This window comes from Nocardia arseniciresistens, assembly GCF_046764875.1.
In the GTDB taxonomy this organism is placed as follows: Bacteria; Actinomycetota; Actinomycetes; order Mycobacteriales; family Mycobacteriaceae; genus Nocardia; species Nocardia arseniciresistens.
Map to the genome: position 1 here is coordinate 172,224 of NZ_JBKORD010000011.1, position 114,508 is coordinate 286,731.

At 66.0% G+C, this 114,508-nt stretch carries 104 protein-coding genes and 1 pseudogene (2 of these 105 only partly in view); 47 read left to right on the forward strand and 58 right to left on the reverse strand.

What is annotated here, in order from left to right:
• The 3 genes from gmk to ACLMAJ_RS21470 form a co-directional block, all read right to left on the reverse strand.
• Positions 1–201, reverse strand: the 5' portion of a protein-coding gene (gene gmk / locus ACLMAJ_RS21460; RefSeq protein ID WP_412015563.1) for a guanylate kinase. The gene continues 384 nt to the left of window position 1, outside the view; only the first 201 of its 585 coding nucleotides appear in the window; the start codon lies at positions 199–201; its stop codon lies off the left edge, out of view.
• Positions 202–209: 8 nt separating this feature from the next.
• Entirely contained in the window at positions 210–527 is a 318-nt protein-coding gene (gene mihF / locus ACLMAJ_RS21465; protein ID WP_412015564.1) for an integration host factor, actinobacterial type, read from the reverse strand.
• A 442-nt stretch (positions 528–969) separates the two neighbouring features.
• Positions 970–1,164, reverse strand: a complete 195-nt coding sequence (locus ACLMAJ_RS21470; RefSeq protein ID WP_412015565.1) for a hypothetical protein — start codon at positions 1,162–1,164, stop codon at positions 970–972.
• 271 nt (positions 1,165–1,435) lie between these two features.
• On the opposite strand from ACLMAJ_RS21470, the gene ACLMAJ_RS21475 reads away from it, so the two are divergent.
• A complete protein-coding gene (locus ACLMAJ_RS21475) occupies positions 1,436–1,690 on the forward strand; it encodes a serine hydrolase (protein WP_412015688.1) in 255 nt (84 codons plus the stop codon).
• Here the strand turns inward: ACLMAJ_RS21475 and pyrF are convergent.
• From pyrF to pyrR, 7 genes are read right to left on the reverse strand one after another with little or no spacing between them, the layout of a single operon-like run.
• Entirely contained in the window at positions 1,679–2,503 is an 825-nt protein-coding gene (pyrF, locus tag ACLMAJ_RS21480) for an orotidine-5'-phosphate decarboxylase (protein WP_412015566.1), read from the reverse strand. The two genes, ACLMAJ_RS21475 and pyrF, sit on opposite strands and share 12 nt — an antisense overlap.
• Before the next feature lie 31 nt (positions 2,504–2,534).
• Positions 2,535–5,888, reverse strand: coding sequence for a carbamoyl-phosphate synthase large subunit (gene carB / locus ACLMAJ_RS21485; protein ID WP_412015567.1), 3,354 nt, complete (start codon positions 5,886–5,888; stop codon positions 2,535–2,537).
• Entirely contained in the window at positions 5,888–7,030 is a 1,143-nt protein-coding gene (gene carA / locus ACLMAJ_RS21490) for a glutamine-hydrolyzing carbamoyl-phosphate synthase small subunit (protein WP_412015689.1), read from the reverse strand. Before carA ends, carB begins: the two co-directional genes overlap by 1 nt.
• Before the next feature lie 23 nt (positions 7,031–7,053).
• The gene (locus ACLMAJ_RS21495) at positions 7,054–7,560 is read right to left on the reverse strand and encodes a PH-like domain-containing protein (protein WP_412015568.1); all 507 of its coding nucleotides are present in this window, start codon (positions 7,558–7,560) and stop codon (positions 7,054–7,056) included.
• A gap of 33 nt (positions 7,561–7,593) precedes the next feature.
• Entirely contained in the window at positions 7,594–8,904 is a 1,311-nt protein-coding gene (locus ACLMAJ_RS21500; protein ID WP_412015569.1) for a dihydroorotase, read from the reverse strand.
• Positions 8,901–9,860 carry an aspartate carbamoyltransferase catalytic subunit gene (locus tag ACLMAJ_RS21505; protein WP_412015570.1) on the reverse strand — a complete coding sequence of 320 codons (960 nt, stop codon included), beginning with the start codon at positions 9,858–9,860 and terminating at the stop codon, positions 8,901–8,903. The genes ACLMAJ_RS21500 and ACLMAJ_RS21505 overlap by 4 nt, the downstream gene beginning before the upstream one ends.
• The gene (pyrR, locus tag ACLMAJ_RS21510) at positions 9,857–10,495 is read right to left on the reverse strand and encodes a bifunctional pyr operon transcriptional regulator/uracil phosphoribosyltransferase PyrR (protein ID WP_412015571.1); all 639 of its coding nucleotides are present in this window, start codon (positions 10,493–10,495) and stop codon (positions 9,857–9,859) included. The genes ACLMAJ_RS21505 and pyrR overlap by 4 nt, the downstream gene beginning before the upstream one ends.
• Before the next feature lie 220 nt (positions 10,496–10,715).
• Between pyrR and ACLMAJ_RS21515 the strand changes: the two genes are divergently transcribed.
• Positions 10,716–11,342 carry an alpha-ketoglutarate-dependent dioxygenase AlkB gene (locus tag ACLMAJ_RS21515; protein ID WP_412015572.1) on the forward strand — a complete coding sequence of 209 codons (627 nt, stop codon included), beginning with the start codon at positions 10,716–10,718 and terminating at the stop codon, positions 11,340–11,342.
• A gap of 39 nt (positions 11,343–11,381) precedes the next feature.
• On the opposite strand, the gene ACLMAJ_RS21520 is transcribed toward ACLMAJ_RS21515, so the two are convergent.
• A complete protein-coding gene (locus ACLMAJ_RS21520; protein WP_412015573.1) occupies positions 11,382–12,221 on the reverse strand; it encodes a hypothetical protein in 840 nt (279 codons plus the stop codon).
• A gap of 155 nt (positions 12,222–12,376) precedes the next feature.
• Between ACLMAJ_RS21520 and ACLMAJ_RS21525 the strand changes: the two genes are divergently transcribed.
• Complete coding sequence (locus ACLMAJ_RS21525) at positions 12,377–13,090, forward strand: HD domain-containing protein (RefSeq protein ID WP_412015574.1); 714 nt, start codon at positions 12,377–12,379, stop codon at positions 13,088–13,090.
• Between the two features lie 12 nt (positions 13,091–13,102).
• On the opposite strand, the gene ACLMAJ_RS21530 is transcribed toward ACLMAJ_RS21525, so the two are convergent.
• Complete coding sequence (locus ACLMAJ_RS21530) at positions 13,103–13,678, reverse strand: TetR/AcrR family transcriptional regulator (RefSeq protein ID WP_412015575.1); 576 nt, start codon at positions 13,676–13,678, stop codon at positions 13,103–13,105.
• A gap of 82 nt (positions 13,679–13,760) precedes the next feature.
• Here ACLMAJ_RS21530 and ACLMAJ_RS21535 point away from each other — a divergent pair, with 82 nt between their 5' ends.
• Complete coding sequence (locus ACLMAJ_RS21535; protein ID WP_412015576.1) at positions 13,761–14,744, forward strand: quinone oxidoreductase family protein; 984 nt, start codon at positions 13,761–13,763, stop codon at positions 14,742–14,744.
• A gap of 66 nt (positions 14,745–14,810) precedes the next feature.
• Positions 14,811–15,968 (forward strand): serpin family protein, encoded by a 1,158-nt coding sequence (locus tag ACLMAJ_RS21540; protein ID WP_412015577.1) that lies wholly within the window; start codon positions 14,811–14,813, stop codon positions 15,966–15,968.
• 58 nt (positions 15,969–16,026) lie between these two features.
• Here the strand turns inward: ACLMAJ_RS21540 and ACLMAJ_RS21545 are convergent, their stop codons facing one another.
• Both ACLMAJ_RS21545 and ACLMAJ_RS21550 read right to left on the reverse strand, forming a co-directional pair.
• Entirely contained in the window at positions 16,027–16,542 is a 516-nt protein-coding gene (locus ACLMAJ_RS21545; protein WP_412015578.1) for a DMT family transporter, read from the reverse strand.
• On the reverse strand, positions 16,539–17,063 hold the full coding sequence (locus ACLMAJ_RS21550; protein WP_412015579.1) for a DMT family transporter: 525 nt from the start codon (positions 17,061–17,063) through the stop codon (positions 16,539–16,541). Before ACLMAJ_RS21550 ends, ACLMAJ_RS21545 begins: the two co-directional genes overlap by 4 nt.
• A gap of 310 nt (positions 17,064–17,373) precedes the next feature.
• Between ACLMAJ_RS21550 and ACLMAJ_RS21555 the strand changes: the two genes are divergently transcribed.
• A complete protein-coding gene (locus ACLMAJ_RS21555; protein ID WP_412015690.1) occupies positions 17,374–18,630 on the forward strand; it encodes an ArsB/NhaD family transporter in 1,257 nt (418 codons plus the stop codon).
• A 251-nt stretch (positions 18,631–18,881) separates the two neighbouring features.
• Here ACLMAJ_RS21555 and ACLMAJ_RS21560 read toward each other — a convergent pair whose 3' ends face one another.
• Genes ACLMAJ_RS21560 through ACLMAJ_RS21575 form a run of 4 tightly spaced genes read right to left on the reverse strand, consistent with a single transcriptional unit; the run spans position 18,882 to position 21,426 of the window.
• Entirely contained in the window at positions 18,882–19,148 is a 267-nt protein-coding gene (locus ACLMAJ_RS21560; protein ID WP_412015580.1) for a YciI family protein, read from the reverse strand.
• A gap of 1 nt (position 19,149) precedes the next feature.
• A complete protein-coding gene (gene nusB / locus ACLMAJ_RS21565) occupies positions 19,150–19,647 on the reverse strand; it encodes a transcription antitermination factor NusB (protein ID WP_412015581.1) in 498 nt (165 codons plus the stop codon).
• A 37-nt stretch (positions 19,648–19,684) separates the two neighbouring features.
• Entirely contained in the window at positions 19,685–20,248 is a 564-nt protein-coding gene (efp, locus tag ACLMAJ_RS21570) for an elongation factor P (RefSeq protein WP_412015582.1), read from the reverse strand.
• A gap of 50 nt (positions 20,249–20,298) precedes the next feature.
• Positions 20,299–21,426: a M24 family metallopeptidase gene (locus ACLMAJ_RS21575; protein ID WP_412015583.1), complete on the reverse strand. Its 1,128-nt coding sequence runs from the start codon at positions 21,424–21,426 to the stop codon at positions 20,299–20,301.
• Positions 21,427–21,718: 292 nt separating this feature from the next.
• Here ACLMAJ_RS21575 and ACLMAJ_RS21580 point away from each other — a divergent pair, with 292 nt between their 5' ends.
• The 4 genes and pseudogenes from ACLMAJ_RS21580 (at position 21,719) to aroB (ending at position 25,560) form a co-directional block, all read left to right on the forward strand.
• Complete coding sequence (locus ACLMAJ_RS21580) at positions 21,719–22,177, forward strand: prepilin peptidase (protein WP_412015584.1); 459 nt, start codon at positions 21,719–21,721, stop codon at positions 22,175–22,177.
• A 181-nt stretch (positions 22,178–22,358) separates the two neighbouring features.
• Positions 22,359–23,552, forward strand: a complete 1,194-nt coding sequence (aroC, locus tag ACLMAJ_RS21585) for a chorismate synthase (RefSeq protein WP_412015691.1) — start codon at positions 22,359–22,361, stop codon at positions 23,550–23,552.
• Positions 23,549–24,067: pseudogene (locus ACLMAJ_RS21590) on the forward strand (shikimate kinase); the annotation flags it as partial. The gene aroC and the pseudogene ACLMAJ_RS21590, both read left to right, overlap by 4 nt.
• Positions 24,068–24,438: 371 nt before the next feature.
• Entirely contained in the window at positions 24,439–25,560 is a 1,122-nt protein-coding gene (gene aroB, locus ACLMAJ_RS21595; RefSeq protein WP_412015585.1) for a 3-dehydroquinate synthase, read from the forward strand.
• A gap of 70 nt (positions 25,561–25,630) precedes the next feature.
• On the opposite strand, the gene ACLMAJ_RS21600 is transcribed toward aroB, so the two are convergent.
• From ACLMAJ_RS21600 to ACLMAJ_RS21625, 6 genes are read right to left on the reverse strand one after another with little or no spacing between them, the layout of a single operon-like run.
• The gene (locus tag ACLMAJ_RS21600) at positions 25,631–26,107 is read right to left on the reverse strand and encodes a B-4DMT family transporter (RefSeq protein ID WP_412015586.1); all 477 of its coding nucleotides are present in this window, start codon (positions 26,105–26,107) and stop codon (positions 25,631–25,633) included.
• A gap of 47 nt (positions 26,108–26,154) precedes the next feature.
• Positions 26,155–27,069 carry a shikimate dehydrogenase gene (locus tag ACLMAJ_RS21605; protein WP_412015587.1) on the reverse strand — a complete coding sequence of 305 codons (915 nt, stop codon included), beginning with the start codon at positions 27,067–27,069 and terminating at the stop codon, positions 26,155–26,157.
• Positions 27,059–28,549 carry an endolytic transglycosylase MltG gene (gene mltG / locus ACLMAJ_RS21610; RefSeq protein WP_412015588.1) on the reverse strand — a complete coding sequence of 497 codons (1,491 nt, stop codon included), beginning with the start codon at positions 28,547–28,549 and terminating at the stop codon, positions 27,059–27,061. The genes ACLMAJ_RS21605 and mltG overlap by 11 nt, the downstream gene beginning before the upstream one ends.
• Positions 28,546–29,163 (reverse strand): Holliday junction resolvase RuvX, encoded by a 618-nt coding sequence (gene ruvX / locus ACLMAJ_RS21615; RefSeq protein WP_412015589.1) that lies wholly within the window; start codon positions 29,161–29,163, stop codon positions 28,546–28,548. Before ruvX ends, mltG begins: the two co-directional genes overlap by 4 nt.
• A complete protein-coding gene (gene alaS / locus ACLMAJ_RS21620) occupies positions 29,163–31,826 on the reverse strand; it encodes an alanine--tRNA ligase (protein ID WP_412015590.1) in 2,664 nt (887 codons plus the stop codon). The genes ruvX and alaS overlap by 1 nt, the downstream gene beginning before the upstream one ends.
• Positions 31,827–31,885: 59 nt before the next feature.
• The gene (locus ACLMAJ_RS21625; protein WP_412015692.1) at positions 31,886–33,211 is read right to left on the reverse strand and encodes a replication-associated recombination protein A; all 1,326 of its coding nucleotides are present in this window, start codon (positions 33,209–33,211) and stop codon (positions 31,886–31,888) included.
• Between the two features lie 244 nt (positions 33,212–33,455).
• On the opposite strand from ACLMAJ_RS21625, the gene ACLMAJ_RS21630 reads away from it, so the two are divergent.
• The 3 genes from ACLMAJ_RS21630 to ACLMAJ_RS21640 all read left to right on the forward strand — a co-directional run bounded on the left by ACLMAJ_RS21630 (position 33,456) and on the right by ACLMAJ_RS21640 (position 36,810).
• Complete coding sequence (locus ACLMAJ_RS21630) at positions 33,456–35,027, forward strand: alkaline phosphatase D family protein (protein WP_412015693.1); 1,572 nt, start codon at positions 33,456–33,458, stop codon at positions 35,025–35,027.
• Between the two features lie 154 nt (positions 35,028–35,181).
• Positions 35,182–35,529, forward strand: coding sequence for a YciI family protein (locus tag ACLMAJ_RS21635; protein ID WP_412015591.1), 348 nt, complete (start codon positions 35,182–35,184; stop codon positions 35,527–35,529).
• A gap of 12 nt (positions 35,530–35,541) precedes the next feature.
• On the forward strand, positions 35,542–36,810 hold the full coding sequence (locus ACLMAJ_RS21640; RefSeq protein ID WP_412015592.1) for an RNA polymerase sigma factor: 1,269 nt from the start codon (positions 35,542–35,544) through the stop codon (positions 36,808–36,810).
• A 26-nt stretch (positions 36,811–36,836) separates the two neighbouring features.
• On the opposite strand, the gene ACLMAJ_RS21645 is transcribed toward ACLMAJ_RS21640, so the two are convergent.
• Positions 36,837–38,006, reverse strand: coding sequence for a phosphotransferase family protein (locus ACLMAJ_RS21645; RefSeq protein ID WP_412015593.1), 1,170 nt, complete (start codon positions 38,004–38,006; stop codon positions 36,837–36,839).
• 192 nt (positions 38,007–38,198) lie between these two features.
• Between ACLMAJ_RS21645 and ACLMAJ_RS21650 the strand changes: the two genes are divergently transcribed.
• Positions 38,199–39,302 carry a DUF2189 domain-containing protein gene (locus tag ACLMAJ_RS21650; RefSeq protein WP_412015594.1) on the forward strand — a complete coding sequence of 368 codons (1,104 nt, stop codon included), beginning with the start codon at positions 38,199–38,201 and terminating at the stop codon, positions 39,300–39,302.
• A gap of 261 nt (positions 39,303–39,563) precedes the next feature.
• On the opposite strand, the gene aspS is transcribed toward ACLMAJ_RS21650, so the two are convergent.
• Positions 39,564–41,345 (reverse strand): aspartate--tRNA ligase, encoded by a 1,782-nt coding sequence (gene aspS / locus ACLMAJ_RS21655; RefSeq protein ID WP_412015694.1) that lies wholly within the window; start codon positions 41,343–41,345, stop codon positions 39,564–39,566.
• Between the two features lie 160 nt (positions 41,346–41,505).
• Here aspS and ypfJ point away from each other — a divergent pair, with 160 nt between their 5' ends.
• The 3 genes from ypfJ (at position 41,506) to ACLMAJ_RS21670 (ending at position 43,623) form a co-directional block, all read left to right on the forward strand.
• Entirely contained in the window at positions 41,506–42,429 is a 924-nt protein-coding gene (gene ypfJ / locus ACLMAJ_RS21660) for a KPN_02809 family neutral zinc metallopeptidase (protein ID WP_412015595.1), read from the forward strand.
• Positions 42,430–42,560: 131 nt separating this feature from the next.
• Positions 42,561–43,079 (forward strand): hypothetical protein, encoded by a 519-nt coding sequence (locus ACLMAJ_RS21665; protein ID WP_412015596.1) that lies wholly within the window; start codon positions 42,561–42,563, stop codon positions 43,077–43,079.
• 115 nt (positions 43,080–43,194) lie between these two features.
• Complete coding sequence (locus tag ACLMAJ_RS21670) at positions 43,195–43,623, forward strand: hypothetical protein (RefSeq protein WP_412015597.1); 429 nt, start codon at positions 43,195–43,197, stop codon at positions 43,621–43,623.
• 74 nt (positions 43,624–43,697) lie between these two features.
• Here ACLMAJ_RS21670 and ACLMAJ_RS21675 read toward each other — a convergent pair whose 3' ends face one another.
• On the reverse strand, positions 43,698–45,326 hold the full coding sequence (locus ACLMAJ_RS21675) for a hypothetical protein (protein WP_412015598.1): 1,629 nt from the start codon (positions 45,324–45,326) through the stop codon (positions 43,698–43,700).
• Positions 45,323–45,652 (reverse strand): type VII secretion target, encoded by a 330-nt coding sequence (locus tag ACLMAJ_RS21680; protein WP_412015599.1) that lies wholly within the window; start codon positions 45,650–45,652, stop codon positions 45,323–45,325. The genes ACLMAJ_RS21675 and ACLMAJ_RS21680 overlap by 4 nt, the downstream gene beginning before the upstream one ends.
• 198 nt (positions 45,653–45,850) lie before the next feature.
• Between ACLMAJ_RS21680 and ACLMAJ_RS21685 the strand changes: the two genes are divergently transcribed.
• The 4 genes from ACLMAJ_RS21685 to ACLMAJ_RS21700 all read left to right on the forward strand — a co-directional run bounded on the left by ACLMAJ_RS21685 (position 45,851) and on the right by ACLMAJ_RS21700 (position 51,038).
• Positions 45,851–46,879, forward strand: coding sequence for an NAD-dependent epimerase/dehydratase family protein (locus tag ACLMAJ_RS21685; protein ID WP_412015600.1), 1,029 nt, complete (start codon positions 45,851–45,853; stop codon positions 46,877–46,879).
• Positions 46,880–46,900: 21 nt separating this feature from the next.
• On the forward strand, positions 46,901–47,917 hold the full coding sequence (locus tag ACLMAJ_RS21690; RefSeq protein WP_412015601.1) for an Rv2578c family radical SAM protein: 1,017 nt from the start codon (positions 46,901–46,903) through the stop codon (positions 47,915–47,917).
• A 110-nt stretch (positions 47,918–48,027) separates the two neighbouring features.
• Positions 48,028–49,959, forward strand: a complete 1,932-nt coding sequence (locus ACLMAJ_RS21695; RefSeq protein WP_412015602.1) for a 2-oxoacid:acceptor oxidoreductase subunit alpha — start codon at positions 48,028–48,030, stop codon at positions 49,957–49,959.
• On the forward strand, positions 49,956–51,038 hold the full coding sequence (locus tag ACLMAJ_RS21700) for a 2-oxoacid:ferredoxin oxidoreductase subunit beta (protein ID WP_412015603.1): 1,083 nt from the start codon (positions 49,956–49,958) through the stop codon (positions 51,036–51,038). The genes ACLMAJ_RS21695 and ACLMAJ_RS21700 overlap by 4 nt, the downstream gene beginning before the upstream one ends.
• 274 nt (positions 51,039–51,312) lie before the next feature.
• On the opposite strand, the gene ACLMAJ_RS21705 is transcribed toward ACLMAJ_RS21700, so the two are convergent.
• The 4 genes from ACLMAJ_RS21705 to ACLMAJ_RS21720 are packed head-to-tail and all read right to left on the reverse strand — an operon-like array spanning position 51,313 to position 55,746.
• Positions 51,313–52,236, reverse strand: a complete 924-nt coding sequence (locus tag ACLMAJ_RS21705) for a short-chain dehydrogenase/reductase (protein ID WP_412015604.1) — start codon at positions 52,234–52,236, stop codon at positions 51,313–51,315.
• A complete protein-coding gene (locus ACLMAJ_RS21710) occupies positions 52,236–53,744 on the reverse strand; it encodes a flavin-containing monooxygenase (protein ID WP_412015605.1) in 1,509 nt (502 codons plus the stop codon). Before ACLMAJ_RS21710 ends, ACLMAJ_RS21705 begins: the two co-directional genes overlap by 1 nt.
• Positions 53,745–53,776: 32 nt before the next feature.
• The gene (locus ACLMAJ_RS21715; protein WP_412015606.1) at positions 53,777–54,853 is read right to left on the reverse strand and encodes a PDR/VanB family oxidoreductase; all 1,077 of its coding nucleotides are present in this window, start codon (positions 54,851–54,853) and stop codon (positions 53,777–53,779) included.
• Complete coding sequence (locus ACLMAJ_RS21720; RefSeq protein WP_412015607.1) at positions 54,853–55,746, reverse strand: metal-dependent hydrolase; 894 nt, start codon at positions 55,744–55,746, stop codon at positions 54,853–54,855. Before ACLMAJ_RS21720 ends, ACLMAJ_RS21715 begins: the two co-directional genes overlap by 1 nt.
• Positions 55,747–55,843: 97 nt before the next feature.
• Between ACLMAJ_RS21720 and ACLMAJ_RS21725 the strand changes: the two genes are divergently transcribed.
• Entirely contained in the window at positions 55,844–56,458 is a 615-nt protein-coding gene (locus ACLMAJ_RS21725; RefSeq protein WP_412015608.1) for a TetR/AcrR family transcriptional regulator, read from the forward strand.
• A 64-nt stretch (positions 56,459–56,522) separates the two neighbouring features.
• On the opposite strand, the gene ACLMAJ_RS21730 is transcribed toward ACLMAJ_RS21725, so the two are convergent.
• Complete coding sequence (locus ACLMAJ_RS21730) at positions 56,523–57,257, reverse strand: TioE family transcriptional regulator (protein ID WP_412015609.1); 735 nt, start codon at positions 57,255–57,257, stop codon at positions 56,523–56,525.
• A gap of 58 nt (positions 57,258–57,315) precedes the next feature.
• Here ACLMAJ_RS21730 and ACLMAJ_RS21735 point away from each other — a divergent pair, with 58 nt between their 5' ends.
• Positions 57,316–58,539, forward strand: a complete 1,224-nt coding sequence (locus ACLMAJ_RS21735; RefSeq protein ID WP_412015610.1) for an erythromycin esterase family protein — start codon at positions 57,316–57,318, stop codon at positions 58,537–58,539.
• On the opposite strand, the gene ACLMAJ_RS21740 is transcribed toward ACLMAJ_RS21735, so the two are convergent.
• From ACLMAJ_RS21740 to ACLMAJ_RS21760, 5 genes are all read right to left on the reverse strand, one after another.
• Positions 58,496–59,434 carry an NADP-dependent oxidoreductase gene (locus ACLMAJ_RS21740; protein WP_412015611.1) on the reverse strand — a complete coding sequence of 313 codons (939 nt, stop codon included), beginning with the start codon at positions 59,432–59,434 and terminating at the stop codon, positions 58,496–58,498. The genes ACLMAJ_RS21735 and ACLMAJ_RS21740 overlap by 44 nt on opposite strands.
• A 47-nt stretch (positions 59,435–59,481) precedes the next feature.
• On the reverse strand, positions 59,482–60,495 hold the full coding sequence (locus tag ACLMAJ_RS21745) for a TIGR03617 family F420-dependent LLM class oxidoreductase (protein ID WP_412015612.1): 1,014 nt from the start codon (positions 60,493–60,495) through the stop codon (positions 59,482–59,484).
• Positions 60,492–61,028, reverse strand: coding sequence for a hypothetical protein (locus ACLMAJ_RS21750; protein WP_412015613.1), 537 nt, complete (start codon positions 61,026–61,028; stop codon positions 60,492–60,494). Before ACLMAJ_RS21750 ends, ACLMAJ_RS21745 begins: the two co-directional genes overlap by 4 nt.
• 272 nt (positions 61,029–61,300) lie before the next feature.
• Positions 61,301–61,870, reverse strand: coding sequence for a DUF2165 domain-containing protein (locus tag ACLMAJ_RS21755; RefSeq protein ID WP_412015614.1), 570 nt, complete (start codon positions 61,868–61,870; stop codon positions 61,301–61,303).
• Positions 61,871–61,966: 96 nt separating this feature from the next.
• Positions 61,967–65,155, reverse strand: a complete 3,189-nt coding sequence (locus ACLMAJ_RS21760) for a type 2 lanthipeptide synthetase LanM family protein (protein ID WP_412015615.1) — start codon at positions 65,153–65,155, stop codon at positions 61,967–61,969.
• A gap of 1,089 nt (positions 65,156–66,244) precedes the next feature.
• Here ACLMAJ_RS21760 and ACLMAJ_RS21765 point away from each other — a divergent pair.
• From ACLMAJ_RS21765 to ACLMAJ_RS21780, 4 genes are all read left to right on the forward strand, one after another.
• A complete protein-coding gene (locus ACLMAJ_RS21765; protein ID WP_412015616.1) occupies positions 66,245–66,889 on the forward strand; it encodes an ABC transporter permease in 645 nt (214 codons plus the stop codon).
• Positions 66,890–67,267: 378 nt separating this feature from the next.
• On the forward strand, positions 67,268–68,545 hold the full coding sequence (locus tag ACLMAJ_RS21770; protein ID WP_412015617.1) for an ATP-binding cassette domain-containing protein: 1,278 nt from the start codon (positions 67,268–67,270) through the stop codon (positions 68,543–68,545).
• Positions 68,542–69,279 (forward strand): ABC transporter permease, encoded by a 738-nt coding sequence (locus ACLMAJ_RS21775; protein ID WP_412015618.1) that lies wholly within the window; start codon positions 68,542–68,544, stop codon positions 69,277–69,279. Before ACLMAJ_RS21770 ends, ACLMAJ_RS21775 begins: the two co-directional genes overlap by 4 nt.
• Positions 69,276–70,262: a glycine betaine ABC transporter substrate-binding protein gene (locus ACLMAJ_RS21780; protein WP_412015619.1), complete on the forward strand. Its 987-nt coding sequence runs from the start codon at positions 69,276–69,278 to the stop codon at positions 70,260–70,262. Before ACLMAJ_RS21775 ends, ACLMAJ_RS21780 begins: the two co-directional genes overlap by 4 nt.
• 62 nt (positions 70,263–70,324) lie before the next feature.
• Here the strand turns inward: ACLMAJ_RS21780 and ACLMAJ_RS21785 are convergent, their stop codons facing one another.
• The 8 genes from ACLMAJ_RS21785 to eltD form a co-directional block, all read right to left on the reverse strand.
• Positions 70,325–70,786: a ribose-5-phosphate isomerase gene (locus ACLMAJ_RS21785; RefSeq protein ID WP_412015620.1), complete on the reverse strand. Its 462-nt coding sequence runs from the start codon at positions 70,784–70,786 to the stop codon at positions 70,325–70,327.
• Complete coding sequence (locus tag ACLMAJ_RS21790; protein WP_412015621.1) at positions 70,783–72,492, reverse strand: dihydroxyacetone kinase family protein; 1,710 nt, start codon at positions 72,490–72,492, stop codon at positions 70,783–70,785. Before ACLMAJ_RS21790 ends, ACLMAJ_RS21785 begins: the two co-directional genes overlap by 4 nt.
• 248 nt (positions 72,493–72,740) lie before the next feature.
• The gene (locus ACLMAJ_RS21795; protein ID WP_412015622.1) at positions 72,741–73,865 is read right to left on the reverse strand and encodes an ABC transporter ATP-binding protein; all 1,125 of its coding nucleotides are present in this window, start codon (positions 73,863–73,865) and stop codon (positions 72,741–72,743) included.
• Entirely contained in the window at positions 73,862–75,034 is a 1,173-nt protein-coding gene (locus ACLMAJ_RS21800) for an ABC transporter ATP-binding protein (RefSeq protein ID WP_412015623.1), read from the reverse strand. The genes ACLMAJ_RS21795 and ACLMAJ_RS21800 overlap by 4 nt, the downstream gene beginning before the upstream one ends.
• Positions 75,034–75,900, reverse strand: a complete 867-nt coding sequence (locus ACLMAJ_RS21805; protein ID WP_412015624.1) for a carbohydrate ABC transporter permease — start codon at positions 75,898–75,900, stop codon at positions 75,034–75,036. The genes ACLMAJ_RS21800 and ACLMAJ_RS21805 overlap by 1 nt, the downstream gene beginning before the upstream one ends.
• 2 nt (positions 75,901–75,902) lie before the next feature.
• Entirely contained in the window at positions 75,903–76,862 is a 960-nt protein-coding gene (locus tag ACLMAJ_RS21810; protein WP_412015625.1) for a carbohydrate ABC transporter permease, read from the reverse strand.
• A gap of 28 nt (positions 76,863–76,890) precedes the next feature.
• A complete protein-coding gene (locus ACLMAJ_RS21815) occupies positions 76,891–78,297 on the reverse strand; it encodes an ABC transporter substrate-binding protein (RefSeq protein WP_412015626.1) in 1,407 nt (468 codons plus the stop codon).
• A gap of 30 nt (positions 78,298–78,327) precedes the next feature.
• Positions 78,328–79,404 (reverse strand): erythritol/L-threitol dehyrogenase, encoded by a 1,077-nt coding sequence (eltD, locus tag ACLMAJ_RS21820; protein ID WP_412015627.1) that lies wholly within the window; start codon positions 79,402–79,404, stop codon positions 78,328–78,330.
• Positions 79,405–79,524: 120 nt separating this feature from the next.
• Here eltD and ACLMAJ_RS21825 point away from each other — a divergent pair, with 120 nt between their 5' ends.
• Together ACLMAJ_RS21825 and ACLMAJ_RS21830 are read left to right on the forward strand one after the other, a co-directional pair.
• Positions 79,525–80,517 (forward strand): sugar-binding transcriptional regulator, encoded by a 993-nt coding sequence (locus tag ACLMAJ_RS21825; RefSeq protein WP_412015628.1) that lies wholly within the window; start codon positions 79,525–79,527, stop codon positions 80,515–80,517.
• Positions 80,514–81,275, forward strand: coding sequence for an SDR family NAD(P)-dependent oxidoreductase (locus tag ACLMAJ_RS21830; RefSeq protein ID WP_412015629.1), 762 nt, complete (start codon positions 80,514–80,516; stop codon positions 81,273–81,275). The genes ACLMAJ_RS21825 and ACLMAJ_RS21830 overlap by 4 nt, the downstream gene beginning before the upstream one ends.
• Here ACLMAJ_RS21830 and ACLMAJ_RS21835 read toward each other — a convergent pair.
• Positions 81,268–82,746 (reverse strand): FGGY-family carbohydrate kinase, encoded by a 1,479-nt coding sequence (locus ACLMAJ_RS21835; RefSeq protein WP_412015630.1) that lies wholly within the window; start codon positions 82,744–82,746, stop codon positions 81,268–81,270. The two genes, ACLMAJ_RS21830 and ACLMAJ_RS21835, sit on opposite strands and share 8 nt — an antisense overlap.
• Before the next feature lie 210 nt (positions 82,747–82,956).
• Between ACLMAJ_RS21835 and ACLMAJ_RS21840 the strand changes: the two genes are divergently transcribed.
• On the forward strand, positions 82,957–84,291 hold the full coding sequence (locus ACLMAJ_RS21840; protein ID WP_412015631.1) for a S8 family serine peptidase: 1,335 nt from the start codon (positions 82,957–82,959) through the stop codon (positions 84,289–84,291).
• Positions 84,292–84,439: 148 nt separating this feature from the next.
• On the opposite strand, the gene ACLMAJ_RS21845 is transcribed toward ACLMAJ_RS21840, so the two are convergent.
• From ACLMAJ_RS21845 to ACLMAJ_RS21855, 3 genes are all read right to left on the reverse strand, one after another.
• Positions 84,440–85,477 (reverse strand): acyl-CoA thioesterase, encoded by a 1,038-nt coding sequence (locus ACLMAJ_RS21845; protein ID WP_412015632.1) that lies wholly within the window; start codon positions 85,475–85,477, stop codon positions 84,440–84,442.
• A gap of 244 nt (positions 85,478–85,721) precedes the next feature.
• Positions 85,722–91,175, reverse strand: coding sequence for an ATP-binding protein (locus tag ACLMAJ_RS21850; RefSeq protein ID WP_412015633.1), 5,454 nt, complete (start codon positions 91,173–91,175; stop codon positions 85,722–85,724).
• Between the two features lie 220 nt (positions 91,176–91,395).
• On the reverse strand, positions 91,396–91,632 hold the full coding sequence (locus tag ACLMAJ_RS21855; RefSeq protein ID WP_412015634.1) for a hypothetical protein: 237 nt from the start codon (positions 91,630–91,632) through the stop codon (positions 91,396–91,398).
• Between the two features lie 18 nt (positions 91,633–91,650).
• Here ACLMAJ_RS21855 and ACLMAJ_RS21860 point away from each other — a divergent pair, with 18 nt between their 5' ends.
• Positions 91,651–92,304 carry a hypothetical protein gene (locus tag ACLMAJ_RS21860; protein WP_412015635.1) on the forward strand — a complete coding sequence of 218 codons (654 nt, stop codon included), beginning with the start codon at positions 91,651–91,653 and terminating at the stop codon, positions 92,302–92,304.
• On the opposite strand, the gene ACLMAJ_RS21865 is transcribed toward ACLMAJ_RS21860, so the two are convergent.
• Positions 92,253–93,797, reverse strand: a complete 1,545-nt coding sequence (locus ACLMAJ_RS21865) for an MFS transporter (protein WP_412015636.1) — start codon at positions 93,795–93,797, stop codon at positions 92,253–92,255. The two genes, ACLMAJ_RS21860 and ACLMAJ_RS21865, sit on opposite strands and share 52 nt — an antisense overlap.
• Positions 93,798–93,921: 124 nt before the next feature.
• Here ACLMAJ_RS21865 and ACLMAJ_RS21870 point away from each other — a divergent pair, with 124 nt between their 5' ends.
• Entirely contained in the window at positions 93,922–94,917 is a 996-nt protein-coding gene (locus tag ACLMAJ_RS21870) for a LysR family transcriptional regulator (protein WP_412015637.1), read from the forward strand.
• Between the two features lie 104 nt (positions 94,918–95,021).
• Positions 95,022–95,405 carry a VOC family protein gene (locus ACLMAJ_RS21875; RefSeq protein ID WP_412015638.1) on the forward strand — a complete coding sequence of 128 codons (384 nt, stop codon included), beginning with the start codon at positions 95,022–95,024 and terminating at the stop codon, positions 95,403–95,405.
• Between the two features lie 20 nt (positions 95,406–95,425).
• Here ACLMAJ_RS21875 and ACLMAJ_RS21880 read toward each other — a convergent pair whose 3' ends face one another.
• Positions 95,426–95,929, reverse strand: coding sequence for a DinB family protein (locus tag ACLMAJ_RS21880; protein WP_412015639.1), 504 nt, complete (start codon positions 95,927–95,929; stop codon positions 95,426–95,428).
• A gap of 403 nt (positions 95,930–96,332) precedes the next feature.
• Here ACLMAJ_RS21880 and ACLMAJ_RS21885 point away from each other — a divergent pair, with 403 nt between their 5' ends.
• From ACLMAJ_RS21885 to ACLMAJ_RS21895, 3 genes are all read left to right on the forward strand, one after another.
• Positions 96,333–96,650, forward strand: a complete 318-nt coding sequence (locus ACLMAJ_RS21885) for a hypothetical protein (protein ID WP_412015640.1) — start codon at positions 96,333–96,335, stop codon at positions 96,648–96,650.
• A 65-nt stretch (positions 96,651–96,715) separates the two neighbouring features.
• Positions 96,716–97,378: a hypothetical protein gene (locus ACLMAJ_RS21890; protein WP_412015641.1), complete on the forward strand. Its 663-nt coding sequence runs from the start codon at positions 96,716–96,718 to the stop codon at positions 97,376–97,378.
• Positions 97,379–97,573: 195 nt separating this feature from the next.
• Positions 97,574–98,488 carry a hypothetical protein gene (locus ACLMAJ_RS21895; protein ID WP_412015642.1) on the forward strand — a complete coding sequence of 305 codons (915 nt, stop codon included), beginning with the start codon at positions 97,574–97,576 and terminating at the stop codon, positions 98,486–98,488.
• 26 nt (positions 98,489–98,514) lie between these two features.
• Here ACLMAJ_RS21895 and ACLMAJ_RS21900 read toward each other — a convergent pair whose 3' ends face one another.
• Positions 98,515–99,129, reverse strand: coding sequence for a TetR/AcrR family transcriptional regulator (locus ACLMAJ_RS21900; RefSeq protein ID WP_412015643.1), 615 nt, complete (start codon positions 99,127–99,129; stop codon positions 98,515–98,517).
• A gap of 228 nt (positions 99,130–99,357) precedes the next feature.
• Here ACLMAJ_RS21900 and ACLMAJ_RS21905 point away from each other — a divergent pair, with 228 nt between their 5' ends.
• Both ACLMAJ_RS21905 and ACLMAJ_RS21910 read left to right on the forward strand, forming a co-directional pair.
• A complete protein-coding gene (locus tag ACLMAJ_RS21905) occupies positions 99,358–100,296 on the forward strand; it encodes a metal-dependent hydrolase (protein WP_412015644.1) in 939 nt (312 codons plus the stop codon).
• Positions 100,293–101,450 (forward strand): hypothetical protein, encoded by a 1,158-nt coding sequence (locus ACLMAJ_RS21910; RefSeq protein ID WP_412015645.1) that lies wholly within the window; start codon positions 100,293–100,295, stop codon positions 101,448–101,450. The genes ACLMAJ_RS21905 and ACLMAJ_RS21910 overlap by 4 nt, the downstream gene beginning before the upstream one ends.
• 77 nt (positions 101,451–101,527) lie before the next feature.
• Here the strand turns inward: ACLMAJ_RS21910 and ACLMAJ_RS21915 are convergent, their stop codons facing one another.
• Positions 101,528–102,739 carry an ROK family transcriptional regulator gene (locus tag ACLMAJ_RS21915; RefSeq protein WP_412015646.1) on the reverse strand — a complete coding sequence of 404 codons (1,212 nt, stop codon included), beginning with the start codon at positions 102,737–102,739 and terminating at the stop codon, positions 101,528–101,530.
• 87 nt (positions 102,740–102,826) lie between these two features.
• Between ACLMAJ_RS21915 and ACLMAJ_RS21920 the strand changes: the two genes are divergently transcribed.
• The 6 genes from ACLMAJ_RS21920 (at position 102,827) to ACLMAJ_RS21945 (ending at position 108,715) form a co-directional block, all read left to right on the forward strand.
• Positions 102,827–104,137, forward strand: a complete 1,311-nt coding sequence (locus ACLMAJ_RS21920; protein WP_412015647.1) for an ABC transporter substrate-binding protein — start codon at positions 102,827–102,829, stop codon at positions 104,135–104,137.
• Between the two features lie 2 nt (positions 104,138–104,139).
• Complete coding sequence (locus ACLMAJ_RS21925) at positions 104,140–104,985, forward strand: carbohydrate ABC transporter permease (RefSeq protein ID WP_412015648.1); 846 nt, start codon at positions 104,140–104,142, stop codon at positions 104,983–104,985.
• On the forward strand, positions 104,982–105,854 hold the full coding sequence (locus ACLMAJ_RS21930; RefSeq protein ID WP_412015649.1) for a carbohydrate ABC transporter permease: 873 nt from the start codon (positions 104,982–104,984) through the stop codon (positions 105,852–105,854). Before ACLMAJ_RS21925 ends, ACLMAJ_RS21930 begins: the two co-directional genes overlap by 4 nt.
• A 12-nt stretch (positions 105,855–105,866) precedes the next feature.
• Entirely contained in the window at positions 105,867–106,958 is a 1,092-nt protein-coding gene (locus ACLMAJ_RS21935) for an ABC transporter ATP-binding protein (RefSeq protein WP_412015650.1), read from the forward strand.
• Positions 106,959–107,224: 266 nt separating this feature from the next.
• On the forward strand, positions 107,225–108,094 hold the full coding sequence (locus ACLMAJ_RS21940) for an alpha/beta fold hydrolase (RefSeq protein ID WP_412015651.1): 870 nt from the start codon (positions 107,225–107,227) through the stop codon (positions 108,092–108,094).
• 204 nt (positions 108,095–108,298) lie between these two features.
• The gene (locus ACLMAJ_RS21945) at positions 108,299–108,715 is read left to right on the forward strand and encodes a helix-turn-helix domain-containing protein (protein WP_412015652.1); all 417 of its coding nucleotides are present in this window, start codon (positions 108,299–108,301) and stop codon (positions 108,713–108,715) included.
• 160 nt (positions 108,716–108,875) lie between these two features.
• On the opposite strand, the gene ACLMAJ_RS21950 is transcribed toward ACLMAJ_RS21945, so the two are convergent.
• The 3 genes from ACLMAJ_RS21950 to ACLMAJ_RS21960 all read right to left on the reverse strand — a co-directional run bounded on the left by ACLMAJ_RS21950 (position 108,876) and on the right by ACLMAJ_RS21960 (position 112,202).
• On the reverse strand, positions 108,876–109,286 hold the full coding sequence (locus ACLMAJ_RS21950; protein WP_412015653.1) for a VOC family protein: 411 nt from the start codon (positions 109,284–109,286) through the stop codon (positions 108,876–108,878).
• Positions 109,287–109,291: 5 nt separating this feature from the next.
• Positions 109,292–109,741 (reverse strand): helix-turn-helix transcriptional regulator, encoded by a 450-nt coding sequence (locus tag ACLMAJ_RS21955; RefSeq protein WP_412015654.1) that lies wholly within the window; start codon positions 109,739–109,741, stop codon positions 109,292–109,294.
• A 73-nt stretch (positions 109,742–109,814) separates the two neighbouring features.
• On the reverse strand, positions 109,815–112,202 hold the full coding sequence (locus ACLMAJ_RS21960) for an ATP-binding cassette domain-containing protein (protein WP_412015655.1): 2,388 nt from the start codon (positions 112,200–112,202) through the stop codon (positions 109,815–109,817).
• A gap of 194 nt (positions 112,203–112,396) precedes the next feature.
• Between ACLMAJ_RS21960 and ACLMAJ_RS21965 the strand changes: the two genes are divergently transcribed.
• The 3 genes from ACLMAJ_RS21965 to ACLMAJ_RS21975 are packed head-to-tail and all read left to right on the forward strand — an operon-like array spanning position 112,397 to position 113,689.
• Positions 112,397–112,849 carry an SRPBCC family protein gene (locus ACLMAJ_RS21965; protein ID WP_412015656.1) on the forward strand — a complete coding sequence of 151 codons (453 nt, stop codon included), beginning with the start codon at positions 112,397–112,399 and terminating at the stop codon, positions 112,847–112,849.
• Entirely contained in the window at positions 112,846–113,199 is a 354-nt protein-coding gene (locus tag ACLMAJ_RS21970; RefSeq protein ID WP_412015657.1) for an ArsR/SmtB family transcription factor, read from the forward strand. Before ACLMAJ_RS21965 ends, ACLMAJ_RS21970 begins: the two co-directional genes overlap by 4 nt.
• Before the next feature lie 46 nt (positions 113,200–113,245).
• The gene (locus ACLMAJ_RS21975) at positions 113,246–113,689 is read left to right on the forward strand and encodes an SRPBCC family protein (protein WP_412015658.1); all 444 of its coding nucleotides are present in this window, start codon (positions 113,246–113,248) and stop codon (positions 113,687–113,689) included.
• Between the two features lie 12 nt (positions 113,690–113,701).
• On the opposite strand, the gene ACLMAJ_RS21980 is transcribed toward ACLMAJ_RS21975, so the two are convergent.
• Positions 113,702–114,508, reverse strand: the 3' portion of a protein-coding gene (locus ACLMAJ_RS21980; protein ID WP_412015659.1) for a diguanylate cyclase domain-containing protein. The gene runs 486 nt beyond the window's last position; the window shows 807 of its 1,293 coding nt (coding positions 487–1,293); its start codon lies off the right edge, out of view — the gene reads right to left on this strand; it ends in the stop codon at positions 113,702–113,704.

Here is a 114,508-nt window from a genome sequence, read left to right on the forward strand (position 1 = left end):
CATGGCGTCGAATTCCTCCCGGGTGACGAACCGATAGTCTTCGCCGTCGACCTCCCCCGGCCTCGGGGCCCGGGTCGTCGCCGAGACACTGAAGACCAAATGGGGCAGCTGCTCACGGACGCAGCGCACCACAGTCGACTTGCCCACGGCCGAGGGGCCGACCAGTACAACCAGCCGACCCTTCCGCGTGTTTCCGATCACCTTCGTTGTCAGGCGAAGTCGAATCGGGCGAGCAGCGCCTTGCGCTGCCGGTCGCCCAGTCCGCGCAGACGCCGGGTGGGGGCGATCTCCAATTCGGTCATGATCTCCGCCGCCTTGACCTTGCCCACCTTGGGCAGTGCCTCCAGCAGCGCAGACACCTTCATCTTGCCGAGAATCTCATCGGATTCAGCATCGGTGAGGACCTGCTTCAGGTCGGTGCCACCACGCTTCAGGCGCTCCTTGAGCTCCGCCCTAACGCGGCGAGCAGCCGCCGCCTTCTCCAAAGCAGCGGCGCGCTGCTCGTCAGTCAGCTGGGGAAGGGCCACGGTTCCTCCGTCTCATCGTTCATTGCATTAACTCCTGCCGGTAACCCAGCAGTCTCAGCGACCGTACCCACGACCTTGCGCGATTGCGAACCCACCCCCCAGGTCAGCGCATGATTCGCCGATGTCGTAGAGGTGGACGCGACCGGATCGACATGCACTCTCACTCGCTGCGTCGATCCTACTGCCGAAACATCGAAATGCCCCGTACGCAGGGAGTTTTCGGTAATAAAGTGGGTTAGCGAAGGGATAGCGGCGACACCGCGCGTGACCCCAGCAACTGGGCGCGCGTCCGACCAGGAACTTTCTCGGATTTTTCCGCGTGTCGCGTTGCCTTTCGCGTGTCGGGGTGTGCGGAACGCCGAAAACGACGGCCTCGGTTTCCGCGGGAAGACCGAATCGATCGCACAGCCCGCCTGATCGCCGCGACCACACTCAGGTGCGGTCACGGCTCGAAACGGGCGCAGCTGGGCCGCCAGCCGCCCAGACGGCCCTTGTTGATCATGTCGCGGCGGCGTCGGCACGGAGATACTCGAGGATGGCCGGCACGTGGCGATTGCGCGCTGCCCTCGGCGCGCTCGAGCTCAGCGAAGATGGCGTCGTTATGCTTCTCCGCCGCGCTGCGGGTGATGTACAGCACACCGCAGAATGTCCCCGAATCTTCGACAACCGCAGCTTGCCCCCTCGGTGACAGCGAAGCGGGCGTTGCAGGCGAACCGGATCGACCGACGCTGGACTGCCCATCGTCTCCATCACATCCATCGCCCAGCCACGATGCCTGTGAGTTCGCTGCCGTGATCGTCGCGTCGATGCGGACGTCCGCGCAGGTCGCCGCCGCGCCGCGGGATAATGCGCTGGCCGCTACCGTGGCGCGCATCGCGGCCACGCCGGCTACGGACCTCTGATTGCGTGTGTCGAACGGCGCGAACGCTCTGACCTGGGCGGCGAACAGAATCGGCCGCACTGATCGTGGACCGCTCGACACCGATGTCCACTTCCGAATCGGCAGCGTCACAAAGACATTCGTCGCGACCGTCGTGATGCGACTGGTGGACAAAGGACGGATTCAGCTCGACGGATCGATCGCCGAACAGTTGCCCGGCCTCGTTCCAGGCGGGGACGAGATCAGTTCTACCCGAACCGACCTCGGCGGCTCAGTGCTGTAGGAACGCGAACTCTTCCTGGAGCTCCGCTGTCCTCGCGCGCAGCGCGGAGACCGACGGGCCCGCCGCGAGCACTGCGCGTGAGACGGCGGGCACGGCCGCGCCGAAGCTGGCGGCGGGGACAAGGGCGCGGATGGAGTCCACTCCCCCGCCCTGTGCGCCGACGCCGGGCATCAGGATCGGACCGTTGAGTTCGCTCAAGTCGGGGGCGTCGGTCAGGGTGGCGCCGACAACGACGCCGACGGAACCGAATTCGGCACCCGCGTTGCGGTCGGCCGCCGCATCGACCACGGTTTGGGCGATGGTCCTGCCGTCGACGTCGGTGATGCGCTGTAGCTGGGCGCCTTCGGGATTCGAGGTGGCGGCCAGCACGAAGACACCGCGGTGGTTCTGCCCGGCCAGGCCGAATGCCGGTTCGAGCGACCCGAATCCGAGGTACGGCGACACTGTCACCGCGTCAGAGCCGAGTGCGCCGTCACCGAGCCAGGCGCGGGCATAGGCGTCCATGGTGGAACCGATGTCACCGCGCTTGGCGTCGGCGAGCACCAGGGTGCCGGAGGCACGCAGCACGCTGATCGTGCGCTCCAGCACCGCCATGCCACCCGACCCGTAGGCCTCGAAGAACGCCACCTGTGGCTTGACGAGCGCGACGCGACCGTCGAAGGCCTCGACGCAGGTCTCGGCGAACGCTTCGAGACCGTCGACATCGTCGCTCAGGCCCCACGCGTCGAGCAGTTGCGGATGCGGGTCGATGCCGACGCACAGCGGCCCGAAATGCCGCATCGCGTGCCGCAGACGGTTACCGAACGTCTTCATCGCACCGTCTCCTGTGTCGTTCGAGCGATCCTCAGCCACGAAGCGCCGAATGCAGTTCCTGCAGCGAGCGCACCCCGATGCCGCCGTTGATGGTCGCCTCGATGCCCTGCACGGCTGCGGCGGCACCCTGCACCGTGGTGATGCAGGGAATGTTCACACCGACTGCGGCGGTGCGGATTTCGTAGCCGTCCACGCGTGGCCCGGAGTTGCCGTAGGGCGTGTTGAACACCATGTCGACCTCGCCGTCGCGAATCTGCTCCACGATCGACGCGATCGGCACCTCGCCGCCGGGTTCCGGGTCCGAGTGCTTGCGGACCTGCTCGCACGGAATACCGTTGCGGCGCAGCATTTCCGCGGTGCCCTCGGTGGCAAGGATGCGGAATCCCAGGTCGTGCAGGCGCTTCACGGGGAACACCATGGCCCGCTTGTCACGGTTGGCGATCGAGACGAACACGGTGCCCTCGGTCGGCAGCGAACCATAGGCCGCGGCCTGGCTCTTTGCGAAGGCGGTCCCGAAGTCGGCGTCGATGCCCATGACCTCACCGGTGGACTTCATTTCCGGCGAGAGCAGCGAATCCACCCCGGTGCCATCGGCTTTGCGGAACCGGTGGAACGGCAGCACCGCTTCCTTCACCGCGACCGGCGCGTCCAGCGGGACGTGGCCGCCGTCGCCCTCGGCGGGCAGCATGCCCTCCTTGCGGAGTTCGGCGATGGTGGCGCCCATGGTGATCCGCGCGGCGGCCTTGGCCAGCGGCACTGCCGTCGCCTTGGAGACGAACGGAACCGTGCGGCTGGCGCGTGGATTGGCCTCCAGCACGTAGAGCACGTCGTCCTTGAGCGCGTACTGCACGTTGAGCAGCCCCTTGACGCCGATCCCCTTGGCCAACGCGATGGTGGAGCGGCGCACAGCTTCGATATCGCTGCGGCCCAAGGTGATCGGCGGCAGCGCGCATGCGGAGTCGCCGGAATGGATACCCGCCTCTTCGATGTGCTCCATCACGCCGCCCAGGTAGACCTCTTCGCCGTCGCACAGTGCGTCGACGTCGATCTCGATGGCGTCTTCCAGGAACCGGTCGACAAGCACCGGGTGCTCGGGGCTGAGCTCGGTGGCGCGGGAGATGTAGCCCTCGAGGGACTGCTCGTCGTAGACGATCTCCATGCCGCGCCCGCCGAGCACGTAGGACGGCCGGACAAGCACCGGGTAGCCGATGCTCGCGGCGATCTTCTTGGCCTGTGCGAAGGTGGTCGCGGTGCCGTACTTCGGCGCGGGCAGGCCGGCGGCGACGAGTACGTCACCGAACTCGCCACGGTCCTCGGCCAGGTCGATGGCTGCGGCGCTGGTGCCGACGACAGGGACACCCGCGTCGGTGAGCCGCTGCGCGAGACCGAGCGGGGTCTGCCCGCCCAGCTGCACGATGACGCCCGCGACGGTGCCGGATTCGGACTCCGCGTGAAAGACCTCGAGCACATCCTCGAAGGTCAGCGGCTCGAAGTAGAGCCGGTCGGCGGTGTCGTAGTCGGTGGAGACGGTCTCGGGGTTGCAGTTGACCATCACCGTCTCGTACCCGGCCTGCGACAGGGTCGTTGCCGCATGGACACACGAGTAGTCGAACTCGATGCCCTGGCCGATCCGGTTCGGGCCGGAACCGAGGATGATCACCTTCTCGCGCTCGCGCTGCGGCGCCACCTCGGACTCCGCTGCGGGGTCCAGCTCGTAGGTCGAGTAGTGGTACGGGGTCTTGGCCTCGAACTCGGCGGCGCAGGTGTCGACGGTCTTGAAGACCGGTCGGATCCCGAGCCGGTGCCGCAGCGTCCGCACGCCGGTCTCGCCCGCGAGTTCGGCTCGCAGAGCGGCGATCTGGCCATCGGAAAGGCCGTAGTGCTTGGCGCGACGCAGCAGCGTCTCGTCGAGCACGGGCGCGTCGATGATTTCCTGACGCAGTTCGACGAGCCCGGCGACCTCGGCAACGAACCACGGGTCGATACCGGAAGCCTTGGCCACCTCCTCGATGCTCGCGCCGAGGCGCAGCGCGCGCTCCACCTGGTAGATGCGTCCCTCGGTCGGGGTACGCAGGTCTTCGAGGATGGCCTCGACGGCCGTGGCGACCGCTTTCGCGTCGCCACCTTCGGTCGGTGCCCACTTTCCATCTGCTTGCGTCCAGAAGCCGGCGGCCTTGGTCTCCAGCGAACGCAGCACCTTACCGAGAGCCTCGGAGAAGTTGCGGCCCAACGACATTGCCTCGCCCACCGACTTCATGGTGGTGGTCAGCGTGGGGTCGGCGCCGGGAAATTTCTCGAAGGCGAACCGGGGCGCCTTGACGACCACGTAGTCGAGGGTCGGCTCGAAGCAAGCCGGGGTTTCCTTGGTGATGTCGTTGACGATCTCGTCCAGGGTGTAGCCGATAGCCAGCTTGGCGGCGATCTTGGCGATCGGGAAACCCGTTGCCTTCGAGGCCAATGCGGACGAGCGCGAGACGCGCGGGTTCATCTCGATGACGATGAGCCTGCCGTCGGCCGGGTCCACCGCGAACTGGATGTTGCAGCCGCCGGTGTCGACGCCGACCTCGCGCAGGATGGCGATACCGAGATCGCGCATCTTCTGGTACTCGCGGTCGGTGAGGGTCATGGCCGGGGCGACGGTGACCGAGTCACCGGTGTGCACGCCCATCGGGTCCACGTTCTCGATCGAGCAGACGATCACGACGTTGTCGCGGCTGTCGCGCATCAGCTCGAGCTCGAATTCCTTCCAACCGAGGATGGATTCCTCGATGAGCACGTTCGCGGTGGGCGATGCGGCGAGCCCGCCGCCCGCGATGCGGTCGAGATCGCCGTCGTTGTAAGCCATGCCGGAGCCGAGGCCGCCCATGGTGAACGACGGCCGCACAACCACTGGGAAGCCGAGCTCGGCGACGGTGGCGCGCACCTCGTCCATGGTGTGACACACCGAAGAGCGGGCACTTTCGCCGCCGACCTTGGCGACGATGTCCTTGAACTTCTGCCGGTCCTCACCGCGCTGGATGGCGTCGAAGTCGGCGCCGATCAGCTCGACATTGTATTTCTGCAGCACACCGCGCTCATGCAGGGCGACAGCGGTATTCAGCGCGGTCTGCCCGCCGAGGGTGGCGAGAATCGCGTCGGGACGCTCCTTTTCGATGACCTTCTCGACGAACTCCGGCGTGATCGGTTCCACGTAGGTGGCATCCGCGAACTCGGGATCGGTCATGATGGTCGCCGGGTTGGAGTTCACCAGCGAAACCCGCAGGCCCTCGGCCCGCAGCACGCGGCACGCCTGAGTGCCGGAATAGTCGAACTCGCAGGCTTGCCCGATAACGATCGGGCCAGAGCCGATCACCAGGATGTGCTCGAGATCCTTGCGGCGTGGCATCAGGCTCCTTCCATGAGACCGGCGAAACGGTCGAAGAGATAAGCGGCGTCGTGGGGTCCCGCGGCGGCCTCCGGGTGGTACTGCACAGAGAACGCGCGACCGTCGACAAGGCGGACACCTTCAACGGTGCCGTCGTTGGCGCAGACATGACTGACCTCGCCGCGCCCGAAGGGCGTATCGAACTGCTCCCCCGCCTCACCCTCGAGTGCGAAGCCATGGTTCTGCGCGGTGATCGAGATGCGGCCGGTCTCCTTCTCGATGACCGGGATGTTGATGCCGCGGTGGCCGAACTTCATCTTGTAGGTCTTGCGCCCGAGCGCGCGGCCGAGGATCTGATTGCCGAAGCAGATGCCGAACAGCGGCACCCCCTTCTCCAGCACGCCCTTGGTGATCGCGACCGCGCCGTCCTGGGTGGCCGGGTCACCGGGACCGTTGGACAGAAACACCCCGTTCGGGTTCAGTTCCAGAATCTGGTCGAGCGAGGTGGTCGATGGCACCACGTGCACCCGCATCCCGCGCTCGGCGAACATGCGCGGAGTGTTGGTCTTGATGCCGAGATCGACCGCGACGACGGTGAAGCGGGGGTCGCCGGCGGGCTCGATGGTGTACAGCTCACCGGTGCTGACCTCTTTGGCCAGATCCGCGCCGAGCATCGAGGCCTGACCGTTCACCCTGGCCAGCAACTCCTCGGCGTCGGCGAGGGCGGCACCGGAGAAAATGCCCGCCTTCATCGAACCGCGGGTACGCAGATGGCGTACGAGAGCGCGGGTGTCGATGCCCGCGATGCCGACGACCTGCTGATGATCCAGCTGATCCTGCAGGGTCCCGGTGGCTCGCCAGTTCGACGCGACGCGCGAGGCATCGCGGATCGCGTAGCCCGCGACCCAGATCTTCGAGGACTCGTCGTCCTCGTCGTTCCACCCGGTGTTGCCGATCTGCGGGGCCGTGGCCACCACGATCTGCCGGTGATAGCTGGGGTCGGTGAGGGTCTCCTGGTACCCGGTCATCGCGGTGCAGAACACCGCCTCACCGAGCGTCTCGCCCACGGCACCGTAGGCGGTGCCGCGGAACACCCGCCCGTCTTCCAGTACGAGAGCTGCTGCCTCGACGTGCCCGCCCGTCTCCCGACCGCCGCCTCCCAACGAATCGCTGCGCGATCCTGCGTTCACTCTTCTTCTCCCGTCGTCGCTCTGGTCGGATCCGCTCGCCAAGCCGGGTACACCGTCTTGTCGTCGCCACGGAAACCGGTATCGATCTCGGTTCCGGTGGGCAGCTTCCAGCGAATTACCAGCACACCATCTTCCGTCATGACCTTGCCCGCGTGCCCGCGCTCGGTGCGCACGGCGGTGATGGATTCCTGCGGAATCCAGATCACCGTGGCACCGTCGCGCTCGAGCAGAATTCCGCGTTCGAACCTCGTGAGTTCCGCTGTGGCACGGAAGCCCAAGTCGCCCACCGCGATCCGGTCCTGCCAGCTGGGCGCGATGGTGCTGCCGAGATAAATTCCGGTGGTCGGCTCCAGCAGTTGCGCGCCGCAGTCGGCGGGCACGCCGGGCAGCTCACCGATGCTCGCCTCTTGGCGCGCGGCTCGGTTTCGCCAGCCTCGGTACATCAGCCAGACACACAGCACGAACAGCGCAAGCAGTCCGACAACCCACAGCGTTCTTTCCACTTACGGACCTCCTGCATCCTGCGGGATACTCATCTACGCCTCCGCACGGTTCCCCACCGCTTTGCCCTCGCGGGCGGTAATCACGCCCCTGAGCAACGTCGTTGTCACTCGGGCCGGGAAGGTCATCGCCTCGAACGGCGTGTTGTTCGAGATACTCGCGAGCGAGGTGGCTCGCACCGTCCATGACGCCTGCGGGTCGACCAGCGTGAGGTTGGCCGGTTCGCCGACCTCGATGGGCCTGCCGTGTTCGTCGAGTCCGACGATTTCGGCGGGGCGCTCGCTCATCACCCGCGCGACGCCACGCCAGTCCAGCAGACCTGGCTCGACCATGGTCTGGACGATGATCGACAGCGCGGTCTCCAGGCCGAGCATGCCGGGTCGCGCGACGGCGAATTCGCAGCACTTGTCCTGTTCGGCGTGCGGAGCGTGGTCGGTGGCGACGCAATCGAGGACACCATCGGCGAGCGCCTGACGCAGCGCCGCCGCGTCGGAGGCCTCGCGCAGCGGCGGGTTCACCTTGTTGACCGCGTCGTAGGTTTCCAGCCGCGAATCATCAAGCAGCAGGTGGTGCGGGGTGACCTCGGCGGTGATCGAAATACCTTGCGCCTTGGCCCATTTGACCAGCTCGACGGTCCCCGCGGTGGAGGCGTGGCAGATGTGCACGCGGGCACCGGCATCGCGGGCGAGCAGCGCGTCGCGGGCCACGATCGACTCCTCGGCGGCACGCGGCCAGCCTGCGAGGCCGAGCCGGGCGGCGGTCGGGCCCTCGTGCGCGATCGCACCCTTGGTCAGCCGCGGCTCCTCCGCGTGCTGCGCGATGAGCACGCCCAATGTGTTCGAGTACTCGAGCGCGCGACGCATCAGCAGTGGGTCGTACACGCAGTGACCGTCGTCGGAGAACATGCGCACCGCGCCGACGCCCGCCGCCATGGTGCCCATCTCCGCGAGCTGCTTGCCCTCCAGCCCGACGGTGACCGCACCCACCGGGTAGACGTCGACGAGTCCGACCTCCTTGCCACGCCGCCACACATGGTCGGTGACGACCACCGAGTCGGCGACGGGGTCGGTGTTGGCCATCGCGAACACGGCGGTGTATCCACCGAGTGCGGCCGCGGCGGAACCGGATTCGATGGTCTCGGTGTCCTCGCGACCCGGTTCACGCAAGTGTGTATGCAGATCGACGAAGCCGGGCAGCAGGACCTGGCCCCGCGCCGCGATCACCTCGGTGTCGGCGCTCGTCTGTAGATCGGTACCGATCGCGGCGATCACACCATCGCGCACCAGTACGTCGACCGGCTCTCCCTCGCCGTACGGCCGAACACCCTGCAGTAGCAACTCGTTCATGCCACCGTCTCCTGGGTGCCGACCAGCAACCGGAAAAGCACGGCCATCCGCATATGCACTCCGTTCGTCACCTGTTGCAAGATCGCGGACTTCGACGAGTCCGCAACGGGCGAGGCAATTTCCATGCCGCGCAGCATCGGGCCCGGATGCAGGATCACCGCATGCTCGTCGAGTAGCGCCATCCGGCGCTCCGAAAGTCCGTAGTGCACGGAGTATTCGCGGGCCGAAGGGAAAAACCCGCCGTTCATGCGCTCCGCTTGCACGCGCAGCATCAACACCGCGTCGGCGCCGGGCAATTCGGCGTCGAGGCTGTTGGAGATCCGCGCGGGCCAGCTGTCCGCGCCGATCGGTAGCAGCGTGCGCGGCGCGACGAGCACCACTTCGGCGCCGAGAGTGGCCAGCAAGAAGACATTCGAGCGAGCGACCCTGCTGTGCAGGATGTCGCCGACGATCACCACACGCTTGCCCTCGATGTCGCCGAGGCGCTGCCGCAGAGTCAACGCGTCCAGCAGCGCTTGGGTCGGGTGCTGGTGGGTGCCGTCGCCCGCGTTGATGATCGCCGGGCCCGAGCCGCGGCCCGACTGCACCGCCCATGCATCCATCCAGCGCGCGATCTGGTGTACCGCGCCGGAGGCGGGGTGGCGCACGATGAGCGCGTCGGCGCCCGCGGCGTGCAGCGTCATTGCGGTGTCGCGCAGGGATTCGCCCTTGGAGACCGAGGAACTGCTCGCACTGACGTTGATCACGTCGGCGCTCATCCACTTGCCTGCCACCTCGAACGACACCCTGGTCCGGGTGGAGTTCTCGTAGAACACCGTCATAACCGTGCGTCCACGCAGGGTCGGTAGTTTGCGCACCTCACGTCCGAGCAGGGCCTGCTCGAAACGTTCGGCCTCGTCGAGCAATTCCGTAGCAGTGGCGCGATCGAGATCGGTCACTGTCAGCAGATGCCTCACAACGACTCGTCCTCCTGATGCAGGTAGACGCCGTCGCGGCCATCGTGTTCGGTGAAAAGTACCGAGATGTCTTCGCTGCGCGAGGTCGGCACGTTCTTACCGACGAAGTCGGCGCGGATCGGGAGTTCGCGATGGCCGCGATCGATGAGCACCGCCAACTGCACGCTGCGCGGCCTGCCGAGGTCGCGCAGTCCGTCCAGTGCGGAGCGCACGGTTCGGCCGGAGAACAGCACGTCATCGACGAGCACTACCAGCGCGTCCTCGATGCCGCCCTCCGGCACCGAGGTGCGCTCGAGTGGCCGGTGCGGGCGGCTGCGTAGATCGTCGCGGTAGAGAGTGATATCGAGTGAGCCGAGCGCCGGGCGGACACCGGAGAATTCCTCGATCTTGTCGGTGAGCCGGACGGCGAGAGTGGTACCGCGGGTCGGGATGCCGATCAACACGACGCGCGGCGCGTCGGGATCGCCCGAATCCAGGGCGGTCTTCTCGATGATTTGGTGTGCGATACGTGCAATGGTCCTGCCGACATCCGACGGCGACAACAACTCGCGTCCCGCCTCTACCCATTCGGGTGTGTGTCGCTGCGATCCCTCGCCAGCGCCCGACTTGGCGGCCCGATCTTCGGGCACGGCCATGCCGACCTCCTTCCCCGCCTCACCGGACGGTCCGTTAAAGGATGTCTCTTACGGCAAGCAGCCTACAGCGTGCCTCCCGACCGGCGCGGTTGGGAGGCACCGCCCTTCTCGGGCGTCCTTGATTCACGCCACGGACCGGTTGGGTCCATTCGACTACAGGCGGTCGCGGTTTGCGCCGAAGGACTAGCACATACGTTCGATCAGACGTAGATTCGAACTCATGTCGACACCATTCCAGGGTTCGCTGCTCGACGGGTTCGACGATGTCCACCTCGAAACGCTCGACCGGATCCGGCGAACACCGCTGAGCGGCGGCGCGTGGGTGGATGTGCTGCCGAACTGGCTCAGCGGTGCGGACACATTGTTCGAGAGGCTTGTCGACGAGGTGCCGTGGCAGGCCGAGCGGCGGCCGATGTACGACCGGGTGGTGGACGTGCCGCGACTTCTGCACTTCTATGAAGAAAACCGAGCGCTACCCGATCCGATACTCGACGATGCGCGCGACGCCTTGAGCAGCCACTATCGGCGCGAGCTCGGCGAACCTTTCGAGACGGCGGGCCTGTGCTACTACCGCGACGGGCGCGACAGCGTCGCCTGGCACGGCGATACCTCCGGCCGCGGCGCCACCCACGACACCATGGTCGCGATCCTCTCGGTCGGCGCACCGCGCGCGCTGCTGCTGCGGCCACGCGGCGGCGGCGAGAGCCTCCGCTACGCCGTCGGCCACGGCGACCTACTGGTCATGGGCGGCTCCTGCCAGCGCACCTGGGAACACGCCGTACCCAAGACGCGGAAACCGGCGGGACCACGGATCAGCATCCAATTCCGCCCTCGCAACGTGCGCTGATGATCGCGCGGTATGTCGTGTTGAAGGCGAAGCGCGCGATCAGTCGGTGACCGTGGGCTGCTCGATTGCCGGGAAGCGGCGGCGCCGAATTGTCGCGGCCTGCGACCAAATTGCGCGGTCCAACTCCTCGGCGTCGCCGTCCGCTCGTGCGAGCACCTCGGCGCGCGCCTGGCTCGCGAGGCTCACCTTTCGCCGATACTGGCGGAATATCTGTACCTCACCGGTGTAGTCGGCCTCGTCGAGATAGGTGTAGTCCATCCCGTCTGTGGCATAGGTGCCCAGTGTCGCCAGATCGGTTGCCCAGCTGCGCAATTGATCGGGAGCGCCGAAGATCGTGACCAGCCCGCCCAGGCGATCGACCCAGGCCGGTACGGCCGAGCGATCCCGGTGCGGCCAGATCCGCTCGCCGGGGCCGAGTGCGCGCCATTCGCGCAGTTCGTCCACCGCCTGCCGCAAGCCGAAGGTCTGCCAGCGCACGGTGCCCTCCGAACGCTGCCGGAACGGGAGTTGTCGTCGCAGCGCGACGGCGGCGGCGCGGGTGAAGACCGTCCGCTCCGAGGGCACCACAACGATCGGATCGGCGGGCGCGGCGTCGAAAGGGTTCGGGTCCAGGTGTTCGGGGTCGATCACGATCAAGGTGCCGGATCGCCGCTGATACGCGAGACCCCAGAGCAGCCTGGCGAGGACCCGTGCACCGCGCCAGTCCGACAGAACGTGCCAGGTGTCGTGAAAATGATTGGTGGAGAAGCGGAAATCGCTGCCGGGGCGCAGGCTGATCACCGTGTAGACACGGCCGTCGAGCACCATGGTGCGCCGGTGCAATTTCAACATCTCGTCGGCGGCCGAACCTCGTCGCGGCCGCTTGTCTTGCGCGGCCACGGTTACCTCCAGTTCATGCCTCGCGTGCCTACCAAGGACACCATGAGCCGCGAGCCCCGGCAACGCATTTTCCCGGCTGGGTATATTCCGGTACCCCCTCATCGCAGTGGCACAGAGCACAGCGCCGACGACGGCCGCACCGATAGATTGACCCTATGAGCAATCCTGGGGCGGGGGTTTTGGCCGTGATGCCGCTGCATACGATCAGCGAGGTCTACGGCGAATCCGGACTGCGTGAACGACTACTGCTGGAGATCGCCGAGCTACCGGACACCGAGCGGCTCACCCGAGCCCTCGACCTCGCCGAGCAGCTGCATCGCGACGATCGCTACGGCCGGGAGCCGTATCTCAGCCATCTACTGCGCGTGGCGATTCGGATCATCAGTCACTACGAGGTCCGCGACGCCGATTTGATTGCCGCCGGCCTGCTACACGACGCGGTCGAGGATCACGCGACCGAACTGGCGGGCGACCGCCAAGGACCCGCGACCACCGCCGCGCTGGCCGAGCTGACCGACCGATTCGGTGCGCGAGTGGCCGATATCGTTGCCGCCGTAACGAATCCGGAGCCCGACCCGTCGATCGACCGGCACATCCAGTACCGAGCGCATATCGCGGCCAATCTCGATCGCGCACCGTTGGCCCGGGTGGTGAAGCTCTCCGACTTCACCGACAACGGGGTAGGCATCCTGTATGCCGACGGACCGCACATGGAGAAGCTCGCCACCAAATACCGCCCGCTGACCGACGTCTACCGCGAGCTCGTCACTCGTGCGGACACCCCGCTCGCCGAGCACGTCAAGCGCCACATCCTCGACCAGCTCGACCGTGCCGACGAACGTTTCGACGCGATCCTGGCGCACGACTGACCGAGCGCCGACTCAGCGGATAATCAATACCGACTCGACCAGTTCCCGGACCGCACCGAGCAGTCGCTCCGTCTCGCCCGCGCGAGCCATCTGCGGCACCATCGCGGCACCGAGGGCTCCGAACAGCAACCTGCCGACCACCTCGGCGTCCAGGTCCGGCCGGGCCTCGCGCAGCAGCGCGGCGATGTGCTCGTCCCAGAATTCGTGGATCTCGGCGGCCTGCGGGTGCGGCGGGCCCTGGAGATAGGCGACGGTCACTTCGATGTTGTCGGTCATCATTCGCACGAATGCGTCGAAGAAGGCCAGCAGCCGCGCATCCGCGGGGGCCCCGGGCCCGAGCGGCGGCGGGCCGGTGCGGACGGCGTCCATGAGCGCGAAGGTGGTCTCGGCGATCATCTCGTGCAGCAGTCCCGCGCGGTTGCCGAAGCGATGGAAGATCGTGCCCTTACCCACCCCCGCCGCGGCCGCGACCCGATCCATGGTCAACGCGTCCGCGCCGTGTTCGGCGAGCAGCGCGGCGGTCGCTTCGAGGATCGCCCGCCGGTTACGCGCCGCATCCGCTCGCTCCTTTGGGCGTTCGTCGGCCATTCCACCACCTTCGTTGACAACTTGACCGCCGGTCCATATTGTTGCCAACATCTGGACCGACAGTCAAGTTATGGAGTTATCAATGAAGGCAATCGTAATGACGGGCATCGGCGGACCCGAGGTCCTGGTCGCTGGAGAGGTTCCCGCGCCGCGGCCGGGCCCCGGCGAGCTGGTGATCCGCGCCGAGGCGATTCCGGTCTTGTTCCCCGAGACCATGCTGCGCTCGGGACAGTTCCCGACGCCCATCGAGCCGCCGCTGGTGTTCGGCTTTCAGGCGGCAGGCGTGGTCGTCGAGGTCGGAGAAGGGGTGGCAGCCGAGCTCATCGGAGAGCGAGTTGTCGTGGAGACCACAGGTTTCGGGTCATACGCCGAATTAGTGTGTGCGCCAGCGGGTTCCGCGCTCCGAATTCCGGATGGGCTTTCGGTGGCCGACGCGGCCTCGGTGCTTATGAGCGGATCGGTAGCGCTGCCGCTACTGGAAACCGCGGCCATGACCGGCACCGAGACGGTGTTGATCGAGGCGGCCGCGACGGGCGTCGGCAGCGCGCTGACGCAACTCGCGAAGGAATACGGCGCGGCCCGCGTCATCGCGACGGCGGGTGGAACCGAAAAAGCCGCGAGAGCAAGGGATCTCGGCGCGGACGAAGTGATCGACCATAATGACCCGCACTGGCCGAGCCGACTGCGCGAAGCCCTCGGCGACGCCACGATCGACGTCGTCTTCGACTCGATCGGAGGCAGCACCGCCGTCGACGTACTCGCCACCATGACACCGCTGCGCGGCCGGATGCTCAGCTACGGCTGGCTCTCCGGCGCACCGGCACAGGTAGGCGTCGCCGACCTACTCTCTCGCGGCCTGACCCTCACCGGCTGCGCGGGCCCGGACTGGCTCGCTCGAGTCGCCAAGGCTCGTACCGCGACACTCGAGCGAGCAGCCTCCGGAACCCTCGACGCGCTCGTGGACGCGATCCTCCCGTTGAGCGAAGCGAGCAAAGCCCATCAGCTCGTCGAGGATCGCTCCCCCATCGGCAAGATCATCCTCCGCCCTGAGTCGCTCGACGCATGAAAGTCCTAACCCCTGTCTCGTGGCGACAGACCGTCCTCGGGGCCGATTGCGCATAACGTGGGTGCGGTGCAGACATCTGTGGCGCCGCATGTAATCGCGACCAATGATCTGACCGCGCGGTGGTGCTCCGCAGCCGGTACCGATGACTTCGTCGTATCCGGTGCCGGTTTGTGGCCGCTGCTGGCGCTGCTCGCGGCGGCCGCGGACGGGCAGGCGCGGTCGGAACTGGAAGCCGCGATCGGAGTGTCCGCCGATGTGGCTGCTTCCGCGGCGCTCGAGCTGCTGCGCACGCTGTCCGACGCCGAGGATGTATCGGCCGCACTCGGCCTATGGGTGCGCGATGACCTACCGCTGCACCAGGATTGGGTTCGACGTTTACCTGCGGGCACCATCGACCGACTCGGCGAACAAGCTGTTCTCGACGACTGGGCCACACGGCACACCGGTGGGCTCATCGAGAAGTTCCCGCTGCGGATCGATCGCGACACCTTGCTGGTCCTCGCCACCGCCCTTGCGGCGAAGACCAGCTGGGAAACACCGTTCGAGGCCGTCGAATCGGCGTTCGACACCGGCCCGTGGCGCGGGCACCGAGGACCCGGCCTCGCCCGCGTCACCACTCGCCTCACCGATGCCGCGATCCTCGATGGACCGACACCGATCACCCGGGTGGTCGTCACCGGCACGGCCGACGTGGACGTACACCTCCTCCTCGGCGCGGCGACACCGGAGGTCGTTCTCGCGGCCGGTCTCGACGCGTTGAGCGGTGCGGTCCCGATCCGCACCGAAATCCCCGACGCAACCGTCGGCCCTGGCCTCACGGTGCGCAAGCACACCGGGAGATCTCGGCGAGATCTGCTCGAAGTTCGACTGCCGCCCTTCGAGATCCGATCGGGGCACGACCTCTGTGCGCAGCCCGAACTGTTCGGCCTGACAACAGCGACCGACAGCAGCTACGGCCACTTCCCCGAGATCTCCCCCGACCCGCTGTACGTGGCGCAGGGCGCACAGGAGGTCCTCGCCAGATTCACCCGAACCGGATTCGAGGCGGCGGCGGTCACCGCGTTCGATATGGCGCGGGCGGCAAGCCTTCCGCCCCAACGCCTCGTCACCACGGTCTCCGTCGCCTTCGACCGCCCGTTCGGCTTCATCGCGGTGCACCGGCCAACCGGCCTTGCTGTGGTCGCAGGCTGGGTGGCCACCCCTACGACAGAGCCGATCGGTTGACCGAACCGCTCGAATCAGGCTGGGCCACGGGCGAAGTGAGCGGCGCGGTACAGCACCATCAGTACTTCGCCATCAGGTAGGAGCCGACGATGATCATGGCGCACGCGCCGATTCGCTTGGCATTTATCCTGCGTCGCGGGAAACCCATCACTCCGTAGTGGTCCATCGCGGTGGCGAGAAACATCTGTCCACCGATGATCAAGGCGTTGAAGGTGCCGATACCGACGCTGGAGGCGACAGTGATCATGGCGAAGATCGCCGCGCCGCCGGTAAGACCACCCAGCGGCGCCCACTTGGGCATGGCGGCGATAGCGGCGCGGGTCGGCAATTGCCGGGTGGACGAAAATACCAGCGAGACAATGAGAATGACACCGACGCCGGTGAGGGCAACGGCATAGGAGATCACTCCGCAAAGCCACACGTTGTCCAGCGCCAGCTTCAGCGTGTTCTGACACCCGGCCTCGACGGATCGCAACGCGCCGCCGACCAACAGGAACACGAAGACCAGGGCAAGTGCCGAGCGCGGCAGCGTCGTGCGTGGCTCGGGCTCGGTGGTGGTAGTCGTGGTGGTCATCGGAAGATCCCTTCGGCAGGCACGGTGGTGGGCGAGGCGGGTTCTCGCTTCGTCGTGTCGCTGGCCATCAGATAGACCGCGACCGTGATCAACACGGCGCCGACCAGGCGCGGCGGGGTCAATTCCCTGGCGGCGAACCCCATGAGCCCCAGGTGGTCCATCACCAGCGCGACCAGCATCTCGCTCACGATGACAACCGCGTTGAACATCGCGACGCCGACATACTTGGCGACGGTGATCATGCCGACCACCGCGACACCGCCGATCAAGCCACCGAACGGCGCCCACCACGGCATGTTTCGCAGGTCATCTAGGCTCGGCAACGCCGAAGGAGAGACCACCCTGGATACCGCGAGGAAAATCAGGAATCCGGCCAGCGCGACGGCGTAGGAGAACACCGCGCACAGCCACATGTTCTGCACGTGGATCTTCTGGGTGTTCTGGCACCCGACTTCGATGGACCGCAGCCCACCGGAGACCAAGATGAACAGAAATACGAGACCGAGGCTAATGGCGACCATGACGAAACACGTCCTTTGGTTCGGGGAGCAAACACCATCACGAACCCGGCGATGTTCGGCTCGACCGGCACTCTCCGGGGAACCGAATCCCCGTCTGTTATCGACACCACCAATCGTGACTCACATAACGTACCGTTGACCAATGGCACCGTCAATAGCGGCCCGTGAGTTAGCGCACATCTCGGAAACCGTTGCAGGAGAGGCATGATCGTCGCGCTCCGTGGGGTCGAGCGACGCCACCACCCGCTACCCTGCCACTGCCTGGCCAACTCGGAAGCTGAACCGCGGCCGCATGGCCCCTGCTGAGAGGATGGTGAACGTGCCCGAGCAAATCGTCTCCTCCGCACGGAAACCGCCATCGACCGAACCACCGTCACGATGGCGGCTGAGCACGCTGGACTCGGTGCGACTCGGACTGCTGGTTGCCGGACTGCTGTGCGTGGCGACCGGGCTGCTACCCAAGGCCGAGGCGGCCGACAATATGCGGCGGATCGGTCCGCTTTTGCTGTTCCTCGGCAGTGTGATCGTGCTGGCCGAGCTCACCAGGCAGGCCAAGGTTTTCGATGTGATCGCCCATCGCATCGCCATCGTCGGCCGCGGCCACTATCCGGCGCTGTTCGGGCTGTGTGTGCTGTTCGCATCGGCGACCACGATCTTGCTGAATCTGGACACCACCGCGGTGCTGCTCACACCGGTCATGCTCGCACTCGCGATACCCGCCAGGATTCCACCGTTACCGCTGGCGATGACCACACTGTGGCTGGCCAATACCGCGAGCCTGCTGCTGCCGGTTTCCAATCTCACCAATCTGCTCGCCGCGAACCGAGTCGCGTTGGATACCACCCATTTCGCCGCACGCATGTGGGCGCCGCAGCTGGTGTCGATCGCGGCGACGATGATCTGCCTGTGGGTCTGGTATTGGCGACGCGGCCTGCGCGACGCGGACCGCTATGTGCCGCCGGAGCCGGTCCGTCCGGAGAACGGCACCCAACGCGCGCTGCTGTACACGACGGCGGGCGCGTGCGTGCTGTTCATCCTGGCCATCCCGTTCGTCGGCGATAGCATCGGCATCGCCGCCACCCTTGCCGCGGCCATCGCGGTGGCGGCCTTCGCCATATTCGACCGTTCATCGCTGCGCCTATCGCTGATCCCCTGGCGGCTACTGGTTTTCGTGGTCGGACTGTTCCTGGTGCTGCCCACGCTGAGCAGGTTCGGGTTGTCGGAGGCCATGGGCCGGCTGATCGGGGCCGACCCCGGCGCGCTCGGCGCGTACCGCGCGGCGGGCGCGGGCGCGACGTTGTCCAATGTGGCCAATAACCTGCCCGCCTACACCGCGGGCGAGTCCGTCGTACCGGAGGAGAATCGAAACCAGCTGCTGGCCTTGCTCATCGGCACGAATGTCGCCCCGTTGGTCACGCCGTGGGCGTCCCTCGCCACCCTGCTCTGCCTCGAATTCTGCCGCAGCCACAAGGTCCGAGTCCCCATGCTCCGCTTCGTCCTCACCGGCCTCGCCCTGGCAACCATCGCGACAACCGCTGCTGTCGCGGCCCTTTTGCTCACCGACTGACCACTTGACCTCGAGTGGGGTTGAGGAACCAAGATCGACACTGTGTGCAGGGCCGACGGCGTCGACCAGTCACTGGTGCACCGCCTCGACCGCACACCCGAACCCGTGGGCCGTCACACCGACGGTCCGCGGTGCGCTCCCGCTGGGCCCGTACACCCACCAGCGGGAGCGCTGGGGTGCACATCGGCGAGGCTCCGAAACAACAACAGCCGCACACCTTTTCAGGCGCGCGGCTGTTGCGGATGTTCAGCTCAGGCGGAGACGACGATCTCCCACTCGTAGACCGTGAGCTCCGAAGACCCCGTGGTGTGGACCGGGTCGGAGAAGGCGATCTCGCGGGCGGCGTCGAGGCTGTCGGCGTGGATGACGTAGGCGCCACCGGTGCCGTCGGTGAAGCGACCACTCTCGACCAACTGGCCGCGTTCGAGCAGACCCGCGAGGAAATCGCGGTGCGGCTCGATGGCCGAGGAATCGAAGTCCGGCCTGCGCATCGCCATCACCAGGTACTTGTTCGCCATGTCAGGCCTCGGGCTCCTGGCGCGGCGGCGCTGTCGCCGCGGCGGCGGCGCGCACCTGGGGCGCGACGAGCACGACCTGGCCCAGTACGCCGTTCACGAAGGACGGTGAGTCGTCGGTGGAGAGCTCTTTGGCCAACTCCACGGCCTCATCGACGGCGACCACCGGCGGAACATCGTTGGCGTGGAACAACTCCCACACCGCGATCCGCAGGATGGCACGGTCGACGGCGGGCAGCCGGGACAGCTCCCAGTCCTTGAGGTAGGACTCGATGGTGCCGTCCACCCGGTCGAGATCGTCGGCGACGCCCTCGACAAGGGTCTTGGTGTACGCATGCACCGGGGCGACCGCCTGGTCCTGGGCGGCCAACTCGACGCGCTCGGAGACCAGATCGGCCGCATCGACGTCGCGGGCTTCCGCCTCGAAGAGCAGGTCGACCGCGCGGCGGCGCGCCTTGTGCCTGGCGCCGAGCTTTTTGTACGTGGGTTTCTGTTCGGCCACCGTCACATCATCCCCCTGTGTGCCCGGCGGTGGGTGATCAGGAGTTCACCCGGCCGAGGTAGCTGCCGTCACGCGAGTCGATGCGCAGCTTGTCGCCGCTGTTGATGAACAGCGGGACCTGCACCTCGGCGCCTGTTTCCAGCGTGGCCGGCTTGGTGCCGCCGGTGGAGCGGTCACCCTGCAGGCCGATGTCGGTGTGCTGCACCTCGAGCTCGACTGTGACCGGGAGCTCGACGTACAGCGGTGCGCCCTCGTTGGTCGCGACCTGCACGGACATGTTCTCCAGCAGGAAGCGGGAGCTCGGTCCGATGGTCTGTTCGGTGATCGAAATCTGGTCGAAGGTGTCGCCGTCCATGAAGACGAAATCCGAACCATCGTGGTACAGGTAGGTCATATCGCGACGGTCGACGACGGCGGTCTCCACCTTGACGCCCGCGTTGAAGGTCTTGTCGACAACCTTGCCGGACAGCACGTTCTTCAGCTTGGTCCGCACGAACGCGGGCCCCTTACCCGGCTTGACGTGCTGGAATTCGATGATCTGCTGGAGCTGACCGTCGATCTTCAGCACAAGGCCGTTCTTGAAGTCGCTGGTGTCCGCCACTGTCCTCGGATCTCCTCGTTCGTAATATCTACGGTCTCGGGCAACCGGCGTCAGTCGACGACGGTCAAGTCTTTGCTGGTGTTGGTGAGCAGTTCCGGGCCCCCTTCGCGCACCACGAGCGTGTCCTCGATCCGGACGCCGCCGCGGCCGGGAAAGTACACACCTGGTTCGACGGTCACCGCCACGCCAGACAGAAGTGTACCGGTTCCGGTTTTGGCGATTCCCGGCGCTTCATGAATCTGCAGTCCCACCCCGTGCCCGAGACCGTGCACGAACAGCTTCCCGTGCCCGGCCGACTCGATCACCGCGCGGGCGGCCGCATCCACGTCGGCCACCTGCGCACCAGGTGTCAATGCCTCGCGTCCGGCTCGCTGCGATTCCTGGACCAGGGCGTATACCTCGCGGTGCCAGTCCGTCGGCGCGCCGAGCACGAAGGTGCGTGCCATATCCGAGTGATAGCCGCCGACTACCGCGCCGAAGTCGAGCTTGACGAAGTCGCCGGTGGCGAGCACGGCTTCGGTCGGCCGATGATGCGGGACAGCCGAATTCGCGCCGGTTGCGACGATCGTCTCGAAAGCCACCGCCGCGGCGCCGTGCTCGAACATGGCCCACTCGAGATCTCTCGCCACCTGCCGCTCGGTGCGGCCGGGGCGCAGCGCACCGCGCTCGAGCAATGTGGCGAGTCCGGCGTCGCCCGCGGCGCACGCGGCGCGCAGTTGCTCTATCTCGTATGGGTCCTTCACCATCCGCAACTGTTCGACAAGCCCGGGAGTCGCGACGAACTCGAGGCCGGTGCACTGCTCGATGAAACCGCGGTGCTGGTCGACGGTGACGATGTGGCTCTCGTAGCCGACTCGGCCGAGCTGCCACTCCCCCGCGAGTTCCGCGATCCTGCGGGCAGTGGCCCTTGCGATCTCGGCCCGCAGGTCCGGCACCTGCTCGGAAACCTGGGTCCGGTACCGGCCGTCGGTGCCGATCACCGTGCGCTCCTCGGCATTGCGCATATCCCAGGAGTGCACGAGCAGTGTGGCGTTGGACCCGGTGAACCCGGTGAGGTATCTGATGTTCACCAGGTCGGTGACCAGCAGTGCATCGACCTCGTTCTCCACCAGCAGACTCCGCAGCGCACCGCGACGCGCTGCGTAGTCGGGCCAACGGCGCGCGTGATCAGCAGACATGTGTTCAAAGCTACCGCCGACACGCAACAACCCGACACGCAACACGGACACCGGCGATCGGAGGATCCCCCGGCCGTGGCGGCGCGGCCGATCGGCCGCTTCGGAGAACGGACAAACGCCGCATTACGACTCGAACGAAATCCACTCTGCCCCCGCACAATTACGCGCGGAAGCGACGCGGACACCCGGCCGCGACACCGAGCGGATCGATCGTTGTTCACATATCGATCGGCTATCGACAATTCGTGAATGAGGCTTGATCGGCGAGCGCGTTCGACAAAGGCTGGTAGCCATGGACTTTGCTGCATTCTCCCTGCTCGTGGCATGGTGCGGGACACTCACCGTCATCGATATCCGGCACCGCAGGCTGCCCGACGCGCTCACCGGACCGGGCGCGCTGATGATCTTCGGATACGCGTTGTTCACAACACAATTCACAACCGCGCTGCTCGGTGCCGCGTTGCTGGCGATTCCCTACCTGCTGGTACATCTGGGTTCGCCGGAGGCGTTCGGCGCGGGGGATGTGAAACTCGCGATCGGGCTCGGCGCGGTGGCCGGGCTCGGTGGTGCGCAGGCGTGGGTGCGGGCGGCGCTCGCCGCGCCGATCCTGACCGCCGCGCTCGGCGTGGTGGCGCTGGCCGTCCGAAGGATGCGAGCCGAGACAGACCGCACCCGACGACTCACCGTGCCACATGGGCCTGCGATGTGCCTGACGACGCTGCTGGCGCTTGCCGCGACCCGTGGCAGCTGACGCAACCTTCCGACACGCCGGTCGGAGCCACCCGTCCCGGGCTCGGCGGCCATCGCGCCGCGGCAACCTGGCCGGTGACAGCGGGTGGCCCCGCGCCCATGTCGCCGACGCGCCGACCGTGCCCGTGATCACGTCGGGCCGCATGCCGGAGCACCCACGTCGACATGGGAAGATGGACAGCGTGTTGCGCTGGATAACTGCCGGAGAATCCCATGGTCCCGCTCTCGTCACCATCCTCGAGGGGATGGTGGCCGGTGTCGAGGTGACCTCCGAAGAGATCTCCGCGCAGCTCGCACGGCGCCGGCTCGGGTACGGGCGCGGCGCGAGGATGAAGTTCGAGGCCGACAAGGTCACCATCGTCGGCGGTGTGCGCCACGGCCGCTCCATGGGTGGACCGATCGCGATCGAGATCGCCAACTCCGAGTGGCCGAAGTGGACGATAGTCATGTCCGCCGACCCGGTAGATGAGACCGAGCTCGCCGATCTGGCACGTAATGCGCCGCTCACTCGCCCCAGGCCAGGGCACGCCGACTACTCGGGCATGCTCAAGTACAACTTCGACGACGCCCGCAATGTGCTGGAGCGGGCCAGCGCCCGCGAAACCGCCGCGCGCGTCGCGGCGGGCACCCTCGCGCGCAACTTCCTGCGCCAGGCATTCGGTGTCGAGGTCGTCTCGCACGTCGTCTCGATCGGAACCGCCGTGAACACCACCGGGGTGATCCCGGGCGCGAGCGATCTGGCCGCCATCGACGAGAGCCCGGTGCGCGCGTTCGACAAGGACGCCGAGGCCGCGATGATCACGGAGATCGAGGCTGCCAAGAAGGACGGCGACACCCTCGGTGGCGTCGTCGAGGTCGTCGTCGAGGGCCTGCCCGTCGGACTCGGCTCCTTCACCAGCGGCGAGAACCGGCTGGACTCGCGCCTTGCCGCCGCGCTGATGGGCATTCAGGCGATCAAGGGCGTCGAGGTCGGCGACGGTTTCGAGACCGCGCGCCGCCGCGGCAGCCTGGCACACGACGAAATGAAGCGAGGTCCCGACGGGGTGCTGCGCTCGACCAACAGGGCGGGCGGCCTGGAAGGCGGCATGACCAACGGCGAGGCTCTTCGGGTCCGCGCCGCGATGAAGCCGATCTCGACGGTGCCGCGCGCGCTCGCCACGGTCGACATGACCACCGGCGAAGAAGCCGTCGCCATCCACCAGCGCTCCGACGTGTGCGCCGTGCCGGCCGCGGGTGTGGTCGCCGAGTCGATGGTCGCGCTCGTCGTCGCGCAGGCCGCGCTGGAGAAGTTCGGTGGCGACTCGCTGACCGAGACCCTGGACAACATCACCAGCTACGTCAAGCGCATCAGCGCCCGCCCACACATGCCGCAATGATCGTCCAGACCGATCCGCGCGCACCGCGCGTGGTGCTGGTCGGACCGCCCGGAGCAGGGAAAACCACGATCGGCCGCAAGCTCGCGAGGGAACTCGGTGTCGAGTTGTACGACACCGATACCGGCATCGAGCGCGAGACCGGGCGCACCATTCCCGAGATCTTCGCCACCGACGGCGAACCCGAGTTCCGCAAGATCGAGGAACGCGTGGTGCGCCGCGCCATCCTGGCCGAACGCGGTGTCGTGTCACTGGGCGGCGGTGCCGTGTTGTCCAAGGAAACCAGGGCGCTGCTGCGTAACCGCACCGTGGTCTACCTGGAAATCAGTGTGGCCGAAGGACTTCGCCGCACCGGCGCGAGCACCGGAAGGCCGCTGCTCAACGGCGCCGACCCCGGCACGAAATACCGGGAACTGATGCGCAAGCGCCGGCCGCTGTACCGGGAGGTCGCCTCGGTCCGGGTGCGGACCGACGGTCGCAGTCCCGGTCGCGTGGTGCGCATGATCATGGCGAAGCTCGATATGGATTCGGTCCTTCCGCAAGACACAGAGCCCGACGCGGCGGCGGCAACCGGCACCGCGCTCGCGCAGAGCGCGGCATCGGCCGAGGACAGCGGTAAGACGCAGCGCGGCGGGAACACCGAGGGCACCGGAAAGTCGCAGGGCAGCAACAGGTCACGCGCGAGGCGCGCGGCCAGGTCGAGAGCCGCGGCGCGCCGCAAGGCCGCGCAGGGCGAACCGCAGCAGCAGAATAAGACCGAGGCAACACCCACACCGCAGGAAACCCCCGGCAACACACCGACACCGGGCAGCCGGTCGCGGCGCGCTCGCGCCCGACGCGCCCGTGCACGCTCGACCAATCAAACGGCACGAACAGAATCGGAGCACCCATGACCGAGCCGACTCGTCTCCAGGTCCGCACCGCCGACCCGTATCCCGTGATCATCGGCCGCGGGCTACTCGGCGAACTGGTCGATGCGGTCAACGGCGCGACCACCGGCGTGCGGACGGTCGCGATCTTCCATCAGCCGCCGCTGGCCGAGACCGCGGAAGCCGTGCGCAAGGCCCTGGCCGACACCGGTATCGACGCGCATCGCATCGAGATCCCGGATGCCGAGTCCGGCAAGGAGCTGGCCGTCGCGGGCTTCTGCTGGGAGGTGCTCGGCCGCATCGGCCTGACCCGCAACGACGTCGTAGTGAGCCTCGGTGGCGGCGCGGCCACCGACCTGGCCGGGTTCGTCGCCGCCACCTGGATGCGCGGAGTCAATATCGTGCACGTGCCGACCACGCTGCTCGCGATGGTCGACGCGGCTGTCGGCGGCAAGACCGGCATCAATACCGAGGCGGGCAAGAACCTGGTCGGCTCCTTCCACGAGCCCGCCGCGGTCCTCGTCGACCTGGTGACGCTGGAAACGGTGCCGCGCAACGAGATCGTCGCGGGCATGGCCGAGATCATCAAGGCCGGTTTCATCGCCGACCCAGTGATCCTGGAGCTGATCGAGGCCGACCCAGAGGCCGCGATCGACCCCACGGGGGAGGTGCTGCCGGAGCTGATCCGCCGCGCGATCCAGGTGAAGGCGGACGTGGTCGCCGCCGACCTCAAGGAGGCCAGCCTGCGCGAAATCCTCAACTACGGGCACACCTTGGGGCACGCGATCGAGCGCCGCGAGCGCTACCGCTGGCGCCACGGCGCCGCCGTCTCGGTCGGACTGGTGTTCGCCGCCGAGCTCGGCCGCCTTGCCGGGCGCCTCGACGATGCCACCGCCGACCGTCATCGCGCCATCCTGCAGAGTGTCGGCCTGCCGACCGGCTACGACGCCGACGCACTCCCGCAGCTGCTGGACGCGATGCAGACCGACAAGAAGACCCGTTCGGGTGTGCTGCGATTCGTCGTCCTCGACGGTCTGGGCAAGCCGGGGCGTCTCGAAGGCCCCGATCCGGCGCTGCTCGCCGCCGCGTACTCGGCCATCGCCAAGGAAGACAGCCCGAGCAGCGGCGCGATCCTGCTGTAGCCGACAACGGAAAACGGCGCATCTCCTGTGCGGAGGTGCGCCGTTTTCGTTTGCTTGCCGATTGCCGGTATCAGGCGGGTCTCGGCCCCTTGGTGAGCGCGGTGGGCGGCGCGGACCAGCTGTCGGCCTTGCGGCCCGCCAGCATGCGGCCGATGGCGACACCGAGCAGCGCGGGCATGAAGATCAGCAGGACGATGAACGCGGCGGAGGCGGTCAGCTCGAAGAGCAAACCGTTGTCGCCGAGGTCGAAGCGGGGCGCCCGGTCCAGGATCCAAGCGACGAGGCCGCTACCGACGCCACCTGCCACAGCGGCCTTCAGCCACAGGATGGTCAGATCGGAGCCGCGCTCCGGGTCGGGGTGGGCGGCGCGGTCCTTTCGACCGTCGAGCAGGCCCCAGAATCCGATGGCGCCGAGCAGGACGACGAGGGCCAGGATCCGCATCCACGCCCCATTCGTCGGCCAGTACACCATCGCGAATCCCAGCACGGCACGCAGGACGACAACCAGCGCACCGAGGACTGCGGCTCGCAACACCCAAGCATTCATATCCAACACAATAACCTGCGCCGCACGGATCCAAACTAGAACCGGTGTCAGATTTCGGGCGGCTTGATGGCCGCGGCCATTTCCACACGCGGAGCGGGACGCCCGGTGAACTGCTCCACTTGGCCGTAAGCCTGGTTCAGCAGCATCTCCAGGCCGCTGACCACGGTGTGGCCCGCTCGGGCGACGGCAAAAGCGAGCGGTGTCGGCCATGGGTTGTAGATAGCGTCGAGGACGACGGGAGCGGCGGCCACCTGGTCGGCGACGGCGGCGGCGGCCGCGGCCGGAACCGTGCTGACGACCGCGCCCGCTCCCGCGCACGCCGCGCCGATCGCGGCGGAGTCGAATCCGAGCACCGTTGCCGTCATTCCGAGACGCTCCGCGAGATCCAGTGCGCTACGCGCCCTTCCAGCATCGCGCGCCACCACGGTGACATGCCGCGCGCCGAGCTCGGAGAAGGCGAGCATGGCCGGGCGTGCGGTGCCACCCGCGCCGAGCACTACGGCCTCGGCGATTTCGATGACGCCGCCACCGCGCAGGGCTCCGATAACGCCGTCTACGTCCGTGCAGTCCGCTCGCCAGCCGGCACCGCTGGCGACTGCTTGCAGGTCGGTCGAGACAACACCGCTGGCGACTGCTTGCAGGTCGGTCGAGACAACACCTATCGGGACCAGCGTGTTGGCCGACCCGACCAAGACCGCTCGCTCGGTGCGTTCGGTCGCGTACGCCAGGGCGGCCTCCTTGCCTGGCATGGTCACCGAGAGACCGACCCATTCGGGACCGAGACCGTCCACCAGCCCTGGCAGCTGCTCGGCGGTGCACTCGATGCGGTCGTAGGTCCAGTCGAGGCCGAGCGCCCGGTAGGCGGCCAAGTGCAGCTCCGGGGACCGCGAATGCGAGATCGGCTTACCGAGCACCGCGGCCCTGCGGACCGGCGCCTCCGCCGTGCCCGATTCAGCGTCCACTATCGAGAATCCCGCTCTGCCTGGCCTTTTCGATATTCCGCAGGTGTTCGTTGTAGCTCTCGGTGAACACGGTGGTGCCCTGCTTGTCGACGGTCACGAAGTACAGCCAGGTGCCTGCTTCCGGATTCTCCATGGCGCGCAGCGCATTCAGCGACGGCGCGGAGATCGGCGTCGCGGGCAGGCCCGGCATCGCGTAGGTGTTCCACGCGGTGCGCTTGGCCCGGTCCGCGTCGGTGGTGGCCACCTCGGTGCGGTCGAGTGCGTAGTTCACCGTCGAGTCGAACTGTAGCGGCTGGTTGACCCGCAACCGGTTCACGATCACCCGCGCGACCTTGCCCATATCCTGTGGCAGCGCTTCACGTTCCACCAGCGACGCGGCGATCATCGTCTGATATGGAGTCAGCTTGGTCTCGGTGCCCGATTGCAGCAGCCCGGTCGACTCGTAGCTGCGCGCGCTGTCGCTCACCAACTGACGCAGGATCTGCTCCGCCGTCCCACTCGGATCGAAATCCCAGGTGCCCGCGGAGATCAAGCCCTCCAGCTGCCTGCTCCGGTCCGGCACATCCTTGACCGATTGCTCCGCCCATGACGGCACACCGAGCGCGGCGAAATCCATACTCGCACCTGCGGTATCGAGCTGTTCGTAGCTCACGCACTTCTTCGCGGTCACGGTACCGACGCAGCTGGCATCGGAGATCTTGCGATAGATGCCGTCCTTGCGCGACCCGGTGTTCACGTCCTGCTGGTCGTGCAGCTGCCGCCCCTCGGAGACGACCAGGTTGCCGACGCGCGACTCCTTGCCGACCAGCGTGGTCACCGCCTGCATAGCGGGAATGTGGCTCGGTATCGCGTAGTAGCCGGGCTGCACCGCGTTCATGTTCGAATTCCGCACGGCCGCTTCGACAAAGGATCCGGTGCTCGCGACGACGCCCTTGGCCATCATCGCGGCGGCGATCTGGTTCGAGGTGTCACCCGACTGCACCTGCACCACCACGAGCGGTCCGGCGGGTCCCGTGTAATCCTCGGCCGGCCCGAAGGCCGATTTCACCCATTTGTAGCCCGCGAAGCCCGCCGCTGCGACGAACAGCAGCACGAAAACACCGCTGATGACCCATAGATTCCGGCGGCGGCGCTTACGCTCGGCCGCCTTGCGTGACGCGACGCGGGTGCGCTTGCTCCGCGATCCGCCACGCGGCTTGGCCCCGCGCGTCTGGGATCCACGTGGCTCCGAGCGACGGCCGCGTGGCTGTCGTGGCTCCTGCGGCTCCTGGTCGTCAGCCTCCGGCGCCGCGCGCCGGGTGCGCTGGCCACCACCACGAGTAGGCGCGGGGGGCTGCAACGGCTCCTCGTCGGTGTAGCGCGGAATCACATTGGTGTCGTCCTCGTAGGCCTCCCACGCCGCGTCGTCGCGCTTATAACGCCGAGTCTCGGCCTCACGCTGCCGGTAGCGTTCCTCGGCGCGCGTCCAGCGATCCGTCATGCCTCATCCCCGGACGACGCGGGAGGCACCGCTCCGTGCCGCTGACGCGGCAAATCAGACGCAGCTTCGACCGACCTCAACACCGCACTCCGTTCGTCCAACCATCCTTGCAGGATCGACACGGCCGCCGCCTGATCGATCACCTGGCGCTGGCCACGCGCGCGAACTCCACTGTCCCGCAATGCACGTGCAGCTGACACCGTAGTCAAACGTTCGTCGGAAAGCCGGATGGGCACCGGGGCAACCACCGCCCGCAAACGATCCGCGAATGCCATCGCCAGGGTTGCCGCGGTGCCCTTTTCGCCGCGCAATGTCCTCGGAAGACCCACGATGACCTCGACGGCTTCGTACTCCCGCACAATTTCGGCAATTCTGGCTATGTCGGGTGCCAGACCGCCGCCTCGATTGTTCTGCTTTGCTCGAGAGACAGTTTCGACGGGCGTGGCGAGGACGCCGTCCGGGTCGCTGGAGGCGACGCCGATCCGGACACTACCGACATCTACCGCGATTCGCCTACCGCGACCGGGATCGGTCGTCGCGTCGGGCCGTTCGACACCGCGTGGCGACGCCGCGTTCGGCTGCTCCGACGAACCAAGACTTTCCGACTCGTCCATCACCCGGCGAGTTCGGCCACCCGAGCACGGACCGCGGCAAGACCGACTTCGATACCCGAGGGATCCGATCCCGCGCCCTGAGCCATCTCCGGCTTGCCGCCACCGCGTCCCGCGATGCTCGGCCCGAAGCTGCCGACCAGATCGCCCGCCTTGAAGCCGAGATCCTGCGCGCCCTTGTTGACGGTCACCACGAACGGGACCTTGCCCTCGGCATTGCCGAGCAACACCACGATGGCGGCGCTGCTGCCGAAGCGGCCGCGGATGTCGGTGGCCAGCGTGCGCAGATCACCCGCGGCGACGCCCTGCGGCGCGGCGGCGGCGACAAGCAGCACGCCGCCGAGTCGCTCGGCCTCCTCGACGAACTTGCCCGCCGAGGACAGTACCGCGGCGACCTTGGTGCGCTCGAGTTCCTTCTCGGCCACCTTCAGCCGCTCCACCAATTGCTCGACGCGCGCGGGCACCTCCTCCGAGGGCACCTTCAGCGACGACGCGACACCGGCGAGCAACGCACGTTCCTTGGCCAGGTACTTGTAGGAGTCCAGCCCGACGAAGGCCTCCACGCGACGCACACCGGAACCGACCGACGATTCGCCGAGCAGGGTGATCGGGCCGATCTGCGAGGAATGCTGCACGTGCGTACCACCGCACAGCTCCATCGAGAACGGGCCGCCGATCTCCACGACGCGCACCTCGTCGCCGTAGTTCTCGCCGAACAGGGCCATCGCGCCCATCTGCTTGGCCTTGGTCAGGTCGGTGACGAAGGTGTTCACCGGGAAGTCCGCGCCGACCGCGTCGTTGGACACGGCCTCGATGTCGGTCTTCTGCTGCTCGGAAAGCTGGCCCTGCCAATTGAAGTCGAAGCGCAGGTAGCCCGGCTTGTTCAGCGAGCCTGCCTGCACCGCGTTCGGGCCGAGGATCTGACGAAGGGCGGCGTGCACCATGTGCGTGCCCGAGTGGCCCTGGGTGGCGCCGTGACGCCAGGCCGGGTCGGCCTGCGCGAGCACGACATCACCCTCGGCGATCTGGCCGTGCTCGACGGTGGTCTTGTGCACCCAGACCTTCTTGGCGATCTTCTGCACGTCGTTCACGCGCAGCTTCAGTCCCGTGGCGGTGATCGAGCCGCGGTCGGCGATCTGGCCGCCCGCCTCCGCGTACATCGGGCTGCGATCGAGAATCACCTCGACGTCCTGACCGGCGGCGGCGACCGGAACCCGGATGCCGTCGGCGATCAACGCGAGCACGTGCGCCTCGGAGGTCAACTCGTCGAAGCCGGTGAACTCGGTGGCACCGCGATCGACGAGTTCCTTGTAGACCGTGAGGTCGGCGTGCGCGTGCTTGCGGGCCTGCGCGTCGTCCTTGGCGCGTTTGCGCTGCTCGGCCATCAGCGAGCGGAAGCCGTCCTCGTCCACCGAAAGGCCCGCCTCGGCGGCCATCTCCAGGGTGAGGTCGATCGGGAAACCGTAGGTGTCGTGCAGGGTGAAGGCGTCGGTGCCCGCGATGGTGTCGCTGCCCTTGGCCTTCACCGCCGAAGCCGTGTTGTCGAACAGGGTGGAGCCGGTGTTGAGCGTCTTGAGGAACGCCGTCTCCTCGCCGATCGCGACCGTCTCGATCCTGCGGAAATCGGTGGCGAGCTCCGGGTAGGACTGCGACATGAGGTCGCTGACGACCTTCATGAACTCGCCCATGACCGGCTTCTCCGCACCCAACAGTCTGGCCGATCGCACGATCCTGCGCAGTAGACGGCGCAGGACGTAGCCGCGACCGTCATTGCCGGGGTTGATGCCGTCTGCGATCAGCATGGCTCCGGTGCGCGCGTGGTCGGCGATCACGCGGAAACGCACGTCGTCCTCGTGTGTGACGCCGTAGGACCGGCCGGTCAGTTCCTCGGCCTTGTCGATGATCGGGCGCAGCAGGTCGGTCTCGTACACGTTGTCCACGCCTTGCAGCAGGAACGCGACGCGCTCGATACCCATGCCGGTGTCGATGTTCTTCTTGGGCAGCGGGCCCAGTATCTCGAAGTCGTCCTTGCTGGTGCCCACGCCGCGCTCGTTCTGCATGAACACGAGGTTCCAGATTTCGAGGTAGCGATCCTCGTCGGCCTCGGGGCCGCCCTCGATGCCGTACTCGGGGCCGCGGTCGAAGTAGATCTCCGAACACGGGCCGCACGGGCCCGGGATACCCATCGACCAATAGTTGTCGGCCATGCCGCGGCGCTGGATGCGCTCGGCGGGCACACCGACCTCGAGCCAGATCTGCTCGGCCTCGTCGTCGTCGAGATACACGGTGGCCCACAGGCGTTGCGGATCGAAGCCGTAGCCACCGTCCTCGACGCTGTTGGTCAGCAGCGTCCAGGCGAAGGTGATCGCCTCGCGCTTGAAGTAGTCGCCGAAGCTGAAGTTGCCCGCCATCTGGAAGAAGGTGTTGTGCCTGGTGGTCACGCCGACGTTCTCGATGTCACCGGTGCGCACGCACTTCTGCACGCTCGTCGCGCTCGCGTAGGGCGGGGTCTGCTGACCGAGGAAGAACGGAACGAACTGGACCATGCCTGCGTTGACGAACAGCAGGTTCGGGTCGGCCAGGATCAGCGAGGCACTCGGCACCTCGGTATGGCCGGCACGGACGAAATGGTCCAGGAAGCGCCGTCGAATCTCGTGGGTCTGCACAGGTATCCAGCCTACCGGTGTGCCGCATTCGAATTTTCAGGGACCGGCGGTCGCGGCCGTCACCTGCCGCGGATGATCCGGCGCAGCTTGCTGACCCGTGGACCGATCTCGCGTTCGACGCCGTGATCGGTCGGTTTGTAGTAGTCGGTGCCGACGAGTTCGTCCGGCGGATACTGCTGGGCCAGGACGCCGTCCTGGTTGTCGTGCGGGTACCTGTAGCCCTGCGCGTTGCCGAGTTTCGCGGCACCCGCGTAGTGGCCGTCACGCAGGTGCGGTGGCACCGCGCCCGCTTTACCCGCGTTGACATCCGCCATGGCAGCGCCGATCGCCGCGATGACGGCACCGGACTTCGGGGCGGTCGCCAGATGGATGGTGGCTTGCGCCAAAGCGAGCCTGGCCTCCGGAAGACCAACGAGCTGTACGACCTGCGCGGCCGCGGTCGCCGTCTGCAACGCCGTGGGATCAGCCATGCCGATGTCCTCGCTGGCGTGGATCATCAGCCTGCGGGAAATGAACCGTGGGTCCTCCCCCGCGCTGAGCATCCGGGCCAGATAGTGCAGCGCGGCGTCGACGTCGGAGCCTCGGATGGATTTGATGAAAGCGCTGATCACGTCGTAGTGCTGGTCGCCCGCGCGGTCGTAGCGGACCGCGGCCTTGTCCACGCTCGCCTCGACCAGGTCGACATCGACGCTGCCGTCGAGTGAGGATTCGGCCGATGCCTCCAGCGCGGTGAGCGCGCGCCGAGCGTCGCCGCCCGCGATGCGCACGATGTGGTCGAGCGCCGCGTCGGTCACGATGTATTCGCCGCCGAGTCCGCGCCGATCGCTGATCGCGCGTTCCAGGACGAGACGAATGTCGGCGTCGGTGAGCGACTGCAACTGCAACACCAGCGAACGCGACAACAGCGGCGACACCACCGAGAACGACGGGTTCTCGGTGGTCGCGCCGACAAGCAGCACGATCCGGTTCTCCACCGCGGCGAGCAGCGCGTCCTGCTGGGTCTTGGAGAAGCGGTGCACCTCGTCGATGAAGAGCACGGTCTGCTCGCCCGCGGTGAGCCTGCGCCGCGCCACGTCGATGACCGCGCGCACCTCTTTGACCCCTGCCGACAATGCCGAGAGCGCCTCGAAGCGCCGCCCGGTGGAGTGCGAAATCAGGGAGGCGAGGGTCGTTTTTCCGGTGCCGGGCGGGCCGTAGAGCAGCACCGACGCCGCGCCGGAGCCTTCGACCAGCCGTCGAAGCGGCGACCCTGGACCGAGCAGGTGCTGCTGACCGACCACTTCGTCGAGCGAGGCAGGCCGCATCCGCACCGCGAGCGGCGCGCCCGCATCGCGGCGCACCACGTTATCGATGGTGTGCTCCGACGGCGCAGCATCGCCGGGCACGTCGAACAAACCTTCGGTCACGGTGAGCAGGTTACCGACGCGCACCGACAGCGCCGCGCGGCAGCCGCTGCCGCCGGTGTCCACTGCGCTGCCGAGCACGCCGATTTGCTTGTCGCGCACACATCGGATGTGATCACTACCTGTGGCTGAAAACACGGTCGTTTCAGACCCTGGCTCCCCCGGATTCCTCGCCCGGCGCACCCTGCTGAAAGGCGGTGCCGTGGCAGCGGCCACCGCGACAACGATGGGGGTCACCGCGCCTGCCCGCGCCGCCGCGGCACCGGTGTTCCGGCACGGCGTCGCCTCCGGGGATCCGCTGCCCGACGGCGTGATCCTGTGGACGCGCGTCACCGTGTCCGACGACGCGACACCGGGTTCCGGCGTCGGCGAAGCGGCGGCGGTGCGCTGGGAGATCGCGACCGACGCGCGGTTCACCTCGCTCGCCGCTTCCGGAACCACTACGGCCACAGCGGACTCCGATCACACCATCAAGATCGACGTGAGCGGCCTCGCGCCCGAAAGCAACTACTTCTACCGCTTCACCGCCTTCGGGACGAGCTCTCCCGTCGGCCGCACCCGCACCGCCCCCGCCGCCTCGGCCACACCCGACCGGCTGCGATTCGGCGTGGTCTCGTGCGCGAACTGGGAAGCCGGATACTTCGGCGCCTACCGGCATCTGGCCGCGCGCACCGACCTCGACGCGGTCGTGCACCTCGGCGACTACATCTACGAATACGGGCGCGGCGAGTACGGCGGCCGCAACGGCTCGGTCCGCCCGCACGACCCGGCCAACGAGATCGTCACGCTGACCGACTACCGAATCAGGCACGCGCAGTACAAGACCGATCCCGATCTGATGGCGCTGCACGCGCTGGTGCCGTTCATCTGCACCTGGGACGACCACGAGTCCGCCGACAACTCCTGGTCCGGCGGCTCCAGCCACCACGACCCCGCCGTCCAGGGCGACTGGCAGGCCCGCCGCGTCGCATCGGCCCGCGCCTATCTGGAGTGGATGCCGGTGCGCACCAGCGGTTCCGGTGCCGCCGTACAGATCTACCGGCGACTGCGCTTCGGCACCCTCGCCGAACTCTCGATGCTCGACCTGCGCAGCTACCGCGACCAAGAGGCGACGCCGGGCGCGGGCTGGCGCGAGGTCGACAACCCCGCGCGCACCCTCACCGGGCGGGCCCAAATGGATTGGCTCACCGCCGGTTTGGCATCCGCGCCGGTGCGTTGGAAGCTGGTCGGCAACTCGGTGATGATCGCACCGCTACTGTTCCCGCCGCTGGAACCGGCAACGTCCGCGGCCATCACGACCATGATGGGCGTACCGCAGGGGGGCATCGCCGCCAACAGCGACCAGTGGGATGGTTACACCGCGGACCGGCAGCGGCTGTTCAGCGCGATCACCGACCAGCAGGTCGGCGATGTGGTCTTCCTGACCGGCGACATCCACTCCTCCTGGGCCGCGGACCTACCGGTCGATGCCGCGAATTACCCGGCCGGGCCCACCGTCGGCGCGGAATTCGTGGTCCCGTCGATCACCTCGTCCAGCCTCGGCGAAATCATGAGAGCGCCCGCGCGCACGGTCGCGGTGCCGGTGGAGGCGTCGATCAAGGGCGCCAATCACCACCTGCGCTACGTCGAACTGGATTCGCACGGGTACGGCGTCCTCGAGGTCAACCGCGACCAGACACAGATGGACTGGTTCTATCTCACCGACGTCGCGGACCCGAATTCCGGCGTCCGCCACGGCGCGTCCTACGCCGTCCGCGCGGGCGGCCGGGTCGAACCGCGGCCCGCACTCCTACCCTGACGACCGTCGCACCGAGGTTGGACCGGCAAGCCACCGCGCGCGAGCACGAATCGGAGCAGAATTCTTTCCGACGATTGTCGATTTGCGTCGAACTCGCTCGTCGGGATGAGTACGGACCCGAATGGCGAGTCCGGTAATCCGAAGGAGCGCAGTCATGAGTCAGTATCTGGTGCTGATCTACGAAGACGAGAATGCCTACGCGGCCGCTTCACAGGAGGTAATGGGCGCGGTCTACCAGGACCATGTGACATTCCAGGAGATCGCGGGCGCGGCGCTGCAAGGCGGAAATGCTTTGCAACCAACCCCGACCGCAACCTCGATCCGCGCGAACGACAACGGCGATTTCACCGTGACCGACGCGCCGTTCGGCGAAGCCAAGGAGGCGCTCGGCGGCTACTACCTGCTCGAAGCCCCGGATCTCGATGCGGCGATCGCGCTGGCCAAGAAGGTGCCCGCCCGATTCGGCGGTGTCGAGGTGCGCCCGATCATGGTGTTCGAATAGACCGAACGTTCGATGTCGACCGACACCGAAGCGGCCGAGCACGCGACCGTGGCCGTCGAGCAGGCGCACCGTCGCGAATGGGCCTTCGTGCTCGCCGCGACGGTGCGGCTGGTCCGTGATTTCGATCTGGCCGAGGAGTGCGTGCAGGACGCCTACGCCAAGGCGCTGACGGAATGGACAGCAAGCGGTGTGCCCACGAAGCCGGGCGCCTGGCTCACCACCGTTGCCCGGCGGCGCGGCCTCGACCTACTGCGCCGCGATTCGACCATGCGGCGCAGCCTGCCGCTGCTCGTCACCGACCAACTCAGCGGCGACACAGCCGATCTCGCGCTCGCCGCCATCGACTCCGCGACCGACATCCCTGACGACCGGCTCCGGCTGATCAGCACCTGCTGCCACCCGGCACTGGCACGGGAGGCTCAGGTGGCGCTCACCCTGCGCCTGGTCTGCGGCGTCACTACCGCGGAACTCGCGCGCGCCTTCCTGCTCAGCGAGTCGACCATGGCGGCACGGATCACGCGGGCCAAGAAGAAGATCGCGCTGGCCGGTATCCCCTACCGGGTGCCGTCGGTGCGTGAGCTGCCCCAGCGCCTCGACGCCATCTGCGCCGTCATCCATCTGCTGTTCACCACCGGCCACACCGCCCCATCCGGCGACCGCCTCGTTCGTGCCGATCTCGTCGAGCGCGCGTTGCAATTGGCGCGGATGATGCACGCGCTCGTTCCCGACGATCCGTCGATGACCGGCCTGCTGGCGCTGATCCTGCTCACCGACGCCCGCAGGCCGGCGCGGGTGGACGCGGACGGCGGACTGTCCACCCTCGAGCATCAGGACCGCTCCCGCTGGGACCGCGCGGCCATCGACGAGGGGGTCGCACTGGTGAAACACGCACTGCCGCATACCGATCGGTACACGTTGCAGGCGGCGATCGCCGCGGTGCACGATGAAGCGCCGAGCTGGGAGCAGACCGACTGGCGAGAAATCATCGGCCTGTATGTCCTGCTGTTGCGCGAATGGCCATCGCCGGTTGTCCGCTTGAACTATGCGGTGGCAGTAGGGCTCTCCGGAAACCCGAGCCGCGCACTCGTCCTGCTGGACGACCTGTTGGCGGAACCGGCCCTGGCCACCTACAGCTACCTCGAGGCGTCCCGCGCGGCATTCCTCTCCCAACTCGGACGCACCGCCGAAGCCGCGACGGCCTATGAATCGGCGCTTCTGCTCACCGAGAACACCGTCGAGCGTGCCTACCTCGAACGGCGGGCAGCCGAACTCGAGCCGTGACTCGTGGCACGGTTACCGCTGGCCCGCTATTCGGACCAGCGCTCTTCGAGCATGGCCGAGACATCCTCCGCGAAGTCGCCGATGGCGTCGTCACCCGTGCAGCGGGCGTCCTCCGCCAATGCCGCCCAGCGGTTGATCAACGCCTCCGAACGCGGCACCGAGAGCCCGTGCTCGCGGGCGGCAGCGATACGGGCATGGTCGGCAGGCAGGAACCAGTAGGTCGAGAGCCACACCCAGATCAGGCGGGCCTCCAGGATGCGCTCGGCGAGCACGTCGTCGTCGGCCAGTGATTGCCAGACGCCGACAACCTCCGAACGCCATGCCTCGACCATCTGCTGTCCGCGTTCGCGAGACAACTCGAAGTCGCACAGGCACCCCGGGAACGACACCAGCGCGTACGCGATGTCCAGGGTCGCGTCGCGGAACCCGCCCCATTCGTAGTCGAGGAAGCGCGCACCCTCTTCATTGAGGATGACGTTGTCCGGGCACAGATCCGACGGGCTGAACGCGCGGAAACGTCCCGCGGAGAACAGTCGGTTACCGCGCACGATCCGCTCGGCGATCTCGCCGGGCACCTCGATACCCAGTTCGCGCTGCAGCATGCCGGGTACCTCGGAGATGGCGGCCTCGGCCTGCTGCGCGATGCCGTCGACCCGATGCACCACATCGACGCGTCGTAGCAACGCGACGAAATCCGCTTCGCGCCCAACGGTTGCCGCGTGCATCCGACCGAGTGCCTGCGCGAAGGCCATCAACCCGTTACGGGTCGCCGGCTCCGCGCCGGATTGCAGTACCGCGGTGATGCTGGAGTTCTCACCGAGATCGCTGAGGATCAGCAACTTGTCCGGCAAGCTGTGCGCGATCAGGTACGCGCCCGGCCGCTGCTCGCGGCTGAGCGCGGTAGTGAACTGGTAGGACACCGCCTCGCGTAGGAAGGCGGAGTCGATGCTGGCGACACCCGGCGCTAGACCTCCGGTGTGACGATCCTCGGCGGAGCCACGGACCTGCTTGATAATCAGCGTCCGCGGCAACGAAAAAGCGTTCTCTGAAACACGTACGCGTAGGACTGTTGTCCTGCCACTTCCGCTGAGCTCGATGGGATCGCTCAGCTTTACCGGAGCACCCATTCGCTTTGTAAGCAACTGTTGCGCTGCGGACACGACTTCGGCGGCGCGTTCGGCCAATAGTGCGGTCATCGCCATTCAAGCTACTCGCACCGGGTCACTTCTAGCGAGCAGTTACACAACCTTTCCGCGTCGTTCGGCGTGTCTCGGTCGAGGTTGCGGAACGAGCGCTCGTCGCTTGACACCATTGCGCGCGTCCGGTTTTCTCATCGTCAACTGCCGTGCGCCACACCGCAAACCAGTTGCGTCGAAAGGTCTATGACAATGACCGACCCCCGGTCTTCCACACCGAACGATCCAGCTGGCGAATCTCCCGAGCACAGCGGTGGCGAGCAGTTCGCCGCACGGCCGGGTCAACACGAAAGCCCCGACCCGCAATCGCCGGACACCGGCGCCGGACACGGACACGGACGCCACGAGATGGCGGGGACCGCCGGATACCCGCAGTTCGAGGGCCCGGGCGCGGCGCAGTACGGCAGCGAACCGGTGGAGCCACCGCCGCCGGTGGCACCGACGCCACATGCCGCCGGGCCGCCGCAGCAACCGCAATATCAGCCGACCTATGGTCCGCCCGGAACCGGCCCGGCAGGTCCGCCGCCGGGCATGATGCAACCGGAGCCCGGTACAGCGCCTCCGCAGCCAGGAATGGCCCAGTCATACCCCGGCGCCATGCCGCCACCGCCGAGCATCATGCCGACACCGCCAGGCGGCCCGCAGCCGACCTACGGCTACCAAGTCGCAGGCGATGCCCCGAGGAGTCTCGACGTCGGCAACGCGTTGAGCTACGGCTGGGAGAAATTCCGCGCGAACCCGCTGCCGTGGCTCGGCGCCACCGCGGTCGGCGTGCTCATCTATCTCGCCTTCGTGATCGTCGTCCGGTTCGTGAACCCGACATCGATGCTGCCGGTGCTGCTGATCTTCCTGGCCGTGATGGTCGGGATCTGGCTGCTACAGGCCGCGCTCGTGCGCGGTGCGCTATATGAAACCGACGGTAACAAACCAGTTTTCGGGTCGTACTTTCATTTCATCAACGCGGGCAATGTGTTGCTGACCGCACTGCTGGCATTCGTGCTCACGGGGATCGGTTTCGCCCTATGTGTGCTGCCGGGGCTGATCGCCGGGTTCCTGTGCATGTTCGCGCTGCACTACGTCGTTGATCAGGATCTGGGCCCGTTGGCCGCGATCAAGGCAAGCGCCACCCTTGTCGTCACCAATATCGCTCCGGTGCTGCTGCTCGGCCTCGCGGTCATGGTGCTGACCTTCGTCGGCGCGATTCTGTGCGGTCTCGGGTTGTTCATCGCGGCACCGGTGGCGACGATCGCGGTGACCTACGCCTACCGGACATTGACCGGAGGCATCGTCGCATAACGCCAGCGCGGGAACGTTCGATCACTTAACCGACCGGTGACCGCATACCGACCCACTGTTCGAAGCGTTAAACGGGTCCGCCCTCGCTACTCGCGGCAAGTACCTCGTCGGCCGACTCGCGCGCGATATCGGCCCGCACCAGATCGCCCGCGGGCTCGAGTGCCATCCCGCGGGCGAACGTCACCTGCGTGACCCCGGGATCGGCGGGGTGATCATGCGCAAGTGCGGCGACGGATCCCTCTGGTAGTCAGCGATGCCCGTTCAGTTCGCTTCGGGGGCCTTCTTCTCCGGCTTGAAGTCCAGCCCGGCTTCCTTGCGCTGCTGCGGGGTGATCGGCGCCGGCGCGTCGGTCAACGGGTCGACGCCGCCACCGGTCTTCGGGAAAGCGATCACGTCGCGGATCGACTCGAGACCCGCGAGCAACGCGGTGATACGGTCCCAGCCGAACGCGATGCCGCCATGCGGGGGCGCACCGAAAGCGAAGGCGTCCAACAGGAATCCGAACTTCTCCTGGGCCTCCTCGTGGCTGATGCCCATCACCTTGAAGACGCGTTCCTGAATATCCTTGCGGTGGATACGGATGCTGCCGCCGCCGATTTCGTTGCCGTTGCAGACGATGTCGTAGGCATAGGCGAGCGCCGAGCTCGGATCGGTGTCGAAGGTGTCGAGCGACTCCGGCTTCGGCGAGGTGAACGCATGGTGCACGGCTGTCCATGCCGAATAACCAAGCGCGACATCACCGCTCGCGGTCGCATCGGCAGTGGGCTCGAACATCGGCGCGTCCACGATCCAGACGAACGCCCAGGCGTTCTCGTCGATGAGCCCGACCTTGCGTGCGATCTCACCACGGGCCGCGCCGAGCAGCGCGCGCTGCGCCTTGGCCGGGCCGGCCGCGAAGAACACGCAGTCACCGGGCACCGCGCCGACGTGCTTGGCCAGGCCGTCGCGCTCGGACTCGCTGAGGTTCTTGGCGACCGGGCCACCGAGCGTGCCGTCCTCCTGCACCAGCACGTACGCCAGTCCCTTCGCGCCGCGCTGCTTGGCCCATTCCTGCCACGCGTCGAGCTGGCGACGTGGCTGGCTCGCGCCGCCCGGCATCACGACCGCGCCGACATACTCCGCCTGGAATACCCGGAAAGGGGTGTCCGCGAAATACTCCGCACACTCGGTGATCTCGACACCGAAACGCAGATCCGGCTTGTCGCTGCCGAAGCGGCGCATGGCCTCCGCGTAGGTCATATGCGGAATCGGGAAGGGGATCTCGTAGCCGACCAGTTTCCACAGTGCCTCGAGGATCTCCTCGGCGACCAGGATCACGTCCTCCTGGCGCACGAAGCTCATCTCGAGGTCGAGCTGCGTGAACTCGGGCTGGCGATCGGCGCGGAAGTCCTCGTCGCGGTAGCAGCGCGCGATCTGGTAATAGCGTTCGATGCCGCCGACCATCAGCAGCTGCTTGAACAGCTGCGGGCTCTGCGGCAGCGCGTAGAAGCTGCCGGGCTGCAAACGTGCGGGCACCACGAAGTCGCGGGCGCCTTCCGGCGTCGAGCGGGTCAGCGTCGGGGTCTCGACCTCGACGAACTCGTGGGAGGCAAGCACGGTGCGTGCGGCGGCGTTGACCTTCGAACGCAGCCGCAGCGCCTTACCCGGCGCCTCACGACGCAGGTCGAGGTAGCGGTACTTGAGGCGGACCTCGTCACCGGGCTGTTCGTCGAGCTGGAAAGGCAGCGGGGCACTCTCATTGAGCACAACGAGCTCGGTGACGTTCACCTCGATAGTGCCCGTCGGCAGCTCCGGGTTCTCGTTACCGTCGGGCCGCAGCTCGACCTCACCGGTGACCTGCACGCAGTACTCGGCGCGTAGCCGGTGCGCCTGCTCGGCGGGCTCGCCTTCGCGGAACACCGCCTGCGCCACTCCCGACGCATCGCGCAGATCGATGAAGATCACGCCACCATGGTCACGACGCCTGGCCACCCAGCCGGTGAGGGTGACGGTCTGACCGGCGTGCTCGCTTCGCAGCGAACCAGCCAAGTGGGTGCGCAGCACGGTATTCCTTTCGACGGATGTGACACCGGAAAGGCCACCCGGTGCGGTTGCCATCGTAGTGAGACACATTGCCTGAGTGAAAACCGATATCGCCGGACCCGTGCCAAGCTATACCGGCGGGGTATGACCGAGGCATGTGAACGAGCAGAAAGTGGCGGCGATGACCTTCAACGAAGGCATGCAGATCGACCCGAATCGAGCGTCGTCCGGCGGTGGACCCGGCACGGGCGGCAAGCTCGCATTGGGTGGTGGCGCGGGTGGTTTGATCTTGCTCGTACTAGGCCTTCTGATGGGCGGGGATCCCGGGTCGTTGCTCGGTCAGCTCAACGGCACCGAGAACGCGCAGGTGCAGCCGGGCACGTCGGGCACTCCGGAACACTGCAAGACCAGCGCGGACGCCAACAAGTACGTCGACTGCCGGGTGGTCCTCACCGCACAGAGCCTCGACTCGGTGTGGGGTGTCGAGCTGCCGAAGCAAACCGGTAAGCGCTACGTGCAGCCCAAGCTTGTGCTGTTCTCCGGCGCGACCTCCACCGGCTGCGGCAACGCGACAAGCGCGGTGGGACCGTTCTACTGCCCCGCCGATCGCACCGCCTACTTCGACACCACCTTCTTCCAGGAATTGGTCGACCGCTTCGGCGCCAGCGGCGGTCCGCTGGCGCAGGAGTATGTGGTCGCACACGAAATCGGTCACCACATTCAGAACCAGCTCGGTGATATCGGGCGGGCCCAGCGCGATCCGCGCGGACCCGAGTCCGGCGCGGTCCGCACCGAACTGCAGGCCGACTGCTACGCGGGCATCTGGGCCCACTTTGCCGACAAACAGCCCGCACCCGGCAGCAACCAGCCGTTCCTGAAGCCGTTGTCGGAGAGCGACATCGGTGACGCGCTCTCGGCAGCATCGGCGGTCGGCGACGACCGCATCCAGCGCGCCGCACAGGGCAGGGTGAACCCGGAGGCCTGGACACACGGGTCCTCCGATCAGCGCCAGAAGTGGTTCCTCACCGGCTACCGCACCGGCGATGTCAAGGCCTGTGACACGTATTCCGCACCGGACCTGGGCAATCCGCCCGGGCTGCGCTGAACGAACCACTCCGACAACCACTCCGACCGACAACGAATAATCGACACCACAACATGCGCGGCTCCCGACTACTCCGCGCGCTGCGATGATCGATGACAGATTGCCCGCGCCACACCGAATATGAGGATTTCATGCGAAGAATGACGTCGGCACTGCTGGTTCTAGCAGTGGCATTGACAGGCAGCTGGGGCGTGGCCGCAGCCGAACCCGAGGCGCCGCCCGCCGCGGTGCCCGCTGTCGCCCTGCTCACGCTGACCACCATGCCCGGCGGTTGGGAGAGCCGAACCGACCTGCGTCCCACGCTGGAGGTGTACCCGGATGGCCGTGCGATCAAGGCGCCCGACGCCGCCGCAGCTGATCGAGCACCGGCAACCCCTCCGCAGCGGCTCAACGGCTCCATCCCGTCCGATGTGCTGAATGCGTCGCTTGCCGAGATCAAGGAACTGTCTGTGGTGGATCTGGGCATGCCGACCGCCACCGATCAAGGCAGCCAGATCATCGACGTGATGCCCCCGGAGCAGGACCAGGACGTGCATCTGATCATGTACGCGCCCGAACTCACCGACGGCCTGAGCACCGAGCAGAGGGCGGCCAGGCAGCGCTTCGTCGACCTCTATCACACACTCGTGGACTCCTTCGTGCAGAACTGATCCGCACACGCACGTCGGTGCGGCACACCACGTTCCCGGCCTCCCCAGAATCCCTGGTGGAGGCCGGTAGCGTTCGAAGTTCCATCCCATGCAAGGAAGGAACTCCAGGCCGATCATGATTGCTCAGATCCGGTGTATCGCCCGCACCGCCGCCGTCCTCACCACGACGGGAGCCGCGCTGATCCTGGCGACCGGTTCCGCTCTTGCCGCCACCATGATCACCATCAACCACGCCACGGTGCGCGAGGACGGCGCTGTCGCGACCGTCGAGGTGGACATCACCTACAGCTGCGATGCCGACGGTGACGCGACCGCCCTCGTGATCAAGGTGAACGACAAGAACACCTCGGCCGGCGGACGAATGATGGGGAAACCGACCTGCGACGGCAAGCGCCATACCAACTCGGCCACCGTCACCGCGGCCGCGGACTCCGAGGAAGGTTTCCAATCCGGCGACGGCGCGACGGTCGTCGTCGTATTCCTCGACGACGAGGCCAAGCCGCTGGAGGACAGCAGGCAGACCGCGCAGCTCGTGCTCGTATAGACCGCACAGCGGACGACGACGCCCGCCTCCCGAGCCGGGAGGCGGGCGTCGTGAAATCTCTTGTCTGCGTTCGGTTAGAACTGATCCTGCTCGTAGTCGGAGCTGACCATTTCGTCCGAGTGTGTCGCGCCGATGACATCCGGCGTCGACTCACCGAGCGGCCCGGTGAGGTCGTCGTTGCCGGTCCGGCTCTGGTACGGGTCCACGTTTCGCGCGTGTTCCTCGTTCTCGCTGCCGCCCTTGCCCGCCGCCGGCGGGGCGCCGCCGCCCATGAAGTTGGAGCCGGCGGTGCCCGCAGGGGAGGTACCCGCTCCGGCACCGAGCGACGAACCCGGCATGCCCCCGAACGGACGTAGCGACGGCGGCACCGTAGCGCCAGGCAGTCCGCCGGCGCGTGGTATCGAGGGTGCGCCGCTTCCGGAGCGGCTCGGACTGCCGCTTCCGGAGCGGCCGGGGCTACCGAGCGCGCCCGCGTGGCTGCCGTTTCCGGAACCACCCGGCGTGTTCGGATTCGCCGAGGCCGGGTTGGTCGAGCTACCCAAGCCGGAGGTGTCGAGCGCGCTTGCCGCCTTCGTACTGGTGTCCTGCGCGACTTCCTGCGCCTGGGACATGATCGGCTCGCCGATGTTCGTCATCACCGCTTGCGCGACCTCTTGCGGCTGCGGCAACCCACCGGGTGCGATCAACTGGTTGACAAGACCGGTCAGCTCCGCCGTCTTACCTGCCAGATCACCGCGGGTGGCATTGGCGACGCTCACCGCTTGGCCGAGGTGCTCGGTGGCGGTCGCGATCAACGAAGCCTGCCCGGGCGGGGTCAGGATCAGCGGGGCGAGCGCGGTGGCCTGGGTAGCGAACGTGGTCGCGATTCCGGTCAGCTGCACGTTGCCCTGTTGCACTACGGACGCGGCCTTGGTGGTCAGGTCGGAGATGTCGAAGCCGCGCTGGCTGGTGTCCCGCCCCTCGGTGTTGGCCTGCTGGCCGGCGACCTGCGCATTGCGCGCGGACTGTCCCTGCCACAGCTGTTCGACGGTGGTCATGCTGCCCTTGCCGACCTCCATCGCCGCTTCGATGACCTTGGACGACTCGCTGAGAATCTTGGTGGGGTCGATCGCGCCGAGGATGCCGGTGCCGAAACTGCCGAGCAGATCGAGGATCGGCTTGAACAACGCGTCGACACCGGGAAGAGCGGGCAGCGAGAATCCGCTCATCAGCGCCGCGACCGGGTCGGCGGGCAGCGCGGGCAGTGCGGAGATATCGGGAACCGCCGCCGCACCGCCGCCGCCGAGTGCGCCCTGCGTCTGACCGAGCACACCCTGTGCCGCGCCGAGGACGGGAGCCGCGGCGTGACTCATCGCCATGTTGGCGCTATCGAGCAGGCTCGACACGTCCGAGGGAATGCCGGCGAGGATGTCGTTCGGATCGGCGGCCTGATTGCCTCCCGGCATGCCGGGCATTCCGGCGGGGACGGTGCCGTTCTGCGAGTCTTCGCTGATCTTGCGCGCGAGGTAGAACTCGGGCGGCTCGACCGGCGGCATATCGGCGGGCAACTGCCCCAACGGCACATCGACCAGGCCCTGCGGCGGCGCGCTCTGCGCGGCATTGATCGCCGACTGCTGCGCTGCGGACGCGGTGTGATCGACCGCGGCAACCGCCTGATCGACGGGCGCGATCACACCCGAATTCGCCGTGTCCAGCGGCTTCATATCGCGCCTCCGATCTGGTTGGCGATGGACGTCATCGAGCCTGCGTTGCCGAGGTCGGTACCGTTGATATTGGCGACCGTACTGAAGGTGGCCTCCGACAACTTGGCGTACTTGCCGGAGAGATCGTTGATATCCCTGGCCTGCAACACCTGCGCGGCGGCGAAGGCCACCAGATAGTCGACGCCGATCAAACCGAACACCGGTGTCATCGCGGCGACATTGCCGACCGCGTCCAAATTGCCTGCCTCGGCGATCTGACCGGCGATCCCGGCGTTCGTCGCACCGAATGCCGCAACCCCTTCGGTATCCATCGAGAAATCACTCATCGAGCTGCCCCCCAATCATCGTGAACATAAGTTTCGTGCACTCCCTGCCCGCGCGACCTCGCCGCTTCGGATGGGCCCAATATAGCGGACCCTACCGGCAAGTTTCGAGTCCATCGCGTGCCCGAAAACGATCCGTGCGCCATCCGAAAGGAACTAGAACGTGTTGCAAATTAGAACAAGTTCTATATTCTCGGTGCCATGAAGGTCGCAGTGACCGGCGCAGCCGGCTACCTTGGCACGAACCTGCTCAACCTGCTCGTCGGGAGAGGGCATGAAATCGTCGCCGTCGACCGCGTGGTCCCCGAGGGCCCCGCGGATCCCAACGTCACCTGGGTGTCGGGCAACGTGCTGGATCCGGAGTCGATGCGCACGGTGCTCGCCGGCGCGGAAATCGTCTACCACCTCGTCGCGGTGATCACGCTGGCAGAGAAGAACGACCTGGCCTGGAAGGTGAACACCGAGGGCGTCCGAGTGGTCGCCGAGGCCGCGCTCGATGTCGGCGTGCGCCGAATGGTGCACGCGAGCTCCATCCACGCCTTCGACCAGTACCGCTGCGGCGGCCGCATCGACGAGGACGCACAGCGCTCGACCGTTGAAAGCCTTCCGGTCTACGACCGCTCCAAATGGGCGGGCGAAATCGAACTCCGCAAGGTGATCGACCAGGGCCTCGACGCGGTGATCTGCAACCCCACCGGCGTGTTCGGCCCCGTCGACCACAGCACCCCGCTCTCGCGTATCAATCGCACACTCGAGGACGCCGCGCGCGGCCGGGTGCCCGCGATGATCGACGGCAGCTTCGACCTCGTCGATGTGCGCGATGTGGCACAGGGCCTGATCCTGGCCTCCGAGCGTGGACGCACCGGCGAGAATTATCTGCTCGGCGGATCGATGATCTCGATGATGGACCTGTGCCGCCTCGCCGCGAGCAACGGCGGAAAGAAGGGCCCGAGGTTCTCGATCTCGCCCCGCCTGGTCGGCGGCCTGATTCCGATACTCGAGCCGATCGGCAAGATGCTCGGCACCGATGTCATGTCGCGGGCCGCGCTCGGCGCTCTGCTGTCAGCGCCGGTCGTCGACCACGGCAAAGCGACGCGTGAAATCGACTACCAGCCGCGCCCCATCGAGGACACCGTGCGCGACCTGGTTGCCTTCTTCAGCGATCCGAACCAGCTCACCCCACCCGAAACCAGGCAGATCGCCGGACGCCCGCCGCTTGACAGGCATTAGAACGCATGTTCGACTGGTTGGGTGCGGTGGCAAAGCCAGACCCTGGATGCCGACGACGGCGCCCTGCCCGGTCTCGACCGGGCAGGTTTCGTGCGCACCGTTCAGACACCGGAATTCGAAGGCATCACCTTTCATGAGGTGCTATGTAAGAGCGCGCTGAACAAGATGCCGGAGGATACGAGCCTGCCGTTCCATTGGACGGTCAATCCGATGCGCGGCTGCTCGCACGCCTGCCGTTACTGTTTCGCCCGCGGCACCCACGAGTATCTGGATCTGGACGCGGGCCGCGATTTCGATTCGCAGATCGTGGTGAAGACCAATATCGCCGCGGTGCTACGCAAGGAACTCGGCAGACGGTCCTGGCATCGGGAACCGGTCGCCCTCGGTACCAATACCGATCCTTATCAACGGGCCGAGGGCAGATATCGGTTGATGCCGGGAATTATCCGCGCACTCACCGATTCGGGCACGCCGTTCTCCATCCTGACCAAGGGCACGCTGCTGCGCCGCGATCTACCGTTGTTGACGCTGGCGGCCCGTCAGGTCAAGGTGAGCGTCGCGGTGTCCATCGCGATCCTCGACATCGATCTGCACCGCAGTCTCGAGACGGGGACACCCGCGCCGAAGGCGCGTCTGGACATGGTGCGCGCGCTGGCCGACGCCGGATTCGACGTGAATGTCATGGTCGCGCCGGTGCTTCCCTACCTCACCGACAGCCGAGCCCATCTCGATGAACTGTTCGGCGCGATCGCCGAAGCGGGGGCGGCCTCGGCGATCGCGTTCCCGATGCACCTGCGCGGTAGCACCCGCGGCTGGTTCCTCGGCTGGCTTGCCGAGGCACATCCGGCGATGCTGCGCCGTTACCGGCAGCTGTACGGACGCGGCGCCTACGTCACGCCCGAGTACTCGACCTGGCTGCGTGGACGCACCCAGCCGCTACTGGAACAGCACGGCCTTGCCCGCGAAGCGCCCCCGCGGCCGCGGGTAGGACCACCCCACCCGCCAACGGCCGACGAACAATTGTCGCTGTTCGCCTGAGCAAGGCGAATAATTCTCATCGGAGGCGCGCGCTTCACAGTCACTCGCCCGTATGGCGGAGTAGGTTGGCCAATGGCAACCTCTCACCGACGAGGAAGTGAAGCAGGCACATGGTTTCGCACCAAAATGATGTCGGCACAACGAAATTGGAAAAGGTCGTAATTCGGTTCGCCGGGGACTCCGGGGACGGAATGCAGCTCACCGGTGACCGTTTCACTCACGAAGCGGCCGCATTCGGCAACGACCTCGCCACTCAGCCCAACTTCCCCGCGGAAATCCGCGCGCCACAGGGCACGCTACCGGGCGTTTCGTCCTTCCAGATCCAGATTGCCGACTACGACATCCTCACCGCAGGCGACCAGCCCGATGTGCTGGTGGCGATGAACCCCGCGGCGTTGAAGGCGAACCTGGAGGACCTGCCGCGCGGCGCCACTCTCATCGTGAACACCGACGAATTCACCAAACGCACCCTCACCAAGGTCCGCTACACCGCCAACCCTCTCGATGACGACACGCTGTCGGGATTTGTGGTGCACAGGGTGCCTATGACCTCTTTGACGCTGGGTGCCACCGAATCGACGGGAGTCGGCAAGAAGGACGGTCAACGCGCGAAGAATATGTTCGCGCTCGGGCTGATCTCCTGGATGTACGGACGCCCCATCGACGGCACCGAGCGATTCGTCCGAGACAAGTTCGCCGCCACACCCGATATCGCCGAGGCGAACCTGCTCGCATTGCGGGCGGGCTGGAACTACGGCGAGACGACCGAGAGCTTCGCCACCACCTACGAGGTGGCGCCCGCGGCGCTGCCGCCGGGCACCTACCGGCAGATCACCGGTAACACCGCACTCGCCTATGGGCTGGTGACGGCAGGGCAATTGGCAGGTCTGCCCGTTTTCCTCGGCACCTACCCGATCACGCCCGCCTCCGACATCCTGCACGAGTTGAGCAAGCACAAGAACTTCGACATCACCACCTTCCAGGCGGAGGACGAGATCGCGGGCATCGGTGCGGCCCTTGGTGCCGCGTTCGGGGGCGCGCTGGGCGTCACCAGCACCTCTGGCCCTGGACTTGCGCTCAAGGGCGAGACCATCGGCCTCGCGGTGATGACGGAACTGCCACTGGTTGTCGTCGATGTACAGCGCGGCGGCCCATCCACCGGCCTGCCGACCAAGACCGAGCAGGCCGATCTATTACAGGCGCTCTACGGCCGCAATGGTGAATCGCCGGTGGCGGTGCTCGCGCCCCGCTCCCCGGCCGACTGTTTCGCGACCGCGGTGGAAGCCGCGCGGATCGCGCTCACCTACCGCACGCCCGTATTGCTGCTCTCCGACGGCGCCATCGCCAATGGCTCCGAGCCATGGTCGATTCCGAAGGTGTCCGAGCTGGCGCCGATCGATCCCGCGTTCGAACCGGACGCCGAGGACGAGGCGGGGTTCCAGCCGTACGCGCGCGACCCGGACACGCTCGCGCGGCCGCTGGCGGTCCCCGGTACCAAGGGTCGCGCCCATCGCATCGGCGGACTCGAAAAGGCCGACGGCAGCGGCAATATCTCGTATGAACCGGCCAACCACGAGCTGATGGTCCGCTTACGCCAGGCCAAGATCGATGCGATCACGGTGCCCGACATCGAGGTCGATGATCCGGATGGGCGTGCGGAATTGCTACTGCTCGGCTGGGGCAGCTCGTTCGGGCCGATCGGTGAGGCGTGCCGCCGGGCGCGCCGCCGCGGTGTCCCGGTCGCGCAGGCGCACCTGCGGCATCTGAATCCGTTACCCGCCAACCTCGGTGAGGTACTGCGACGCTATCGCACCGTGGTCACGCCGGAGATGAACGGCGGTCAGCTCGCGCTGCTGTTGCGCGCGAAATATCTGGTGGATGTGCAGCCATGGACCAAGATCGCGGGCACCGCGTTCTCCGCCCAGGAGCTCGTCGGGGTGATCGATGCCGCGCTGGACGGCTCGATCGAGGAGATGGAACACGACAAGGCCTTCGCCGCGCGAGCGCGGGCTACCTATCGCCGGACTGGGGGCAACGAATGACAATCCTGGAACCCTCGCTTGTGGGTACGGATTTGGGCCTGACCGGCCTGTCCGGGGTGCCCGCGGCCGATGGCCCGCAGCAGGTGAAGGAATTCACCTCGGATCAGGAGGTCCGCTGGTGCCCCGGCTGTGGCGACTACGTGATCCTGGCGACCGTGCGCGGCTTCCTCGCCGATCTCGGATTGCGCAGGGAGAACCTGATGTTCGTTTCCGGAATCGGCTGCTCCAGCCGGTTCCCGTACTACCTCGAGGCATACGGCATCCATTCCATCCATGGCCGCGCGCCCGCCATCGCCACCGGTCTTGCGGTGACCCGCCCGGATCTGTCGGTGTGGGTGGTTACCGGTGACGGCGACGCGTTGTCCATCGGCGGCAACCACCTCATCCACGCGCTGCGGCGCAACGTGAACATGACGATCCTGTTGTTCAACAATCGGATCTACGGACTCACCAAGGGCCAGTATTCACCGACTTCGGAACCGGGCAAGGTCACCAAGTCGACACCCATGGGTTCGGTGGATCATCCGTTCAACACGCTGTCGATCGCGCTCGGCGCGGAAGCCGCATTCGCCGCGCGCGCATTGGATTCCGACCGCCCGGGCCTCACCGAGGTCTTGCGCGCCGCTGCCGAGCACCGCGGCACCTCGTTCGTCGAAATTCTGCAGGACTGCCCCATCTTCAACGACGGCGCCTTCGACGTGCTGCGCCGCGGCGACGCCGAGTCCCGACTGATTCGGCTGCATCACGGCGAGCCGATCCGCTTCGGCGCCGACGGCGAATTCGCCGTGATACGAAACGGTTTCGCCCTCGAGGTGGCCCGCACCGAGGCCGTCGCGGAATCCGACATCATCGTGCACGACGCCTACACCGACAACCCCGAATACGCCTACGCTCTCTCCCGTCTCTCCGATCAAGACCTCGGCCACGTGGTCACCGGCATCTTCCGCTCGGTCACTCGCCGCACCTACGACGACGGCGTCCGCGCTCAGGCCGCGACGGCTCGCGAACGCAAGCCGGTCGACCAGGATTCATTGCAGTCTCTGCTCAACGGACCGGAGACCTGGACGATCGGCGAGTAGCGCACTAGCTCGGCAGGCCCGATCGGTCAGCGAGCACACCGAGGATTCGATGTAGGGCGGTACGGTCTGCCGCTGTCAGCCCGACTGTGGTCTCCTCATCGATGTCGCATGCCGCGTCGAGGCATTTCATCAGCAGAGCGGTGCCACGCCCGGTGCGGGTGAGGATCTACCTGCGACGGTCGGCCAGGGTCGGCGTACTACTCGCCGGAGATGCCCGGCACGCCGCCGTCGGAGCGTAGGCATCTGCCTCGAGGTTCGGAGAACGCGGGCACTGTCACTGCTCGGACTTCCGGGCACGCAGCTCGACGGCGCGAATCAAATCGTGCAGTGTCGCGTCGCGCGCGAGCATGGCGTCGAGCACGACGTTCACTGCCCCACGCAGCAAGGCATAGGGTTCCCAGCCGATCGGAGCGATGGTGCGCGGTGCGCGGCGGCCTATGCCGTCGGCGATCGTCTCGGCTGCCCGGTACGCGGTGATCCGCACATTCAGCGGCCAGGGCAGCATGTCGCCCAGGCGCCGTCCGAGTTCGTCCTCGTCGAGAGTGTCATGTGTCATCGCCGTTTCCACGACACCGAAGTAGGCGATGCCCGCGCTCGCGCCGACCGCGGCGAGTTCGATCCGTAGCGCGCGTCCGAGTTGTTCGACGGCCGCCTTGCTGATCATGTATGGCGACCCACCCGCGCCGGGTGCGAACGCGGCGGCCGAAGAAACCACGACCACATGACCTTTCGAGGCGACGACATGCTCCAGCGCGGGCCGCACAGTATTGAACACCCCGGTGAGATTGACGCCGATCACCCGATCGAAGTCTCGACCGTCCATTACGCGCAATGTTGCGGGCTTCGGCACGATCCCCGCATTCGCGACCACCACGTCGAGGCCGCCGAAACGCTCAACTACTCGTGCGGTCGCCTGCTCCATCCCGTCGCGATCGCTCACATCGGCACCAATTGCCATGGCGCGGTCGCCGAGCGATGCGGCCGCGGCGCACGCGCTCTGCTCGTCGATGTCGGCCAATGCCACCGACGCGCCGCGGGCGGCCAGGATCTTCGCAAGCTCCAACCCGATGCCCTGACCAGCGCCCGTGATCAACGCTGTCTTGCCGCGCACGTCGTAGGAGCCAGCGATACGGGATGCTCCGTCGAGGTCGACCGCATTGGTGATCAGGCCGAGCGGATTGAAACTTCGGATACCCATCACGCGCTCACCTCGTAGGACTCGGCATCGAACCGGCTTGTCCGACGCCGGTATTCGAAGCTCCAATTCGGGTACAACCCGGCGTTGTGGCCATCGGCTGTCGTGTAATAGCTCTGACACCCACCGGTCAGCCAGACCGTCGAGCGACTGCGTTCGGCCATTTCCTCGAGGAATGCTTCCTGGACCTCCGGCCGCACCTCCACACGCTGGGCGCCACGCGACCGCATGGTCTTCAGCGCGTCCACGATGTAGGCGATCTGCGACTCGATCATGAAGATCGCCGACTGATTTCCCGCAGCACCGAAGGGCCCCAGTGTGCAGAAGAAGTTCGGGAACCCGGCGAGCGCGGCGCCCAAGTAACTCTGTGGCCGTTTCTCATACACCTCGGCCGCCGTGCGTCCGTCACGGCCGACGAACCGTTCGAACGCTCCGGGAACCGACTCGAAACCGGTTCCGTAGATGATCGTGTCGATCTGATGCTCGGTCCCATCGCTTGTCACGATGGAATGCGGCCGCACCCGCGCGATAGCAGCCGTGACGACCTCGACATTGTCCTGATCGAGGGCGGGCAGGTAGGCATCGGAGAAGATCGCGCGCTTGCAGCCGATCATGTAGTCGGGGGTCAGTTTCTCGCGTAACTCCGGATCGCGGACCTGACGGCGCAGCTGCCACTTGCCGAGCAGCTCATACGGGTGACGGAACCTGTTGTCGACGAATCCGATCAGACCGAACCCCTCGATCAGCGTGTAGTAGCCGCCGCGAATCGCCTTGCCCACCAGGGGCAATCGGCGCAACACGGTCCGTTCCAGCGCGGAGGTCGTGCGATCCATCCGAGGCACGATCCACGGCGCCGACCGTTGGAACAGGGTGAGCGTGCCGACCTTCGGCTGGATCTCCGGCACGAACTGCACTGCCGAGGCTCCGGTACCGATCACGGCGACCCGTTCGCCGGTCACGTCGTGCTCGTGATCCCAGTGCAATGAGTGGAATGTCTTGCCCGCGAACGTCTCCAGGCCTGGCAACGCCGGATACTTCGCGTCACTGAAGACGCCCGTCGCCGAGATCAGGAAGTCCGCGGTCAGCAGGCCCCCGGGAGTCTCGACGCGCCAGATCGACTGCGAATCGTCCCAACGCGCATCCAATACCTCGGCACCGTAACGAATCTGGAGTGCGAGGTCGTGCTCGGTCGCCACCGAACGAAGGTATTCGAGGATCTCCTGCTGCTTGCCGTAGGTGCGCGACCAGTTCGGGTTCGGTGCGAACGAGTAGCTGTAGAGATGCGACGGAACGTCGCACGCGCAGCCCGGATACGTGTTCGCCTGCCAGGTGCCACCGAGGTCGTCGGCTCGCTCCAATATCACCAGATCGTCGAAACCGGCCTCGCGCAATTTGATCGCGAGCCCGATTCCGGCGAATCCGGCACCGACAATGACAATGTTCTTGTGCTCGATCCGTCCAGCCGGACTTGCCTGGTCTCCGGATTCCTCGAGGATGTGTGTTCGCGCCATGGACGCCGTTGTCCTTTCTCGGTGTCGGACAGTCAGAGGTCGAGCACGAGACTGTCTCCGCTGGCACGGGATACGCAGCTGAGCATGTAGTCCGCGCGCTCGGAGTCGAGCAGGGTCCGGTCACGGTGGTCGACCCCTCCTGCGAGCACCGCGACCTTGCAGGTGCCACAGAAGCCCTGCTGGCAGGAATAGACGGCGCCGGGGATCGCGCGCCGAATCGCGGCGAGCGCGGGCTCGTCGGCGCCGACCCTGATCGTTGTTCCTGTGCGCGCCAGCCGGATGTCGAATGCTTTCCCGTCGCGGACCGGCAGCGCCGAAAAGCGTTCGGTGTGCAGCGATCCCGTCGGGTTGACCACGAACATCGTCCGCTGCGCGGCTTCGATAACCGGCGGCGGACCGCACACATAAACCGCCGCACCGGGTTCGGCGCGATCGATCAGATCCGTGGCATCCGGCGTCCCGAATTCGTCGTCGGGGCGAATCTCGAGCTCTCCGCCCGCACAGCCGCTCAACTCATCGAGAAAGGGCATCGTCGAGCGGGATCTGCCGAGATAGACCATCTTCCAGCGAGCTCCGGCGGCATCGGCGGCCCGCACCATCGGCAAGATGGGCGTGATGCCGATGCCGCCCGCGACGAACAGGTATGACGACGCTCGGATAAAGGTGAACGCATTGCGGGGGCCACGAATTCGGAGGACGTCACCTGTGCGCACGGCCTCGTGAACCTCCCGCGATCCACCGCCGCCGTCACCGATACGCCGGACCGCGATCCGATACCGCATCCGATCGGCCGGATCACCACACAACGAGTACTGCCGCTGCCGACCCGACGGCAGAAAAACATCCAGATGCGCGCCCGGTTTCCACTCGGGCAAGCGCAGTCCGTCGTGCGCGACGAGGCTCAGGCTCAGCACGTCGTCGGCTTCCTCGCGCACGGACTCGACGTCCACATCCAGATCGAATCCACTGCGCCGCACTGGATTCGATCGCGAAAGCAACTGCGCGGTCTTGCCCGCGGCGAATACGTGTTTGTAGACGTCCATGACGACGCCGAGCGCCCGCAGGCCCGCCGAGGGCGCGAATTCTGGTGCCACCGTTACGGTTCCCATCAGTTACCTGTAGCGCGAGCGGCGGGAGACTTGGCCAGGTACCGCAGTGCGGCATCCATCGACCCCAGCTGCGACGGGTGGAAGCCAGGACGCAGATAGCGCGGCATCTCGGTGAAGAACACTGTGAATTTCGGGATGACACCGCGCACAGTCGCATTCACGAACTGCAACGGCCAGGACCGTCCCTCGTCGCGCTCCGGATCCTTGCGGTACATGTAGGCCGTCGAGACGATGAACAACGGCAGCAGTGTGGCGCTGGCGAGCAGCGCGGTGCGGGCCTTGCGCGCATAGCTGCCATCGACATGCATGTAGGCGTCGTAGACGACGCTGCGGTGCTCGACTTCCTCGGCCCCGTGCCATCGGACCAGGTCGAGCATCGTCGGATGCATGCCCTTTTCTTCTAATATGTCCGCGTGGAGCAACCATTCGCCGATCACGGCGGTGTAGTGCTCCATACCGGCGAACAAGCCGAGGCGCTCCTTGAGCCATTCCTCTTTCGCGCGACCGGTCAGGCCGTGATCACCAAGGAGACGATCCACCAGCCAGGCGACCGCACCCACGTACGATCCGACATCCAGTCCGATCGACTGTAGGTGCTCGCGCGCGCCCTCGTGACTGCTGGCGTGCATCGACTCCTGGCCGATGAATCCCGCGACCTCTTCGCGCAGCCGCTCATCGGAGATCAACGGCAGCGCCTCGGCCAGGCAGTTCGCCATCGCCCGCTCGCCCTCGGGAAGCACCAGGTGCATCACGTTGACGATGTGCGTGGCCAGCACTTCACCCGGGATGTAGTGCATGGGCACCGAGCCGAAGTCGAAGTGGACGTCGCGCGCGTTGATCGCGTGCGCTTCGTCGGCGTAGTGGTGCTTCGTCGCATCAGCCTTCTCAGCCATGCCCTGAACGTACAGCGCAACAAAATACATTGCAATGTTGCAGCAACAATTTAACCAGTAATGTTGCATAAGGCGCGATTCCTGCTAGCGTCGAGTGGTGACCGCCACGCCCACGACCTCGCTGAACACGCGCGAATCGGCCGATTCGGTCGAATCACGCATCCTCGACGCCGCGCTGGTCCAGTTCGAACGGGTGGGCATCAAGAAGACGACCATCGAGGACATCGCCCGCCAAGCCGGCGTCGATCGAGTCACCGTTTACCGCCGCGTCGGCTCCCGCGACGATGTCGTCAAGATCGTCACCACCCGCGAAGTCGGACGCGTGCTCGACGAACTCGCCGAACTCCCCGTACGGCACGACACCCTCGACGGCCTCGTCGCCGACATCTTCGTCACGGTCGTCACCCGATGGCGCACCCATCCCCTCGTCCAACGGATGCTGACCCTGGAACCTGAGCGGATCCTTCCGCAACTCACCACCGAGGGCACCGCCACCTTCACCATGTCGGTCTTGGCCACGGCCGCCGCACTGCGGCAAGCAGTCGAGAACGGCCTACTACCCGTCGCCCCCGACCTGCTCGCCCGCGCGGAAATAGTCTGCCGTTTCGTCCACTCGCTCATCCTGCAGCCGGACGGAACCATCCCACTGGACTCCACCGAAGAACTCGACGCGTTCGCACGAAAGTACCTGGTACCCATCATCTCCGGTTGACAGCGCGGCTTCCCGCTGGTGCTCGAACCAACCGACGACGCCGCCGCCGGAAGGCTCGGTGCAGTCAATCGGACTCGGCCAGGGCCAGGTCCGATCGGACGTCGAGGTAGGCGTCCAGTGCGGCGGCGCCGGTCAGCATGGCGCGGCTGCGGGCCGAGAGGCGGGCATGCCAGTCGCACAGCATCGATTCGAGAGGTGCGACGCCTCCGGCGGCGCGGACTCGGCCGATCAGCGGGGCGATCTGCTCCAGCAGGTAGCCGCCTCGTCTGAGCTGCTGGACGAGTAGCGCGTCGCGCACGTCGGCCGCGCTGTAGATCCGGTAGCCCGTCTGCGGGTCGCGGCGCGGTTGGACCAAGCCGGCGCGTTCCCATTTGCGCAGAGTGGCTGGGCGTATGCCGAGCTTTCCGGCCAGGGGGCCGACGAACGTGTCGCCGCGTTCTTGCGCTACGGGACCGAGGTCGCGCAGCGCGGCTTCGACGGCCCGCAGGGTGTTGCGGTCGCCGACCAACTGGGCGTGACTTTCGTCGATGAGCTCGAGCGCATTCTCGGTCGCGTCGCGGTTGATCGCTTGCATGATCGACGCGGCCGTCCGGTGGCCGTGCCCGGGCACGAGAGCGACGAACGCGTGCAGGGCGTGCGCGTGCAGCGGCGTGTAGGCGCGGTAGCCGCGCGGGGTGCGTTCGGCGTCCGGAAGGATGCCAACCGCCTCGTAGTTCCTGATCGCCTGCGTGGACAGACCGTGCCTGCGCGCGAGGTCAACCGGCCGGAGCTGCCTGCCATTTTGAAGGTTTCGACTCACTGTCCTGCCGATGTCGCGGATAACTTTCAACCGTTGGTTCAACGATACCGTTAACAGTATGACTTCCGGTATCAAAGACACTGCTCATGCCGTCGACGCCGCCGCTGTTATGCGGCTGCTTCCGGCTCGGCCGCGGCTGCTCGCCCTGGGCGAGCCCACCCACGGCGAGGACGGTCTACTCGACCTGCGAAACGATCTCTTCCGGCAACTCGTGGAGCAGGAGGGCTACCGGACGATCACGATCGAGAGCGACTGCATGATGGGCCTGGTCGTGGACGCCTACCTCAAGTCGGGCACGGGCACCCTCGACGAGGTCATGGAGCGCGGGTTCAGCCACGGGTGGGGCGCGTCTGCGGCCAACCGCGAGCTGGTGCGCTGGATGCGCGCCTACAACGACGGCCGGCCCGCATCCGAACGGCTGCGCTTCGCCGGTTTCGACGGCCCGCTGGAGATGAGTGGCGCCGCGAGCCCACGCCAAGCCCTCACCGCACTCCACACCTACCTCACCGCCTGGGTCGACGCCGACCTGCTCCCCTGCTCCGTGGAAACGCTCGACCGCCTGCTCGGCGCCGACGACCGGTGGACCAATCCCGCCGCGATGATGGACCCGTCCCGGTCCGTGGGGCAGACACCCGAGGCCGAACAACTGCGACTGCTCGCCGACGACCTGGTAGCCCTGCTCGATACGCAGACACCACACCTGATCGCGATGTCCTCGCGGGACGATTGGGACCAGGCACAGATGTACGGTCGTACCGCCGCCGGGCTGCTGCGATACCACTTCTGGATGGCCGACACCTCACCGCGCCGCTTGGCGTGGCTCTGCGCACAGCGGGATTCGATGATGGCCGGTAATTTGCTCGCCGACGCCGAGCGGGGCCCGACGCTGGTGCACGCCCACAACGGGCATCTCCAGCGGGACAAGAGCAGCATGCGGATGGGCGGGCTCCCGCTGGAATGGTGGAGCGCCGGAGCGATCGTCAGCGCCCGGCTCGGCGAGGGGTACGCCTTCCTGGCTACGGCCATCGGCACGATCCGTCACCACGGTGTGGAGACCCCGCCCCCGGACACCATCGAAGGACTCCTGTACGCGCTCCCCGAGGACCGATACATCGTCGACACCCGCCGGCTGACCGCCGCCCTCGGCGACGTGCCGCCAGCTCCCCGCGAGTCCCCTTGGTTCGGCTACGCCCCGCTCGACCCGGCCCACCTGGCCGGCTACGACGGGATCGTGTTCGTCAAGGACGCTCCGGCGGGACAAGCGTGGTTGCCGGTGGGGTGATCACCAGCACGATCTTCCCGCGCACGTGACCGTCCTCGCCGACGCGGTGCGCCTGCGCGACCTCGGCGAGCGGGAAGGTCCGCGCGACCGGGATCGAGAAGCGCCCGGATTCGATCAACTCGCCGATCTCGGCGAGCGCGTGGACCGCGCGGCCGCCGTCCCCGCTGCTGAACCGCACCTCGTGCTCTTGCGCACCGCCGAAGTCGGCGATCGTCACGACGTGCTCCGGGCCGCCCGCGAGCGCGATGAGCTCAGGCAGGACGCCGCTCCCCGCGACATCGAGCGCGAGGTCGACGCCGTCGGGCGCGAGCGCGCGCACCCGTTCGACGAGGCCCACACCGTATGCGATGGGCTCGGCCCCCAGCGAGCGAAGGTACTCGTGGTTCGCCGGACCGGCGGTGCCGATCACGCGCGCACCGCGCGCCACGGCGAGCTGAACCGCGGCGCTGCCCACGCTTCCGGAAGCGCCGTTGATGAGCAGCGTGCTGCCGCTCCCGACGCCGAGTTGGTCGAGCGCGCGCGTGGCCGTCTCGATGGCGGCGGGCAGCGCGGCGGCGCCGGGAAAGTCGAGCGACGCCGGGACCGGCGCATAGTAGGACAGCACCACCAGCTCGGCCTGGGCTGTCGCCTCGGCGGAGAACCCGAACACCCGATCGCCGACGGCCACGTCCACGACGCCCTCGCCGAGCTCGTCGACGACGCCCGCCGCCTCGTGACCCATGGTCTGCGGGAGCTCCTCATCCATCAGGCCCTCGCGCTTCTTCCAGTCGCTCGGGTTGACACCGGCCGCGCGCACCGCAATCCGCACTTCACCTGGCCCTGGATGCGGGTCGGGCAGATCCACGATCTCGAGGACCTCCGGGCCACCGAATCGGTCGAAACGGACTGCCTTCATCAGTCGCTCCGATCTCGCTCTCGGCCCCCACATATAGGCGACACGTTCTAGAACTCCCGCAACAATTCCGCCAGCAACGCTGGGTCGACTTTGTATGGCGTATTGAATCCGAGCCGCTCGACGATCCCGTCGTATCGCTCATGCAACTGGGCCGCGGCCTGAGCGGGGTCGGTGACAGTGATCGCGACAGCGTCGAGAAAGGCGTCGTCGATCAGATCGGTCATCCCATCCCACCCTCCCGCTTTGGACATGTCCTTCAGGCGGGGACCCAGCTCCGCGCGATCGTGAAGTTCGAGAATCGGCCAGTAGGCAGGTGTCGACCCGTAGAAGGCCAACTGCTTTCGGATCGCCTGCCTTGCCGAGGCGATCTCGCTATCGGATCTGCCTATCGCGACCATCGCCGAATGATGAATCACGATGTCGCCCAAAGATTTCTGTGCTCGCCGGGCCCCTAGCTCCAACGCGGGAAGAGTCACTTCGCGGAGGAATTTCGGTGTGCAGAACGGGTGCGACATGAACCCGTCGGCAACCTCTCCCGCGACGGTCGTCATCCGCGGGCCGACGCCCGCGAGGTAGATCGGTGGCGGCCCGAACCCTTCGACCTCGGAAGGAGCGGGCTTGAACAGCGGCGGCATCAGCGTGTGCTGATAGAACTCACCGCGATAATCGAGTCCACCGCCCTGCTCCCAGCTTTCCCAAATGGCGCGCACGGCAAGCACCATGTCGCGCATGCGGTCGGCCGGCCGACTCCACGGCATCGAGTAGCGGCGGGTGATATGAGCCCGGATCTGGCTACCGAGGCCGAGCACGAACCGGCCATGCGAGAACGCCTGTAGATCCCACGCGATGGTCGCGAGCACCATCGGATTGCGGGCGAACGCGACCGCGATCGAGGTGCCCAATTCGACCCGATCGGTGTGCTCGGCGGCCAGCAGTAGCGGCAGAAATGGATCGTGCGCACCCTCGAAGGTCCATATTCCGGCATAGCCCGCTGCCTCCGCCGCCGCGGCGTCCTTGCCCATCGTGGCGAGCCCACCGGTCAGCGTTGTGTCGATCTTCAACGTTCGAGCTCGGCCCGAAGTTCGGCGACCTCGGCGGCGAGTTCATCGCGCAGCTGTTCTCGTTCCAGCAGCCCGGCACGCAGGCTGTCGATGGTGTCGGTCATGGCGGCCAGCTTCTGACTGGATCCTTCCAAGCGCCATTCGAGGACAGCGCGGTGATCCACATCCGCGCTGGCGATGCGCACCCACTCGACGACATAGCCGAGCCATTCGGGCTGTTTGGGCATCTCCTCGGAGGTAACCCAGCGGCGGGCCGCTGGCTTCGACGAAAGAACACGTTCCGCGCCTTGCCCCGACGTGGGCGCGTTCATCTGCACAAGGTTGAGCTTTCCGGCGCTCGTCACGACGGCTGTGAGGCGATAACGACCGGCGAGGTGCATCTTCAGCTCCGCCGCGCCCCGGCTATCGGCATCCATGGTCCCGAGCCACGGGCCCTCCGCAGCGGTGATGATCGACTCGAGCACTCCGAGTTGCCCGGCAGGACGGCGAACTCGCGTCACACGCTCGATCAGCTCCTGAGGCGTGGCGGTCATCTGATCCCAGTGCATCGCACCTCCGTTCTCTCATTGACGGCTCCGGAGAGCGCACCATCAACGAACCTACAGTCGCCGCCGCCGCGACCGTGGTGGATCTACTCAGGTGCTGGCACATCGGGAGCTGTGACAGGTCCGCCGCAGGCCACCCACACCCGAGTCCTCCGGCGCACTGGAGAAACCCTGTGGAGGGCTTCGGGCTAGGGCCGCGCTCGCCGCCACGCCGACCGAGCTAGGGCCGCCACGCTGAGAGACAGGAGTAATCGGTGAACCTAATCCTGCGCCTTCGGTTCGGACGGTACCGAAACAGGTTGCTGGGCAGCCGATTCGGGCAAGTGCACCAGGATCAGTCCGACAGCGGCGATCAGGAAATTCTGGAGGGCGGCCGATGAGGCGTTGACGTCATCATTGCCCCACATACGGAACCACTCACCCGCGATGGTCAGGAATCCGCCGAGGAACAACACGATCCCCATCGTCCAGCCGAGGCTCGACAACTTCACTGCGGTATCCAGGCCGCGCGGCCGCCCCGTCAGTACCCGGGACCACACCCCACCGGCGGCAAGCAGCACGAACGCGGTCAGATACTCCCAGATGACAATGAGGACATAGGCGATGTTGGCAACAGTGCTGTTGGTGACGGCTCGCCAATCGACACCCGGATTGTGGATCGTCGCTTTCATCGACAGCACCGCGCCTACCGCGTGCCGATTCGTTTCGGTGTCCATGGTGTTGGTCAGCGCGACGAGCAGGTAGTACAGGCCGGTGATCGTCGCCAGCACCGCCACGACCATGTGACGGCTGCTCACTACATCGAGAATCTTCTTGCCGCTGAGACTCATTCGTCTTTCCCTCCGCTTGTGGGCTGACACTGTGGTCGCACTGTGCCAGTTCGCCGAACGGTGTGCTTCCCACAGATGGGGCGTGCCGCGTCCCGCCTATTCGGGCAGCTGCGGTCCCCCGTTGAGTGACGCGGGTCCGCCTGGTAGCGCGCACACGCGAAGTGCGCCGAAGCCGATGCCTGCCAGTCCGGTGTACAGCCCGGGCACCTCGAGATCGCGGTAGAGGCCGCAGCGCCATCCTTGATGCGTGATGGCCTCGACGACCGTGGCGGCGTGCCGCCGAAGGCGGGTCCACAGCTCGTCATCCGCCCACTCGGTGGCTACCGCGACGGCCAGCTCCAAACTGCCGAAATCGCCGTGGCATAGGGAGTGCCCGTTTCCGAAGCCGCCGCGCAGTGTTGTCTCCAGCGCCGCATCAAGATCCGCGCGAATTCGCGCACCGTCGTGGTGCCGCAGAATGTGGAGTCGAGTGAGGCCGATGCCCGCCGCGCCGTGGCACCAGGCAATCGAATTGCCCTCCGTCGCCGTCCAATCACCGTGCTTCTCGACCGCGAGCCCGTCGGGACCGGAAAGCTCACGTATGTCGCGCCAGTTGTTGCGCTGCACGTCGAACAGCTCTCGTTCGTAATCCACGGCCCGCAGCGCTGCTTCGATATAGCGTTCGTCGCCGAGCACTTCCGTCGCGCGGACGAGCGCCGACGCGATACCGGAGGCGCCGTGCCCGTAACCGGCCAGCGGCTGCCGAATGAGCCCGAGCTCCTGCATCCCCCGTGGCAGCCACGCCGCGTGACCGCTCGTGGCGCCCTGCGCCGCCAGCAGTCGGTCGGCCGCGCGCCGAACGACGTCGCTGATCCCATTGCCACGCCCGGTCCGCGCCAATGCGCCCACGCCGAGCAGTGCTCCGGCGGTGCCGTCCATCACCGCGAATTCCTCGTCACGGTCGATCAATGGCGACATCGTGGCCGCGAGTTCCCGCGCAGCCGAAATCAGTCCATCGTCGGCCCACAGCGTGCCGAGCTCCGACAACGCATATACCGCTCCGCCGAGACCGAGCAGCCCCAATTCACCACCGCCGTGGGCGAGTTGACCGCGTTCGATCTGCCGTAGTGCCGAGGTGACCGCCCGGCGTGCCCGGTCCCGGTGCGCGGTTTCCCCGCTGATCTCGGCGTAATGGGCAAGGAACAGCGCGATTCCGAGACCGCCGGCATAGAGATCGGGACCGACCACGCCGACCTGCCAGTTCGAACCAGCGCTCGTGTGCACTCCTAGCCAGACCGCGCCTTGCGAGTCTTCGACCGCTAGTTCGGCAAGCCGTTCGGCCACCGCCTGCGCTACCGCGAGCAGTGGTCCGGTGTCGACCGGCACGATCGATGGGACATGAGCGTCCCTGGCGAGTATGACCGGTTGGTCCCATCGCACACCATTGGTCAGCATGCAGGCACGAATGAGCCAGACCTGCCGCGCGAGATCCTCGTCGTCGAGGCGGTCGAGTAGTTCGTTGACCATCTGCCAACCGGAACTCACGCCGGTCTCGAGGACGGCTACGCCTCGGTCGTCCAGGACAGCGGTGCTATCGACCCGTGCGGCGAATGCGGGAATATCCCCACGCCACAACGCATACCGTTCCCCCTCGGTCGCCGCGGCCAGACCGGGCTTGGTTGCGACCTCTCGCCATAACAGGTCGAGATGTTGTTGCTGATCCCACCGGTTTCGCAGCAACTGTGGGTGAAACGACATCCCGAGAATCATGCCGTAGGTGCTGGTGTCACGAAGAAGCACGCGGACTTCGTCGTCGCGGAACGCGGCGAGCGGACCGTGCTGCGCAGTCAATTCGACGCGATGGCGGCGCAGGACGTTGTACACCTCGCTGAAACCGACGACCACAGGGTCGACGTAGTCCCGCAATCGCACTGTACCCACTGCCTGATTCGGCTGGTTGTTACTGCGCGGCACAGCCGCCTTCTGTAGTCGAATGCGCATCAGGTCGGTGCCGGCCGATTCGACGTGCGGGATTCGTACCGTGCTCAGCGCCGAGCCGTCGTTGATGCTCATACCCGCGAGCTCGGCCCATCCGGACTTGCCCGAGGGCAACAACCCCGCATGAATGACCGAGCTGGCAACGAGGTCGGCCGCGGCGGCCTCCGCCGGTGACCGTTCGGCGCGGCGCAGCACTTCGAGGCGCGGCTGAAGAAGGGTTTCCAGATCGACCAGCACCGGTTGATCGCCTGCGGCGACCAGGTTTTCGGCGCTGATGTCGTTGGCATGCATCACGTACAACACGGCCAGCAGCGCACCTTGTCTTCGGTAGAAGGTGTGCAGTTCACGTTCACTCGTGCACGGTCGCGACTCGACGAACTCCGTCCAGCCGTACGCACCGCGGTCGAGGCACCGCACAGTTCGAAGTCCGAGTCCCTCGACACGGTCGTTGATCCACATCACCAGATCCTGGAAGTGCGCGTCGACCCCCGACGGCCGCGGCTTGTACACAACCTTCCAGCCGGAAGCGAACTCGATCATCGCGACGGATCGGGAACCCCGGTGTGAATCGCCGAGCCCTGTCCTGATTTCGACCAGGTGATCGTTATCGGAAGCTGCCCCGAGCCTTTCGAGTAGATCGGGCAGATCGGTCACGAGTCGTTGTAGAAACTCTTCTGCGTACTCTTGCCATAGTTCGGCGACGACAATGATCCGATCCCCTAATAACGGATAATCGCTATAGAGAGCTCGTCGCCGATCTGGTTCGGTAAACCGTTTTATAAAGGAGGCGAATCGCTGGGCCGCGGTACTGCCCGTCAGGATGTTCGCCGCCCTCTCCTTGGCCAACTCTGAAACCATGGAGCGTTTCAACATGGTGTCCAACGTTGCACAGAGTCCGCCGCGTACCAGCTCGGCAATGAGCGCGTCCGGGTCGCGAAACAGCCGCACGATATTGTCGTCGGCACCGGTCAGCAGGGCATGCAGTCGCGCACAAAGCGTATGACGCACGCGTTTTACCAAGCCGCCCGTCGCTACCAGGAACGGTCGATCCGTATCGATTCGCGCGGAGGTCGCGCAGCACAGGATATCGACCGCCTTCGCATTATCGCGGTCCGGACTCCGGTCTGCGAGCAGGGTCAGTAACCGCTCCTCGTCCAGCCCGCCGGTCGCGAGCCGAAGCCGCCACAGCTCATCACCGGATAGCACGGCGCCGGGGATGGTGGTGCCGTTCGAGTCGTCTGCCTCGAACGGCACCCCATTGCGCCAGCGCGCCAATCGAGCAGTAGCCTGCACGTGGTCAGATATCACGGCGCGCTGGCACCTATACCGTCACGAACAGCACGTCGGGAACGAACTGAAGGCAGTATGTATCGAGGCGAGATAGGTGTCTTGCATATCCTGAAGGCGGACGAATTCCGCCAACTCTTCGTCGAGATTTCCGGCGACCTCGAACTCGGTTCGAGACGTCGCTTCCATTACGGTAGATACCATGTGCGTCAATCCCCACTTTCGTTTGACCGTACATAAGATACTCACCTGATCGGCCCACCCAACCGCGCCGGGCCCGCGCCACCCATCCCCGTGGGGGTATGCCGCATATCGACGAGAAAACTCGATTACCAGCCGGGCGCAATCTCAAGAATACGATCACCGCGACCGGACGGTTCGCCACTGCTGGGGAGATCTATGTGACGGCGTTCATCGACCTGGCGGCGAGTTCGTCTGCCATTGAGCAACTTCCAGCACAGAGCGCTCTATGGTTTTCAGCCGGGATAATCGACCTCTCCCTGAAAAGCATTGGGCGAGTATGCCATCGGCTCGACAGGGAAGGCGACCCCGCGGAACTTGAATTACGCTGGCGGCGTGGGGTTTACCGAATATGCGCCAGGTGATGTCGTCTTTTTCCGGAGGGGCCGTTCAGCAGTGCCTGTGGGGTAGTGCGGGCGGTCGACGCCGGTAACGCCGAGTTGCACATCGACTTCGGCGAGGGATCGACTTCGGCGAGGGCCTTGTCACCGTGACGGGGGCATGCTGCGGGAGCGGCGGCACAGTCCGAACGTCGGATTCGACGAGATCGAGTTGGTCCAGCAGCCGTTCGCTGAACTGCTCGGGGTCGAGCGGCGTCACGTTCGGCAGCAGCGGTGTCAGCGACCAACAGGATGAGTGGCAGCCCGTGTGCGCGGCCGACAGCGCGATATGCGCGCATTGAACTCATCGTGAGTGAAACTGTGGATCGCCGCGCTCCGAATTGTTTCGCCGCAGGTAGCGGCCCGCAACAACTGCGAGATCGGCGAGTCGCCGCCGCGCGTCCTCTAGGGCCGAATGCTCTGCAACGACTACTCTTTGACGGCTCGCGCAGGCAAGTACCGACTGGTCTCGGCGGACGATGGGAATCCCGTGAATTTATGGAGCTACGTCCGAGGACGGGAAGACGTTCTGGCGTTCCTCACCTATCAACATGCCTCACTGGCGTTTCAGACCGTCCTGGTCGGGACTGTCGTCGCTGTTCTCATCGCCGTGGCGGTCTATCGGCTCCCGCTGTTGTCCGCGCTTTCCCTGACCTCGAGCCGGGTCGCACTGACGATTCCTTCGCTGGCACTGCTGGCGCTGCTGTTGGTCCCGTTCGGACTCGGCGTGGTCCCGTCGTTCATCATGCTGGCGTTCTTCGCGGCGTTGCCGGTGATCGGCAACGCGATCGTCGGCTTGCGGTCGGTGCCCGCCTCGGTCGTCGAATCCGCACGAGGCATCGGCTTTTCGCGATGGCGCATTCTACTGACCGTCGAATTGCCGATCGCCTGGCCGGTGATCCTCACCGGGATCAGGGTGTCCACACAGATGATCGTCGGCGTCGCCGCCATCGTCGCGTATGTCCTCGGGCCCGGCCTCGGATCGCTGATCTTCAACGGCCTTTCGCGCCTCGGCGGCGCGAACGCCCTCGAAATGGCACTGACGGGCACCATCCTCATCGTCATCATCGCATTGGTATTCGACGCACTCCTCGTCCTGCTCGGACGCCTCACGATCGCAAAAGGATTGTCTTAACGCTTCTCCTGCGTGAAGGCAGGAGATTCACAGCTCAGACCGCAACCGAACCACCCACCCGAAGGAGGTGACCCGCTTGTCTCACATCTTCAACACTGATGTGGCCGCGTTCTGCCACAACCAGAACCACCCTGGCAGCGTTCCGATCCCGACAAGCGGTGAAACCACAGTCGGAGCATCGGAAAGTTCGATGCCACTCCGCGACCAGCGCCCGCTCAGCCTGCACCCCAGGGCGCAGCCGGTAGCGATACCGCACCACCTCGGTCATACCCGGCAATGTAACCGACACCACCGACACATCCTCGCGACCCAACCTCTGGAAGGAGGATGGCGCGTCCTCTCCCCCGTACAGGAGGGAGCAGCTGCGCCAAACCCCCGATGACTGATGCTGTGACCAGCCAGCCTGCTCCGACGACATCGGAGCGGAATGTAACCGGTGCGTCCATCCACCTGGACTCGGTCGTCAAGCGCTACAGGGGCCAGCAGACGGCTGCGGTCGAGCGCCTCGACCTCGAGATCGAGGCGGGCGAAATCGTCGCGTTCGTCGGCCCGTCCGGTTGCGGCAAGACAACCACGCTCAAGATGATCAACCGGCTGATCGAGCCGACCGAAGGCCGAATCTTCATCGGGGGTCGCGACGTCACCAGGGAGGACCCCGACAAGCTGCGGCAGTCGATCGGGTATGTCATCCAGTCCGGTGGCCTGTTCCCGCACTGGTCGGTTGCCAAGAATGTCGGCGCCATTCCGCGGGTGCTCGGCTGGGACAAGAAGCGGATCGCCGAGCGCACCGACTACCTGCTCGATCTGGTCGGCCTCGACCCCGGCACCTTCGCCGACCGGCTGCCCAAGGATATGTCCGGTGGACAACAGCAGCGGGTCGGCGTCGCACGCGCACTCGCGGCGGACCCGCCGGTGCTGCTCATGGACGAGCCGTTCGGCGCGGTCGACCCGATCACCCGGGTTCGCCTGCAGGACAGTCTGATCGCGATCCAGCACGAACTCGGCAAGACCATCGTGCTCGTCACGCACGACTTCGAGGAAGCCACCAAACTGGGCGACAAGGTGCTCATCCTGTCCGAAGGAGGGCACGTCGAGCAGTACGCGCGCCCCGAGGAGATCCTCACCGACCCGGCAACGCCGTTCGTGGAGGAGTTCGTCGGCTCCGGCGCGAAGCTGGCGTATCTGACCGTATCGCGGGTGCGCGACGTCGAATACAACAAGGTGATGACCGCTCAGGTCGGCGAATCGTCGAAGGCCGTGATCGAGCGCGCGAGGGCTGCCGGATATACCTGGGTCGTGGTCGTCGACCGGGCCGGGCGACCGCGGTCGTGGCCTTCGCTCACGGAGGTGGCGACCAAACCGGAGGTCTCCGACTACCTCGATCGGCGGCTGCCGGTCGTCGCACGATCCTCGACGCTCAATGACGCGCTCGATGCCATGCTCGCGGCCAGCCAAGGCGCCACTCTCGTCACCGACGGCCGCGGCGCGGTGGTCGGCTCGCTCAGCATCGACTCGGTGACCGAAACGATCCGGACCAAGCTCGCCGACGTGCGCTCCGAGGAGCAGGACTACGCGACCTACATCGACGGAACCGATCCGGCGCCGACCCCGGTGGTCGCCGCCGACGACGAACCCGGATCGGCCGGGCTGTCGTGAGTCGTCTGCGCCGCATCCCGATCGACGTATGGTTCGAGCCGATCATCATCCTTGTCATCGGTATCGGATACATCATCTGGTACCGGTCGACGACGTTCACCGCGACGGAGAAGGCTTCGCTCGACTGGGCCAATCTGCAGAACACGATCCTCCAGCACATCAAACTGACCGTGGTGGCCACCGTGATCGTTGTCGTCGTCGCGATTCCGTTGGGCATCGCGCTGACCCGCCCCACGTTGAAGTGGCTCGAACCCATCGCCGTCAACATCGCCAATATCGGCCAGGCCGCGCCCGCGGTCGGCCTGCTCGTCTTGTTCACCTTCTGGTTGGGCACCGGATTCCGTACGGCGATCGTCGGTCTCGTCGTGTACGCGATCCTGCCGATCCTGCAGAACACGATCGTCGGGCTTCAGCAAGTGGATCAGCGCACGATCGAGGCGTCGCGCGGCATCGGCTTCTCGGGTGGCAGGACGCTGTTTCAGGTCGAGTTGCCGCTCGCGGTGCCGGTGATCCTCAACGGTGTGCGCACCGCGCTTGTCATCCTGGTCGGCACCGCGACGCTGAGCACGTTCATCGGCGCGACCAGTCTCGGTACGTTGATCACGACCGGTGTCACGCTGTTCCTGCCCAAGCTGCTCATCTCCGGCGCCATCCTCGTCGGGCTGCTGGCGTTGACCATCGACTGGCTCGGCAGACTCGTCGAACTCGCCGCGACCCCACGAGGTATCTCATGAGCTCGCCACACGCCCGACTGGTCACGCTGCTTTCCGCATGCGTCGCGACGATGTCGATGCTCACTGGGTGCGGTCTGGTGAGCTCGTCAGGAACGTTCCACCACACGCGCCTGCCGGGCGGTGAGCAGCCGCTGGACGGTGCGAAGCTGGTCGTCACATCGAAGAGCTTCACCGAGGGTGTGCTGCTCGGCAAGATCACCGCGACCTACCTGGCCGCGGCGGGCGCCGAAGTCACCGACATGACCGGCGCACCGGGTTCCGCATCGTCTCGACAGGCCCAGCTCAACGGCGACGCCGACGTGCTCTGGGAGTACACCGGCACCGGGTGGGTCAATTACCACAACGAAACCGAGACGATCTCGGACCCGAAAGAACTCTGGAAGCGCGTCCACGATGTCGAGAAGCGCGACCACAACCTGGAGTGGCTGCCGCCTGCCAACTTCAACGACACCTACGCATTCGGCGCGTCGACACCGAATGCCGAACGCCTGAATGTGAAGTCACTCTCCGACGTGGCCGCGCTACCGGTCCCCGACCGCACCTTCTGCGTCGACGACGAATTCTTCAGCCGCTCAGACGGTTTCATTCCTATGTTGCAGAAATACGGGATCCCCTACAACGATCCCGACGGAGTTCCGGCAGGCAACGTCACGCGCATGGACGCAGGCGTGGTCTACACGGCGACAGCCAAGGGCGCCCCATGCAATTTCGGCATGATCTACACCACCGACGGTCGGGTCAAGAATCTGAACCTGGTCGCCCTCGACGATGACAAGAAGTTCTTCCTGCCCTACAGCGGCACGGCGGTCGTGCGCGGCGCCATCATCGACCAGTACCCGCAGATACGTACCCTGCTCGCAACAATCTCCGAGCGCCTCACCGATGAGCTGATGCAGGACCTCAACGGTCGTGTCGACATCGACGGAGAGGATCCCGCCGACGTCGCCTACGACTGGCTGCGAAGCGAAAAACTGGTCGAGTAGACGGATTCGTGCGGCCATCGGGGCAACCCGACCACGCTGGCTGTGACGCGCGGGCCCACGGTTCAGCAGTCTTCGTAGCTGCCGATGGCGGCGACCTTCGCCGCCGAGGCCGAGTCTGGGTCGAAGTGGTAGCCGAGCCATTCCTTGGCCAGCCGGCGGGCCAATTCGAGGCCGATGACACGTTGACCCAAGCACAGGACCTGCGCGTCGTTGCTGAGTACCGAGCGTTCCACCGAGAAGCTGTCGTGTGCGGTGACCGCACGGATGCCGGGGACTTTGTTCGCGCTGATCGCGACACCGAGGCCGGTGCCGCAGACGAGTATCGCGCGATCGGCCTTGCCGTCCGCGATCATTCGCGCGGCGTTGACAGCGACGTGCGGATAGGCGGTGTGCTCGTCGTTGCCGACACCGACATCGAGGACCTCGGCAACGCGGTCATCGGATCGCAGGTCGGCCTGGATCGCGTTCTTGTACTCCAGACCGGCGTCGTCGCAGCCGATTACGATTCTGAGCGGTTCGATCATCGGTGTGCTCCCTCGGTGATGAATGTGTCGACGACCGTTCGCGCGCACATCGCGAGGGAGATCGCGCCCGCGTCGGGACTGCCGAGGCTGCGTTCGGCCAGTGGGCGAGCGCGACCGACCTTCGGGCGCAACGCGGCGGTCGCCTCGGCCGCCGATTGGGCGGCGGCGGCCGCACCGGGCCAGGACTCACCGCGTTCGGCCGCCTCGATGAGTGGCAGTAGCGCGTCGAGCATCGTCTTGTCTCCCGGCTGCGCGTTGCCGAGGCGGGTGAGCGCGTCGAACGCGGCGCGCAAGGCTGCGACGATGTCGGTATCGGTGGGGATATCGGTGTCGCCGAGTCGGCTGCCCATCGCTGTCAGCGCCGCGCCCCACAGCACACCCGATGTGCCGCCCGCCTGCGCTGCCCAGGCGTCGCCTGCGGCCTCGAGCACGCCGCCGTGGCCCGCGCCTCGAGCAACGGCGGCATCGGCGGCCGCGCTGGCGGCGGCGGTACCGCGGACCATGCCACGGCCGTGGTCGCCGTCCCCGGCGATGGCGTCGATTCGGCCGAGTTCCTCTTCTTCCGCAAGCATTTTCGCGCTGACGGCGTGCATGGCCGTCGCGATGGCGGCACCGCAGCGGCGGGCGGCTTCGCCGGCGATCACCGGATCACCAGGGTGGCCCGGATCAGCATTGTCAGCGGTGCTGCGGCGCCCCCGAGGCGTATCAATGAAGCTGCCGCGGCGATAGGCCGGAGTGTCCGCGGGTGCGGTCCAGAACCGTTCCAGCTCGTCGTCGAGCCACATCACGGTCAGTGAGCAACCCGCCATGTCGAGGCTGGTGACCAATTCGCCGACCTCCGGCTGGATCACGGAGTAGTCGGCAGCGCGCAGCAACGATGCGGCGGTGGCCCACACCACGAACAACTCCTCGTACTTGGTGCGACCGAGTCCGTTGAGTATCACCGCGATTCGGGCACCGGCACCGGCGGGTTTCTCCTTCAGCACGCCCGAAACCAGCAGCTCGGCGAGCTCCGAAGCCGTCGGCATATCGTGCGAGGCGACGCCCGGTTCACCGTGAATGCCCAGACCGAGTCCCATCGTGCCCTTTTCGACGGTGAACAACGGTGCCGCGGCACCGGGCAAGGTGCAACCGCCGAAGGCGACGCCGAGTGTCCGTGTGTTCTCGTTGGCCAGCGCGGCCACCCGCACCACACCGTCGAGGTCGTAGCCCGCCTCGGCCGCCGCACTCGCGCATTTGAACACCGTGAAATCACCTGCGATGCCTCGGCGTTTCGCGGTTTCCTCCACTGGTGCACTGGCGATGTCGTCGGTGACCGCGAAATAACGCGCCGGGATTCCGTCGGCCTTCAGTTGCTCGACAGCCAGGCCGAAGTTCATCACATCGCCCGCATAGTTGCCGGTGGTGAGCAGTACGCCCGCGCCGCCTTCCGCCGCGCGGGCGACCGATACGGCAGCCGCAGCCGACGGTGAAGTGAAGATATTTCCGACCACAGCGCCATCGGCGAAACCTGGACCAACTACCCCGCAGAACGCGGGATAGTGTCCCGATCCCCCACCGACGACCACGGCGACTTTGCCTGGCCGAGTGGGGGCCGCGCGAACCACGCCGCCGGGGACACCGACGGCGTACCCGGCGTTGGCGTCGAGGAAACCGGACAGCATGTCCTCGGTGAACGACGCCGGGTCGTTGTACAACCTCGTCATCGGGAATTCGTCTCGGACACTGTCGTGTTCCTGCGGTGCAGGAAGAGACGTTGTTGGTCGGGCATGTCGGTGCTCCTGGGAACATTGTGCGTGTGGATCAAGTGGTGGTGCACCGATCCAGAACGGGGGGTAGCAGTGTCGAGGACGTCGAACAACGGCTCGACCTCCTTTCCGAGGGTGCCGGTGTCGTTGCGGTCTGAGCTGGAAATCTCCCGGTGTTCAGCGGGAGAACCGTTGACAAAGAACCTCTATCGCAATCGCTTTCCGGAATCGGGATCGAACAGGTACACCCGCTGCGGCGGCGCCGACAGCGCGACCGGCTGGTGTGCCTCGAAGTTCTCCTGCGACGGCGTCTCGACCAGTACGGTGCCCTCGACGCCGGGCACATCCAGTGCCGCCCGGCCGAACTCCATCAGATGCTCGAAGTAGCGCACCGACGCGGCCAGTTGACCAGGCCCGGCGGGCCCGGTGACAATCCGGCTGTCCTGCGGACGGACGCCCACCTTGACCCGCTGACCGTCGGTCACCTCGGATACGGTCACCGGCATTGTGCCGCTGCCGATTTCGACAACCGCACCGGTGCCGTCGCGCCGAACCACACCATCGACCACGTTGATCTGTGGCTCACCGACGAACCCCGCGACGAACAGATTGGCCGGATCGTCGAACACCTCGTCGGGCGTGCCGAACTGCTGGATGATTCCGCCGTCCATGACAGCAAGCCGATCCGCCAGGCTCAATGCCTCCACCTGGTCGTGTGTGACGACGATGGTGGTGTAGCCGAATTCTCTTTGCAGCACCTTCAATTCGCGCCGTACCCGTTGCCGCGCCGAAGCGTCCAGGTGCGAGAGCGGCTCATCGAGCAGCAGCACCGGCGGATTGCGGATCAGTGCTCGCGCCAGGGCGACTCGCTGCTTCTGCCCGCTGGACAGACCCGCGGGACGCAGGTCGAGCAGCTCCCGCAATTCCAGCCGATCGGCGATATCAGCGACCAGGCCGTCCGCACCGGCAACCTTGCGCGCCTTCAATCCATAGCTGAGGTTCTGCCGAACCGAGAGCGGTGGATACAGGGCGTAGCTCTCGAATCCCACACCCACACCGCGCTTTCCGGGAGGCAGATCGGTGATGGTGCGCTCGCCGATACGAATATCGCCGCTGGTCACCGTCTCCAGACCGGCGATCATCCGTAACGTAGTGGTCTTACCGCAACCCGAAGGGCCGAGCAGAGCGACCAATTCGCCCGGCTCGATATCGAGCTCGATACCCTTGACCGCCTGGAAACTCTCCCTGCCGCGTGCTGAGTAGGTCTTGGTGAGGCGTTCGAGGGTCAACCGCTGTGCGACCGACCCCCGAACGTTGGTCTCGACTGTCACTGCTGCTCCTCGGAATTCGCCGCTGGCGACTGCTTGCCGGTGGTGGCTCGAAACGGCACCTCGGCGGAACCGAGACGTAGGCCGTCGCTGCCGGATTCGCCGGGTTCGAAGATGTGCACGTCCGACAGCGCCACCGTCACTACGACATCGGCGCCTTCGCGGATGTGCGGTCCACCGGGCGACAGCGCGATCAGCGCACCGCCGCCGACATCGACGGAGACCTCGATATTGCGGCCGAGCCGCTCGGTCAATGTGATCCTGCCTGGCAAACTCGCTATACCGGGCGCATCGATTTCCCGCGCGCCCACCTCGATATCGCACGGCCGAATACCCAGTCGCACACGGCTACTCGTGCTGAGCCCCAGGTGGGTGGGCGCCGGAATTGCGATACCGCTGCCCGGCACCCGCAACGCTCCATCGTCGAGAGTCGCCTCGACGATATTGATCTCCGGCTGGCCGAGCGCCTTCGCGACGAAGGTATCCACCGGCGTGCGCCAGATGGCTTCGGGCGTATCGACCTGCACCAGTTGCCCGTCGCGCAGAATGGCGATCCGGTCGCCCAACGCCAGGGCTTCCTGGTAGTCGTGGGTGACATACACCGTCGTCGTATTCGACATGCGCCCGAGTTCGCGCAGTTCCGCACGCATCGCGGCACGCAGCTTCGCGTCGAGATGCGAGAGTGGCTCGTCGAGCAGGTAGACATCCGCGGGGCGGATCAGCACCCGGCCGAGCGCCACCCGCTGGCGCTGCCCATTGGACAGTTCGCGCGGAAACCGCTGCTGCAACTGGTCGATGCCGAGCGTCGTGGTGACGGCATCGACCCGTTCCCGCTGCTGGACAGCGGAGTACTTGCCGATGCGCCCTGATCGCAGCGGCGAGGCCAGGTTCTGCGCGACAGTCTGCTGCGGATACAGTGCGTAACTTTCGAACGCCATCGCCACATTGCGGTGGTACGGCTCCACTTTCGTCATATCCGTGCCGCCGATGTGCACCGAGCCGCTGTCCACCTCGACCAGTCCGGCAATGGATTTCAGCGTCGTGGTCTTGCCCGCGCCGGACGGGCCGAGGACAACGAAGAACTCGCTGTCCGCGACCTCGAGCGATAAGCCGTCGATGCCGACGGTTTTCCCGTAGTGCTTGGTGAGGCCGTTGATCGTCAGGTGTGCCATCAGGACTTCACCGCCCCGAAGGAGAGCCCGCGCACCAGATAACGCTGGATGGTGAGGGCGAGTATCAGCGGTGGCAGTGCCGCGATGACCGCGGCGGCGGCGGTGAGGTTGTAGTAGGCCTGTCCGCCGCCTCCGAGGAATTTGGTAATCGCCACGGTGACAGTGCTGGCATTGCTGTCGGCCAGGATCAGGGGAAAGACGTAGTTGTTCCAGGCGAAGATGAATGCGAGCAGCGCGGCGGCGGCGATTCCCGGGCGGACCAACGGCAGCGCGATCATCACGAAGGCTCGCCGCCGGGTGTAGCCGTCCAGCAGAGCGGCCTGCTCCAGATCCTCCGGCAGGTCCTGGAAGTAGGACCGCAAGATCCAGATAACCAGCGGCATCGTCACCAATTGCAGCACCCAGACCATGCCGAGTTTGGTATCGAAGAGACCGATCTGGTTGTAGATGACGAACAGCGGCACGATCACCATCAGCTCGGGGGCGAACCGGAACGACAGCATCGTGAACATCAGGTCGTTGGAGCCTTTGTACTGCCATCGGCCCGCCGCGTACGCGGCCGGGATACCGATGACCAGCGAAACGATCACGGCGCCACCGCAATTGATCAGGCTGGTGAGCAGTGCGGCCTTGAAATCCACGCTGGTGAGATCGGTGCCGCGCTGACTCAGCACGGTGCCGAAGTTGTCCAATGTCGGACTGAACTCGAAATAGGTGGTGGTCTGCTGCGCCGGAGTTTTCAACGCCAGCAACACCATCCACACGATCGGGAACAGTGAGAATATGAACCAGCCGATCAGCACCACATCCGCGCCCACCGAGGCCGGGGTGAACCGTCGCTGTCCGGGTAAGAGTTCCTTGGCCATGACTACGACTCCGCTCCGGCAGCGCGACGCTGCGCCTTTCCGAGCACGCTCACCAGGAGGCGTGCGGTGATGAACACGATCACCCACAGCAGGAACATGTATGTGCTGCCGCGGGAGTAGTCGAGGTTGATGATGGAGTCCTCGAACGCACCGATTTGTAGCGTCCGCGTCGATACGCCGGGCCCACCCGCGGTGAGGACGTATACCGCGTCGAAGACCTTGAGGTTGTCCATGAATCGGAAGATGACCGCGACCAGGATGTAGGGCCACAGCATCGGCAGCATCAGCTTGCGGAACATGTAGAACCAGCTCGCGCCGTCCACCGCCGATGCCTCGAACGGTTCCTTCGGCAGCGACCGGATTCCGGCGAGCACCAGGATCGCGACGAACGGGGTGAAGATCCACAGGTCGACCAGGATCACCGACCACAGCGCGTTCTGACTGCTGAGCCAGTCGAAGGTGGACCCGAGACCGAGGACGTGATTGAGCACGCCGAACTGCGGGTTGAACATCAGCTTCCAGATCACTCCGGCGATCACCGGTGCGATCATCAGCGGCAGGATCAGCACCTTCTCGAAAATCCGCCCGATCAAGCTGGAACGGTTGAGCAGCAGGGCGATTGCGACACCGATGACGGTTTCCACCACAGTGGCCACCACCGCGAAGGTGCCCGTGACGCGGACGCTGCCCCAGAACTCGACGTCGCCGAGCACGCTTGCATAGTTTCGCAGCCCGATGAGCACCGGATTCGGGTTCACCGCAGCGTAATTGAGAACCGAGTAGTAGGCGCCGATCACGAACGGATACAGGATCCCGATCACGATAAGTACCGCGGGAACCGACAGCAGATACGGCCGCAGCGAACGACGCCATCGCGGAATCTCCGGCACCGCAGGTGATTGCGCTGGATCGATGGCTTCAGGATCCGCCTGCGACGGCGGGCGAACGGACTGAGTGGTCATCGCCACCTCACTTTCTTCGACCCACGGGTCACAGATTGACCTTCGAGGTACAGGTCTTGGCCAGGCTGGCCAGTCGCGACCTGGCATTCGCGCCGCCGTAGATGTCCTGGAGCGCGACGGCCCAGTCCTCGGTGGTATCGAAGAACTTCTTCTGCGGGGTGAACTGGATCTTCGAGCTGGCGATCACGGTCTCGAAGGCCTCCAGGTACCCGGGCATGCCGCCGAGTTGCTGTTTGAACACACCGTCGAAAACCGACTTGCGGACGGGATCGGCGAAGATGCCACCCTGCACGGCTTTCGAGAGCACTTCCTTGCCGGTGACCCACTGTATGAACAGCCAGGCCGCGTGCTTGTGCTTGGACTGCGCGTTCATCGCCAGCGACCAGGTCCACAGGTTGGTGTTGTAGTTACCGCCGGGGCCGGCCGGGCCCGGATACCAGGCGATATTGCCTGCCTGCGCGCTGGCGCCCGGCTTGTTCTTCGGGTAAGTAGCGCTGTCGGCGTCGTAGACCATCATCGCCGTGCCGTCACCGAGATCGCCTGTGGCTTGCGGATAGTCGTAGGTGGTCCATGATGTCGGCCCGGCCCGGTGCTGCATCTCGATCCACTTCTCGGTGAAGTTCACCGCGGCATCGGAGTGCATGGCCGCATTCAGCTCGCCACCGGAGAGTTCGTAGTCCTTCGCGCCTTCCCTGGCGAATTGGGTCATAAATCCGGGATGGATCGTCGCCCACGATTTGGACCCACGGGTAGCGATGCCGTACCTGTGCGCTGAGCGGTCGGTCAGGTCGATGGCCAGCTGGATGAAGTTGTCGAAGGTGTCGGGCAGCTTGATCTTTCGCTGATCGAAGTAGCTCTTGTTGTAGGCGACCACATTGTTCTCGAAGCCCCAAGGGATGGCCCACTGGCCGCCGGTGCCCAGGGGGCTGCCGAGCTCGAAGTCCCAGCGGGTGGAGGTGCGCAGGCCCTCATAGATGTCCTCGAAGTCGTACTCGTCGCTGGTTGCGGACGAATTCGCCAGCCAGGGAGCGAGATCCTCCACCCAGCCGGGCGGACCGTACTGCCAGATGAAGTAGGCGCCGAGCATGAACACATCGTGTTTGCCGGTGCCACCGGCCAATTCGGTGTTCAGCTTGGTGAAATAGTCGGCTTCGGGCACCAGGTCGGCGTTGACCGTGATCCCGGTCAACTGGGTGAACTCGGCCAGCAGCGGTTGCAACGACTGCTGATACGGGTGCGGCGTCTGTAGCAGGTTCAGGGTGGTGCCTGCCGCGGCCCGCCAATTGAACGGCCCACTCACCTCCCCCGCCCCGTTGGTCGCGCTGAAACTGCCGCCAACCCCGCAGGCCGCGAGCACCGGCAACGCCGCGGCCGCGGCACCGGCAATGCCCATGGCGCGCAGCATCTCTCGGCGGGAGAAATGATTTCTGCTCATATACTTGTTCCTCATCGAACTCTTCGGCAGTCAGGACGGGATCAGCGAGACTTTCACCGACTCGGTTCCGCTGGCGACCAGATCGAGCCCCTTCTGAAAGTCGCGCAGCGGCAACTGATGCGTGCAGATCTTGTCCATCGGCAGCACGCCCGACTCGATCATTCGGATCGCCGCGGGCCAGCAGTGCGGGCCGAGATGCGCGCCGCGCACGTCGAGTTCCTTGTCGTCGCTGATGATGCTCCAGTCGACGGTCACATCACTGCCGAAGACGCCGTACTCGACGTAGGTTCCCAACTTGCGCAACAGGTTCAGGCCCTGCGGCACCGCGGAGGGATGCCCGGTCCCTTCCAGATAGACATCCGCGCCGTAGCCGTCGGTCAGTTCCATGACGATCGCCTGCGCGTCCTCGTCGTGAATATTGATCACGATGTCGGCGCCACACTCGCGGGCAAGCGCCAACTTCTCCGGGGCCATATCGAGCGCGATCACGTGGGCCGGACTTTTCGCCCGCGCACCGGCGACCATGCCGAGGCCGATGGGGCCGCAACCCGCGACCACCACGACGTCGTCGAAGGTGATGCCCGCGCGCTCGACCGCGTGCAGTGAGCACGACAGCGGTTCGGTGAACGCGGCGTGTGCGGCAGGAAGATCCTTGGATACCTTGTGCACCAACGCTTGTACCGGATAGACCATGTACTTCGCCATCGCGCCGGGGGTGCGGCGCTTGAAGCCGTAGATGTCGTGCGGCTTGCACATGTGGTACTGCCCGCGCAGGCAGTAACGGCATTTCCAGCACGGCACAATCTGCTCGGAGACCACCCGGTCACCGATCTCGACATTCCATCGAGCGGCGCCTTCGGCATTGATCTGCACGATCTCACCGACGAATTCGTGGCCGGGAATCACGCCTGTCTCCGCATAGGCGGGTCGGGTCTCATCGCCCCAGAACTTGGCCGCGCCGTGATAGCACTTCAGGTCGCTCGCGCAGATCCCCACCGCCTCGACCCGGACGAGCGCCTCACCCGGTCCGGGAACCGGGACGGGAACCTCTTCCAGCCGATAGTCCTTGGGGCCGTGGCAGATCACCGCTTGCATCGTTTCCGTCATTCAGCCACTGCCCTTCATCTTGTGTCGGCGATCACATTAACCGACGCATGACACATATGTCCAGAACGAATGTTCAGTGAACGACTGGCGTGAGCAGATGTGCAGTGGAATACTTCGGGCATGCCCAGCAGCCCCGACACTCCAGTGTCGTCGACCGCCGAAAGCGGCCATTTCGCACCGTCGCTGCTCTACGCCGCCGCGAAGATGTACTACGACGAGGACGCCACCCAAGCCGAGGTCGCCACCAAACTGGGCACCAGCCGGGCCACCGTCAGCAGGCTGCTCTCCCAGGCCAGACGCGAGGGCATCGTCCGTATCGAGGTGCGCGCACCGCGCGCGGACGACCACGATGACCTCGCCGTCACCCTCGCCGAAGCCATTGGGCTGCAACGGGTATACCTGTCCGCACCGCTACCGGCCCCGACTACGGCCAAGCCGACCGTCGAGGTGATGGGCAGCTACCTCGCGCCCGCGGTCTCGCGCGCACTGTCGCACGTCGGGCTCGTCCCCGGCGACGTACTGCTGGTCTCGTCGGGCCGCACCGTCTACGAGGTGGCACAGTTCGACCTCGATCGCATTCCCGGCGTGCTCGTCGTGCCCACGGTCGGCGGCAACGATCAGCCCGAGGAGTGGTATCAGACCAACGAGATCACCCGGCTGATCTCCAACAAACTCGGCGGCAGGCCGAACTATCTGTTCGCCCCGGCCCTGCCAGGACCCGATCTATACAACACCCTGCACGCCGATCCTTCCATCCAGCGGGTGCTGGATCTGTGGCCGAGGGCGCGGTGCACACTCATGGGAGTCGGTGCGCCACCGCTGTTGCGCGACGATATACCGCAGTTCGTTCCCACCACCTCCACGTCGTTGCGCGAGGCCGTCGGCGATGTGTGCTCGCGGTTCTATAATCGTGCGGGCGAACCCGTCGACTTTCCAGGCAGGGATCGGTTGATAGCCGTGGAATTGGCTGTTCTGCAACAGATTCCGGTAGGGATCGCCGTAGCGGTCGGCACCGAGAAGGTCGCACCGATTCTGGCCGGGGCCAAGGCCGGGTACTTCAACCAGCTCGTCACCGATCCCGCCACCGCACTACAACTGTTGGGGAGCCGGTGAATTCGATCCGACTCGACGGTAAGCGGGTGCTGATCACCGGTGCGTCCAAAGGCATCGGGGCCGACCTCGCCGAGACCTTCGCTCGCGCGGGCGCGTCGCTCGTGCTGTCCGGTCGCGACCGCGAAGCACTCATCGAACAGGCCCGAAACCTACAGCAACAGTATGGGGTTCGTGTCGAAGCGGTCGCCGCCGATCTGTCCGACAGTGCCGCACCGGTCAGGCTGGCCGCCGACGCCGCGGCGGTCTTCGGCGGGCTCGATATCCTGATCAACAACGCGGGCATTTCGCACCCGGAGCTGGTCACCGAACTCACGCCGGACGCGTTCGACGAGGTACTCACCGTCAATCTGCGTGCCCCCGCGCTGCTCGCCGCCACCGTCGGCGCGGCGATGGCGCGCGAGGGCGGCGGATCGATCGTCACGGTCGCCTCCGCGGCCGCGTTGCGCGCACTGCCCGAACACTATGCGTACTGCACGTCCAAGGCCGGTCTGGTGATGGCGACGAAAGTGCTCGCGCTGGAACTGGGCCCCCGCGGTGTGCGCGCGAACTCCCTCTGCCCGACCGTCGTGCTCACCGAGATGGGTTCCAAGGTCTGGGGCGAGGAGGCCAAGTCGGCCCCCATGCTGGCACGAATCCCGCTGGGCCGCTTCGCCTTCCCCGCGGAGGTTTCCGCGACGGCACTGTTCCTCGCCTCCGACCTCGCGGCGATGATCAACGGGGTCGACATTCCGATCGACGGTGGCTATACCGTCAGCTGAACCCGGCCAGGCGATGCACCTGATCGCGGGTCGCCGGATACAGCTGCAACCACGTCTCGTACAGGGCGTCGTATCGCTCGCGTAGCTCAGGATCCGGCGGTATCTCCCGCGCGATCCGCGCCCAATCCGTATCCGGCGCAACCAATCCCACGCCGATCGCGGCCAGCAGCCCGTCACCGTAGCTGGCGCCGATGGTCTGCTCCGGCTGTAGCTGGGTCAATCCGGTGATGTCGCTGAGCGCCTGTGCCCACACCGGACTGCGCAGTCCGCCGCCGACACCGACCGCGCGAACCACCGGCGCGGCGGCGTCGTCGAACATCTCCAGAATCTGGCGGATGCCGAACGAAATCCCCTCGTACGCCGCCCGGAACAGGTGCCCACGCCCGTGCCGCAGTGTCAGTCCGGCCACGACGCCGCGCGCGTCGGGATCGAATACCGGCGTGCGCTCACCGGCCAGGTAGGGCAGCACCAGCAAGCCCTCCGCACCCGGCGGCACGGCCGCGGCTTCGGCCATCAGTACGTCGAAAGACGCTCCGCCCGTGACTTTCTGGAGCCAGTTGGTCAGGCTGCCCGCGGTCGAAGTCCCCGCGGCGAGCGCGAAGGTGCCCTCCTGGACACCCGTCGTCGTCCACAACGCCGGGTTCGTATGGAACTTCTCGAGCACCTGCACCAGGAACATCGTCGATCCGTACATCAGCATCAGATCACCCGGATGCCGCACACCTACGCTGAATGCCTCGGCATAGGCATCCACGGTGCCCGCGACGAGGGGCGTACCGGCCGGGATCCCGGTCTGCGACGCCGCATGCGCGGTCACCACGCCGACCACCTCCGACGGCCACACCAGCCGTGGCAACGGCAGTGCGCCCAGAATTTGCCCGGCCCACTCGGCATTCCAGCCGAAGTCGCGAATCGAATACAGCGGATCACACTGACTGGCCGTGTGATGGTCCTGCACGTATTCGCCCGTCAGCTTCGCCACGATAAACGAATTCGAGCCGTACCAACGGCGCGCACGGGCGAACGCCTCCGGCTCGTTCTTGCGCACCCATTCGATCTTCGGGCCGACGGCCTGGCTCGACAGCGACTTCCCCGAACGCAACAGAATCTCATCCGCGCCGAACAACTCGGTGAGCTCAGCGATCTCCACCGACGCCCGGGTGTCGATGCCGTACAAGATGGCAGGCCGCACCGGCTCGATGTTCTCGTCGCACAACACCAGGCACGGACCGACACCGCTCACACACATCCCCGCGATCCGCGCCCCCGGCGGCACGGCATCCATCAGCACCCGGCTGATCGCGCACACCTCCGCCCACCACACGCCGACAGCGTCGACCTCGGCCCACCCCGGCCGCGGCAACGACATCTCATGCCCCACCTGATGCTCGGCCACCACCACCCCATCGGGCCGCACGAGCACCCCCTTACTACTCCCCGTCCCCATATCAATACCGACAAGCAGATCCACGGACGTCAGCGTAAGCCTTTTCCGGTCGAGCACGTCGGTCCTGCGCAAATCCGCTACACCGCGCGACGTCACGGACCTCCGTAACCCCCGCACCGATGGTGGTCGCACTCGATGGCCGGGCGCCCGCACCGCACCTGAGCCCACGATCGGTCGAGGGCGCGCGCGAGGTACCAGTCGAGGCATTCGGCGATGACGGGCAGTATGTCGGTCATGCGCGTATTGATTCAGCTTCGCCTCTCCGCCGATCTGGTTGCCGCTGTTGCCGATCCCGCGACCACGGTCGCCTCGGCCGATGTCGCCGGCGATCTGCCTGGAATCGTCTTGGATCGCTCGTTCGCTCCGGTCGCTGTGCCGAGGCCCGTTCCCGCCGCCGGCGAGACCGATCAATTGACGTACTCGATGGCACCGGCCGACGCGTCGGTGGTTGTGCGTGGCGAGATTGCCGACGCCGATCTCGCCGCCGATGTCTCGCGCTTGACCGGCTCACCCGTGGTCACCGGAGTCTTCGCCGATCCCGTCATCGAGACCAGCCTGACATGCGGCGGAGGCCCTGCCGTCGGAACCTGGCACGACGTCGGAACACTGCTGCGCAGTGGCGATCTGGCGGCGGCGGGAATGGATGGGAGAGCGGTGGCGCTCGCCATCGTCGATAGCGGCATCAACGCCGCACGAGTCGCGCAGGTGCGCGGCGGGCAGGTGACCATCGACAAGGCGCGCAGTTGGAACCCTGCCGGAGTCACGGGAACGGCAGGCGAGTTCCCGGTGGCCCACGGCTCGATGTGTGCTTTCGACGCACTCATCGCCGCACCACAGGCCTCGCTGATCGACATTCCGGTTCTGCAGAGCAAACGGCAAGGCAGCACCGTGATGGACGGACTGCTCTCCGACGCCCTGGCCGGCTACGCGCACTTGCACACCGTCCTGACCGATCAGCCTGCCGCAACGCGAGCACTGGTGATCAGCAACAGCTGGGGCTCGTTCGCACCGAGCTGGGACTTCCCCGTCGGACAACCGGGCAACTACTCCGACAATCCGTCGCACCCGTTCAACGTGATCGTCGGCTCGCTCGAAGCCGCCGGTGCCGACATCATCTTCGCGGCGGGCAACTGTGGGCGGGACTGCCCGGATGATCGCTGTGCCTTCACCGATCGGCCGATCGGCGGGGCCAACTCACATCCGAGTGTCTTGGCCATCGGCGGCGTCGACACCAAAGGTCAACGAGTCGGCTACTCCTCCCAGGGGCCGGGTCGATTGACCGCGCGCAAGCCGGATATCTGCGGCTACACCCACTTCCTCGGGTCAACCGCCTTCGGCGCGACCGAACCGGATACCGGAACCTCCGCGGCCTGCCCGGTCGCCGCCGGCCTGGTTGCCGCGATTCGCACCGCGTGGTCCGCGACCGAGTTGCCACCCGCTCAGCTGCGAGCACTGTTGCAGCGCACCGCGACCGCGCAGGCCGGAGGTTTCGACTACGACTACGGATACGGCATCGCCAACGTCGGGGCGGTCCTCGCGGAACTGGAGCGCAGCACGACCCGCGCATAGCGTCGAGGCGTGCCGCTGCTCGCTATCGGATGCCGTACCGACGCGCACCGTTTCTACGAGCGGGTCGGCTTCGAGGCCTCACACATCGGTTTCGAGGTGAGGATCCGAAGGGCGTCTCGGTCAGCGCTACACAACCGACTCGGATGGGTCAGCCCGGCATCGGGGCGCGGAAGTGGCTGGGTTCGGCGTCGGCGGGCATTTCACTCGCCGAGGTGAACGGCTCGACCTGGGAACGCAGGTCGACGAGGTGGCGTGCGTGCGCCTCCAGTGACCGATCCTCCTCGGTGACCGGGTCCCATTGCCGGACCGGTCGCGCTTTTCCGTTGCCGTCGACCGCCACCACGACAGCGAGGCCGTGCGCCGCGAGAGCGGGTTTGTCGGAGTGGGTATCGGTCGCTGTCACGTGCACACTGACGTGCATGCTGCGCGGCCCGGTATGGATCAGCCGGGCGGTGACCTCGACGATGTGGCCGATAACGATCGGCTGATAAAAGCGGATCCCACCGAAGTAGGACGTAATCACGTGCTGCCCAACCCAATCCGCTCCGCAGACATAGGCCGCCTCGTCGATCCAACCCATTGTGCGGCCGCCGTGCACCTTGCCGCCCCAGTTGATGTCCGACGGAGCCGCCAGGAATCGCAGCGTGGCGCTCGGCGCGGTGCCCTCGGCGGTGTAGTGCTGGGCCGCCATGGCCTCCTCGATGCGCTTGCGCACTGAAATCCTCGCCTGCGCCTGCCTATACCGACGCAGCTCGAGAGTTGTGGTCGGATCCCATTGCGGGACTGCGACGGTCTGCCGGTTGTCGTCGACCGCGACGAAGATCGTCAGGCACTGCGCCGTTTGCACCGGCCGCTTCCTGGTCGGATCGGTCGAATAGACGCTGACGAGGATATGCATGCTCGTGCGGCCGGTATGGACGAGGTTCGCGTGCAACTCGACCAGCTCGCCGACCGCGATCGGCCGGTCGAGGTGGATGTTGCCGACGTAGGCGGTCACGCAATAGCACCCGCTCCACTGGGCCGCCGCGGCGTAGGCGACTTTATCGATCCATTCGAGAAGCTTGCCGCCGTCGACCGATCCCGCGATACCGGCGTCGACGGGTTTGACGAGAAAACGGTGGATTGCCTCGGAACGTCTGTCGGACGCCGCCTGGCTCGAAACGGAGTCAAAAGTAGTGGCGCTCATAGCCCACCGATCTATTCAGGTTTACGGATGCGCGATTTCGACTCCGTTGTCATTCGAGGAGAATAGGCACTCACGCCGCTACGGGCGAGTAGGCCGCTGATCTCGAACGCGACAGGCTGGAGAAATCCTCGAGCTCACCGCCGCACCCCTCAGCGGTCCAACGGACCGCTGAGGGGTGCGGCGACGGAAGCTCTCTCGAGTCCTACCGGGCGGGCCCGATGCCGAAGGCACCAAGCCCGGCTCTTCAGCGCAGGCGCGCCTCGATGGCGTCGATGATGCGTGGACGCAGTTCGGCGGCGCGGATGATGGCGTCGACCGAACCGACATCGACAGCGCGCTGAATATTGTGCACGCGGTCGAATTCCGCGGCGACCTCGCCGAGTTTCTCCACGCGGACCGTCGAGCGGATTTCGTCCAATTCCGCGGTCAAGCCCGCGCGGTCGGCGCCGGGTGCGTTCGCGGCGAGCGACTGCAAGTCCCGCACCCTGGAATCGGCCGCGGTGCGTGTGTTGACCTCACCGGCGAACACCACGGCAGCGGCCGGAGCACCGCCGAGCACCGAGGCGAACGAACCTTCCAGTGCCAGCACGGTCATATTCGGGTTCAGCGCCTTCGAGAACACCACGAACGCGCCGCCGTGGTATCGGGAAATCACGCAGAACACAATGGGGCCTTGGAAGTTCACGATCGCACGGCCGATCTCGGCGCCGTACTCCAGTTGCAGCTTCCGCATCGACTCGGGCGAGCCGTCGAAGCCCGACAGGTTCGCGAGCACGACCAGCGGCCTGTTGCCACTCGCCGCGTTGATGGCGCGCGCGGCCTTCTTCGCCGACTGCGGGAACAGGGTGCCCGAGGTGTAGGTGTCCGGGCCGTCGGTGGACGGGAATCCGCGCCGCGCCACATTGCGCGACTCGATGCCGAGCAGGCACACCGGGATGCCGCCGAGATGCGCGTCCTGCACTACCGCGGTTTCGGAGTCGGCCATGCCCGCCCAGCGTTCCAGCACCGGATGGTCCTGGTCGGAGACCGCCCGCATCACGGTCCGGATGTCGAAGGGCTTCTTGCGGTCCGGGTTCGCGGCGGCGGAGAAGATCTCACCGACAGTGGTGAAATCGCTGTCCGCCAGGATGTGCGGGAAGTCGGAGACGTCCCGATCGACGGGGTCGCTGGTCAGTGACCGACGCGGCCCCTGCTCGCCGGGTGCGATGTAGGTGTGGTCGTAGTGCGACATCAGCACGTCACGCGCGGCGGTCAGATTGGGCGCCCAGTACTGCGCCTGCCCGTTCGGACCCATAACCCGGTCGTAGCCGCCGATGCCGAAGTTGTCCTCGGCCGACACACCACCGGAGAAGTCCAGCGCCTGCTTGCCGGTGAGCACCATCGTGGACTCCGGCGTCATCACCAGGATGCCCTTGGTGTGCATGAGCATCGTGGCCTCGGCATTCCAGTACGGCTGTGCGCCGACGTTGATGCCCGCGACCACAATGTTGATCTCGCCGCCGTCCTGGGTGAATTCGACGATCCGCTTGAGCGCCGCCGCCACCCAGTCCATGTTCTCGGTGCCCGACTCCATGGAGATCCTGGCGCCGGAGGACAGCGCGTACCACTCCAGCGGCACCTGCATCTGTTCGGCCAGGTCCAGCGCCGCGATCACCCGGCGGCACTCCGGTTCCGACAGTGCGCCGAGCGACTTCGTCGGATCGCCGAGCAGGATCACCCTGGCGATGCCCTGCGGGTGCTGCGGGGTCGGTGTGGTGACCACGCCCGCGACGATCGCCGCGGTGTTGCGTCCCTTGGGTCGGTCGACGGGCACCAAAGTGTGGTCGGCGTCGAGGTCGTATTCGGCGAACTCACCGAGCAGACCGGTCAACTCGTAGGGGTACACGGTGTTGCGGCTGCTCGCCCGCAGCACCTTCTGCCGATACGCGTCGAGCGGCTCGACCAACTCGTCGGACCGGTCGCCGACGGTCACTTCGGTGGAGTCGAATCCGATGCGCACGGCGACCTTGACCAGCTCACCGGTCTCGGGATCACGCTGACGCGCGATCAACAGGATTTCCTCGAGGCCCGCGCCCGCGGTCGTCGGCCGCACATGCTGCACGACCGTCTCCAGCTCGGCGGGCGTGACGTCGATCGGCGGCCAGATGTACATCACGATGCGGTTGGTGTTGAAGCGTTTGGCCGACGGCCGCAGCGACTGTGCCCGTCGGATCGAGTCGAGGCAGGTGGCGATGGTGGCCTCGGCGGTCGGCAACGCGAGCAGCCTGCCGTCGTGCTCGCGCAGTGCGGCCAGGTCACGAACCTGCGCGAACGCGATGAGGCGATCGTCCGACGGGTTCTCCTTGGCGACGCACCGGAAGAGGTAGATCTCCTCGTCGTCGGAGGACGGCAGTCGGGTGAGGTCGAACTTGCGCAGCCGCTGCATCTGCATCCGTTGCGCGATGTAGGGGTGCAGACCGCGGATCAGTCGCTCCTCGGCCATACCGGTGGCCGACGGACGGAAGGTGAAGTGGTGGTGCATGACCGCGCCGCCACTACCCGCGACGGTGGCGGTGATCCGATGCACCTGGTTCGGCAGCGGGTACGCGCTGAGGGCCTCGTGCAACGCCGATGCCATCGCGTCGAAGTCCCCCGGCTGCTTTTCCCAGCTGAGGTAGATGTCGGCGTCGATCGACGCGGCGCCGGTCGCCAGCTCGGCGAGCCCGCGCAACGCCGTATCGAGCGCGTCGAAGCTGACCGCCGCGGACACCAGGCTCAGGCCGCGACGCTCGGCGATCACGAATGTGCAGCCACCCACGTCCTCGGTGCGCACGCTGGTGAGGCCCTTGTTGCCGTAGTAGCGCCGAGTCAGCACCTCCAGCATGACCGTATTGTCCAGCTTGCCGCGCACCAACCGCTGGCCGAGCAGCCGCACCAGCGGCTCGGTGCTGCGGACCATGTCGGCAATGTGCTCGGCGCGATCGGACGCGTCCGGCTGTGCGTCCAGATGGCGCAGGTGCTTGCGGATGTTGGTGTAGGCGCGGGCACGATTACGCCGCAGCAACGGCTGGCCGTACCAGGCGTACACAACGCCGCGCGCGAGATCGGCGATCACGGGGAAGCGCACCTGCGTCGCGGCCACCAGTCGCTCCAGCGCCAAGCCGACGGGTTCGCGCAGCGCCCCGTCCGGCATCGGTTCACGCAGCCACTCGCGCAGCAGCGTCGTGATGACGGTAACGGTGTCGGATGGGCGTTGCTGGGCGAGGAAGATCCGGAAGACCGCGGCTTCGAGCTCAGGGGAACGTTCCAGCTCGGTGACGCCGTAGTGACCGAGCGCGTTGGCGAGCTTGGTTTGGAACGATTGCGGCAGCCCGGCCCGCTCGACATCGAGGCTTTGCAGGTAGGTGTGGAAGTATTCGCGGGCGCTGTGCACGTGACTGTGGTTGCCCTCGTCATCCAAGGACCGGTTGTGGCTCAGCTCTGCGAGGTCCGCGAAGACCGCGATGAGTTCGAGTTCCTCGCCGAGCGGTCGGCGGCCGTCCTGAAGGGCGGCCTCGCGCGCGGCGAGGTAGTCGCCGAGCACTCGGCGGTCGTCGTGCGGGTCGACGTCGAAGCCGAGCAACAGGCTGCGCAGGTCCTCTTGGCCGCGGGTCGTTCGCAAGTGCGGTTGGACCTGTGCGGAACCAACGGGCAGGTCCAGCTCGACGGACCCGACCGCGGTGCTTGCCTCGGCTTCGTCCTCATCGGCGAGCGGCTCGAGCCACAGCAACGGCGCACCGGTCTCCACCTGGCTGCCGACGGACACGGTGCATTCCTTGAGCCGTGCCTTGAACGGTGCGCGCAGCACCGTCTCCATCTTCATGCTCTCCAGCACCAGCAACGGCGCGCCCGCCTCGACTTCGGCGCCGATCTCGAGCGGCGTGGCGACCACCAGCGCGGGGGCCGGTGAGCGGACGACGCCACCTTCGTCGCGGCTGATCCGATGGGTCACACCATCGACATCGACGAGGTGGATGGGGCCATGCGTGTTGTTGATCAGGCGGTACCGGGTGCCGTTGACCAAAATCTGCCCGGTATGACGATCGAAGCGCTCGAGGTCGACGTCGGCGGTGCGGATGTCGCCACCCGCCTCGATCCCGATGCGGAACCGATGGGCGCCGATTCGTGCGACGCGCACGCGGTAGCCGACACCGCGCAGTTTGAGGTCGAGCGGCCGGCCGCTCGCATGCTGCACCTGAGGACGTCCGCCGGAGGCCGTGGACAGTAGCCGGTGCCGCTCGACGCGCTCCTCGTCCTCGTAGGCATCGATGGCGGCCGCGGCCAACGCGATGGCGGAGTGCCGGTGCGAGACGAGCCTGCCTTCACCGCGGACGCGGTCGATCCAACCGGTGTCCGCGCTGGCATCGATCACTTCGGGCTGGTTGAGCAGGTCGAGCACGAAGCTCTTGTTCGTCGCGCCGCCCTCGATGATCACGCGGGTCTGCGCCATAGCTCGGCGCAGCCTGCCCAGCGCTTCGTCGCGGTTCGCGCCGTAGGCGATGATCTTGGCGATCATCGAGTCGAAGTCGGCGGGAATGGTGTCGCCTTCGCTGACGCCGGTGTCGACGCGGATGCCCGGCCCGGACGGCAGGTCCAGCAGCGCGATGCGGCCGGGGGCGGGCGCGAAGTCGCGGTCGGGATCTTCGGCGTTCAGCCTGGCCTCGATGGCGTGCCCGCGCTCGGCAGGCGGTTCGCCCTCGAGCCTGCCGCCGGAGGCCACCAACAACTGGGCCCGAACGAGGTCGAACCCGGTGGTGTATTCGGTGATCGGGTGCTCGACCTGGAGGCGGGTGTTGACCTCGAGGAATGCGAACAGCTTGTCACCTGGGTGGTACAGGAATTCGACGGTCGCCGCACCGCGATAATCGACCGCGATCGCCAGCCGCTCGGCCGAGGTCTTGAGTTCGGCGGCCTGCTCGGGGCTGAGCACCGGAGACGCTGACTCCTCGATGACCTTCTGGTTGCGTCGCTGTACCGAGCAGTCGCGGACGCCAAGCGCCCACGCAGTGCCCTGACCATCGGCGATCACCTGGACCTCGACGTGCCGAGCGCCGGTGACCAGCCGCTCCAAGAACACCACGCCACTACCGAACGCCCGCGCGGCCTCCTGGCGGGTGCGCTCGTAGGCGTCGATGAGATCGTCGTCGTTCGTGACCACCCGGATACCGCGTCCGCCGCCACCGGCGGTCGCCTTCAGCATCAACGGGTAGCCGATTTCCGCCGCCGCTGCCTGGGCGGCTTCGACGGTCTCGACCGCACCACGGCTCCACGGCGCGACCGGCACGCCGACCTCCTCGGCGATCAGCTTCGCGCCGATCTTGTCGCCGAGCTTGCGCATAGCCTCCGGGCTCGGGCCGATAAAGGTGACGCCGATCTGTTCGCACAGCTCAGCGAAGGCCGGGTCTTCCGCGACGAAACCCCAGCCGACCCAGGCGGCGTCGGCCCCGGTCGAGATCAGCGCAGTCTTCAGCGCCTTCAGATCCAGGTACGGGCGCGCGGACGCCGGGCCGAGGTCGTAAGCAATGTCGGCCTCGCGCACAAAGGTCGCGTTCCGATCGACATCGGTATACAGAGCGACGGTTTCAATCGGTCGCGCAGTCTCTGCGGCCAAGTCTCGGACGGCGTGGATGAGGCGCATAGCGGCCTCTCCCCTGTTCACGATGGCGATGCGGCTGAACACTTGCCGTCTCCTTCCTCTCCAGAGCGCTGGCCCGGTCGACGGGCGAGGGGTGCAACTCGGTCCCGCGTAGTCTGCACCCTTATCCCAGATATGTGCACAGCGTGGCGGTGTTACTCGCACGTATCGTGAGAAATGGGCCCGCAAGGTGGCATCAACCTTGGCAGCGGAGAGTTTTCGGCTGCCGCCCGATCCGCTGGCCTATCGTTCTCAGAGTTCCTGGTCAGCGCCGAAATAAACGTCGGATGCGCCCGCGGCTACCTGAGCCGTCCCGCGGTACCGCAGCGGCGGTTTCAACGGCTTCCCCGGCCGAGCTCGCCTGAGCGAATCGCACATGCAGCTGTTCGCGGACCTGGTCGGGGGTGTAGGCGCGGCGGCGTCGCTCGGCGCGAACGATCACCACACCGGTGGCGACCACACCTGCCGCACCCGCCAATCCCACTGCCTTCCACCACCTCATACCGCATAGGCTACGTCCATGACGGGTACGGGCATCAGTCTCGACCGAGCGCTCGAGCTCACCAGAACCGGCGACATCTGGCTATTCCGTGGGCATTCGGCGGCTGACCGGGCGATCCGGATGACAACGAACAGCCCGGTGAACCATGTCGCCATGTCCGTCGTCATCGATGATCTGCCGGCGCTGATCTGGCACGCGGAGCTCGGCCGATCACTGCCCGACATGTGGTCGGGAACCGAGCACCGCGGCGTCCAGTTGCACAATCTGCGCGATGCCGTGCTGATGTGGGCGCACCGCTACGACCAGCAGGCCTGGTTACGCCAGTTGAACCGTCCGGTCACCCGAGAGATGGAAGACAGCATGCTGCGCACCATCGCCCGGCTCGACGGAACCCCGTTCCCCTCCACTGCCGCACTAGCCGGACGCTGGCTGCGCGGGCGTGCGCGCGTCCCACGCCACACGCCGCGCAAGCCGACCACCCAAGAGTTGGAGAACGCGTACTGCGCGGAGATCGTGGCCGCGACCTACCAGGCGATGCGACTGCTACCGCAGGACCGTAGCCCCAATTGGTATGACCCGGGCCGATTTTGGAGCGGAGACGGACTGCGGCTCGACGGCGGCTATGAGCTGGGTGGCGAAATAGCCGTCGAGGCGCCGGCGGCGAACTCCTGACCACGGGCGTCGTCAGGGACTTCAAGCGGGCATGGGAGGCCAAGGACATCAACGCCCTGCTCTGCCTCCTCGACCCCGACGCCACCGGAATCGCCGACGGCGGCGGCCTGGCCAACACCGCGCTCCGCCCGATCGAGGGCAGCGAGCAGATCGCTCGCTACCCGGTCGGCTTCGCGGACAGAATGCCCGGCCTGAACCAGACCACGGCGACGGTGGTGGCGTTCGACATCGCAGGCGACCGGATCAAGCGCATCTGGGCCGTCCGCAACCGCGACAAACTCCACCCGTGGACGACAGGCGCTAACGGTGCGTCTGGGCAGCAGGAGCGGGGTGGCGAGCAGGAACACGCCGGAGATGGTGATCGCGGCCAGCGGGTCGGTGAGGGTGGCGAGGATGCCCCAGAGCACCGTCAGGACAGCTTGTAGAAGTTTGCTGCTGACGCTCCACGTACTGAGGACTCGAGCGGCGTGATCCGCGGGAGCCCGTCGCAGGCGTTCTGTTGCGTAGATCGGATTGAAGATGCCCATGCAGGTGATCAGCAGGCCCTCGACGATGATCACCGTGATGAGCCCGGAGACGCCGGGGTGGATGAATGCGAGACCGAGCGGGCAGATTGATCGCAACCAGCCGGAGACGATCATGACCCGGTGCCGACCGTAGCGGGTCACAAGGGGCGCGGAGAGGCGGGCCCCCACGAATCCTCCGAGCGCGGGAATGCCGAAGGCGAGACCGTATTGCCAAGGCGGGAAGTGGTATTCGCCCAGCAGGAGGACGGTCAGCAGCGGGACGGTGGCCATGATCAGGCCGCTCACCAAGATCGAGTTGAGGAACAGGCACCGTAGTGCGCGGTCGTGGAAGATGACCCGCCCGCCGGAGAGCAGGTCGGCGCCCCGCAACCTGGTGTCCGGGCCGCGAGGGGCGGCGGTGTCGCCGCCGCGGATGCGTAGGACCGCGAGCGCGGACAATAGGTAACTCATGGCGTCGGCCAGCACGGTGATGACCGGGCCTAGTAGCCCCACCAGCGCGCCGCCGAGGGGCGGCCCTGCCGCGGTCGCCACCCAGCTCGTAGCTTCGAATCTTCCGTTCGCGACAAGGAGATGTTCGCCGCGGACGAGGTGTTTCAGGTACGCGCCGGAGGCTGCGGTGAAGACGATGCTCGCGGTTCCGGAGATGACCGAGACAACCAGCAGTTGGCCGTAGGTCAGCAAGCCGAGGAAGTACGCGATCGGAACACTCGCCATCGCGAGGAACCGGGCCAGGTCCATCGCGATCATCACCGGCCGTTTGGCCCGGTGGTCGACCCACGGCCCGAGCGGGAACGCAACGATCGCCGCGACGACGAGCCCGGCCGCTTGGAGCAGTGAAACGGCGAATGCCGGTGAGTGCAGCACCTGCACCGCGATGAGCGGGAACGCGCCGAAGGCGATCCACGTGCCGTATGTACTGACGGCGTAGGCCGACCACAGCCAGCCGAAGCTGCGTCCCAATTGCACGTGCGACTCCTTCACAACAACCGATGTCGAGGCCCTGAATCACATCAGCCGTACCGACGCAGGATCAAACAACTGATTCCTCGGCGAGCCACAACGATCAGTTGGGCACCCATAGGCTTGCCCCATGGATACCGAGGCAGTGCGATCGTTCGTCCGTGCGGCCGAGCTCGGACAGCTACAACACGCGGCCAACGAGCTGGGCGTGACGCAGCAGGCCGTCTCGAAGCGGATTGCGACCTTGGAACGGGAGCTCGACGTCCGCCTGTTCACCCGTACCGCCCGCGGGGTCGAGCTGACGCTCGACGGTCAGGCGTTTCTGCCGCACGCGAGAAGCATCGTCACGGGTGTCGATCGCGCCATCACCGCGATCAGGCCGGGTTCGCGTGCCCTTCGCATCGACGTCCTCGGCTTACGATCCGCGCAGGCCGTTGTCCTGCACGACTATTGGCGGTCGCATCCCGAAACCGCCCTCGACGTGGTAACCCTCAAGGTCGACGACCCGCGCGTGGTGGTCGCCGCCGTCCAGGCAGGCGATATCGACGCCTCGTTCCGCTCCGTCACCGATCCGGCCACACTGCCGCGTGACGTGCAAATGATCCACGCGTTCGACTCCCCGCTGGAACTCCTTGTCAGCCCGAGACATCCGCTTGCCTCCGCTCGAACATTGACGCCATCGCAGCTGCGCCGGCATCGGATCTGGGTGCCGGGTATCGCGCAAGGCAGCGAATGGGCGGAGTTCTACGATCAGCTCGCCACCGAGTTCGATCTCCGCATCGACGCCGCGGGCCCGAACTTCGGCAACGAAGTACTCCTCGACACCCTCGCGGACTCCGCGGACCTGGCCACCCTCGTCGGCGCGCGCGACCGGTACATCTGGCCGACGAACTACGACCTGCGCCGCATCCCGATCATAAATCCGACGCTCGCATACCCGCTCTCACTCATCCTCCGCAGAACGGATCCACACCCAGGACTCCGGGCGATCATCAACCACTTCGCAAGCCTGACACCACTTTCGGAGCCGGCTTGGCTCCCATCCTGGGCAACGACCCCGCGCCGCGACGACGACATCGCTCGCACCGCCAGCAGCACCCGTATGCCCGGACGCGTTCGAGATTGACCCATCCCGGTCCCGGCGACCACTGGATATACGCATCGAGAGCTCCAGGAGGAGGAGCCAGAACTCCCTCGTGGATTCTCTGTCGTCTACGTACACTCACGGCCATGGCATGCCGCATCAGTGAGCTGATCATCGACGCCGCCGACCCCGACCGGCTGGCCGCATTCTGGAGCGAGGTCCTCGGCTACGTCGAACTCGACCGGGAGGACGACGGAAGCATCGAGATCGGCCCGCCCGACACCGGTTTCGGCGGCCCGCAGCCCACCCTCCTCTTCAGCCCCAACAGCGACCCACGGACCGGGAAGCTCCGACTGCACATCGACGTCAACGCCACCGACCGCGACCAGGACGCCGAACTGGAGCGGCTGCTCGGTCTCGGTGCAAAGCCCGTCGACGTCGGCCAGACCGGCACCGAGAGCTGGCACGTCCTCGCCGACCCCGAAGGCAACGAATTCTGCCTGCTGCATCCACGACTCCAGCCGCTCTGACCACACGCATCCCGGCGCGATCACGAGTTCGGCTGTCGCAGTGGGGGCTTGTCGATCTGTTCGCGGAGGATATCGCCGTGACCCGCGTGCCTGGCGAACTCTTGGATCATGGCGAGCAGTGTCCATCGCATGCTGACCTTTCCCTCGCGAGGATTCTCCTTGGTGTCGTCGAGGTCGAAGCGGGACACGATCACACGTGATCGTTGGCTTGCGCGCTCGAACTCGGCGATAACCTCTGCCAGCGACTCGTCGTCGGCGACGGCGAAGGTGCCCTCGTCGCGGCGCGAGTATCCATCGCATTCGGATTCGTCGAGTCCCGCCCAGAACCGTTGGAACCAGATCCGTTCCGCGGCAGCGGCATGCTTGATCACCGAGATCGGTGTCGTCAGCGACGCGACGAGTCTTCGGCGAGCGTCGGCATCGGAAAGGCCGCGTACGGTCTCGACGAGTGCTTCGCGGTTGCGGTCGAGCATGTCCTCGATGATCGCTCGCTCGGTGCCGTTGGTAATTGGGTTGGTACTCATAGGATTTCGCTCCATTCTGTTGGGTTTGCCGAGGCTCGTGGGGTATGTATCGGTCAGGTGAATGACACAGGGCGGCGATGCGGCGATCGATCTCAGGAAAGGGACGAAACGTCCTGTGTCAGGGAATGACCGGGAAGAAGGAGGCATTCCATCCGCTCGTCGCGCAGATTGCGCACGGGGCGGGGAGGGGCGAGGTCAACATCGCAGCCCAGGCCTGTCAGGAGTCTATCGGAGTCGGTGCGACCCCGCCCAGTTCGGCTGCTCCAGCAGATTCACGGCGGTCGGCACGCCCGGATCGTAGGCGTCGGTATTACGCACCGGCAGTGCACATCACGAATGGTTTCGAGTAACAAGTACGACCCGTGTGCGATGTTCCAGACAACATCAATTCAGGAGGTTCGGAATGCTCTCTGCGAAGCGGTTTGCAGCCAGCGCCGTCGTTGCCACCGCAGCTGCGGCCACTGTGCTCGCTGGTGGTGGCGCGGCCCAGGCCGACGTACCGGTGTGGCAAGCCAATTGTCACGTTTACAACGTCTTCAACACCGGCGGAATGGCCAATTGTGAGTTGCCGACCTGGCATCAGGTGAAACTCACTTGCGTTGCGTGGCCCGTCCCGTTCACCTACTGGAAATACGGCCCAGTGCAGTATGGGCAGAACCAGTCTTGGGCCAGTTGCGACTCACTGAACGCGATGGTGGGGATCGAGGTTGTCCAAGCGTAGGTCGTGCTCGGCACGGGTGTGATTGTTGCTGATGCTCCGCTTTGACATGGTCTAGCTTTCGTTCTGTGCTGCGCTGGTTCCGGATTCACGCTCCCGAGGAGGACGCGTGGTATTGGTTCGAGGTGGGCGATGACGGGTGGGCACTGCGACAAGCAGTATTCGTAGCGGCATTGCCCGTACCCGTGTCTGATGTGCCTGTCCTGGTCATCGACGGTGTTGTCGGTGGAGCGTCTGTTGCGGCGTCGGCTGACGAACTTGTCCGGGTGCGCGAGATGTACGGGTTGCGCGGCGTGCAGTTTTACGAAGCCGTTTATGGCGTGCTGGCCGAAGGGCCTGTCTGCACTGCGGAGGGTGCCGTGGACGCCGCGCAGGCAGAGTTCGAGCAGGTATGGAGCCTGGCTGTGCGGCATCGTCACTTCAGCCGCTACGACACCGGTCCGCTTCCGGTAGGGACACATGTGTCGGGGACCGTGGCTGCCCTGCCTTGGGGGCCGGGCAGGACAGGGTTGTTCGTGGATATCGGTTCGGCGGCCCAGGGCTTCCGGTCGCCGGAGGACCGCCCGGCCGGATACTTTGTGGATTTACTCCACTTACCTCGAAATCCCGAGGATTGGCCGCGGGTCGGAGCCGTTCTTTCGCTGGAAGTAACGACCATCCGCATCAGTCTGTACTCGCTGTACAAACGCACGGATATCCAAGTCAGGCTCCGGCCGGTTCACGAGGCGTGAACCCGGCTCTCGGGTTGATCGCGCAGCGGTCGGCGGTGATGTTGCCTCATGGAAGTGGTGCGGATGGCACTATGCGGCGGATATCCTCCACCGCCACGCGTTGGCGCTCGGTCTCGACCAACACCACATTCGCTGATCGTTATCCTCGATTGTGCGCCGTTGGAGCGGTGACGTGACATAGATGGGACCGAATACATGCTGATAGGCCTGTTCGCAGCCTTGCTCGCGTGCATTGGCTACGGAGTGGCGTCGGTGTTGCAGGCCTACGGTGCGCGGCGGTCGGCCGCAGCGGCGCAGGTTCGCGGGGACGCGGGGCAGTCGACCGAAACCGGGGCTCCCACTGTCGCTTCCACTGTCGCGGCGGTATTGACGGTCTGGTTCATCGTCGGCACCGTGCTCGACGTGGTCGGATTCGCCGGAAACGCGGTGTCCGCGCGATTGATCCCGCTGTTTCTCTCGCAGACGATCATGAGCGCGAACCTGATCATCACGGCGGTGCTGGGCATATTCGTGCTCGGGATCCGCTTGCACCTGCGCGACTGGGTGGCAATCTGCGCGGTGGTCCTGGCACTGGCCGCTCTCGGCGTCGCCGCGGGAGAAGAGGGCGGCGGCAACGATAATCCCGTGCTGCACTGGGGGGTGCTGATCGTGTCCGTGCTTCTATTCGCCGTCAGCCAACTGGTTGTGCGACGTCTCGGATCCAGGGGCGCGGTGGCCGCCGGGCTCGCCGCCGGATTGCTGTTCGGGGCAATGGCGATCGCGGTCCGCATCGTTCGAGGGATCGATCCGCTGCAATTGTCGACACTTCTCGCCGACCCCGCGGCATGGACGATCGCGATTGCCGGAGTCGGTGGTTTCTACCTGCATACGGTCGCATTGCAACTCGGATCGGTGAACGGAGCGACGGCGGCACTTGTCGTCGGCGAGACAGTCATCCCGGGAATCGTCGGGGTGCTCATGCTCGGCGACACCTCAACGCCGGGACTCGAGTGGCTGGCAATTCTGGGCTTTTTCCTCGCCGTCGGTGGCGCGGTCGCGGTCGCGGTGTTCGGCAATCTGCTCCAGACGCAACAGGACACCGCGTCTGAGCGAGAGTTGGATTCGGTCTGAATCCGATAATATTGCGCCGCGACGATTCACACGGATGGCGTCATTTGGGCGATGATCGCCGCACCCATCCAGCGTCGTAGATATCGCCGCAGTTCATCGTCGCTGCGTGGCGGATTGCCCGGGGAAACGAAGAACGACTGCATCGTTCGCAGGACGTATTCGACGAGCTCGTGCAGAGACGAATCGTCGTATCCGTAATGCTCCCAATCGATATCGAAGCGCCTGATCATCGTCATGCCGAAGGTCCGCGCCTCTTCGGAGGTCAGGCTGTCGGGCTGGGCGTTCGAATACGTATTGGAAAGCAGAATGCCGAGGTGCGGCGTTCGACGCACCTCGGCCAGCGTGTACACCACAGCTTCGGTCATCGCTTCGACGGGTTCCTCGATACCGCTGACCTGATTTGTCAGCCGATCGAGGAACCCGTCGACCGATGCGATGGCCGCGGCCCGCATCAGCGCGTCCGCACTGGGGAAGTACCGGTACACCGTCTGCCGGATGACACCCAGCGATTCCGCGACATCGGCAATGCCGATCTCCGAGCCCGTTCGCCCGATCAGATCGACGGCAGCCGCGACGATGCGGCGCGACGCGTCCTCATCGCTGTCCGGCGGACTTCCGCCCCACCCGCGCCTTCCTGCCACTGCTCGCTTCCTCGGCTCGACCCATGTTTGTCACGTGCGAAAACCCCGTGCGAGACCCCTGCCAACGGGGCTCGACGGTACCACGGTGCCCTTGCTGCGATCCGGGGCAACTGCGTTAATTCTGATCATACACGGGCACCGATCTATGTATGATCACGTCACATCGCTTCGGAGCATCCGAACGCGGCCATCGGACCAGACCACCGCCGAAAGACGAGGTACCGCAACGTGACCGATCTACAAGTCCGGAAGATGCGTTTCGCATTCGCGGACTATGACGTGCCCTTCCTATGGAACGAAGAGAATCCGGCCTTCTCATCCATGGCCAACGCGGTGTCCTTCTTGGCGATCGGTTTCGAGAAGATGATCGTCAACATGATTCGCGAGGCCATGCCGCTGATCACCGATCCCGCGATAGCGCAGGAAGCCGACGCGTTCGTGCGCCAAGAGGGGCAACACTCCACCGCGCACCGTCAGCACGCCAATGGACTGATCAAGCAGTACCCGGGGCTTCAGGAAACTCTCAACGCAGTGATCGCGGAATTCGACCACCTCACCGTGCACACTTCCCTCGACTACCGGCTCGCCTACACCGCCGACCTGGAGGCAACCTTCACCCCGGTGTTCAAATTGATGCTGGACAACGATTCGACCCTCTTCCAGCCGGGAGACGACCGGGTCGCGTCACTGTTCATCTGGCACTTCGTCGAGGAAGTCGAACATCGAAGTTCCGCGCTCATTATCTTCGAATCCATTGTCGGAAGCGATGTTTACCGGATGCGGATGGCACCGTCGATCTTCGGGCACGTCATGAAGGTCATCAGGTTGGCGTGCGATGGATTCAATAAACATGTGCCACTGGAGGATCGGAAGATCGACGCACTGTCGATGTTCGGGTCCTACCGGCTCGGGCAGCGGCTGCGCCGACGGCTGCGGCTGCGCACGCAGGACAACGGCCCGATGCCGCGCGCCTTCGACGATCTACCACTGCGCGAGCAACTGATCGCGATGGTGGGCATCATCCGCAGCCAGTTGCCCAAGCACAACCCGGATCACGAGAAGCTGCCCGCACTCGCCGATCTGTGGTTCGAACGCTACGCGTCCGGCTACGACGTATCGCACTGGTACACCGCCGATCCCGTGGCATCGAAGAAGGCGGACCGGTGACCGATCATTGCGCAACCACCTTCGAGCAACTCGCGACGGAGCTCGGCTTCTCGTGTCGAGAGGCCGGTGGACTCGCCGAGGTACGCAACCCATTCGCATTGGAAAACTGGACGCTGCCGGTCCTCGAGTTCACTATCGTCCTCGGCGCGGTGCTCGCGCTTGTTTACGCGGTCATGCGCTTTCGGCGTCACGGCGACCCCACCAACTTGGTGGTCTGGTTCGGCGCGACCGCGTATCTGTTCATCATCGAACCGCCGCTGTATTTTCCCGCGGCCTTCGGTATCGACGAACACGTCGACACGATGTTCGCGCACAACGTCTTCACCGTGGATTTCCTCTGGGGTCGACTCCCCCTGTACATCGTCGCGATCTACCCATTGATGGCCACTCTGGCCTTCGAAATCGTCAGAACGCTCGGGGTCTTCCGCCGGTACGGGGTTCTGATCGGCGCAGTCTGCGTCGGCTTCGTCCACCACGCCTTCTATGAGATCTTCGATCACCTCGGACCGCAGCTGCGCTGGTGGGAATGGTCGACCGAAAACCCGCTGAATCAACCGATGTTCGACTCGGTACCGCTGCCGAGCGTGGTGGTATTCGCGGCCCTGTGGCCGATGTCGCTGGCGTTCTTCGTCCAGCGGCTCGTCGGTCGCCACGTCGACAAGGGCCAAACCTTCACCGGACCGCAGTTGGTCTGGCGGACAGTCGTCATCGGCGTACTAGGGTCGCTGGGCACAGCCGTATTACCCATTCCCGCAACAGTTTTCGGTTCCGGGAGCACTACTCTGCGCGGCTTCCTCTATGCCGCCGAATTGGTCGTCGTCACCGTCGTCGCTGTCCCGATCCTCATCCGCCAGTGGCTCCGGCTACGTCAAGACCCGAACGCTCCACACCACACGAACGGCTTCGTCCGCATCTACACCGTGGTGTACCTGAGCGTTATGGCATTGCTCTGGGTGACCGCGTTGCCCGATTTCTTCGACGCCGTCGACGGTTCGACGAGCGAGGGAGACCCCATCGGGAATCTCTGGTACACGGCGGCATGCTTCGCCGTCGCAATACTGTGCGGAGCAGCCATATTCACCGTGCCGAACAGAAAGGCCGACGAGACACCGATTCCTTCGGCAGGAGAACATGCGGTTCCCCAGACGGCGTAGCCGACACCGATCTGCCCATCGGTGCCGAGAACTAGGCGACGATTCGGGGCCGAAGTTGCGGTCGAGCTGATCTCGGGTCAGGCCCCGCCCGATCGCGAGTTCGGTGATCGTTCCGGCAGCGGCGTGCGGCCTGCGGTCATCGCGTCTACCGTTGCCGGGGACAGCATCTCGTCGGCGACAAGGCCCGCCAATCCGACGAATGCGCCGTTCTCCCCCAACTGTGACGGTCCGATATCGAGGTTACGTAACGCGTGGGTGTGGGCGTTCGCCTCGACGGTGCGCCGCAGTCCGTCGAGGAACGGGGGCAGCACGCCCACCGCGCCACCCACCCGCACGAATCTCGGGTTCACGATCGTCACCATCGTCGCGAGCACGGTCCCGACGAGTCGCCCGGCGTGCTCGGTCGCCCGCACCGCGTCGCCCCGGCCCGCGCCGACCAACCGGACGACATCGGCCACACTGCGCGCGCCGATGGAGCGCAATTCGCGGATCAGCGCCTGCCCACTCGCGCTCGCCGCGACACATCCGCGCCGCCCACAACTGCATCGCTGCTGGCTGCCCTCGATCCGCATATGCCCGATCTCCCCCGCGGACCCGCTTTCGCCGCGGTGGATGTGCCCCGAGATCACCACGCCCGCACCGATACCGGTTCCCACCTTCAGCCCGACAAGGGTCGCGTCGGGACGGCCGAGAGCGTAGTAGTCACCCAGCGCCAGCGCGTTCGCGTCGTTTTCCAGCAGCACCGGGACGCCGAGCGTGTCGGCGAACGGTTCGCGCAGCGGCACGCGGTTCCAATCCGGCATGGTCGGCGGCGCTACCGTGACACCGAGCTCGTGATCGATCTGTCCGGGCACCGACAGCGCCATCGCGCACAGGGTCTCCGCACGCCCGGTGCGCCGCAATAGTTTTCGTCCCGCGTCCAGCAGCATCGGCACGATTTCGTTCGGGCTGTGCCGCGCGGGCAGCCGGTGGTCGTCGCGCGCGAACACCGTCCCACGCAGATCGACTACCGCCAGCGTCGCATGACTCTGTCCGAGATCGGCGACCAGCGCGGTCCGGCCCGTGTCATCGACCTCGAGTAGCTCGGCGGGCCTGCCGCCGCTCGACTCGCGGTATCCGGCCTGCCGCACCAGCCCGAGACCGCGCAGCACCTCCAGCCGCTCCACCACGGTGACCCGCGACAACCCGACCCTTTCCTGCAACTCCAGGCGCGTCATCGGCCCCACTGCCCGCAGCAGAGCGAGTACATGTCCCGGCGAGGTAGGGCTCGGAGGCGGCGATTCAGTCATGGGAACGTTGACAATATCTCCCGGGGCACTTAAGTTCACCCAACTTACAAAAGTACGAACATCGTTGTTACCCACAGGGAGCCATGCATGGCGGCATCCGGTCTGAGGCGCAGATCCGTCCTGCGTGCGGTGGGCATCGGCGCTGCCGCGCTCTCGGCGGCGGCGTGTACCGGCTTCTCCACCACCGGCAACGGCGGGATGCTGTTCCTGTCCACCCAGTTCCGGCCCGCCGACGAGGCCGAACGTTTTCGCGGTCTGCTAGGCAAGATCGCGCCCGAGGTCAGCTACGTGACCATCGAGGAGAGCCCGTTCGCGAGCCAGGTGCGCAGCCAGGTCGTGGCGCGCTCGACGCAGATCGGCATGCTCGGAGGTCTGCACGGCGATATCGCGCCACTCGCCGACGGCTATCTCGAAGACCTCACCGGCCTGCTCGCCGACCTCGGCGACCGTGGCTGGCCCGCCGCCTACCTCCAACTCGCGAAGGCGGGCACCGACCGCACCTGGTACGTCCCGTGGGCCACCGCCAGCTACGTCCTTGCCGCACACGCCGACGCGCTCGAGCATCTGCCGCCGGGTGTCGATGCCACCTCACTCACCTATGACCAGTTCCTCGATTGGGCCATCGCCGCGCGCCGCGCCAATGGCAACCGCCCCATGCTCGGCCTGCCCGCGGGCCCGAAAGGCTTGTTGCACCGCTTCACTCAGGGCTATCTGCTGCCGTCGTTCACCGGCGGCCAGATCACCACGTTCCGTTCGAACGAGGCGGTGACGGCGTGGCAGTATTTCCGCGAGCTGTGGGCCAACTGCGCGGGGGCGAGCACCAACTACGACTTCATGCAGGAGCCGCTGGCGAGCGGTGAGGTGCGCATGGCGTGGGATCACGTCGTGCGCCTCGTCCACGCGCCAGAACACGATCCGCAGAATTGGCGCATGCTGCCCGCACCGCGCGGCGAGCACGGCCTCGGCTACATGGCCGTGATCACCGGGCTCGCGATCCCCAAGGGCAGCACCGATCCCGAGCTGGCGCAGCGGACGATCAACGCGCTCACCAGGCCGGAAGCACAGATCGAGCTGTTGCGTTCCAACGGCTTCTTCCCCGCGGTCGGCGCCACCATCCCGGACGGCCTTCCGCCTGCGGTCAAGCTAGAGGCCGACGCCGTGTACCGACAGCAGCAAGCGCCGGACGCGATCCTCTCGCTGCCGCCCGTCGGCCTCGGTCAGCGTGAGGGCGAGGTGAGCAAGGTGTTCAAGGACAGCTTCCGCTCGATCGTGCTCGACGGAGCCGACATTCGATCCACGTTGGACCAACAGGCCGGTGTGCTCCAGGGCATCCTCGACGATCTGAAGGTGCCGTGCTGGGCTCCCGACCGCACCGCCGACGTTTGCAGAGTGGAGTAGACATGCGCGCGCGAGCGAGTTCCCCATGGATCCTGCTACTGCCCTCGATCGTGCTGCTCGCGGCGCTGTTCGGCTGGCCGCTGGTACGGGCGGTGATGGATGCCTTCGGTGATAGCGACGGTTTCACCCTCGGCAATTGGCGACGGTTGTTCGACGATCCGTACTTCCTTACCTCGCTGCGCAATACGCTGCTGCTCATTGCCATCGTGGTGCCGATCCAGCTCGTGCTCGCCGTCGGGATGGCGCTGCTCATGCAGGCACGTCCGCGGTTCGCGGGCGGGCACTTCTATCTATGGTGCCTGCCGCTGGCGATCTCCGAGCTGGCCGCCGGGCTGGTATGGCTGTCGATCTTCAACAGCCGCGGCTATCTGAACTCGCTGCTGGTATCACTCGGCCTGTCCGAGGACGGCGTGCAGTGGCTCAACTACCAGAACACCGGCACGATGCTGCTGGTCGTGGTGATCGCCGAGGTGTGGCGCGCGACCTCGCTGGTATTCGTGATCGTGGTCGCGGGCGCGCAGATGATCCCGCGCGACTACGACGAGGCCGCGCAGGTCTTCGGCGCCAACCTCTGGCAACGGCTGCGGCACGTGACGCTTCCGCTGCTCGGGCCGAGCCTGCAAGTGGCACTGATCCTGCGCACGATCCTCGCGCTGCAAGCCTTCGCCGTCGCGCAGGTGCTCACCGGGCGCGACTTCCCGCTACTGGTCGGCGAGACCTACGAGTGGTACTCGAACCTGCAGAACCCTGCGGTCGCCAGCGCGGTTTCGCTTGTCGTGCTTGCGATCTCGATCGGCACCGCGGTGTTCTATCTGCGGACGGTCCGGCAGCCGGAGCAGTCGCGATGAGCCAACCGCAGCAGGTCGAGGCAGCACCGCAGCTCCCGCCCATCGACCGGACGCCGCTGCGCAGGCGTCGCAGGCACGCGGTGGGGGTTCAGCTCGCCTGCATCGCGGTGACGGTGTTCATGGCGCTGCCGATCGTCCTCATCGGACTCGCCGCGGTGTCCTCGCACGACGCGCTCAACGAGTTCCCGAAGTCGTTGATTCCCAGCGGATTCTCCACCGACACACTGACCTCGTTCTTCCGGGCGACCGGAACCATACAAGCGCTCGGCAACTCGCTGCTCGTCGGCATCTACACGGTGTTCTGGTCGCTCATCATCGGCGCGCCGGCGGGATATGCGCTGGCGCGCAGCGCATTCCGAGGCAAAGACATCTATCAGGTGTTCATTCTGCTGGTGCGTGCGTTGCCGATCGTGGTGCTCTCGGTGCCGCTGGCGACGATGTTCCTGCGCCTGGACGTCTACGACACGGTGTTCGCGGTCACGCTCGTACACACCACGCTGGCACTGCCGACCACGGTGCTCATCACGGCGAGCATCTTCGTCGCCGTACCCGCCGACCTCGAGGAAGCCGCACGGGTCTTCGGCTGCACACGCTGGCAGGCAGCACGCAGAGTTGTTGTGCCGCTGGCACTTCCCGGCCTCGCGGCATCATCGATCTTCACCTTCGTCTTGTCGTGGAACGAGATCCTCGGCGCGACGATCGTGACACTCGGACACCGCACCCTTCCCGCCCAGGTCCTCACCACGCTCGACGAGGCGTCCACCCCCTACCGGTTCGCAGGCGGCTTCGCACTGATCATCCCGGCGCTGGTCTTCATCTTCGTGATGCGGCGCTACCTGGTGAACATGTGGGGGACAACACTTAGATGACAGAGGTTCGCAATGGCTGAGGTGATTCTGCGGGACCTGGCGAAGACCTATCCCGGCGGCACGACGCGTGCAACCGACGAGGTCTCCCTCGAGGTCGCCGACGGTGAATTCATGGTGCTGCTCGGGCCTTCCGGCTGCGGCAAGACCACGTTGCTGCGCATGATCGCCGGGCTGGAACTGCCGGACTCGGGTCAGATCGTGATCGGTGGCAAGGACGTCACCTACCTCGAGCCGCGACGGCGCAACCTGTCTATGGTGTTCCAGTCCTATGCGGTGTTCCCCAACAAGAAGGTCGCCGAAAACATCGGCTTCGGCCTTCGTGTGCATGGTGTGCCCGCCGATGAGATCCGACGCAAGGTCGAGTGGGCGGCGCAGCTGCTGCAACTGACGCCCTACCTCGACCGGTACCCGGCGAAGCTCTCCGGCGGCCAACGCCAGCGTGTCGCCGTGGCGCGCGCGATCGTGATGGACGCCGACGTGCTACTCATGGACGAGCCGCTGTCCAATCTGGATGCCCTGCTGCGGCTTTCGTTCCGCGCCGAATTGAAGAAGCTCGTCGGCGAGCTCGGCACCACCACGGTCTATGTCACTCACGACCAGGTCGAAGCGCTCTCGCTGGGTAACCGCGTCGCGGTGATGCGTGCAGGGGCGATCGTCCAATGTGGCCCGCCGACAGAGGTATACGACGGCCCCGCAACGGAATTCGTCGGAAGCTTCCTCGGAAGTCCACCGATGAACTTCCTCACCGGGACAGTCGAAGTCGGCGACGCGGGGCCGCGCATCGAGCTGGGCGGTCAATCGCTGCCCGCACCCGCCGCGCTATCGTCGTTCAACGGCAAGACGCTCAACCTCGGCATCCGCCCCGAAGCCATTGTCGTCGACGACGAACCCTCCGCCGACGGCCTACGCGGCGAACTCCAAGTGCTGGAACCGCTCGGATCATCGACCCTGCTGACCGTCGATGTCAGCGGGCAGACGCTCAAGGTTCAAGCGCCGTCGAGCTTCCACGCCGACCATGGGGGCAACACACTGAACCTACGCTTGCCAACGAAGGCATGCCGGTGGTACGACCCGGAAACCGGATTGCTGCTGGAGATCGGTTGAGTCAGAACAGCTCTCGGCTTCGGCCCGGCCGGTTACGCCGGGAACCGGGTCGTCGATTACCCAGGTCTCGGCGGAGGCGACCGCTATCGGTGGAGGCCCGTGATCGGCCCTTCTTCGCCGATGCGAGTGAGGTCCGAACTCGTGATCGATCTCCGAGTAAGTAATCTCCTCAGGGAACACGACTACGAGCGGAACGCGGATCACCTGAACCCGGCACCGAGGGGCGCAGCGTTTCCGTGGATCAGCAGAGGCGGGATGGGGCCACAGTGATCGAACCGACGACGGCAGCGCAGCACACCTTCGGGACGAGCGCGTTCGCCGTGACCAGCGATGACCGTCGCCTGCACTACATGGTGCGCGGCATCGGCGAGCCGACGGTGGTGTTCGAATCCGGCATGGGATTCTCGCGGTCGATCTGGGGGCTGGTGCAGCCGTCGGTTGCCGAGCGGGTCCGCACCGTCGTCTACGACCGGGCCGGGACCGGGCGCAGCGATGACGATCCGCAACCGCGGACGCTCGACCGGCTCGCCGGCGACCTCGACTCGGTGCTGCGAGAGCTGGGGTCGGGCCCGTTCATCCTCGTGGGGCACAGCTGGGGCGGCCCCATCGTCCGCGTCGCCGCGGCGGCCGACCCCACCCGCATTCAAGGACTGGTACTGATCGATCAGAGCGACGAGAACTGCGAACTCTACTTCGCGCCTTCGGCACAGAAGAAGAACGCGGTGGCCCGGGTGCTCATACCCTTACTCGCGCGGTCCGGGCTCTACCGACTACTCGGCAGCAGGATCGGCGGCGCCCAGCCCGCCGATGTCGCCGCGGACCACCACGCCGAGGACTTCACGGTCCGCGCCGCACGAACCCTGCTGGCCGAGCAGGACCAATTCGGTGCGGAACTGTGGCGTCTCCGTCAGCGACCACCCGCACTCGGCGCACTGCCCGTCTCTGTTATCTCCGGCACAAAAATGCCGCGGCTCGGGCACGACACGCGTACGGCGCTGACCGCCGCCCACCGGCAAACCGCGGCCATGTCGCCGAATCGCAGGCTGGTCGAGGCGCCGGGCTCCGGTCATCTGATCATGTTTTCCGAGCCCGAACTCATCGTCGAGGAAATTCTCCACTCGGTCGGCATCGTGTAGTGACCGGGCGATAGTCGGGCGTAGCTGCGCCTGCGCTCCGGCCATGCGCGGATTGCGGACGGGCTACGCCCCAAAGCACCCATTAGGGTGTTGCGGCACAAGAGTCGTAGCATACTTCGAAGTCGGCGACGATCCCGTGGACGCCGAACGTACTTGGGCACAGCAAAGATTCGCGTTTTTCGGTGTAAGGATTGGACGGCTGTAGTGGTTGATTTCGCGGAGCGATTGAACAAGCTGTTCGACACGGTGCACCCTCCGGGGCGCCCACCGCACACCAGTGCCGAAGTCGCCGCCGCACTAGCTGTGGCCGGACGCCCGATCTCGAAACCCTATCTCTCTCAGCTACGTTCAGGTCAGCGCACCAACCCTTCCAACGACACCGTTGCGGCCCTTGCGAAGTTCTTCAAGGTGCGACCGGACTACTTCACCGACGATGTGTACGCCGCCAAGATCGATCACGACCTCGACCTGCTTTCGCAACTACGAGGCTACGAATTACGTCGTCTATCCAGTCGCGCGTTCGATCTTTCCGAAGAGTCCCAGAACCTGCTGACCTCCATGGCCGATAAGCTCCGCACCAGCGAAGGACTGCCCCCGCTACCGCCGGGCACCACCGAATAGGCCGATCGGCCCTCAGACGCGATCGGCACTACACCAGCCTTACAGGGCCATCGATTCGAAGACGTGGTCCGCCGAACGCGCCACGGTCATCCTGGCGAACAAGACGACAGTGCCCGACCGCGTGAGTCGGACACTGTCGTGTTGTTCGTAGCGGACGGGCTCAGGGCAATTCGTTGATGCGGATGTGGTTGCCCGCGGGATCGCGAAAGGCGCAGTCGCGAACACCGTACGGCTGGTCGGTCGGCTCCTGGATGACCTCGGCGTCGCTGGCCTGTAACCGCTCGAAAACGCCGTCGAGGTCCTTGGTGGCCAGGACGATGGTGGCGTAGCTGCCCTTGGCCATCATCTCGGCGATGGTGCGCCGCTCGTCGTCGGTGATGCCGGGGTCGGCGGCGGGCGGGTGCAGCACGATCGACGTGCCGGGCTGGCCGACGGGGCCGACGGTGATCCAGCGCAGCCCGTTGTATCCGACATCCTTGCGGACCTCGAAGCCGAGGGTGTCGCGATAGAAGGCCAGGGCGGCGTCCGGGTCGTCGTGTGGGAGGAAGCTCGAGTGAATGGTGATGTCCATGCCGGCTACGTTAGGTGCTGTTCGGTGACCGGCGCTTCTCGATTCCTGACCGGTCTGGTCACCTGTTTCACCACACACGACGGCATCTCCGCCGTCGCAGGGGCCGTCTCGCGGCGATAGGTGCTCGGCGGCACACCGACCAGCTCGGTGAAGCGAGTACTGAAGGTGCCCAGCGACGAGCAGCCGACCGCGAAACAAACCTCGGTGACGCTGAGATCGCCACGACGCAGCAGCGCCATCGCGCGCTCGATGCGCCGGGTCATCAGATAGCTGTAGGGCGACTCACCGTAGGCGGCACGGAACTCGCGGCTGAGATGCCCCGACGACATGTGCGCGTCGCGCGCGAGCGCCTCGACGTTCAGCGGCTGCGCGTACTCCCGGTCGATCCGGTCGCGGACGCGACGCAGCCGCGCGAGGTCGCGCAGGTGCTCCGCCTCGGTGGGTCTGCTGGTCACCTACGAGATCGTGCCACATCGATCTGTTGAACGTGCCCCACCAGAGGTCCCGCCGCGTCCACGGCGACCCAGGTCAGGCGCCTACGTACGCCGCGAGGTGCTCGCCGGTAAGGGTGGAGTGGGCGGCGACGAGGTCGGCGGGTGTGCCCTCGAAGACGATCTTGCCGCCGTCGTGTCCTGCGCCGGGGCCGAGGTCGATGATCCAGTCGGCGTGTGCCATGACCGCCTGGTGGTGCTCGATGACGATGACCGATTTGCCGGAGTCGACGAGTCGATCGAGCAGGCCGAGCAGGTTCTCGACGTCGGCGAGGTGCAGGCCGGAGGTCGGCTCGTCGAGGACGTAGACGCCGCCCTTCTCGCCCATGTGGGTGGCCAGCTTCAGCCGCTGCCGCTCGCCGCCGGACAGCGTGGTCAGCGGTTGGCCGATGGTGAGGTAGCCGAGCCCGACATCGGCGAGCCGCTCGAGGATGGCGTGCGCGGCCGGAATACGCGCCTCGCCGGAGCCGAAGAACTCCACGGCCTCGCTCACCGGCATGGCGAGTACCTCGCTGATATCGCGGCCGCCGAAGTGGTAGTCCAGTACCGCGGCCAGGTACCGCTTTCCCTCGCATACCTCGCAGGTCGTGGCGACCCCGGCCATGATCGCCAGGTCGGAGTAGATGACACCGGCGCCATTGCAATTGGGGCAGGCGCCCTCGGAGTTGGAACTGAACAGCGCAGGCTTAACGCCGTTGGCCTTCGCGAACGCCTTGCGGATCGGCTCGAGCAGTCCGGTGTAGGTCGCCGGGTTGCTGCGCCGCGAGCCCTTGATCGCGCCCTGGTCGACCGAAACCACATTCGCACCGGCAGGGATCGACCCGTGTACGAGCGAGCTCTTGCCGGAGCCCGCGACGCCGGTGATGACGACGAGCACCCCCAGCGGGATGTCGACATCGACGCCGCGCAGATTGTTCGTCGTCGCACCGCGAATCTCCAACGCGCCGTTGGGTTTGCGCTCCGACTCCTTGACCGCGGCCCGGTCGTCGAAATGGTGGCCGGTGGTGGTGCCGCTGGTCCGCAGCCCCTCGACGGTGCCCTCGAAGCAGACGGTACCGCCGCCGGTACCCGCACCCGGGCCGAGGTCGACGACATGGTCGGCGATCACGATCGTCTCCGGCTTGTGCTCCACGACCAGGACGGTGTTGCCCTTGTCCCGCAGCCGCAGCAGCAGTTCGTTCATGCGCTGGATGTCATGGGGGTGCAGGCCGACGGTGGGCTCGTCGAAGACATAGGTGACGTCGGTGAGCGAGGAGCCGAGGTGGCGGATCATTTTGACGCGTTGCGCCTCGCCGCCCGACAGTGTGCCGGAGGACCGGTCGAGCGAGAGGTAGCCCAGCCCGATCTCCACGAACGAGTCGAGGGTCCGACCCAGTGCGGTCAGCAACGGCGCGACCGACGGCTCGCTGAGTCCGCGGACCCATTCGGCGAGGTCGCTGATCTGCATCGCGCAAGCGTCGGCGATATTGATCTTCTCGATCTTCGACGATCGAGCCGACTCACTGAGCCGGGTGCCACCACAGTCGGGACAGACGGAGAAGGTGACCGCCCGGTCCACGAACGCCCGGATGTGCGGCTGCATCGCCTCTTTGTCCTTGGCGAGGAACGACTTCTGGATCTTGGGGATCAGCCCCTCGTAGGTGAGGTTGACGCCGTCGACCTTCACCTTGACCGGCTCCTTGTAGAGGAAGTCGTTGAGCTCCTTCTTGGTGTACTTGCTGATCGGCTTGTTCGGGTCGACGAAGCCCGACTCGGCGTAAACCCGCACCGTCCAGAAGCTGTCGGACTTCCAGCCCGGGATGGTGAACGCGCCATCGGCGAGCGATTTGGAGTCGTCGTAGAGCTGGGTGAGGTCGATATCGGAGACCTTGCCTCGGCCTTCGCAGCGCGCGCACATGCCGCCAAGGATGCTGAAGCTGCGCCGCTCCTTCGTGGTGCGGCCGCCGCGCTCGATGCTGACCGCGCCTGCACCACTGATCGAGGCGACGTTGAAGGAGAACGCCTGCGGAGAGCCGATGTGCGGCTTCCCGATTCGGCTGAACAGGATGCGCAGCATCGCATTGGCGTCGGTGGCGGTGCCGACCGTGGAGCGGGGGTCGGCGCCCATCCGCTGCTGGTCGACGATGATCGCCGTCGTCAGCCCGTCGAGTACGTCGACCTCTGGCCGCGCCAGCGTCGGCATGAAGCCCTGCACGAAGGTGCTGTAGGTCTCGTTGATCAGCCGCTGCGACTCCGCGGCGATGGTGCTGAAAACCAGCGAGCTCTTGCCCGAGCCGGAGACGCCGGTGAAGACAGTCAGCCGCCGCTTGGGGATCTCGATGCTGATGTCTTTGAGGTTGTTCACGCGCGCCCCGTGCACACGGATCAGGTCGTGGCTGTCGGCAGTGTGCGGCGCGGGTGACTGCGTGTTCTTCCTCGTAGCCATGCTTATCGTGTCTCCATCTGTGCGCGAGCGGGGTATGCACACGTTAGCTGTGGCCCATCGACCAGCGCTTCTCGATTCCTGATCGGTCCGGTCGCTCGCGATGCGCGCGCCAACAATAAGCAACCAATGGTTGCGCGAAGACAATCGACCGGCTAGCGTCATGCGCAACCAAACGTTGCACATGGAGGAATGGTATGGAGTACGGCAGCATCGAACGAGAGATTCACGTCGACGCCTCGCCCGAGGTGGTTTTCGAGGTCGTCAGCAGCCCCGAGCACATCTCGCAATGGTGGACCGACGATGCCGATTTCGAGGCACGGCCCGGCGCGGTCGGCGAGCTCATCTGGGGCGACAGGGCAGAAGTCGCCCCGATCACCGTGGTGACCGCCGAGCCACCTCGATTGTTCGCGTTCCGCTGGTGCTATCCCGACGGCAAGGTCGACGACTCCGCCGACTCGATGCTTGTCACCTTCGAGCTCACCCCGTCGGGCACGGGCACCAACATTCGGCTCACCGAGACCGGGTTCCGTGAAATGGGTTGGGAGGCAGCGAAGCTGGAAGAGCAGTACCGCGAACACAGCGTCGGCTGGGACACCTTCGTTCCCCGGCTCGGCGAGTACCTCGCGCGGCTGGTGTCGACCCCGTGACCACCGCCGTCGACGACGACCTGTGGTCCGCGATCGGAGACCCGACCCGTCGGCGGATGCTCGACCTGCTCCTTGCCGAGGGCGACAGCACCGCGACCAGCCTCAGTGAGCACCTGCCCATGACACGCCAAGCCATCGCGAAACATCTCGGTGTCCTCGATCGCGTCGGCTTGGTGCACGCCACGGCGGCCGGGCGAGAAAAGAGGTACCGGGTGGACGAGGCCCAGCTTGCTCGCGCGGTCGCGCAGTTGTCCTCGGTGGGGGCGATGTGGGACGCCAGGCTCCGGCGTATCAAGCGCATCGCCGAATCGATTGCGCGCAGCACAGATCAACGCAGCACACAGCAATGAATTCACGAAACTCATACCAGAACCAACACCGGAAAGAAGAAGGAAAATGGTAGACATCCTGCACAGGGTCGGAATCAAATCATCTGTGGCCGAGGTCTATTCGGCCCTGACCACGGCCGAGGGCCTCGCGGGCTGGTGGACGACCGACACCGAGGGCGAAGGCGATAATGTCGGTGGCGTGCTTCAATTCCGTTTCCCCCCTGGCGGATTCGATATGAAGGTCCTCGAGCTCGACCCGGGCAAGCGCGTGCGGTGGGAGGTGATCGACGGTCCCGAAGAATGGATCGGCACCCAGGTGAACTGGAATCTCGATCGGGTCGGCGACTACACCATCATTCTCTTCGAGCACCAAGGCTGGAAGGAACCGGTGGAATTCATGCACCACTGCAGCACCAAGTGGGCGACCTATCTGATGAGCCTGAAGGCACTGGCCGAAACCGGGAAGGGCGCTCCGTCCCCCGACGACATCCAGATCAGCGACTGGCACTGACAGCGGAGGCACTCAGGTCAAGGCTTGCAGGGTGTGCAGCACCCAGTGGCCTTTTCCGTTGGTCTTGGCGTAATACAGGCTGGCGTCGGCGGCGTCGAGGAGAGCTTCGGCGTTGGCGCCGGCGATCGGTGTCACCACTGCACCGATGCTGGCCGCGATCTGCAAGTGTTGGCCTTCGATGGTGATCGGGTCCGTGAATACCGATAGCAGTTGTTCGGCGATCATCGTGATCTGGTCGGGAGTGGCCGGTGGCGGGACGAAGGCGACGAATTCGTCGCCGCCTAGTCGGGAGACCAGGCAGCCGTGCTGGCTGAGCTTGTTGTTCAGGCGGTCCGCCACCGCCGTCAGCACCTTGTCACCCGTGCCGTGACCGAAGCGGTCGTTGACAATTTTGAAGTGGTCGAGATCGGCGAAGCACAGTCCGGCGCGGTCACCTTCCTCGGCGCTCATGATCAGTTCATCGATGCGTTCGAGCAGGTAACGCCGGTTCGGTAGGCCGGTCAGCGGATCATGCCTGGCCTGTCTGCGCAGTTCGTCCTGGAGCCGGTGCTGCTCGGTGACGTCGGCACCGATGGCCAGCAGATAGTCCGGTTGGCCGTCCTTGCCCTTCACATACGAGATGGCGAACGACATCCACCCGACACTGCCGTCGGCACGCACCAAGCGTCTGTCGAGCGAAACGGTGCCTTCCCCTGCGGGCACCAGCTTGTCGTAGAGCAGCGCCCGGATATCACCCTGGTCATCGGGATGAGCGAAGTCGTAGACCGAGATCCCGCGTAGCTGGTCGACCGGGACGCCGATCATATCAGCCAATCCTCT

Excerpts from the sequence above, each read along its gene's own strand:
- pyrF (WP_412015566.1), bottom strand. The coding sequence starts at position 2,503 with ATGAAGACGTTCGGTAACCGTCTGCGGCACGCGATGCGGCATTTCGGG.
- carB (WP_412015567.1), bottom strand. The coding sequence starts at position 5,888 with ATGCCACGCCGCAAGGATCTCGAGCACATCCTGGTGATCGGCTCTGGC.
- ACLMAJ_RS21500 (WP_412015569.1), bottom strand. The coding sequence starts at position 8,904 with ATGAACGAGTTGCTACTGCAGGGTGTTCGGCCGTACGGCGAGGGAGAG.
- pyrR (WP_412015571.1), bottom strand. The coding sequence starts at position 10,495 with ATGGCCGTGCCCGAAGATCGGGCCGCCAAGTCGGGCGCTGGCGAGGGA.
- ACLMAJ_RS21515 (WP_412015572.1), top strand. The coding sequence starts at position 10,716 with ATGTCGACACCATTCCAGGGTTCGCTGCTCGACGGGTTCGACGATGTC.
- ACLMAJ_RS21525 (WP_412015574.1), top strand. The coding sequence starts at position 12,377 with ATGAGCAATCCTGGGGCGGGGGTTTTGGCCGTGATGCCGCTGCATACG.
- ACLMAJ_RS21530 (WP_412015575.1), bottom strand. The coding sequence starts at position 13,678 with ATGGCCGACGAACGCCCAAAGGAGCGAGCGGATGCGGCGCGTAACCGG.
- ACLMAJ_RS21535 (WP_412015576.1), top strand. The coding sequence starts at position 13,761 with ATGAAGGCAATCGTAATGACGGGCATCGGCGGACCCGAGGTCCTGGTC.
- ACLMAJ_RS21545 (WP_412015578.1), bottom strand. The coding sequence starts at position 16,542 with ATGACCACCACGACTACCACCACCGAGCCCGAGCCACGCACGACGCTG.
- ACLMAJ_RS21550 (WP_412015579.1), bottom strand. The coding sequence starts at position 17,063 with ATGGTCGCCATTAGCCTCGGTCTCGTATTTCTGTTCATCTTGGTCTCC.
- ACLMAJ_RS21555 (WP_412015690.1), top strand. The coding sequence starts at position 17,374 with ATGGTGAACGTGCCCGAGCAAATCGTCTCCTCCGCACGGAAACCGCCA.
- ACLMAJ_RS21560 (WP_412015580.1), bottom strand. The coding sequence starts at position 19,148 with ATGGCGAACAAGTACCTGGTGATGGCGATGCGCAGGCCGGACTTCGAT.
- ACLMAJ_RS21575 (WP_412015583.1), bottom strand. The coding sequence starts at position 21,426 with ATGTCTGCTGATCACGCGCGCCGTTGGCCCGACTACGCAGCGCGTCGC.
- ACLMAJ_RS21580 (WP_412015584.1), top strand. The coding sequence starts at position 21,719 with ATGGACTTTGCTGCATTCTCCCTGCTCGTGGCATGGTGCGGGACACTC.
- aroB (WP_412015585.1), top strand. The coding sequence starts at position 24,439 with ATGACCGAGCCGACTCGTCTCCAGGTCCGCACCGCCGACCCGTATCCC.
- ACLMAJ_RS21600 (WP_412015586.1), bottom strand. The coding sequence starts at position 26,107 with ATGAATGCTTGGGTGTTGCGAGCCGCAGTCCTCGGTGCGCTGGTTGTC.
- mltG (WP_412015588.1), bottom strand. The coding sequence starts at position 28,549 with ATGACGGATCGCTGGACGCGCGCCGAGGAACGCTACCGGCAGCGTGAG.
- ruvX (WP_412015589.1), bottom strand. The coding sequence starts at position 29,163 with ATGGACGAGTCGGAAAGTCTTGGTTCGTCGGAGCAGCCGAACGCGGCG.
- ACLMAJ_RS21630 (WP_412015693.1), top strand. The coding sequence starts at position 33,456 with ATGGGGGTCACCGCGCCTGCCCGCGCCGCCGCGGCACCGGTGTTCCGG.
- ACLMAJ_RS21635 (WP_412015591.1), top strand. The coding sequence starts at position 35,182 with ATGAGTCAGTATCTGGTGCTGATCTACGAAGACGAGAATGCCTACGCG.
- ACLMAJ_RS21640 (WP_412015592.1), top strand. The coding sequence starts at position 35,542 with ATGTCGACCGACACCGAAGCGGCCGAGCACGCGACCGTGGCCGTCGAG.
- ACLMAJ_RS21645 (WP_412015593.1), bottom strand. The coding sequence starts at position 38,006 with ATGACCGCACTATTGGCCGAACGCGCCGCCGAAGTCGTGTCCGCAGCG.
- ACLMAJ_RS21650 (WP_412015594.1), top strand. The coding sequence starts at position 38,199 with ATGACCGACCCCCGGTCTTCCACACCGAACGATCCAGCTGGCGAATCT.
- ypfJ (WP_412015595.1), top strand. The coding sequence starts at position 41,506 with ATGACCTTCAACGAAGGCATGCAGATCGACCCGAATCGAGCGTCGTCC.
- ACLMAJ_RS21665 (WP_412015596.1), top strand. The coding sequence starts at position 42,561 with ATGCGAAGAATGACGTCGGCACTGCTGGTTCTAGCAGTGGCATTGACA.
- ACLMAJ_RS21670 (WP_412015597.1), top strand. The coding sequence starts at position 43,195 with ATGATTGCTCAGATCCGGTGTATCGCCCGCACCGCCGCCGTCCTCACC.
- ACLMAJ_RS21675 (WP_412015598.1), bottom strand. The coding sequence starts at position 45,326 with ATGAAGCCGCTGGACACGGCGAATTCGGGTGTGATCGCGCCCGTCGAT.
- ACLMAJ_RS21680 (WP_412015599.1), bottom strand. The coding sequence starts at position 45,652 with ATGAGTGATTTCTCGATGGATACCGAAGGGGTTGCGGCATTCGGTGCG.
- ACLMAJ_RS21685 (WP_412015600.1), top strand. The coding sequence starts at position 45,851 with ATGAAGGTCGCAGTGACCGGCGCAGCCGGCTACCTTGGCACGAACCTG.
- ACLMAJ_RS21695 (WP_412015602.1), top strand. The coding sequence starts at position 48,028 with ATGGTTTCGCACCAAAATGATGTCGGCACAACGAAATTGGAAAAGGTC.
- ACLMAJ_RS21700 (WP_412015603.1), top strand. The coding sequence starts at position 49,956 with ATGACAATCCTGGAACCCTCGCTTGTGGGTACGGATTTGGGCCTGACC.
- ACLMAJ_RS21705 (WP_412015604.1), bottom strand. The coding sequence starts at position 52,236 with ATGGGTATCCGAAGTTTCAATCCGCTCGGCCTGATCACCAATGCGGTC.
- ACLMAJ_RS21710 (WP_412015605.1), bottom strand. The coding sequence starts at position 53,744 with ATGGCGCGAACACACATCCTCGAGGAATCCGGAGACCAGGCAAGTCCG.
- ACLMAJ_RS21715 (WP_412015606.1), bottom strand. The coding sequence starts at position 54,853 with ATGGGAACCGTAACGGTGGCACCAGAATTCGCGCCCTCGGCGGGCCTG.
- ACLMAJ_RS21720 (WP_412015607.1), bottom strand. The coding sequence starts at position 55,746 with ATGGCTGAGAAGGCTGATGCGACGAAGCACCACTACGCCGACGAAGCG.
- ACLMAJ_RS21735 (WP_412015610.1), top strand. The coding sequence starts at position 57,316 with ATGACTTCCGGTATCAAAGACACTGCTCATGCCGTCGACGCCGCCGCT.
- ACLMAJ_RS21740 (WP_412015611.1), bottom strand. The coding sequence starts at position 59,434 with ATGAAGGCAGTCCGTTTCGACCGATTCGGTGGCCCGGAGGTCCTCGAG.
- ACLMAJ_RS21750 (WP_412015613.1), bottom strand. The coding sequence starts at position 61,028 with ATGACCGCCACGCCTCAGGAGCTGATCGAGCGTGTGACGCGAGTTCGC.
- ACLMAJ_RS21755 (WP_412015614.1), bottom strand. The coding sequence starts at position 61,870 with ATGAGTCTCAGCGGCAAGAAGATTCTCGATGTAGTGAGCAGCCGTCAC.
- ACLMAJ_RS21770 (WP_412015617.1), top strand. The coding sequence starts at position 67,268 with ATGACTGATGCTGTGACCAGCCAGCCTGCTCCGACGACATCGGAGCGG.
- ACLMAJ_RS21780 (WP_412015619.1), top strand. The coding sequence starts at position 69,276 with ATGAGCTCGCCACACGCCCGACTGGTCACGCTGCTTTCCGCATGCGTC.
- ACLMAJ_RS21785 (WP_412015620.1), bottom strand. The coding sequence starts at position 70,786 with ATGATCGAACCGCTCAGAATCGTAATCGGCTGCGACGACGCCGGTCTG.
- ACLMAJ_RS21790 (WP_412015621.1), bottom strand. The coding sequence starts at position 72,492 with ATGACGAGGTTGTACAACGACCCGGCGTCGTTCACCGAGGACATGCTG.
- ACLMAJ_RS21800 (WP_412015623.1), bottom strand. The coding sequence starts at position 75,034 with ATGGCACACCTGACGATCAACGGCCTCACCAAGCACTACGGGAAAACC.
- ACLMAJ_RS21805 (WP_412015624.1), bottom strand. The coding sequence starts at position 75,900 with ATGGCCAAGGAACTCTTACCCGGACAGCGACGGTTCACCCCGGCCTCG.
- ACLMAJ_RS21810 (WP_412015625.1), bottom strand. The coding sequence starts at position 76,862 with ATGACCACTCAGTCCGTTCGCCCGCCGTCGCAGGCGGATCCTGAAGCC.
- ACLMAJ_RS21815 (WP_412015626.1), bottom strand. The coding sequence starts at position 78,297 with ATGAGCAGAAATCATTTCTCCCGCCGAGAGATGCTGCGCGCCATGGGC.
- eltD (WP_412015627.1), bottom strand. The coding sequence starts at position 79,404 with ATGACGGAAACGATGCAAGCGGTGATCTGCCACGGCCCCAAGGACTAT.
- ACLMAJ_RS21825 (WP_412015628.1), top strand. The coding sequence starts at position 79,525 with ATGCCCAGCAGCCCCGACACTCCAGTGTCGTCGACCGCCGAAAGCGGC.
- ACLMAJ_RS21840 (WP_412015631.1), top strand. The coding sequence starts at position 82,957 with ATGCGCGTATTGATTCAGCTTCGCCTCTCCGCCGATCTGGTTGCCGCT.
- ACLMAJ_RS21845 (WP_412015632.1), bottom strand. The coding sequence starts at position 85,477 with ATGAGCGCCACTACTTTTGACTCCGTTTCGAGCCAGGCGGCGTCCGAC.
- ACLMAJ_RS21855 (WP_412015634.1), bottom strand. The coding sequence starts at position 91,632 with ATGAGGTGGTGGAAGGCAGTGGGATTGGCGGGTGCGGCAGGTGTGGTC.
- ACLMAJ_RS21860 (WP_412015635.1), top strand. The coding sequence starts at position 91,651 with ATGACGGGTACGGGCATCAGTCTCGACCGAGCGCTCGAGCTCACCAGA.
- ACLMAJ_RS21870 (WP_412015637.1), top strand. The coding sequence starts at position 93,922 with ATGGATACCGAGGCAGTGCGATCGTTCGTCCGTGCGGCCGAGCTCGGA.
- ACLMAJ_RS21875 (WP_412015638.1), top strand. The coding sequence starts at position 95,022 with ATGGCATGCCGCATCAGTGAGCTGATCATCGACGCCGCCGACCCCGAC.
- ACLMAJ_RS21880 (WP_412015639.1), bottom strand. The coding sequence starts at position 95,929 with ATGAGTACCAACCCAATTACCAACGGCACCGAGCGAGCGATCATCGAG.
- ACLMAJ_RS21885 (WP_412015640.1), top strand. The coding sequence starts at position 96,333 with ATGCTCTCTGCGAAGCGGTTTGCAGCCAGCGCCGTCGTTGCCACCGCA.
- ACLMAJ_RS21895 (WP_412015642.1), top strand. The coding sequence starts at position 97,574 with ATGCTGATAGGCCTGTTCGCAGCCTTGCTCGCGTGCATTGGCTACGGA.
- ACLMAJ_RS21915 (WP_412015646.1), bottom strand. The coding sequence starts at position 102,739 with ATGACTGAATCGCCGCCTCCGAGCCCTACCTCGCCGGGACATGTACTC.
- ACLMAJ_RS21920 (WP_412015647.1), top strand. The coding sequence starts at position 102,827 with ATGGCGGCATCCGGTCTGAGGCGCAGATCCGTCCTGCGTGCGGTGGGC.
- ACLMAJ_RS21925 (WP_412015648.1), top strand. The coding sequence starts at position 104,140 with ATGCGCGCGCGAGCGAGTTCCCCATGGATCCTGCTACTGCCCTCGATC.
- ACLMAJ_RS21930 (WP_412015649.1), top strand. The coding sequence starts at position 104,982 with ATGAGCCAACCGCAGCAGGTCGAGGCAGCACCGCAGCTCCCGCCCATC.
- ACLMAJ_RS21935 (WP_412015650.1), top strand. The coding sequence starts at position 105,867 with ATGGCTGAGGTGATTCTGCGGGACCTGGCGAAGACCTATCCCGGCGGC.
- ACLMAJ_RS21950 (WP_412015653.1), bottom strand. The coding sequence starts at position 109,286 with ATGGACATCACCATTCACTCGAGCTTCCTCCCACACGACGACCCGGAC.
- ACLMAJ_RS21960 (WP_412015655.1), bottom strand. The coding sequence starts at position 112,202 with ATGGCTACGAGGAAGAACACGCAGTCACCCGCGCCGCACACTGCCGAC.
- ACLMAJ_RS21965 (WP_412015656.1), top strand. The coding sequence starts at position 112,397 with ATGGAGTACGGCAGCATCGAACGAGAGATTCACGTCGACGCCTCGCCC.
- ACLMAJ_RS21975 (WP_412015658.1), top strand. The coding sequence starts at position 113,246 with ATGGTAGACATCCTGCACAGGGTCGGAATCAAATCATCTGTGGCCGAG.